Origin of the sequence: Emticicia sp. C21, from assembly GCF_003418935.1 — a bacterium.
Taxonomy (GTDB): Bacteria; Bacteroidota; Bacteroidia; order Cytophagales; family Spirosomataceae; genus Emticicia.
In genome coordinates, this window is sequence record NZ_QVMT01000003.1 from 115343 (window position 1) to 230685 (window position 115343).

At 39.2% G+C, this 115343-nt stretch carries 89 protein-coding genes (2 of these 89 running past the window's edge); 47 read left to right on the forward strand and 42 right to left on the reverse strand.

Annotation, left to right across the window (positions count from 1 at the left end; all coding sequences use genetic code 11):
- Nucleotides 1–166, reverse strand: the 5' end (the start) of a protein-coding gene (locus D0T08_RS08180) for a parallel beta-helix domain-containing protein (protein ID WP_116982134.1). 1016 nt of this gene lie to the left of the window's left edge; the window shows 166 of its 1182 coding nt (coding positions 1–166); it begins with the start codon at nucleotides 164–166; its stop codon lies beyond the left edge, outside the window.
- 141 nt (nucleotides 167–307) lie between these two features.
- A complete protein-coding gene (locus D0T08_RS08185; RefSeq protein ID WP_116982135.1) occupies nucleotides 308–886 on the reverse strand; it encodes a Crp/Fnr family transcriptional regulator in 579 nt (192 codons plus the stop codon).
- A gap of 110 nt (nucleotides 887–996) precedes the next feature.
- Here D0T08_RS08185 and D0T08_RS08190 point away from each other — a divergent pair, with 110 nt between their 5' ends.
- The 3 genes from D0T08_RS08190 to D0T08_RS27555 all read left to right on the forward strand — a co-directional run bounded on the left by D0T08_RS08190 (nucleotide 997) and on the right by D0T08_RS27555 (nucleotide 2943).
- A complete protein-coding gene (locus D0T08_RS08190) occupies nucleotides 997–1914 on the forward strand; it encodes an alpha/beta hydrolase (RefSeq protein ID WP_116982136.1) in 918 nt (305 codons plus the stop codon).
- Nucleotides 1915–2011: 97 nt separating this feature from the next.
- Nucleotides 2012–2698 (forward strand): hypothetical protein, encoded by a 687-nt coding sequence (locus D0T08_RS08195; protein WP_116982137.1) that lies wholly within the window; start codon nucleotides 2012–2014, stop codon nucleotides 2696–2698.
- Between the two features lie 74 nt (nucleotides 2699–2772).
- Complete coding sequence (locus D0T08_RS27555; protein ID WP_158561218.1) at nucleotides 2773–2943, forward strand: hypothetical protein; 171 nt, start codon at nucleotides 2773–2775, stop codon at nucleotides 2941–2943.
- 1 nt (nucleotide 2944) lies between these two features.
- On the opposite strand, the gene D0T08_RS08200 is transcribed toward D0T08_RS27555, so the two are convergent.
- The 6 genes from D0T08_RS08200 to D0T08_RS08220 all read right to left on the reverse strand — a co-directional run bounded on the left by D0T08_RS08200 (nucleotide 2945) and on the right by D0T08_RS08220 (nucleotide 7826).
- Nucleotides 2945–3511, reverse strand: coding sequence for a hypothetical protein (locus D0T08_RS08200; protein ID WP_116982138.1), 567 nt, complete (start codon nucleotides 3509–3511; stop codon nucleotides 2945–2947).
- 79 nt (nucleotides 3512–3590) lie between these two features.
- Entirely contained in the window at nucleotides 3591–3761 is a 171-nt protein-coding gene (locus D0T08_RS27765) for a hypothetical protein (protein ID WP_199538137.1), read from the reverse strand.
- A 309-nt stretch (nucleotides 3762–4070) separates the two neighbouring features.
- Nucleotides 4071–4328, reverse strand: a complete 258-nt coding sequence (locus D0T08_RS27770) for a hypothetical protein (protein ID WP_199538138.1) — start codon at nucleotides 4326–4328, stop codon at nucleotides 4071–4073.
- Between the two features lie 5 nt (nucleotides 4329–4333).
- Nucleotides 4334–5479, reverse strand: coding sequence for a MalY/PatB family protein (locus tag D0T08_RS08210; RefSeq protein WP_116982139.1), 1146 nt, complete (start codon nucleotides 5477–5479; stop codon nucleotides 4334–4336).
- A 14-nt stretch (nucleotides 5480–5493) separates the two neighbouring features.
- Nucleotides 5494–6507: a 5'-methylthioadenosine/adenosylhomocysteine nucleosidase gene (locus tag D0T08_RS08215; RefSeq protein WP_116982140.1), complete on the reverse strand. Its 1014-nt coding sequence runs from the start codon at nucleotides 6505–6507 to the stop codon at nucleotides 5494–5496.
- 11 nt (nucleotides 6508–6518) lie between these two features.
- Nucleotides 6519–7826, reverse strand: a complete 1308-nt coding sequence (locus D0T08_RS08220) for an NCS2 family permease (protein ID WP_116982141.1) — start codon at nucleotides 7824–7826, stop codon at nucleotides 6519–6521.
- A 679-nt stretch (nucleotides 7827–8505) separates the two neighbouring features.
- Here D0T08_RS08220 and D0T08_RS08225 point away from each other — a divergent pair.
- The 3 genes from D0T08_RS08225 (at nucleotide 8506) to D0T08_RS08235 (ending at nucleotide 12074) form a co-directional block, all read left to right on the forward strand.
- Nucleotides 8506–9795, forward strand: coding sequence for a Gfo/Idh/MocA family protein (locus D0T08_RS08225; protein ID WP_116982142.1), 1290 nt, complete (start codon nucleotides 8506–8508; stop codon nucleotides 9793–9795).
- Nucleotides 9796–10077: 282 nt separating this feature from the next.
- Entirely contained in the window at nucleotides 10078–11484 is a 1407-nt protein-coding gene (locus tag D0T08_RS08230) for an AAA family ATPase (protein WP_116982143.1), read from the forward strand.
- 107 nt (nucleotides 11485–11591) lie between these two features.
- Complete coding sequence (locus D0T08_RS08235; protein ID WP_116982144.1) at nucleotides 11592–12074, forward strand: hypothetical protein; 483 nt, start codon at nucleotides 11592–11594, stop codon at nucleotides 12072–12074.
- A 2175-nt stretch (nucleotides 12075–14249) separates the two neighbouring features.
- Here the strand turns inward: D0T08_RS08235 and D0T08_RS08245 are convergent.
- Entirely contained in the window at nucleotides 14250–14957 is a 708-nt protein-coding gene (locus tag D0T08_RS08245; protein ID WP_116982145.1) for an NrtR DNA-binding winged helix domain-containing protein, read from the reverse strand.
- Nucleotides 14958–15088: 131 nt separating this feature from the next.
- Between D0T08_RS08245 and D0T08_RS08250 the strand changes: the two genes are divergently transcribed.
- The 5 genes from D0T08_RS08250 (at nucleotide 15089) to D0T08_RS08270 (ending at nucleotide 20560) form a co-directional block, all read left to right on the forward strand.
- On the forward strand, nucleotides 15089–16048 hold the full coding sequence (locus tag D0T08_RS08250) for an ABC transporter ATP-binding protein (protein ID WP_116982146.1): 960 nt from the start codon (nucleotides 15089–15091) through the stop codon (nucleotides 16046–16048).
- A 639-nt stretch (nucleotides 16049–16687) separates the two neighbouring features.
- Nucleotides 16688–17041: a hypothetical protein gene (locus D0T08_RS08255; protein WP_116982147.1), complete on the forward strand. Its 354-nt coding sequence runs from the start codon at nucleotides 16688–16690 to the stop codon at nucleotides 17039–17041.
- Nucleotides 17042–17247: 206 nt separating this feature from the next.
- Nucleotides 17248–18363, forward strand: a complete 1116-nt coding sequence (hisB, locus tag D0T08_RS08260; protein WP_116982148.1) for a bifunctional histidinol-phosphatase/imidazoleglycerol-phosphate dehydratase HisB — start codon at nucleotides 17248–17250, stop codon at nucleotides 18361–18363.
- A gap of 307 nt (nucleotides 18364–18670) precedes the next feature.
- Nucleotides 18671–19693, forward strand: coding sequence for an inositol 2-dehydrogenase (gene iolG, locus D0T08_RS08265; RefSeq protein ID WP_229238924.1), 1023 nt, complete (start codon nucleotides 18671–18673; stop codon nucleotides 19691–19693).
- 45 nt (nucleotides 19694–19738) lie between these two features.
- Nucleotides 19739–20560 (forward strand): polysaccharide deacetylase family protein, encoded by an 822-nt coding sequence (locus D0T08_RS08270; protein WP_116982149.1) that lies wholly within the window; start codon nucleotides 19739–19741, stop codon nucleotides 20558–20560.
- A gap of 11 nt (nucleotides 20561–20571) precedes the next feature.
- Here the strand turns inward: D0T08_RS08270 and D0T08_RS08275 are convergent, their stop codons facing one another.
- The 3 genes from D0T08_RS08275 to ruvC all read right to left on the reverse strand — a co-directional run bounded on the left by D0T08_RS08275 (nucleotide 20572) and on the right by ruvC (nucleotide 22862).
- Nucleotides 20572–21297 carry an FAD-binding oxidoreductase gene (locus D0T08_RS08275; protein WP_116982150.1) on the reverse strand — a complete coding sequence of 242 codons (726 nt, stop codon included), beginning with the start codon at nucleotides 21295–21297 and terminating at the stop codon, nucleotides 20572–20574.
- 74 nt (nucleotides 21298–21371) lie between these two features.
- Nucleotides 21372–22229: a helix-turn-helix transcriptional regulator gene (locus tag D0T08_RS08280; protein WP_116982151.1), complete on the reverse strand. Its 858-nt coding sequence runs from the start codon at nucleotides 22227–22229 to the stop codon at nucleotides 21372–21374.
- Nucleotides 22230–22301: 72 nt separating this feature from the next.
- Entirely contained in the window at nucleotides 22302–22862 is a 561-nt protein-coding gene (ruvC, locus tag D0T08_RS08285; protein WP_116982152.1) for a crossover junction endodeoxyribonuclease RuvC, read from the reverse strand.
- A gap of 2 nt (nucleotides 22863–22864) precedes the next feature.
- Between ruvC and D0T08_RS08290 the strand changes: the two genes are divergently transcribed.
- The 8 genes from D0T08_RS08290 (at nucleotide 22865) to D0T08_RS08325 (ending at nucleotide 41820) form a co-directional block, all read left to right on the forward strand.
- Nucleotides 22865–23851, forward strand: coding sequence for a lysylphosphatidylglycerol synthase domain-containing protein (locus D0T08_RS08290; RefSeq protein ID WP_116982153.1), 987 nt, complete (start codon nucleotides 22865–22867; stop codon nucleotides 23849–23851).
- A 24-nt stretch (nucleotides 23852–23875) separates the two neighbouring features.
- Entirely contained in the window at nucleotides 23876–25024 is a 1149-nt protein-coding gene (locus D0T08_RS08295) for a glycosyltransferase (protein ID WP_229238925.1), read from the forward strand.
- 47 nt (nucleotides 25025–25071) lie between these two features.
- Nucleotides 25072–26298 (forward strand): dipeptidase, encoded by a 1227-nt coding sequence (locus D0T08_RS08300; protein ID WP_116982155.1) that lies wholly within the window; start codon nucleotides 25072–25074, stop codon nucleotides 26296–26298.
- Between the two features lie 797 nt (nucleotides 26299–27095).
- A complete protein-coding gene (locus tag D0T08_RS08305; RefSeq protein WP_116982156.1) occupies nucleotides 27096–30353 on the forward strand; it encodes a TonB-dependent receptor in 3258 nt (1085 codons plus the stop codon).
- Nucleotides 30354–30377: 24 nt separating this feature from the next.
- Nucleotides 30378–32099 carry a RagB/SusD family nutrient uptake outer membrane protein gene (locus tag D0T08_RS08310; protein WP_116982157.1) on the forward strand — a complete coding sequence of 574 codons (1722 nt, stop codon included), beginning with the start codon at nucleotides 30378–30380 and terminating at the stop codon, nucleotides 32097–32099.
- A gap of 1002 nt (nucleotides 32100–33101) precedes the next feature.
- Entirely contained in the window at nucleotides 33102–36278 is a 3177-nt protein-coding gene (locus D0T08_RS08315) for a TonB-dependent receptor (protein ID WP_116982158.1), read from the forward strand.
- Nucleotides 36279–36323: 45 nt separating this feature from the next.
- Nucleotides 36324–38120, forward strand: coding sequence for a RagB/SusD family nutrient uptake outer membrane protein (locus D0T08_RS08320; protein WP_116982159.1), 1797 nt, complete (start codon nucleotides 36324–36326; stop codon nucleotides 38118–38120).
- A 94-nt stretch (nucleotides 38121–38214) separates the two neighbouring features.
- On the forward strand, nucleotides 38215–41820 hold the full coding sequence (locus tag D0T08_RS08325) for a VCBS repeat-containing protein (RefSeq protein WP_116982160.1): 3606 nt from the start codon (nucleotides 38215–38217) through the stop codon (nucleotides 41818–41820).
- A gap of 177 nt (nucleotides 41821–41997) precedes the next feature.
- Here D0T08_RS08325 and D0T08_RS08330 read toward each other — a convergent pair whose 3' ends face one another.
- Entirely contained in the window at nucleotides 41998–42741 is a 744-nt protein-coding gene (locus tag D0T08_RS08330) for an NrtR DNA-binding winged helix domain-containing protein (protein ID WP_116982161.1), read from the reverse strand.
- A gap of 482 nt (nucleotides 42742–43223) precedes the next feature.
- Here D0T08_RS08330 and D0T08_RS08335 point away from each other — a divergent pair, with 482 nt between their 5' ends.
- The 8 genes from D0T08_RS08335 (at nucleotide 43224) to D0T08_RS08370 (ending at nucleotide 53870) form a co-directional block, all read left to right on the forward strand.
- Nucleotides 43224–44885 carry a carboxylesterase/lipase family protein gene (locus D0T08_RS08335; protein WP_116982162.1) on the forward strand — a complete coding sequence of 554 codons (1662 nt, stop codon included), beginning with the start codon at nucleotides 43224–43226 and terminating at the stop codon, nucleotides 44883–44885.
- A gap of 223 nt (nucleotides 44886–45108) precedes the next feature.
- Nucleotides 45109–45987, forward strand: coding sequence for an alpha/beta hydrolase (locus D0T08_RS08340; RefSeq protein WP_116982163.1), 879 nt, complete (start codon nucleotides 45109–45111; stop codon nucleotides 45985–45987).
- A gap of 265 nt (nucleotides 45988–46252) precedes the next feature.
- Nucleotides 46253–47128, forward strand: coding sequence for an esterase family protein (locus D0T08_RS08345; protein ID WP_116982164.1), 876 nt, complete (start codon nucleotides 46253–46255; stop codon nucleotides 47126–47128).
- A 16-nt stretch (nucleotides 47129–47144) separates the two neighbouring features.
- Entirely contained in the window at nucleotides 47145–48023 is an 879-nt protein-coding gene (locus D0T08_RS08350) for an esterase family protein (RefSeq protein ID WP_116982598.1), read from the forward strand.
- A gap of 235 nt (nucleotides 48024–48258) precedes the next feature.
- Entirely contained in the window at nucleotides 48259–48789 is a 531-nt protein-coding gene (locus D0T08_RS08355; RefSeq protein WP_116982165.1) for a gluconate 2-dehydrogenase subunit 3 family protein, read from the forward strand.
- Nucleotides 48790–48829: 40 nt separating this feature from the next.
- Entirely contained in the window at nucleotides 48830–50548 is a 1719-nt protein-coding gene (locus D0T08_RS08360) for a GMC oxidoreductase (protein ID WP_116982166.1), read from the forward strand.
- 238 nt (nucleotides 50549–50786) lie between these two features.
- A complete protein-coding gene (locus tag D0T08_RS08365) occupies nucleotides 50787–52319 on the forward strand; it encodes a VCBS repeat-containing protein (protein WP_116982167.1) in 1533 nt (510 codons plus the stop codon).
- Nucleotides 52320–52331: 12 nt separating this feature from the next.
- The gene (locus tag D0T08_RS08370) at nucleotides 52332–53870 is read left to right on the forward strand and encodes a carboxylesterase/lipase family protein (RefSeq protein WP_116982168.1); all 1539 of its coding nucleotides are present in this window, start codon (nucleotides 52332–52334) and stop codon (nucleotides 53868–53870) included.
- Nucleotides 53871–54001: 131 nt separating this feature from the next.
- Here D0T08_RS08370 and D0T08_RS08375 read toward each other — a convergent pair whose 3' ends face one another.
- The 5 genes from D0T08_RS08375 to D0T08_RS08395 all read right to left on the reverse strand — a co-directional run bounded on the left by D0T08_RS08375 (nucleotide 54002) and on the right by D0T08_RS08395 (nucleotide 59823).
- Complete coding sequence (locus tag D0T08_RS08375) at nucleotides 54002–54706, reverse strand: hypothetical protein (protein ID WP_116982169.1); 705 nt, start codon at nucleotides 54704–54706, stop codon at nucleotides 54002–54004.
- A gap of 153 nt (nucleotides 54707–54859) precedes the next feature.
- Nucleotides 54860–56578, reverse strand: a complete 1719-nt coding sequence (locus tag D0T08_RS08380; protein WP_116982170.1) for a GMC oxidoreductase — start codon at nucleotides 56576–56578, stop codon at nucleotides 54860–54862.
- A gap of 284 nt (nucleotides 56579–56862) precedes the next feature.
- Complete coding sequence (locus D0T08_RS08385; RefSeq protein ID WP_116982171.1) at nucleotides 56863–57984, reverse strand: P1 family peptidase; 1122 nt, start codon at nucleotides 57982–57984, stop codon at nucleotides 56863–56865.
- A 66-nt stretch (nucleotides 57985–58050) separates the two neighbouring features.
- Entirely contained in the window at nucleotides 58051–58470 is a 420-nt protein-coding gene (locus tag D0T08_RS08390; RefSeq protein ID WP_116982172.1) for a hypothetical protein, read from the reverse strand.
- 45 nt (nucleotides 58471–58515) lie between these two features.
- The gene (locus tag D0T08_RS08395) at nucleotides 58516–59823 is read right to left on the reverse strand and encodes a hypothetical protein (protein WP_116982173.1); all 1308 of its coding nucleotides are present in this window, start codon (nucleotides 59821–59823) and stop codon (nucleotides 58516–58518) included.
- 144 nt (nucleotides 59824–59967) lie between these two features.
- Between D0T08_RS08395 and D0T08_RS08400 the strand changes: the two genes are divergently transcribed.
- The 3 genes from D0T08_RS08400 to D0T08_RS08410 all read left to right on the forward strand — a co-directional run bounded on the left by D0T08_RS08400 (nucleotide 59968) and on the right by D0T08_RS08410 (nucleotide 67995).
- The gene (locus tag D0T08_RS08400) at nucleotides 59968–60495 is read left to right on the forward strand and encodes a DUF2911 domain-containing protein (protein WP_229238926.1); all 528 of its coding nucleotides are present in this window, start codon (nucleotides 59968–59970) and stop codon (nucleotides 60493–60495) included.
- 569 nt (nucleotides 60496–61064) lie between these two features.
- Nucleotides 61065–66545, forward strand: a complete 5481-nt coding sequence (locus D0T08_RS08405) for an ELWxxDGT repeat protein (RefSeq protein ID WP_158561220.1) — start codon at nucleotides 61065–61067, stop codon at nucleotides 66543–66545.
- A gap of 250 nt (nucleotides 66546–66795) precedes the next feature.
- Nucleotides 66796–67995: a thioredoxin family protein gene (locus D0T08_RS08410; protein ID WP_116982175.1), complete on the forward strand. Its 1200-nt coding sequence runs from the start codon at nucleotides 66796–66798 to the stop codon at nucleotides 67993–67995.
- Between the two features lie 99 nt (nucleotides 67996–68094).
- Here the strand turns inward: D0T08_RS08410 and mtgA are convergent, their stop codons facing one another.
- Entirely contained in the window at nucleotides 68095–68877 is a 783-nt protein-coding gene (gene mtgA / locus D0T08_RS08415; RefSeq protein ID WP_116982176.1) for a monofunctional biosynthetic peptidoglycan transglycosylase, read from the reverse strand.
- A gap of 60 nt (nucleotides 68878–68937) precedes the next feature.
- Complete coding sequence (locus D0T08_RS08420; protein ID WP_116982177.1) at nucleotides 68938–69822, reverse strand: PhzF family phenazine biosynthesis protein; 885 nt, start codon at nucleotides 69820–69822, stop codon at nucleotides 68938–68940.
- Nucleotides 69823–70043: 221 nt separating this feature from the next.
- Here D0T08_RS08420 and D0T08_RS08425 point away from each other — a divergent pair, with 221 nt between their 5' ends.
- The 3 genes from D0T08_RS08425 to D0T08_RS08435 all read left to right on the forward strand — a co-directional run bounded on the left by D0T08_RS08425 (nucleotide 70044) and on the right by D0T08_RS08435 (nucleotide 74231).
- Nucleotides 70044–71159, forward strand: coding sequence for a DUF2911 domain-containing protein (locus D0T08_RS08425; protein ID WP_116982178.1), 1116 nt, complete (start codon nucleotides 70044–70046; stop codon nucleotides 71157–71159).
- A 310-nt stretch (nucleotides 71160–71469) separates the two neighbouring features.
- On the forward strand, nucleotides 71470–73350 hold the full coding sequence (locus tag D0T08_RS08430) for a peptidase M61 (RefSeq protein ID WP_116982179.1): 1881 nt from the start codon (nucleotides 71470–71472) through the stop codon (nucleotides 73348–73350).
- A 188-nt stretch (nucleotides 73351–73538) separates the two neighbouring features.
- Complete coding sequence (locus D0T08_RS08435; protein ID WP_116982180.1) at nucleotides 73539–74231, forward strand: hypothetical protein; 693 nt, start codon at nucleotides 73539–73541, stop codon at nucleotides 74229–74231.
- A 188-nt stretch (nucleotides 74232–74419) separates the two neighbouring features.
- On the opposite strand, the gene hisC is transcribed toward D0T08_RS08435, so the two are convergent.
- Together hisC and D0T08_RS08445 are read right to left on the reverse strand one after the other, a co-directional pair.
- Nucleotides 74420–75466 carry a histidinol-phosphate transaminase gene (gene hisC, locus D0T08_RS08440; protein ID WP_116982181.1) on the reverse strand — a complete coding sequence of 349 codons (1047 nt, stop codon included), beginning with the start codon at nucleotides 75464–75466 and terminating at the stop codon, nucleotides 74420–74422.
- Between the two features lie 139 nt (nucleotides 75467–75605).
- The gene (locus tag D0T08_RS08445) at nucleotides 75606–76373 is read right to left on the reverse strand and encodes a 3-hydroxyacyl-CoA dehydrogenase (RefSeq protein ID WP_116982182.1); all 768 of its coding nucleotides are present in this window, start codon (nucleotides 76371–76373) and stop codon (nucleotides 75606–75608) included.
- A gap of 149 nt (nucleotides 76374–76522) precedes the next feature.
- Between D0T08_RS08445 and hemF the strand changes: the two genes are divergently transcribed.
- Nucleotides 76523–77419, forward strand: coding sequence for an oxygen-dependent coproporphyrinogen oxidase (gene hemF, locus D0T08_RS08450; RefSeq protein WP_116982183.1), 897 nt, complete (start codon nucleotides 76523–76525; stop codon nucleotides 77417–77419).
- Between the two features lie 161 nt (nucleotides 77420–77580).
- On the opposite strand, the gene D0T08_RS08455 is transcribed toward hemF, so the two are convergent.
- Nucleotides 77581–79323, reverse strand: a complete 1743-nt coding sequence (locus D0T08_RS08455; RefSeq protein ID WP_116982184.1) for a DUF885 family protein — start codon at nucleotides 79321–79323, stop codon at nucleotides 77581–77583.
- A 78-nt stretch (nucleotides 79324–79401) separates the two neighbouring features.
- Nucleotides 79402–80238 (reverse strand): AraC family transcriptional regulator, encoded by an 837-nt coding sequence (locus D0T08_RS08460; RefSeq protein WP_116982185.1) that lies wholly within the window; start codon nucleotides 80236–80238, stop codon nucleotides 79402–79404.
- A gap of 117 nt (nucleotides 80239–80355) precedes the next feature.
- On the opposite strand from D0T08_RS08460, the gene D0T08_RS08465 reads away from it, so the two are divergent.
- On the forward strand, nucleotides 80356–81228 hold the full coding sequence (locus tag D0T08_RS08465) for a DUF1080 domain-containing protein (RefSeq protein ID WP_116982186.1): 873 nt from the start codon (nucleotides 80356–80358) through the stop codon (nucleotides 81226–81228).
- Nucleotides 81229–81260: 32 nt separating this feature from the next.
- Complete coding sequence (locus D0T08_RS08470) at nucleotides 81261–81671, forward strand: Dabb family protein (RefSeq protein ID WP_116982187.1); 411 nt, start codon at nucleotides 81261–81263, stop codon at nucleotides 81669–81671.
- 73 nt (nucleotides 81672–81744) lie between these two features.
- On the opposite strand, the gene D0T08_RS08475 is transcribed toward D0T08_RS08470, so the two are convergent.
- Complete coding sequence (locus D0T08_RS08475; protein ID WP_116982188.1) at nucleotides 81745–83307, reverse strand: FMN-binding glutamate synthase family protein; 1563 nt, start codon at nucleotides 83305–83307, stop codon at nucleotides 81745–81747.
- A 260-nt stretch (nucleotides 83308–83567) separates the two neighbouring features.
- Here D0T08_RS08475 and D0T08_RS08480 point away from each other — a divergent pair, with 260 nt between their 5' ends.
- Together D0T08_RS08480 and D0T08_RS08485 are read left to right on the forward strand one after the other, a co-directional pair.
- Nucleotides 83568–84596: an exo-alpha-sialidase gene (locus D0T08_RS08480; RefSeq protein ID WP_116982189.1), complete on the forward strand. Its 1029-nt coding sequence runs from the start codon at nucleotides 83568–83570 to the stop codon at nucleotides 84594–84596.
- A gap of 1311 nt (nucleotides 84597–85907) precedes the next feature.
- On the forward strand, nucleotides 85908–86129 hold the full coding sequence (locus tag D0T08_RS08485) for a hypothetical protein (protein ID WP_116982190.1): 222 nt from the start codon (nucleotides 85908–85910) through the stop codon (nucleotides 86127–86129).
- 75 nt (nucleotides 86130–86204) lie between these two features.
- On the opposite strand, the gene D0T08_RS08490 is transcribed toward D0T08_RS08485, so the two are convergent.
- Nucleotides 86205–87110, reverse strand: a complete 906-nt coding sequence (locus tag D0T08_RS08490; protein ID WP_116982191.1) for a DUF4835 family protein — start codon at nucleotides 87108–87110, stop codon at nucleotides 86205–86207.
- Between the two features lie 29 nt (nucleotides 87111–87139).
- Nucleotides 87140–88339, reverse strand: a complete 1200-nt coding sequence (gene coaBC, locus D0T08_RS08495) for a bifunctional phosphopantothenoylcysteine decarboxylase/phosphopantothenate--cysteine ligase CoaBC (protein ID WP_116982192.1) — start codon at nucleotides 88337–88339, stop codon at nucleotides 87140–87142.
- Between the two features lie 134 nt (nucleotides 88340–88473).
- On the opposite strand from coaBC, the gene D0T08_RS08500 reads away from it, so the two are divergent.
- Together D0T08_RS08500 and D0T08_RS08505 are read left to right on the forward strand one after the other, a co-directional pair.
- On the forward strand, nucleotides 88474–93432 hold the full coding sequence (locus D0T08_RS08500; RefSeq protein ID WP_116982193.1) for a translocation/assembly module TamB: 4959 nt from the start codon (nucleotides 88474–88476) through the stop codon (nucleotides 93430–93432).
- Nucleotides 93429–95798 carry a BamA/TamA family outer membrane protein gene (locus D0T08_RS08505; protein WP_116982194.1) on the forward strand — a complete coding sequence of 790 codons (2370 nt, stop codon included), beginning with the start codon at nucleotides 93429–93431 and terminating at the stop codon, nucleotides 95796–95798. Before D0T08_RS08500 ends, D0T08_RS08505 begins: the two co-directional genes overlap by 4 nt.
- Before the next feature lie 91 nt (nucleotides 95799–95889).
- Here the strand turns inward: D0T08_RS08505 and D0T08_RS08510 are convergent, their stop codons facing one another.
- The 4 genes from D0T08_RS08510 to D0T08_RS08525 form a co-directional block, all read right to left on the reverse strand.
- Nucleotides 95890–96195, reverse strand: coding sequence for a DNA-directed RNA polymerase subunit omega (locus D0T08_RS08510; protein ID WP_116982195.1), 306 nt, complete (start codon nucleotides 96193–96195; stop codon nucleotides 95890–95892).
- Between the two features lie 90 nt (nucleotides 96196–96285).
- Nucleotides 96286–97185 (reverse strand): outer membrane protein assembly factor BamD, encoded by a 900-nt coding sequence (locus D0T08_RS08515; RefSeq protein ID WP_116982196.1) that lies wholly within the window; start codon nucleotides 97183–97185, stop codon nucleotides 96286–96288.
- Nucleotides 97186–97258: 73 nt separating this feature from the next.
- Entirely contained in the window at nucleotides 97259–98551 is a 1293-nt protein-coding gene (hemL, locus tag D0T08_RS08520) for a glutamate-1-semialdehyde 2,1-aminomutase (protein WP_116982197.1), read from the reverse strand.
- 265 nt (nucleotides 98552–98816) lie between these two features.
- A complete protein-coding gene (locus D0T08_RS08525; RefSeq protein WP_116982198.1) occupies nucleotides 98817–99272 on the reverse strand; it encodes an Lrp/AsnC family transcriptional regulator in 456 nt (151 codons plus the stop codon).
- A 295-nt stretch (nucleotides 99273–99567) separates the two neighbouring features.
- On the opposite strand from D0T08_RS08525, the gene ald reads away from it, so the two are divergent.
- Together ald and D0T08_RS08535 are read left to right on the forward strand one after the other, a co-directional pair.
- Nucleotides 99568–100680 carry an alanine dehydrogenase gene (ald, locus tag D0T08_RS08530; RefSeq protein ID WP_116982199.1) on the forward strand — a complete coding sequence of 371 codons (1113 nt, stop codon included), beginning with the start codon at nucleotides 99568–99570 and terminating at the stop codon, nucleotides 100678–100680.
- A gap of 121 nt (nucleotides 100681–100801) precedes the next feature.
- Nucleotides 100802–101434: a viroplasmin family protein gene (locus D0T08_RS08535; protein WP_116982200.1), complete on the forward strand. Its 633-nt coding sequence runs from the start codon at nucleotides 100802–100804 to the stop codon at nucleotides 101432–101434.
- Between the two features lie 75 nt (nucleotides 101435–101509).
- Here D0T08_RS08535 and D0T08_RS08540 read toward each other — a convergent pair whose 3' ends face one another.
- The 5 genes from D0T08_RS08540 to D0T08_RS08560 all read right to left on the reverse strand — a co-directional run bounded on the left by D0T08_RS08540 (nucleotide 101510) and on the right by D0T08_RS08560 (nucleotide 106250).
- Nucleotides 101510–102253, reverse strand: a complete 744-nt coding sequence (locus D0T08_RS08540) for an SDR family oxidoreductase (protein ID WP_116982201.1) — start codon at nucleotides 102251–102253, stop codon at nucleotides 101510–101512.
- A 61-nt stretch (nucleotides 102254–102314) separates the two neighbouring features.
- Nucleotides 102315–102890, reverse strand: a complete 576-nt coding sequence (locus tag D0T08_RS08545; RefSeq protein ID WP_116982202.1) for a Crp/Fnr family transcriptional regulator — start codon at nucleotides 102888–102890, stop codon at nucleotides 102315–102317.
- Nucleotides 102891–102966: 76 nt separating this feature from the next.
- The gene (locus tag D0T08_RS08550; RefSeq protein WP_116982203.1) at nucleotides 102967–103713 is read right to left on the reverse strand and encodes an SDR family oxidoreductase; all 747 of its coding nucleotides are present in this window, start codon (nucleotides 103711–103713) and stop codon (nucleotides 102967–102969) included.
- 181 nt (nucleotides 103714–103894) lie between these two features.
- Nucleotides 103895–104812 carry a PfkB family carbohydrate kinase gene (locus D0T08_RS08555; protein ID WP_116982204.1) on the reverse strand — a complete coding sequence of 306 codons (918 nt, stop codon included), beginning with the start codon at nucleotides 104810–104812 and terminating at the stop codon, nucleotides 103895–103897.
- A 253-nt stretch (nucleotides 104813–105065) separates the two neighbouring features.
- Complete coding sequence (locus D0T08_RS08560) at nucleotides 105066–106250, reverse strand: hypothetical protein (protein WP_116982205.1); 1185 nt, start codon at nucleotides 106248–106250, stop codon at nucleotides 105066–105068.
- A 262-nt stretch (nucleotides 106251–106512) separates the two neighbouring features.
- Here D0T08_RS08560 and D0T08_RS08565 point away from each other — a divergent pair, with 262 nt between their 5' ends.
- From D0T08_RS08565 to D0T08_RS08580, 4 genes are all read left to right on the forward strand, one after another.
- Nucleotides 106513–107103 (forward strand): hypothetical protein, encoded by a 591-nt coding sequence (locus D0T08_RS08565; RefSeq protein WP_116982206.1) that lies wholly within the window; start codon nucleotides 106513–106515, stop codon nucleotides 107101–107103.
- Between the two features lie 98 nt (nucleotides 107104–107201).
- Nucleotides 107202–107471, forward strand: coding sequence for a hypothetical protein (locus D0T08_RS08570; RefSeq protein ID WP_199538139.1), 270 nt, complete (start codon nucleotides 107202–107204; stop codon nucleotides 107469–107471).
- Nucleotides 107472–107562: 91 nt separating this feature from the next.
- A complete protein-coding gene (locus D0T08_RS08575; protein ID WP_116982207.1) occupies nucleotides 107563–108309 on the forward strand; it encodes an NIPSNAP family protein in 747 nt (248 codons plus the stop codon).
- Between the two features lie 216 nt (nucleotides 108310–108525).
- Entirely contained in the window at nucleotides 108526–109104 is a 579-nt protein-coding gene (locus D0T08_RS08580; protein ID WP_116982208.1) for a hypothetical protein, read from the forward strand.
- A gap of 121 nt (nucleotides 109105–109225) precedes the next feature.
- On the opposite strand, the gene D0T08_RS08585 is transcribed toward D0T08_RS08580, so the two are convergent.
- The 3 genes from D0T08_RS08585 to D0T08_RS08595 form a co-directional block, all read right to left on the reverse strand.
- Complete coding sequence (locus tag D0T08_RS08585) at nucleotides 109226–110848, reverse strand: amidohydrolase (protein WP_116982209.1); 1623 nt, start codon at nucleotides 110846–110848, stop codon at nucleotides 109226–109228.
- 22 nt (nucleotides 110849–110870) lie between these two features.
- Complete coding sequence (locus D0T08_RS08590) at nucleotides 110871–112013, reverse strand: amidohydrolase family protein (RefSeq protein WP_116982210.1); 1143 nt, start codon at nucleotides 112011–112013, stop codon at nucleotides 110871–110873.
- Between the two features lie 185 nt (nucleotides 112014–112198).
- The gene (locus D0T08_RS08595) at nucleotides 112199–112501 is read right to left on the reverse strand and encodes a hypothetical protein (RefSeq protein ID WP_116982211.1); all 303 of its coding nucleotides are present in this window, start codon (nucleotides 112499–112501) and stop codon (nucleotides 112199–112201) included.
- A gap of 294 nt (nucleotides 112502–112795) precedes the next feature.
- Here D0T08_RS08595 and D0T08_RS08600 point away from each other — a divergent pair, with 294 nt between their 5' ends.
- The gene (locus tag D0T08_RS08600) at nucleotides 112796–113434 is read left to right on the forward strand and encodes a vancomycin high temperature exclusion protein (RefSeq protein WP_116982212.1); all 639 of its coding nucleotides are present in this window, start codon (nucleotides 112796–112798) and stop codon (nucleotides 113432–113434) included.
- 193 nt (nucleotides 113435–113627) lie between these two features.
- Here D0T08_RS08600 and ispF read toward each other — a convergent pair whose 3' ends face one another.
- The 3 genes from ispF to D0T08_RS08615 all read right to left on the reverse strand — a co-directional run.
- On the reverse strand, nucleotides 113628–114107 hold the full coding sequence (gene ispF / locus D0T08_RS08605) for a 2-C-methyl-D-erythritol 2,4-cyclodiphosphate synthase (protein ID WP_116982213.1): 480 nt from the start codon (nucleotides 114105–114107) through the stop codon (nucleotides 113628–113630).
- Nucleotides 114108–114350: 243 nt separating this feature from the next.
- Complete coding sequence (locus D0T08_RS08610; RefSeq protein WP_116982214.1) at nucleotides 114351–114980, reverse strand: hypothetical protein; 630 nt, start codon at nucleotides 114978–114980, stop codon at nucleotides 114351–114353.
- Between the two features lie 15 nt (nucleotides 114981–114995).
- On the reverse strand, nucleotides 114996–115343 hold the 3' portion of the coding sequence (locus D0T08_RS08615) for an RNA polymerase sigma factor (RefSeq protein WP_116982215.1). 258 nt of this gene lie beyond the right edge of the window; 348 of the gene's 606 nt are visible here — the last part of the coding sequence; the start codon falls outside the window, past its right edge; it ends in the stop codon at nucleotides 114996–114998.

Below are 115343 nucleotides of genomic sequence, written 5' to 3' on the forward strand. Positions count from 1 at the left end.
CCATTGAGAGGCTGGCCGAGAAAGTGAACGAGCCTTCATCTAACTGAATCGTAGAACCGTTTTCAGCCATGATAAACTGTGTCTGATAGCGTTTCTGCACGTCTTTTTGTGCAAAGCCCACGGCACTAATCAAAAGTGAACTTAGTAGAAAAGCGATTTTTTTCATGAGTATAATAGGATTGAATGAACAGACTTCAAAGTAGGCAGAATTTATTGAGATAAGTATTTGATAAATGTCAAATAAAATGGCAGATATTGCCTCTATTAACCGCCTGAATAAATGAATAGTAAAGATAAAACTTATATTCTACTTCTGCCCCCGTACTCTACTCAATGTTTCAAGTTTAATACCTAAAAAGGAAGCCAGGTATTTCAAAGGGATACGTTTAATAAATTCGGGTTTGTGTTGCAACAGGTATTCGTACCGCTGTTTGGCTGAAAGCGTCTGCAGGATGATTTTTATCTCTTCCATCTGTATCAGATATTGCTCGGCCAATAAGCGTCCTAATCGTTCGATTTCATGAAATTGATTAAAGAGCTTTTGCAGGTCTCCGTGCTTAATCACAATCGTTTCTGTATCTTCTAATGCCTGAATATTGGTTAAACTGGGTTTTTGCGAGAAGAAACTGTGTGTAGACACCGCTACGGCATTCTCAAAGCCAAACCATGTATTAATTTCGTCGGTATTAGCATCTTCAAAATATTCACGTACGCAGCCTGATAGAATGAAATGTAATTCGTCGGATATGTTTCCCTGACGCACCAGAAATTCTTTTTTATAAAAATTCCTTTGTGCCAGAAAAGGCAAAATGGCTTCGATACTTTCGGGCGAAAGTGGATGAATTTGCTGAATAAACTGGAGATAATTTTCTAGTGCAGGAAGCATACTAAAAAGAAATAGCTACACAATATTAGTAGAAAAGTGTCAGAAACAATATTTTTTTTCAACTTTGTAAAATAACCATCATATATACACCCTCTCAAAAAAAATACTCAATGAAAAAATTGTTTTTAATGCTATTCGCCATGGCGCTTATGTCAAATCTTTATGCTCAAAACGAAACTATTCTGCTTTATACTGGCACTGCACCAGGGTCAACAGGAAAGCAGGTACCGGAGGATTCTAAAACCACTGATGGTATTACACGGGTAAAAGATGTTACCCAACCTGCTTTAATTGTTTATCCAGCTAAGAAAAAAACTACTGATGCTACCGTGATTATCTGTCCGGGTGGTGGTTACGGTATTCTGGCTATAGACCACGAGGGGTACGATATTGCTAAATGGTTTAATGAGAGAGGCATGACCGCCTTTGTATTGAAATATCGTTTACCGCAGGAGGATTTATTTGATAACGACGAGATAAGACCCTTACAAGATGCGCAACAGGCTATCAGAATTGTGCGTAAAAATGCCGCTAAGTATGGCGTTTCTCCCGATAAAGTAGGTATCATGGGTTTCTCGGCAGGAGGCCACCTCGCCTCTACAGCCTCTACGCATTTTGCTACGCAGGTAGGAGATATAACCGACCCATCAGTCAGTGTGCGACCAGATTTCTCTTTATTGATTTATCCGGTTATTACTTTTAATGATCGTTTTACACATTTTGGTTCAAGAGATAATCTGATTGGTAAGAATCCTCCGGTTGAAAAGATTGAATGGTATTCGAATGATAAACAGGTTACTAAAGACACGCCACCTACGTTTTTGGTAAGCACAACTGATGATGGCGTACAACCTGAAAACAGCATTGCGTACTTTCTGGCTTGCAAGAAAAATAAAGTACCTGTAGAAATGCATATCTACGAAAAAGGTGGGCATGGGTATGGATTGAAGAAAAAAGGCAGAGGCCCTGTAGAAACCTGGGCAGCACGCATGGAAGATTGGCTGAAGGATAGGAAGTTGATGAAATGAGAGCGTCTCGAAAAAAAATATTGAAAAATGCTTGACAAGGCTAATTTTCTTAATCACCATTAAGAAAATTATTTTTTAACTGTAAACATTTTATAATATGCCTTGTACACATAAATTTTTCGGACACAATTTGCATCAGAATGGAGCTTTTGGTTTGATACCTAACTGGGATTTTAAAACTTTAATTATTGGAACTTTCAATCCTGAAAATATTTGGGCGGATGAAAATATGGCAGGATATTTTTACGGAAGAAGACGTAATTATTTTTGGTCTGCTATTGGCCAATTTGGAATATTGCAGGATATTGAAAGAAATAATACAATTCATCAATTTCAATTTCTGCAAGAAAAGAAAATAGGATTAACGGATTTACTTATTAGAATTGAAGATGCAGATATTACGAATCTAAACCATGTCGCTAAGATAAAAACCTACGGAGATAAGGAAATTGAAAGTTTTCATGATTTTTTCTGGAATACGGAGCAAATTATAAATACAATATTAAATAAAAAAGTAGAAGCTGTTTATTTTACATGGCTTGGGAAGTCCAATAGGATTCGTAATCCTTTTAACTCATTTGAGAACCAAATGAGAATTGTTGAAGACTTCTGTGATAATAATGGAATTTTAAATTGTCGATTATATACTCCTTCAGGACAAGGATTAAGGAGTGGTACTCCTAGGATTAATAAATTGATCAATCAATGGTATAACCATAATGGAGGGCAAGAATTCCCATTTAGATCTCCTAATTTTGATATAAATAATTATCCGTTTCAATAATATTCTTTCAATAAAATCCTTTGAAATATACGTATATTTCAAAGGATTTTATTGAAGTCTAATTTTAAATTTATATGAAGAAAAAGCAAAAAAATAGTTTAGATCAAAAACAACCTCAACCCAAAGATTTCTGGGATTCTCTTTCACCGAGAGTAAAAGAGCGAATAGAACAAGGCTTAGCAGATGTCGATGCTGGAAGATATTCTCCAATAAAACCTGTAATTGAAAGATTAATGTCGGAGTAAATTAATTCAATCGCCTCATAATCAGCCCCTTCACCACCTCATAAAACATATGCGGTTTCATGGTTCGCCAGTTGTCTATCATTTGTAGGGTGCCACCAGAATTGATATAAGAATCAACATGATAGCGTTTGAATTCTTCCAGAATAAAATTGGGGAAGTTTACGGCAGCTATCCAGCCATCTTCTACGTCTTCATACCATTCTTCGTAATAATCTTCTTCGCCTCCATGAAACTGGAAAAGGTTTTCTCCTATCAGTATGTATTGATTAATGCCTTCTCTGGTTAAATGGTCTATTACGTTTCGTTTCAGCCACATGACATCATTATGCAGGGTATCATTCCATTCACCAAATAGCTCAATAACGGCGTATCGCAGGTCATAATCAGCTATCAGGAGTTTGCAATACAAGGTTTCGGACTCTATATTATCCCAGTTTGGGTCGATGTAATAACCATAAATGTTATCCTCATATTCTATCCCATAAGTGCGACCATAGAACGGAGACCGTTCGTCTTCTTCGGCCAGATAATATCTTTGCCAATTATAAAAGGGTTCAATTTCGTGCATGTGGATTTATGTTTAAGAAAATTCAGCAAATAAGGTTTACTTTCTAAGGCATAGGCTTAGTTCTAAAGCAGATAAAGTGCTATTTGTTTTCGTAGTTTTTCAATAATTCTTTGGCAGGTACTTCTTTCACGTTGCCGTCTTTATCTGCAATAACAAGCGTATCATTAGTTAATGCACTCTTTTCAATAAGCCTCTTTATGGCAAGATTCAATCCAGCCATAATTTTTTCGCTAAATTCAGTTGATTTCATCTTTTTGTTTATTTAGTAATGTCCACAAATCAGGATTAATTACCTCAATTTCTTCATTACTCATTTTTTGACCAATAAATTGAGGTGCATTATCAGAATTATCAACGATTACTCCATTGTCAACTATTGGTAAATATAGCTTAAAAAGATTTTGAATCCCTCTAAAATATCTTCTTTTTATTGTTTCAGATGGAATATTATGCCCACCTGCTTTAACTCTTTTTAAAACTCTCTTTTGCGCAGCATCAGGAGATGAAAGCCAGAAAAAAGCTAATTTTACTTCATGACCTTGGAATTTCGCTTATTTTATTAACGAAACGTACCTCCTGTAGCCAGTGTAGTTTCAAAGGCGAGAGTAAGGTTTTCTGCCATTAAAGTATGAATACGTTGTAGTATAATTCTCCCCGCTTCAATCGCTACGCTTTCAGGATTAAAAGGGGAAAGTCCGGCTGCAATATTATCGGCATTCACAAACTCTCTACAGTTAAGCATTTCAGGCAAAGTCGTATAAGAGGCAGTTGTTTTTCCTGCCCCGTTGCAACCTGCTATGATATAGAGTTGTGGCATAATTCCTACTTCAATTCCAGTACTGTTTTCATTCTCCTGACCGCTTCCACCAGATTACTCATAGGGGTACCGAAATTGAGACGGATAAAGCCTTTGCCATCAAAGAACATTTCTCCTTCTGATATACCCACGCCTGCTTCTTCCAGTTTGTGCGCTAAATTTTCAATACCTGCTTCACGTATATCTATCCAGGCCAGATAAGTAGCTTCTAATGGTAACATTTTGAAACCTTTAAATGCATTCATTTCTTTGAGAATATACTCATGATTTTTGCGTAAATAAGCCAACAGTTGCTGATGCCATTCTTCACTATCTCTATAAGCCGCCAATGCCGCATAATACCCATAGGCAGAAACCATTGGCTCTAAAATATAGCGCATACTCGCATATTTTGCTCTCAATTCGTCATCAGGAATAACCGCAAACGAGCAGCCTAAACCTGCAATATTAAAGGTTTTACTTGGTGCTAATAGCGTTACTGTATGCTTTTCAGCCTCCGGACTTAATGTTGCAATTGAAACATGTTTCTTGGTTTCGTCCAGAATTAAATCACAATGGATTTCATCGGCACAAATCACAATATTATTGGCTACACAAATATCAACCAAAGTCTGCAACTCTTCTCTTGTAAAAACTGTGCCAGCCGGATTGTAAGGATTGCACAGCATAAATATTCTGGTACGTGGCGTAATAGCCGCTTTGATTGCCTCAAAGTCCAGTGTCCAACGATTGTTTACTTCTTTCATTGGTACTTTTACCAATTTCTTTTTGGCAGCAATCGGGGCTTTCATGAAAGGTCCATAAATCGGCACGGTGGTTATTACCTCATCGTCGTCATTGCCAACACACATGCAAGTCAGGGTAAGGCCGGGAACCATGCCAGGTAGCCAAACCAACCATTCTTTCGGTACTTTCCAGTTGTGTTTTTCCTCTAATCGTTTAAGCGTTACTTCAATCAGTTCATCAGGCGTTTGCCAGTATCCTATTATTCCTTCTTTCGTTACTTTATCTAATGCTTCAAGTATGGCAGGAGAAGCTTTGAAATCCATATCAGCCACCCACAAAGGAATAATATCTTTACCTGCATATTTCTTCCATTTCACACTATCCGTCTTTGTACGGTCAATCACTTCATCAAAATCGTAAATCATGTAACAATAATAATCTATAGTTTTTTAAGTATTTCTTTTACTAAAGTGGCCGAATTATCGGAAGCAATTTTCTTAAATGTCTGAAAATCAACCGATGCTTTTTCGTTGGCCTTATCGCTGATGCTTCTGATAATCAGAAACGGAATATTTTGCTGAAAACATACCTGAGCTACTGCTGCTCCTTCCATTTCGGTGGCACTAGCCTGTAAGGTTTTTTCAAAATTACCGACGGCTGTACTTGAAGTAACAAAGGTATCTCCAGTAACAATAGTTCCGACACTTATGTTCGGTTGAGAAGCGGCTGCCGGCATTTTTTGCAGCGTTACTTCTTTGGCTGCGCTCAAAGCCTGCAAGACTAATAGGGAATCGGAAGAAAAATAGAGTGGGTTCAATTGCTTGGTGATGGGATTTCTGGTAGCATTGGTGCTTAAACCCTCGTTGGTTAATCTGCCATAATCATGGTAAGTTAATTTATTGCCAATCACTATGTCTCCCTGTTTTAATGCTTCGCTGATACCACCGGCAATGCCTGTAAAAATGACTGATTTCGGGTGAAATTCTTTAATAATCAGCGTAGTTACCACCGCAGCATTTACTTTACCGATACCTGTTTCAGTCAATACTATTTTTTTGCCATTCAGTTTGCCTGTCTTGAACTGAAATCCCAGGATGCTTTTGGCCTTTATATGGCTCATTTCTGATTCCAGCAATTGAATTTCTTCGGGCATAGCGCCTAAAATAGCAATTCTTTGTGCGAATGTTTGGGTTGAGCTGAAAAATAAAATGAATAAAAGGAATATGCGTATTTGGTAAAATAGATTTAAAAGATTCAATATACCATCCCTACGGGACTTAGGTATTAAGTCAGTTATTTTGTCTACCGATATAACATCCCTACGGGATATTTTTAAGTCCCAGAGGGACGATATATCGGTAGACAAAATGGTCTTTTTTGAACCTGATATCCCGTAGGGATAATATATTTTAGTGTTACACAAAGAGTAAAAGGATAGATACTTTTGTTTCATTGATGAAGATTTTAATGTCCTAAATATAAAGCCCAGAGTGCAAAAATATCGATCACGATAAGCATCCAGGAAACTTCTTTTGATTGATTGGTGGCCAATTTGATAATTGTCCAGGCCAGAAAGCCCCAGATGATTCCTTGAGTGATAGAATAGGTAAATAGAATCAGAACCATTGCCAGAAAGGCCGGAACGGCATCATCTAGCTTATCCCAATTGATTTTGGTGATGGGTTTTATCATCAGTACACCTACTACTATCAGGGCAGGAGCAGTGGCGATGGCAGGAATAATACTCAACAGGGGAGACAAAAACATGAAAGGCAGAAACAATATACCTGCTGTGATGGCAGTAATGCCCGTTCTACCTCCCTGGCTGATTCCCACGGCTGATTCTATATAAGCTGTTCCGGGGCTTGTGCCTAATAAACCTGCCATGGTTGTAGCTACTGCATCGGTTAACAATGATTCTTTTATATTGTGCGGTTCTCCATCTTTATCATAGAGATTGGCCGCTTCGGCAACACCTACGAAAGTTGAAAGGCTATCAAATAAGTCGGTAAAGACAAAGGCAAAAATGACGGGAATCAGGCTTATTTTTAAGGAGTTGATAATATCTAGCTGGAATAGCAAACTGAAATCAGGGGCTGAAAATACGCCTTGCCAGGTTACCAGAGTTTTCTGACCGAAATTGATGGCTGAAGCATCACCCCAATATCTGCCGATAGGGATTGCCAGAAGCGTAGTCAATAGGATACCTATGATAATGCCGCCTTGTACACGTTTTACCAGTAAAATCATGGTTATAGCCAAACCCACCAGAAAGGTTATCACGATAGGGTCGTGCAGACTGGTAACACCAATAATCGTTGCCGGATTGCCTACGATAAATTTGGCATTGGCAAAGCCTATAAGCGTAATAAACAACCCGATTCCTGCTGATATAGCATAGCGCAGAGGTTTTGGAATAGCTTTAACAATTTGTGAACGGATATTGAAGATTGAAAGCAATAAAAACAAAATACCCGCCCAGAAAACCGCTCCCAAGGCTACCTGCCACGAAATACCCATGCCTTTTACGGCCGTAAATGTAAAGAAAGCATTCATACCCATGCCCGGAGCGACTACAATCGGGTTTTTGGCGTAAATGCCCATCATGAGGCTACAAAAAAATGAAAGCAGCACAGTGGCAGTAAGCACGCCATTGAACGACATACCCGATTGGCTCAGGATAGCGGGGTTCACTACAATGATATACATCGTAGCCAGAAAAGTAGAGACACCCGCCAGGATTTCGGTTTTTAGTAGAGGTTTAGGAGGCATACAGGAATCTTTTACAAATTGTTTTGCAAGATAAATGGATAAAACTTAATTTTCTGAAAATCTGAGGAAATGTTGGAGAAAGAGATTTTACCAATTAAAGTTGTCTGAAAATTTGAACGACAGCAGATGATTTTTTATTATGCAGTTAAATTGTAGTGCCAACAGACCATTCTTGCTTCAAGTGTTGAGATGAATAATAGGGTATGCCTTAATTAGTTTGTCTTCATAGTCTTGGGTTGTTACTTTTTTTACCTGAAAAAAAGTAACCCTGGCCGGGCGCCCAAAAAGCAGGCATCATTTAAACTCGTACAATTAAAAATCTGATAGACCTTTCCTCTATTCATTATTTTAACCCGGATTTTTAATCGTAATCAAACAGGAAATGATGTTTTAAGGTTACAATTTTTAATTGTATCATATATACGTTATTCTGACTCAGTATAAATTTTTGTCATGTAAGTTTTGACAAGGGTCAGTAATTGATAGAAAAATATAGTACTTGCTGACTTTTATATTTGTTAGCTAATAGTTTAATCCCATAGTAAGAATTCGGCTTTTGAAGGAGTAACGAGCTGATGTCATTAATGCAAACCTCACTCCTACATCCAAAACGTCTTTATTCCCATGCAAAGAAACAAAATTGTTCCACTGTATTATAATTATTCAACCTTAATAAATCATGAATCGTAAAGATTTTATTCGTACTTCTGCCTTAGCCACAGGGGCTTTAGTTTCTCGTCCGTTTATCACCTATGCTACACAAGCTAAATACAAAACTGCCTTGATTGGTGCAGGTTGGTGGGGTACAAATATTGTGAGAGAGGCCATCAAATCAGGTGAATGTCAGATTGTAGCTGTCTGTGATGTTGACGACAGACAAATCAAGCAATGTCTGGGAGAAATAGGCAAACTGACTAACGACCAACCGAAAATCTATAAAAACTATCAGGAATTACTGCAAAAAGAAAAACCTGAAATTGTCATCAATGCTACACCTGACCACTGGCATGCTTTGATTGCCATTGATGCGATGAAAAGCGGAGCACATGTGTATCTGGAGAAACCCATCGGACATACCATTAATGAGGGAAAAGCCATTGTAAAAACTGCCCGTGATACCCAAAAAATCTGTATTACAGGTTTCCATCGCCGTTATTCGCCACATAACGTGAGCGGACAGGAGTTTTTGAAATCGGGTAAAGTGGGTAAAATCAAAGAGGTACGCGCCTTTGTAACTTATAATTTCGGGCAAGGTAAAGTGGTGCCTGATGAGCCTACTCCGGCAGAAATAGATTGGAATATGTGGTGTGGCCCGGGCCCTTTAGTGCCTTATAACCGAGCTATTCACCCGAGAAACTGGCGTAATCAGATAGATTTTGCCAATGGTATGGTTGGCGACTGGGGCCCACACTGGTTTGACCAGATTTTGTGGTGGACAGACGAAATTGCCCCTAAAAAAGTATATTCAATGGCAAGTACAAAGTTTAATACCAATAACAATAATGCCCCTGAGAGTCAGGTAGTAGCTTATGAGTTTGAAGATTTTACGTGTACGTGGGAACATAGTACGTTAAATGGCAGACCTACTTCAAAAACAGAAGAAGTAGGGGTATATTTCCATGGCACAGAGGGTACTTTCCATATGGGTTGGACTAAAGGCTGGACATTTTTCCCGAGAGATACCAAGAAAGAAATCATCCATCAGGATCCTGTTTTGAATTTGCCGGATTTGCAGAATATTGACCTGGTTTTTGCTGACTTATTAAAGTCTATCAAATCAAAACAATTGCCATTTGCAGATATTCTGAAAGGCCATAGAGCTACCAATATGAGTTTATTAGGTATGGCAGCGTTGAAAGCAGGTAAAAGCCTGGAGTGGGATAGAGAAAAAGAAGTTTTCCTTGACCCAACTGCTAACAAGTACCTGAGCAGACAGTATAGAAAGGGTTGGGTGTATCCGAAGGCTTGATGCTATTTAACCCCACACCCCAACGGCAGCGGCCGACCGTCCCTCTCCCCATTGTTGGGGAGAGGGGCACTTTGTTCTCTTCCCCATTGTTGGGGCGGACGCCGCGGAAGGGTTAGGGATGGGGTTCTTTCCGAAAACTTTTAAGATACTTCTCTATTACGCTATAACCACTCTCATCAAATAAATCCCTACCATATTCCCACCTTTCCAACACCTCATCACATATCGGTTTGCATTGTAGCAAAATATCGACTTAATTTATTCAAAAATTAGCTAATCGAAATGCCAACTTACGGACAAATTAAAAGACAGATAGATTTAAACCCTTTCGCCCTATTGATGCTTCGGAATGAGCTAAAGGCTTTACCAAGCATTATTCAGGAAGATGAATACATTGATGCCTCAGTGCATGGCTACTGGAACAACCGACATGTATTGCTTTTGGCTACTACTAAACGCATCTTGTTGGTAGATAGTGACCAATATGGCGATGTAGAGGTGATTGAATTTCCCTACGATAAAACTGTAACGGTGCGCTGTCCGACACCGGATTCTGTGGTTTTTGGTACGGCTGAGCGAAAGGTAAAAGTTGACAATACCATAGAAGAATATATAGATGCTTTTTATAAAGTAGTAAATGCCCGACTGGAAGGAAAAGAACCACAGATTTATCGGGAGCGCGATATCTATTCCAAAAATGCTGAGCAGGGACAGGAGGCATATTCAGAACAAAATCAGCCGGAATATACCAGTAATCCGTTTCATGTATTACTGAAAGGCCTGGATGGAATTACGAAGATGATTAATCCTGATGTAAAGGTCAATCAGACAGAAAATGCGAAGCCTCACAAACCAACCGAGCAGATACCAGCCGTACCGGAGCAAACTTTAGATGAGCTTTTAGCTGAACTGAATGCTTTAGTAGGCTTGCAGAATGTGAAAGATGAGGTGAGTAGTCTGGTGAATGTATTGAAAATTGAAAAAATAAGAAAAGAGCAGGGTATCAAAGTGCCGGAGCGCTCGCTACACATGGTTTTTCATGGAAACCCGGGTACTGGTAAGACAACTATTGCCCGATTATTAGCCAAGATTTTCAAGGCTTTGGGTGTTTTAAGCAAAGGACATTTGTATGAAACCGACCGCAGTGGTTTAGTGGCTGGATACACCGGACAAACCTCTTTAAAAACCCGGGAGGTTTGTGAGAAATCGGAAGGTGGAATTTTATTTATTGATGAAGCCTATGCTCTTAATACAGACGATACTTATGGCCCTGAGGCGGTGAATACGATTGTAAAATATATGGAAGACCACCGCGACGATTTTGTGGTGATTGTGGCAGGCTATGAAGAGAAAATGACCGAGTTTATCAATTCCAATCCGGGGCTACATTCGAGGTTTAATAAGTATATTGGTTTTAAAGATTATACACCGGAAGAGATTCTGGAAATATATCTGATACAGGCTAATAAAGTGCAGTTGAAAGTAGAAGAAGGGGCTAAGAAAAAGGTGTATAAGCTATTCAAGAAGCTCTACGAAGACCGCGATTCATCGTTTGGGAATGGTCGTCTGGCACGTAATATTTTTGAAAAAACCTATGAGAAGCAAGCCAATCGTTTAGTAAAAGAGGGTATCGAAAAAGCAGACATCAGTCTGATAAAAGAGGCCGATATTCCGGTGATGGAAGATTAGCCTTTATCCTCGAAAATAGCCTGTTATCCTATCATAAATCCATCTCTATAATTAATGTACTATGGTATTATGGAAATCTTATATTTGTAATAGTAAATGAAAATAAGATGAGAAACACATTTAACTATTTAAAAAAAGCACTCGATAATAAAGTTGATATTTTAGACAGAGATGCAGAGGTGGGTTATGTACAGTTCGAAACTTTTAAAACTGATGTAGCAGGAGTATTTAAGCACAAAAAGTACGTTTTTAAAAAGAAGAACTTCTGGAGTGCTAATTACGATATTTATAGAGAAGACAATCAGCAATTGATTGGTGAAGTGATATTCTCTGTCTGGAAAGGGAAGGCCGATATTACGCTGATAAACGGAGAAAAGTTTACGATGAAGGCTAAAAATTTCTGGAATACCCAATGGAGTCTGGATGATACGAATAGAGAGGTAGTAGACTTTGAACAAACCAAAAACTTCTGGACTGACGAGGGGACGGTTACAGTGACAAGCAATGATAGTGAGAAAATGGGCCTACTGGTGCTGTTAAGCGTTTTTGTGAATTTTGTTTATCGCAGAAGGGCGGCAGAGGCAGCTTAAGCGAATGAACATTGAGTGATTTAGTGATTAGGAAATTAATTATTTGAATACCGTAGAGAGGTTGATAGATCATATCAACCTCTTTTTTTGTTGCCAACCGCCCAGTAAATTTTCAGATAGGCTTTCGTATAATCCTTTGGTTTTGTGTGCTTCATTACAAATTTTTGCAGGCAGAAATCCAAACATATATTTTATGAGAACCTACACTTTACTTGTTTTATGTACCTTATCAGGGCTTTATTCTTTTGCCCAATCTTCGGCTGCTACTATTTTGCCTAATACGGCCACTTTTAAAACCAATATCAGCAATGGATATGCAGGGTATTTTGAAACCAATCACGCCTCTAATCCTTCGCCTGTGCTAGGTGCTTTTAACAAGTCTATCGGTCCGGGCGGATGGTTTTCAATTGATAATGTCAACAATTTTTCACCTACTATCTATGCTACGACGGTTGGTTCGGGGACTGTTATTCAGGGTAGAAATACGGGTACAGGCATCGGGGCAGGGTTTTCAATTGAGAATCCTTCAAACACTAATACAGCATTATATGCTATTACCGATGGCAAAGGTGGAGCGGCAAATTTTCAACTGAATAATACTACATCGACTGTCCATGCACTGAATGTAACAAACATGGGTACGGGTTTTGCCATCAATGGAGTTACCATAGGTACAGGCGGTGCAGGAAGATTTGAAATCAGTGCAGCCGGTAACACTGCCCGCACAATATATGCCACCAATAAAGGCAAAGGAAGAGTGGGTTATTTTCAAACCGCTAATACTCTCAGCGACTCAGTTACTTTGGCGGCTGTTACCAACGGTCAGGCAAATGCCTTTGAGGCTTATACCACCGGTGGTGGTATGGCAGGGTATTTTCAGATAAACAGCCCATTCAGCACCAATAAGGCATTGTATGCCCTTTCTAATGGTACCGGGCCTACGTTTTCATCTCAGGCTATTGGAAATGGTCGGGCAGGTGAATTTTTTGTGAATTCGGCAGGTAGTGCAGCACAGGCTGTTTTTGCTTATGGTAGCGGTACCGGAAGCACCATTGAATCGCGGGCTGTTGGGAGTGGTACTGCTATCAATGCCATCAGTACAGGTTCAGGGCCGGCGGGTGTTTTTGTCAATCAAAGTGCCAATTCAACTACCTCTTTATGGTCTTCAACCTATGGGTTTGGTAATGCCGGGAATTTCCAGACCGGAAATGCCTCAAATCCGGCTGCAACGATATTTGCCAGTGGTTTTGGTAGTGGTAATACAATTGAGACTGTTAGTAATGGTACTGGTCGGGCGGCTTATTTTTTTGTAGATAATATGAATAGTGTAGCCACTGCGGTTCTGGCTAAAACATCGGGTAGCGGTATTGTTTTTGAAAGCCAGACTACAGGCACCGGCAAGGCAGGGCATTTTCAGATTACTAATACCGGTAATACTAATTCTGGTATATATGTTACAACTAATGGTACAGGCAAAGCAGGAGAGTTTTATGCAACTAATAATAACAATGCAAATGCGGCAGTTTTTGCCAAAACAGTTGGTACAGGAGAAGCAGGTCGTTTTGAAGTGGAGAATGAGTTTACGACCAATCCGGCATTATATGCGGTGAGTAACTCGAGCGAAGGGCCAGCTTTAATGGCTCGCACCACCAATGGCCTGGGCGATATAGCTATTTTTAAAGACCAGGGTAATTTTAATGTAGCTCGCATCAATTATCAGGGTACAGGGTATTTTAATGGCGGTACGCAAATCATGGGTGCCGATTTAGCCGAAGCATTCGAAGTAGAAGGAGAGAAGTCTGAGTACGAACCGGGTGATGTATTAGTGATTTCTGAAAGCACGGATAGAACCGTAGAAAAATCAAGCCAGGCTTATTCATCCTTAGTGGCAGGTGTATATGCGACCAAACCGGGTGTATTATTGAGAGAAGATAATGTAAATAATGATTTGGATAAGCAAGTACCTATGGGGGTAGTAGGAGTAATACCCACCAAAGTTTGCAACGAAGGCGGGAAAATCAAAAGAGGTGATTTACTGGTAACTTCCTCAAAAACAGGCTATGCCATGAAAGGTGACCCTGCTAAATTGGGCTTCGGGCATATTCTCGGTAAAGCGTTACAGGATTTTGACGGAACAGAAGGCAAAATCAAAGTACTGGTAAATGTCAGATAAACTTACAACATACCATCCGGATTAGGTACAAAATTCAGGAATGAATCTGAATGCGTCTGGTATTTCTCGGTATCTAATTTATAGAGGAATGCGCCTTTCTTCGAAAATCCTTTTTGCTTCTCTTTTAATTTGATTAAAAGTCCGGTAGAAAGGATTTTTCTGCTGAAATTCCGTTTATCGAAATTACTGCCATAAATGGCTTCGTAGAGATTCTGTATCTGTGGAATTGTAAAGGTTTCAGGCATTAATTCAAATCCAATCGGGTGAAAGGCTGCTTTATAACGCAGGCGTTCAATCGCCATTTTTATCATTTCTGCATGATCAAAGAGCAATTCAGGTAAATCGTGCATCGAAAACCAATGGGCATGGTAAGTATCCGAAATTTTTGTTTCGTAGTCTTTTACATTCACTAAAGCATAATAAGCTACAGCCACCGTTCTTTCAACCGGATCACGGTTAGGGTCGCCAAAAGCGCCTAATTGCTCCAGAAATACACCTGTCAGGTTGGTTAGTTCAAATAAAATCCGGTCAGCTGCCTGGTCGAGGCTTTCAGAGGGCTTCAACCAGCCACCCATCAACGACCAGGTATCGCGGTCGGTCTGAACGCCTCTTTTAACCAGTAATAATTTTAATTCTTCTCCATCGAACCCGAAAATAATCGAGTCGAGTGCTACCAGGCACTTGGTTTGTTGTTTATATTGTTCTAACATTTCCTGTTGAGCTTGCAGGTATTTTCTCTTTTAGGTTAATTAATATTTAACAATATTATGAAAGTGAATGCCCACCCACAACAAAAAAGCAGAATTTCTATAAAAAAGCCCTAATTTTGTAATAAAAACGAATGCCATTGCTCAAAATACAGCATCTGTCCAAATCATTCGAGGATAAAAAAGCGGTTAATCATATTTCATTTACCTTAGAGAAAGGAGAGATTCTGGCGATTCTGGGCGAAAGTGGTTCAGGAAAAACCACCTTGTTACACCTCGTTGGTGCCTTTAAAGAACCTGACGAGGGAATATTGCTACTGGATGATAAGCGCATTACTCCCCCCTCTGAAAAACTCATTGCAGGCCACCCCGATATTAAGCTTGTCAGACAGGATTACGGACTTTTCCCGAATATCTCCATCCGTGAAAATATCGCTTATGAACTTCGGTATTATGAGGAAACTTATCGGAATAAACGCGTTGATAAACTCTTAAAATTAAGTGGTTTAGACAAAGTGCAGGTACATTTGCCTCGCGAAGTATCAGGTGGAGAGCAACAGAGAGCCGTAATTGTAAAGGCCATTGCCGAGCAACCGAAACTCTTGTTGTTAGACGAACCTTTCAGCCATCTGGATGCCGTTAATAAACGAAAGCTGAAAGCAGAAATACTAAAACTGATTAAAGCCGAAGAGGTAAGCTGCATCTTCGTAACACACGATGTGAGTGATGCCTATGGCATGGCTGACCATCTGGCTATTATGCGTAAAGGCAAAATACTGCAATTGGATACTCCGCAAAAGGTCTATCAGAACCCGATGAACCAATATGTAGCTGAGATTACAGGCGAAGTAAATGTGGTAAGTAAAGAGTGGTTAGAGAGCGTTGGGGTATCGGATTTACTTAATGTATTTATTCGCCCTGAGCAGATTTCTATTGCTGCTTCATCAAATTTGAAAGCTAAAGTTTTATCCCTGAAATTTCTGGGTAGTTATTATGAAGTATTGATTAAAATCGGGGCACAAGAATTGAAGATGTTTAGTTTCGAGCCTTTGATAGTGGGGCAGGAGATAGGGGTGGGTATTCGTCGTTTGTAGTTCTTCCATTGATTTGGCTCTCTCTGAATAACAATTAAAGTCCTAAACCAATCAAACTATACAATTCCCCATTTATAAAGAGTGCTCTGTCAAAATTTGCTAAAGCATCTAACAAAGCACTGATAAAGCATATATCAAAGCAATGCAAAAGCACTTACTAAAGCATTGATAGTGCAGATAAATCAGAAATAAAATAACCTATTAAACCAAAAAAAGTATAATCTGTCAAAATTGATTAGCATTCAGGAATAAGCGTTCTTAAATGTAAAATAAAAATACATTTAAAGGGGCGCAACGTAGAGACAGGGCAATGCTCTGTCTCTACAATTTAGGCAATCCAAAAAACGGGTATTTTAAAAAACTACATCAGTTCCGACTTTATCTTTAGGTGAAATTTCTGAAAGCTGACAACCCAGACTGGCCGCCCACAACTGCCGTCCACCCAATAAATTTGCCCAAATATATGTCGTATAAAACAACATAAGACTTATAACCACCTCTTCAAGAGTATGATTATTCCAAAAACCTCATCAAACACTTTGAAAACATAATACTAAGTGGGAAATTTAGGAGGATGCCCAGTTGAGAAGCCCAGTAAGGAGCACCCTGCCTTGGGTAACCATTTGCATAACTATTGACATGAACGAAGAGAAAAAAAGAGCTGTAAGCATAATTAAAGTGACATCAGAAAAGGTGACCAATAAAGTGGGAACCTTTTTGAACAGGGACAGCATCGGAAGCCTGTTTGGAAGGATGATAGGCTATACTTATGAGCAGGTAGTTTCGAAATGTGGCAATGTTCAGATCACTCAAACTGCATCAGAAAAGGTTACCAATATGGTAGGAACCTTTTTGAAAAAAGACTGCGGTGGTTTCCAGATTATCAGTGTACCTACAATTCAAGCGGCATCAAAAAAGGTTACCAATATGGTGGGAACCTTTTTGAAAAAAGAATGTGATGGTTTCCAGATTATCAATGTTCAAACCACTTAAACGGCATCAGAAAAGGTTACCGATATGATGGGAACCTTTTTGAAAGAGAGCAGCCGTAATAAATGAGATTACCAGAATACTCGATGTGATTTTATAGGTGTTAAATTTTAAAAATTAGACAAATTCCATTAGTAAATTCTGGAAAATCAAGTCTTTTCAAAATTTACTCCCTAAATTTGTTGTAAAAAAACACTATTCAAAAAGCAATGCAGAAAATTCTTTTTATCGACCGCGACGGTACTATTATTGATGAGCCAAAGACAGATTTTCAGATAGATTCTCTCGAAAAGTTATTTTTTCTTCCTAAAACCCTTTCAAATCTTCGTAAAATAGCTGAAGAAACTGATTATAAACTGGTAATGGTCACCAACCAGGATGGTTTGGGTACAGATGCTTTTCCGGAGGATACTTTCTGGCCTGCACATAATAAAATGATGCAAGGGTTAGAGAACGAAAATATTCACTTTGCTGCCGTTCATATAGACCGTAGCTTTCCGCATGAGAATCTGCCCACCCGTAAGCCGGGCACAGGATTGCTTACTGAATACCTGAATGGAAACTATGATTTAGCTAATTCATATGTGATTGGCGATAGAGTAACTGATGTGCAGTTAGCGGTAAACCTGGGGGCTAAAGCCATTTTTATAGGTGAAAATCCGGAATTGAATTCAGAGCAGGAACACGTGACCAAATTAGTAACAACTGAGTGGGATAGCATTTATGAGTTTCTGAAATTGCCTCCACGTATTGCTACGATAGAACGTAATACCAAAGAAACCCAGATTAAGATTGAACTAAACCTTGATGGCAAAGGGAAATCTGATATTCATACAGGACTAGGTTTCTATGACCATATGCTCGACCAGGTTGCCAAACACTCAGGCGCAGATTTGACTATTCATGTGAATGGCGATTTACATATTGACGAACACCATACAATAGAAGATACAGCCTTAGCTTTAGGAGAAGCTTATCTGAAAGCTTTGGGAGATAAAAAAGGTATTTCGCGCTATGGATATTTATTACCAATGGATGATGCTTTAGCACAAGTTGCTATTGATTTCTCCGGCCGCCCATGGATAGTGTGGGACGCAGAGTTTAAGCGCGAAAAAGTGGGAGAGATGCCAACCGAGATGTTCTACCACTTCTTTAAATCATTCTCTGATACTTCAAAATGTAATCTGAATATCAAATGTGAGGGGCAGAACGAACACCATAAAATTGAGGCTATTTTCAAGGCATTTGCTAAATCTATCAAAATGGCAGTAAAACGCGATTTGAAAGAGATGGATAGTTTGCCTAGTACTAAAGGGGTATTATAATACGATTTGAAGAACCGTGTATTATAGAATTAAATACACTCGTTGGGTGGAATAGATTTGAAGGCTTTAATATATCGTCCCTACGGGACTTTGGCTCTAAAAAGGAGTATTTTTACTACCAATATAACATCCCTACGGGGATGCCCAGCCGGGATATTTTTTAAGTCCCGGAGGGACGATATATTGGTAGTAAAAATAATCTTTCCGAATACCAGTATCCCGTAGGGATAATATATTAATTTCACCCAACGGGTTAAAAACGTATAAAAACGCCGATTTAGCCTTCTCCCATAACCACTTATTAGCAATGAATAAAAGTCGCAATCAAATTAATATAGCGGTTATTGGACTAGGCCGCATGGGTAAGATACATCTTAGGAATCTCTTACAAGCTATCCCTCAGGCAAATGTAGTTCTGGTAGCTGACCCGGTGTATCCAGAGGATGACTTTAAAAAAGAATATCCGGGCATACGATTTATAAAAAATACCGAAGAAGCCATAGCATTGCCAGAGGTAGATGCAGTAGTCATTACCACACCTACCAGCACTCATGCAGCACTGGTTGACCAGTGCATTAGCAATAGCAAACATGTATTCTGCGAAAAACCTTTGGATTTGTCTCTGGAAATAACAAAGACCTTGCTTGAAAAAGCAAAAGAATCGGGCATCTCATTAATGATTGGCTTTAACCGTCGCTTTGATCCTGATTTTATGCAGGCCAGAAAATCAATAAGCGAGGGTAAAATTGGCAATCCACAAATAGTAAAGATTACCAACCGCGATCCGGCGCTGCCAAACATTGAATTTGTAAAAACATCAGGGGGTATGTTCATGGATTTTACGATTCATGATTTTGACATGGCTAGATACCTGATGGGCAAGGAGGTGGTAGAGGTCTATGCTAAAGGATTAGTGTTTTTTGATGAGGCTATTGCGGAAGTTGGAGATATTGACACAGCTCTGACAACCTTGACTTTTGAAGATGGAACGTATGCTGTGCTAGATAATAGTCGCAAGGCTGTATTCGGTTACGACCAACGTCTGGAAGTATTTGGTGATAAGGGCATGATACAGGTAGATAATAATCTTTATAATAGGAATATTCTTTATAACGAACACGGTATTCATCAGGCGCTTCCGTTGAATACCTTTACCGAAAGATATATCCATTCGTATGGCAAAGAGATGGAATCATTCATTGATGCCTTATTAAACAATAAGCCAGTGCCTGTCAAAAATGAGGATATTATTATGGCAACTTTATTGGCCTATGCGGCAAAGAAATCTTTGGATGAGGTGCGTCCTGTGAAAATATCTGAGATATTGTAATTATCTATAATGTATCCAACTGACAACTATAACTGAATTGCACAAATGAAATCGACCTTTGCTTTATACCTGAAAATTTCTCTGCTTTTATTCGCGAGCTTAACCAGCTTGGCACAAACTCAGCCATTCAAATGGCCAAAAGGCGCTCGCACGGCTATTAGTCTTACTTTTGATGATGCCCGCGGTAGCAATGCTACAAAAGGTGCGCCTTTGCTGGATGAATATGAGGTAAAAGGGACTTTCTATGTGGTTCCGTCGGCTGTGAAAGGTCAACTGGAGGGATGGAAAAAAGTAGTTGCTAAAGGGCATGAAATAGGCAATCACTCCTTAAATCATTCGTGTAGTGGCAATTTTGTGTGGTCGAGAAATAGCGCATTGGAGAATTATACGATAGAGAAAATGCGTGCAGAATTACTGGAAGCCAATAAACAGATTGAAGCGTTGCTGGGTGTAAAAGCTGAATCATATGCCTATCCATGCGGACAAACTTTTGTCGGGCGAGGTAAAAATACCCAAAGCTTTGTACCTGTCATTGCAGACCTCTTTGCCTCAGGCAGAACCTGGCTCGATGAAGCACCTGTAGACCCGGGCTATTGTGATATGGCACAACTCACAGGTATAGAAATGGATGGAAAAGATTTTGAGCAGATTCTCCCGATTATAGAAGAAGCCAGAAAAAACGGACAATGGTTGGTACTAGCGGGCCATGAAACTAATGACTCAGGCTACCAGACAACCAGATTAGCTACGCTTCGTAAACTCTGCGCCTATGCTAAAGACCCTGCCAATGGGATATGGATTGCACCTGTTAGTGAAGTGGCGAAGTATGTAAAGGCTGAACGGAAAAGGTTGGGTTTGGTGGAGTAGGCATTATCCCTCTACAACCCAATTTTCCCCTCTACCCAATAGGGCTGTGTAATGATATTTCTGCCGCTTACGCCTTTTTCTTTCAGGGCTTTTCTGAAATTCTGTATTGATTTGCCGTTTCCTATCAGATAAAATACTCCGGTGCGCCATAGCTCCCATACTTGCTCCGGCAGGTTTTTTAAAAGTACAATGGCATTTTGGGCTTTATCGGTGGATGCCGCAACAATATCAAGTACGAAGTTGGTTTTGATTTCATAGTTCATCGTATTCGTGTCTAATTCAAGAATACCGATATAATTCTGGCTATTCTCTTCAATAGTAGTTTTGAGGCTCTCAAAAAAACCTATAGTGGTCTCATCACCAAAAAAGAAATGGTATTCATGTTCTTTCTTGTAAAAATCGTACCCACGTGGAAGACCAACGCTCACCACATCATTTAGTTTCAAGCTATTGATATAATGACTGCCCGGCCCATTTCCATGCAAATGAAAAATCACTTCAAAAACCCCTGCTTCACTATTCCAATAGGAAGGAGTATAATTGCGGAAATTGGTATCATCTACTCTGATAAAAATAGCCCAACCGACTTTAAATCTGACATTACTTATGTCGCCTTTGAAAGTGATTTTTTTGATAAAGGGGTTCAGATACACAATATCAGTTACTAATACTTTCCTGCTTTTTCCGCTAAAGACACTCTCCATAGCATCTGCAACCCACTTTGGAACTGTTGGCATAAGAAATTTTTTTTCTTGCAAAATACCGTAATAAAAGTGAAGAGATGGTTTTATGAAAAAAGGGAATGATTGGACTATTCGCGGAATTTGTTCCGGAATGAAAGAGGAGTTTCGTTGGTGAGTTTTTTAAATAAACGCGAAAAATAGGTGTGGTCTTCAAATCCTAAATCAAAAGAGATTTTCTTGACATCTGTATTGGTATAATACAGGCTTCTCTTAGCTTCCAGCAGCATAGCCTGCTGAAGAAACTGGGTGACTGACAGGCCGATAGTAGCTTTCACACAATCATTCAGATGGGAGGTAGTGATATGCAATTTGTCGGCATAGAAAGAAGCGATATGCAGAAAAGAATGCTCAGAAACCAGTTCTTTAAACTGCTGTGTAATACTGAAAGCCTGATTCCTTTTGCGGCCTTGCTTTTGTTGAGAAGCTAAAAACAGCGCAGCAATATGAATAATTAAAGCATTTAACAAATGGTTGGTTATCTGAGCTTTAAAAGGATTACCAGCATTAAATGCCTGATGCAAGACCTCCGCCATTTGAAGAATACTCTTCATCTCCATGTTTGAAAGTCTCATACTTTGCTCTGACACCGCAGTATTCTCAAAGATATTCCGACAAAACTCGGGAACAAGGAAAGGGGCAATGCTGATAAAATAAGCCTCAGCATCTTTACTGATGATTTCTATTGAATGCACCTGATAGGGTTTTATCAGCATAATACTTTTTGGCCGAACTGAGATAGACTCCATATCACAGGTGATAGCCCCGGTTCCTTTGATACCAATAGCCAGACTATAATATTCGTCTCTATGTTCATTTAGCTTGTTGATGGTCTGTTCATCTTTCTGATAAATCATATGCAATACATCAACCCCACCAATAGCCGTTATCTGTTGTTGATGAATCGGTATTTTGGTGAGAGATGGCATGCTACAATTAGAAGAAGTTTTTAAAACTATCGAACTATTTCAAAAATTGACATAAACTGTTGATAAACCACCCTACTTCAACCTATCAGGATTCTCACTCACAAATGCCGACCAACCTTTTTTCTTGGAGGCATTGCCTGTTAGGGCCTTGGTTTTGCCGTGCATATAATGGCATACTGCTACACCCACAGCATCAGTAGCATCATAAAACTGGGTATCCAGTTTCATTTTCAAGGTATGTTCAAGCATATAGGCTACCTGCTCTTTGCTGGCATTCCCGTTTCCTGTTACCGATTGCTTGACTGTTTTGGGCATATATTCTACAATAGGTACGTCACGGTTGAGAGCCGCGGCAATGGCTACCCCCTGTGCACGACCCAGTTTCAGCATTGATTGTGCATTTACGCCATAAAACGGGGCTTCAATCGCCATTTCATCGGGAAGATACTCTTCAATAATCTGAGTCATTCTTTCATAAATCTTCTTTAGTTTCAGCTCATGTGTACTATATTTGTCGAGTCTTAAAACACCATATTGAATCAGGGAAAGGGTATTGCCATCAACAGAAATAATCCCATAACCCATGATTCTCGTACCGGGGTCGACACCCAAAATTATTTTCTCTTTATTCATACATGCAAATTAACTCAAAAATCTTAGAGCAAGGTCTGTGGATATTAAAAAATATCCTCTTTGCCGGAGTATTATATGCTGTGTATATTTTGCTGAAAGAAAAAGGAGAAAGTATAGAAGAAGTGTTTATGTATTTCAGACAAATACCCTTTACTATTACTATATGGATAGTATTAATTCTGATTCCAATCAACTGGGCTTTTGAAGCCTGGAAATGGCAACGACTGGCAGCAAAGATCGAAAAAATCAGTTTCTGGGAGGCTTATCAGGGAGTGCTGGCAGGATTGGCTCTAGCCAATTTTACCCCCTTGATGATTGGCGATTATGCCGGAAAAATACTGATGCTTAGGACCCGGAAGCGTTCCGCAAGTATTGGGGCTATTTTGTTAGGTAATGGCATGCAACTCTACGTATCTCTATTGTTTGGCGCTATCAGTTATGGTTATTTTCTTTATATAGCCAAACCAGAGCCTTTTATATTACATATTAGTATAGTAGAATTCCTCATCGTGCTTTTGCTGATTGGCCTCTGGGTGGCCTTTAATCTTCAAAAACTCAACTTTACCAGAGATGCCCGATTTTTTCAATATATCAGGCAATACCTGATTGTATTAAAGGAGTATACATTGTCTGAAATCAGCCATATATTTCTGATAGCTACCGGAAGATATATCGTTTTCAGTATCCAGTTTTTACTCATATTACAATTGTTTCAGGTCAACCTACCTATTACGGTATTGCTTGCAGGTATCGGCATTGTTTTCTTAACTAAATCACTGGGGGCTGCTTTTAACTTTCTGGGTGATTTAAGTATGCGCGCCATTACTGCCATCTACTACTTTGGGTATTTTGGTGTGAAACTTTCTTTGATTACCACAGCCACTTTTACAATCTGGCTCATGAATGTTTTAGTGCCTGTTATTATCGGTAGTCTATTTCTTTTAACTTTGAGGTTTTCAACCAGGAATCTAAAGACTTCTACTGAATAGGTCTTTATTAACGCTAGAATCATATTGCTTGTAACTATCCTCATATCTATTGCTTTAGTCTATTTCTTCATGAACGCAGGCTTGGTGATTGTCTGGCTCAGTAATAGACCCTATCAGAAACAAACTAAGCAAAACTCTCTACTTTACATATCGGTAATTATCCCCGTTCGGAATGAAGCAGGTAATATCATCAATCTATTAAAGGACTTAGAAAACCAGAGCTATCCGAAAGACCGGTTTGAGGTAATTGTGGCCAATGATGATTCAACAGATAATACTTTGATACTTCTGGAGAGTTTTCAGAAAACAACTTCCTTACGATTGATTATTAATTCACTGTCCACTGAAGGAAATAATGCTTCACCTAAGAAACGGGCTATTAATTCTTCTATTCAACTAGCACACGGAGATTTGATTGTGACTACCGACGGTGATTGCAAAGTAGGGGAGCGTTGGCTCGAAACCATTGCTCATTTTCAGGCTGAGAAAAAGGCTTATCTTATAAGTGCACCCGTTACTTTTATAAATGCTGACGGCTTTCTGAAAAGCCTTTGGCAGAAAATTCAAACCATAGAATTTAGCAGTCTGATAGGTTCCGGAGCATGTGCTATGCTTATCAGAAAACCTAATATGTGCAACGGAGCCAATCTGGCCTATCTGAAATCTGTATTTCATGAAGTAGGTGGGTTTGCAGGCAATGACAATCTGGCATCTGGCGATGATGAATTTCTGATGCACAAGATTGCCGACCGTTTCCCTGAGCATATTCACTTTTTGAAAAGTCAGGATGTGATTGTAGAAACACAATCGCATGAATCGCTGAAATCATTTTATTACCAACGCAAAAGATGGGCGAGTAAATGGAAACATTATAATAATCCCATTACTACGGCTTTAGCAGTCTTTATTTTCCTTGCTAATTTTTCGTTAATTGTGGTGGCAACCCTCTACTTATTTCAGCAAATAGATGTAGTAAATCTGTTGATAATATTTTCACTGAAATTTTCAGCAGAGCTTCTTTTTTTAATCCTTGTTCTTAGCTTTTTGCGTAAAAAAAGTTTAATTTGGCTCATTCCTTTTGTACAACTCATTTACCCTTTCTATGTAAGCTTTTTCGGTTTAGTAGCACAAGGAAAAAACGAATACATCTGGAAAGGACGAAAACTCCGGTAAAAGCATTTAAGCGAGATTGATCAACTGACGTCACCAAACTAAACTGAATGAAACTATTACTCCTGCTCCTCTTTTTACCTGCCCTGATTTTTGCGCAAAGCAAAGAAGAACAACGTCTTCTGAAAAAAGCGGATAAAATCCATGCACGTGCCTACACGGTAGATACCCATGCCGATGTGCCTATCAATATGATGGAAATCCCAGGCTTTGATATTGGTGCCAAACATAATTATGCCGAAGACGGCACGCAGATAGATTTCCCACGGATGAAAGAGGGGGGCATGGATGCCATGTTTTTTGCAGTGTACCTGGCACAAGGCAAACGAACTCCTGAAGGAGAAGCAGAGGCGAAAGCGAATGCATTGAAAATTTTTCAGTCTATACATGATGCCGTGAAGAAATACCCTGATATGGCCGAACTGGTTACTACGCCAAAAGAGGGATTTGCCACCCATAAAAAAGGAAAATTAGGGGTATTTATAGGCATGGAAAATGGGTGGCCTGTCGGGCACGATTTAGCAAATTTGAAATTATACTATGATTTAGGTCTACGCTATATTACGCTCTCTCATTCCTTTAATAATGATTTAAGCGATTCCTCCGGCGACCCTGAGGGAGGTGAGCATGGCGGGATCAGCAAATTAGGTGAGGCATGTATAGCAGAGATGAACAAATTAGGCATTATTGTTGACGTATCGCATATATCAGATTCGGCTTTTTATGACGTGATGCGTTTGAGCAAAGCTCCTGTGCTTGCTTCACATTCCTCTTGTAGAGCGTTGAGCGATGTAAAAAGAAATATGACTGACGACATGATTAAACTCATGGCTTCAAAAGGAGGAGTTATTCAAATCAATTTCGTGTCTGATTTCCTGAGGAAGCCCTCAGAAGAAGTAATGATATCTATCAGGACCTTGCGTATGCAGGCCATGAAAGCTGATGCTACGCCAGAAGACAAACAGCGAATCAATGCCGAATTACGTCAGTTAAAATACAAATACCCTGGTGAAGCCCCGAGTGTGAAAACAGTGGTAGACCATATAGACCACGTAGTGCAGATAGCAGGGATAGACCATGTAGGTATTGGCATGGATATGGATGGAGGCAGTGATGTAGTAGGCTGCGAAGATGTAAGCAAAATCAAGAATGTAACCATTGAATTATTACGCCGGGGTTATTCAGAAAAAGACATACGTAAAATCTGGGGAGAAAATACAATGCGCGTATTGGCGGCTGCCGAAAAAGTGGCTGCAGATTTGAAAAAATCCCATTGATAAAAAAAATATGTTTTTTCTTAGAATTGCAAAAGCGGTTTAGTATAGTACAATTTTAACTTTGAGCAATACAATCTTATATTCTTAAATTAAAATGAAACCAATAGTTGACTTTTATTCAATAAAACCTTTATATTTGTCAAATTATAACATTTTCAATAATGCTTATAATAAAATGAACTTCCAATAAGTTAATATATAAAAATACTAAGAAAAATTTGGAAGCATTATTCAAAGTGTTTAATATTGTATCTAATTGATACAATATTAGCTATTGACTAACTGAATGATTATTATCCTTACGTGATTATAATGGCAAAACCTCAAGTACTGACCTGATTTTCGGCTTTCATAGCTCAACGTACTTCATCAAACAATTAATTCACAATTTAGAAAATTCCCACAGCAGAAATATAAACGTAGAAATTTTTTGCCCTTACCGGGATAGCATATTTTAAAGAAAAAATTGCAGGATAGAGATGATTCACAACCTAATTTTTTTAAAAAACATCTTGATTCCGAACTTTCTATATTCCACAGCTTCATAATTAATAGTAGGTTTTTCACGAAATAAGTTTTTTTTGATTTTGCAGAATTTTATTTGGCATAAATAAGATGTAAGTTTATTGTGCATATTTAAATTTATAAAAAAAACGTGAAAAATTTGGAAAATTTGGAGTGTGTTTCTATAATTGTACCGAATACACTTATTAAGATAAATCAAAAAAATCTTGATATAGTATAAAATCTTTAATTACAATTTATTTTTTACTTTTTTTTTTAACTAAAACAAAACTATGAAACAAAACTACTTTGTGCCCATACGGGGTGCTCTGATTTGTGGACTACTTTGGATGATGTCTATTGTAGCGTTTGCACAAAAATCTGTTAGTGGTAAAGTAAGTGATTCAAAAGGAGAGGGCGTTCCGGGTGCCAGTGTTTCCGTAAAAGGAACTACTACAGGTACAATTTCAGATGCAGAAGGTAACTTCAAAATTAACGCTCCGAATGCAGGCGGTACATTAGTAATCAGCTCAATTGGTTACAAAACAGTAGAAATTGCCATAGGTAATCAAAGTACTATTAATGTGACACTAGAAGACGATGCTGCAAGCCTTGATGAGGTTGTTGTAACTGGTTATTCAGTTGATAAAAGACGTGAGTCAACCGGTGCTATCTCAACTGTGAAAACGAAAGACCTTACAACAGTTCCTTCAGCTAGTGTTGAGCAACAATTACAAGGTAGAGTAGCAGGTTTGACAGTTGTAACAACGAGCCAGCCAGGTTCTGGTAGCCAGATTCGTGTACGTGGTTTTGGTGCATTCGGTGGTAACGAACCCTTAACAATCGTTGATGGGTTGCCTAGTGATGCAGGTTTCTTAAACCCGGAAGATATTGAGTCTACTACAGTATTGAAAGATGCTTCTGCTGCTTCAATCTATGGAGCAAGAGCTGCCAATGGTGTAATTATCTATACTACGAAGAAAGGCAAGAAAAATGCTAAAAAATTGAACGTTACTTATGATGGTGTGTTTGGTTTTACAGATCCGGGTAAAGGTCAGCAAATGATGAATCCACAAGATCAGGCAGATTGGACATGGACTGCACTTAAAAACTCTGGTGCTCCATTATCTCACCCACAATATGGTACGGGCGCAACTCCTATCATTCCTGACTATCTTAAAGTAGGAAATAGAAGTGGAGTTGTTGGTACTATTGATCTGGAAGCAGAGAGATTAAAATATAACATTACTGGCCCAACAATCGGCGATTACTATCAGGTAATTAAAGCTAATAAAGAAGGTACTGACTGGTATAAAGCATTGACTCAAACCGGTACAATTCAAAGACATTCATTAGGTTTTGAAGGTGGTGGTGATGCTTCGCGTTTCTATGTAGGATTATCATTGCAAGACCAACAAGGTATTTTGCCTAGCCAGAGAGCAAAGCGTATTGCTATGCGTGTAAATTCTGAGTTTGATCTTTTCAAAAACGTAAGAATTGGTGAAAATATCCAGTTGACTTACCTTCAGATCTTAGGTCGTCAGGGTGGTAATAATGGTCTTCAGTCATCACAAGATGAAAACGACATTCTTGGTGCATTCAGATCTCCAACTATTCTTCCTGTATATGACGAATTTGGCGGATATGCCGGTACAACTGCGCTTGGTTTTGGTCAGGGTTCAAACCCTGTTGCTAACCAGATGGCAGGAAAACTAAACAGAAACTTTAATGCTATAGCCTCAGGTAACTTCTATATTGAAGTTGATCCGATCAAAGATCTGACATTACGTTCTTCAATTGGTGGACTTTATAACAACTTTTATGGCTGGGGATATGGTCGCCCAATTTATGAAACTCTTGAAAATAAAGGTGTAGTATGGTCTTATAACGAAAATGGTGGTTTCAGATTAGGCTGGACTTTTACGAATACAATCAATTATAAGAAGAAATTTGGTATTCATAATATAGATTTATTAGCTGGCCAAGAGGCTCTTAATACCGGACATGGTAAAAACCTTTCGGCTGACGGTCGTGCACCATTCTCTGGTGACCCTAACTATATTACTATATCTACGTTGGATATTAGAAACCCTGCAAATAGTACTAAAGAAAACGGTGTTAATTTCAACTCATATTTTGGTAGAGCTATCTATAGCTTCAAAGATAAATATATCATAACAGGGGTTATCAGACGCGACGGTTCATCTCGATTTGGTTCAAACAACAGATACGGTGTATTCCCTGCGGTTTCTGCTGCATGGAGACTTTCAGATGAATCATTTATGAAAGGTCTTGCCTGGGTAACTGATTTAAAAATCAGAGGGGGTTATGGTACAATGGGTAACTCAAATAACGTTTCACCTGCCAACCAGTTTAACCTTTATGAGCAAAACGTTGGTACTTCAGGTTATGATATCAATGGTACAAACGCCGGAATCGTAGGTGGATTCAGACAATCAAGAATTGGTAACCCAAATGCGAAATGGGAAACCAGTATTACCAAAAACATTGGTTTTGACGGATCATTCCTGAAAGGTAAATTAGATGTTATCTTAGATTTGTGGCAAAAAGATACCAAAGACTTATTGTATCAATTACCAATTACACAGACAGTGGGTGGGGCTACTGCTCCGTCAGTGAACGTAGGTACAATGGTAAACAAAGGTATTGACATTCAGGTAATTACAAGAGGTAAATTCGGTAGCGAAGTAGGATACGAATTTGATGTGACAGGTAGTTTCCTTCATAACGAAATCACTGAAATCGGTGGTGGTCTTACATACTTACAAGATGTGAATCCTGGTTTCAGAGGTGTAAACCCTATTCGTAACCAATTGGGTCGTTCATTGTCTTCTTTCTTTGGATACCAGGTAGTTGGTTTATTCCAGACACAAGAGGAAGTTGACCAGGCTTTGAAAACTACATCTACGCCTGGTGCTGCCATTCCAACGCAAACTGGTGCAGGTCTTGGTCGTTTCCGCTATGCTGACTTAAATGGTGATGGTAATATTACTGCAGATGACCGTACTTATTTAGGTAGCCCGGTTCCTAAATTTACAGGTGGTTTGAACTTCAGACTTACTTACAAGAATTTTGAACTACTATCTTATTTCTATACTTCAATTGGTAACAAAATCTTTAATATCTCTAAAAGATTTACAGATTTTTATCCATTATTTGCAGGTGCTGCTATCTCTGAGCGTGTTAAAAATTCTTGGTCTCCATCAAACAGAGATACTGATATTCCACGTTTCGAACAAAATGATGGTTTCAGTACTGGTTCGCAATCAAGCAGCTTCTATGTTGAAGATGGATCATACCTAAGATTCCAAAACTTGTCACTTGCTTACAATTTGCCAACAACACTTGCCAACAAAATGAAGTTAAGCAGAGTTCGTGTTAACGCCGCTGTTAATAACCTATTCACAGTGACTAAATATGGTGGCTTGGACCCTCAGGTAGCAGGTGCTGCTGATACCAACTTTGGTGTAGACTTGGGTAACTTCCCAATGACTCGTCAGGTAACTTTTGGTTTAAGTGTTGGATTCTAATCTGAGTTAAATTAAAATAAGACAATGAAAAAAATAAAAATATTTATTTCCAGCGTTATCCTGTTTTCGGGGATGTATGCTTGTAGTGATAGCTTTCTAGACGTGCCCCCAACGGGTACGCTTTCTAAAGACCAGTTAACCAGTACTGCCGGCTTAGAAGGATCTTTAATTGCAGCTTACGCTCAGTTAAGTGCCTTGAGTCAAACGCACTCTGGTCCATCAAACTGGTTGATCGGTAGTATCAGAGGTGGGGATGCTAATAAAGGAACTGACCCTGGTGATGGTACTGAAATGATTCCTGTTCAAAGATATGAGTATGTATCTACTGATGCCGTTGCAGCAAACGTTTACCAAAGTTATTTTGATGGCGTTGCCAGAGCCAATTCAGTATTAGCTCTTTTAAAAGAAGCTCAGGCAAGTGTTAAAGATGATGTTAAAGCCAGAATTACCGCTGAAGCTCGTTTTATCAGAGGCCACTTTTATTTCCAATTGAAGAGAAACTTCAATATGGTTCCTTACGTAGATGAAAATATCGGTGTAGGTAACGGAATTGAGAAAGTAAAAAATGATCAGGATTTATGGCCAAAAATCGAGGCTGATTTCAAAGCAGCTTATGATGCTTTACCAGAAACATCTTCTTCGGTAGGCCGTGCCAATAAATGGGCTGCAGGTGTATACTTGGCAAAAACATATTTGTATCAAAAGAAATATGCAGAAGCAAAAGCACTTTTCGACCTGATTATTGCTAATGGTAAAACAACTGGTGGTAAAAAATACGCACTACTACCTAAATATTCTGACCTATACCGTGTTGCTAACGATAATAACGCAGAATCAGTTTTTGCTGTTCAGGCAACGGTAAAATCAGGTAACGGAAACAACGCCAATGGTGATTTACAATTGAACTTTATCCAAGGTGTTGACCCAGGTACTTGTTGTGGATTCTTCCAACCATCATTTGAGTTTGTAAACTCATACCGTACTGATGCTAATGGTTTACCATTATTGGATAATTCTTACAATAGCCCTGCCAATGCTGTTAAGACAGATATGGGTATTAAATCTGATCAGCCTTTTACGCCAGACGCTGGTCCTTTAGACCCAAGAATAGACCATTCAATAGGTCGTAGAGGTATTCCTTTCTTGGATTGGGGTCCGCACACAGGTTTCAGTATGATTCGTAACCAACCGAATGGTGGTCCTTATTCTCCTAAGAAATATATATTTACTAAGGCAGAAAAAGCTGCAGGTTTGACAGAAACAGGTGGTTGGGGACACCAGACATACAATGCTTACAACGTAACAATTATCAGGTTTGCAGATGTTTTATTGATGGCTGCAGAATGTGAAATTGAGGTTGGTTCATTAGCAAAAGCACTTGAATATACAAACATGGTAAGAGGTAGAGCTAGCAATGCAGCTGACTTTGTAATGCTAGATGGTGCGCCTGCTGCTAATTACAAAATTGGATTGTATAGTTCTTTCCCTACAAAAGAATATGCCAGATCAGCTGTTAGATTTGAGAGAAGAATAGAGCTTGGAATGGAAGGATACCGTTTCTATGATTTAGTTCGTTGGGGTGAAGATGTTGAAGCACTTAACCGTTACCTGAAATATGACCAAGCGTTATTGCCAGGTTCTTTAGGAGGTGCTACTTATACAGCAAATAAAGCTTTGTTCCCAATACCACAAGCTCAGATTGACCTTGTAGGTGCTAGTATATTGAAACAAAATCCTGGATATTAATATTCATTCGGATTAGTTTATTTTATCAGAAGAGATGGCATCTTGCCATCTCTTTTTGATTTATAAACTAGTGTGTTAAAGTTCTTGATGGAAAAGGTATTCTATTGCATGGTAATGGATGTAATAATAGATAGGTAAATCTATAACAGGATACGAAAATTTAGTGTTGTAAAAAAGGAGAAGTGTCTGAAATATACTTCTCCTTTTTTACGTATAGTGTATAAGTTAATAATTTTTTTAAGTATTTTTAAAAAAAATCATAAATCACTTATTAATAGATTAAAAAAATTAAATGGAGATTAAAATTTAGAAAATAAATAGAATAATTTGGAAAAATTAAAGAATAACTCTAATTTGTGTCGATTATAGTTACAAAGACAAAATATAATCTGTTTTTTAGCTATAAAAGTACTAACCTATGAAATATATCTACGTTTTGCTTTGAAAGCATAATATTTGAAACCTGATATAGTTCAGAGAATAAATTAACCTAATTGTAAAACTAATACTAAGAAAAGCCTATGGGATAAATTTCCTTGTATTATTCTACTGCGTTTTAATAAATCTCTACACATCTTACCTCAGAATGCCTATTTATTCTGAATACTATAAAACCTAATTCTGACTGAATACTATAAAAAGCGTATGAAAGAAATTTTCCTATTATCATTATTGGCGAGCCCTTCGCTCTGATGTGTTTCAGAACGACTGAATGCTTATATTTCTATTTTGCTGATAACCAATTTAAAAAGCGTATGAAAGATTAATCTCTTTCTTCTATCTATAATATACTTTACCTGTGCTCTTAAGTACAGGTTGATTTTGTGTAATTAAGAATTTATTTTTTATCAATATTTTCTTTGCTGTTACCTGTTTTTTAAAAAGCGTATGAAAGATTAATTTCTTTCCCTATCAGTCATGTACTTTACTTGTGCTTATTAAGTACAGGCTGATTTTGTATAATTTATAATTTATTTTTTTAACCAAATTAAAACAAAGCGTATGAAAGAAAACTACTTTGTACCTATAAGGGGTACTCTGATTTGTGGTATGCTATGGCTTATGTCCATTGTAGCGTTTGCACAAAAATCTGTTAGTGGTAAAGTAAGTGATGCAAAAGGGGAGGCTATTCCAGGTGCCAGTATTACCTTAAAAGGTACTACAACAGGAACAATCACAGATGCTGAGGGAAATTACAAAATCAATGTTCCTAATTCCGGGGGTATCTTGGTAGTAAGTTCAATTGGTTATAGAACCCAGGAAGTAGCCGTTGGTAACCAATCTACATTAAGCTTAGTTTTAGAATCAGACGAAGCCGCGCTAGATGAAGTGGTTGTAACAGGATATGGTACTCAGTCAAAAAGAGATATTACCGGAGCTGTAACAACCGTAAATGCAAAAGATTTACAATCAGTACCCGCTACTACCTTTGCTCAACAATTGCAAGGACGAGCCTCGGGTCTTAGTATCGTAAACGATGCAACACCGGGTGGTAACGCAACTGTTCGTATCCGTGGTTTTGGTACAATCGGTAATAACGATCCTCTATTTATTATTGATGGTATTCCTACAGAAAACCAGGGAAACCTTAACCCGAATGATATTGAAACCATACAAATTCTGAAAGACGCTTCTGCTTCATCAATTTATGGGTCTCGCGCGGCTAATGGTGTGGTAATTATCACGACAAGAAAAGGGAAAATAGGCCCTGCTAAAATTAATTTTTCTGCGTACTATGGCACACAAAAAGTGTCAGAAAACGTAGAGTCTTTAAATGCAGCTGAATTAGGTAAATACCTTTATTTGGCAGATAAATATGCCGGAAAAACTCCATCGCATGGTCAATACACTTTTGGCCCTAACGGTGAGGTGTCAATTCCTGCGTACGTATTCCCAAGTGCAGGTAAAGAGGGAGCAGCCAATACAAACCCGGCTTTATACTCATTGACTCCAGACAATATTTATCCTATCACTAAATCAGCAGATACTTACTGGTGGGGTGAAGTTACACAAACAGCACCTATCCAGAATTATCAATTGACAGCCAGTGGTGGTTCAGAAAACAGCCGTTATGCGCTATCAGTAGGGTATTTCTCTCAAGATGGGGTTGTTAAATTTATCAGCTACGACCGCTATACTTTGCGTTCGAACACCGAGTTTTCGGCAATTAACAAGAAACTAAGAGTAGGCGAAAACTTCACAGTATCATTTGATAACCGTAAAGGTGGTTTCGGTAATAACGAAGAGCAGAATGCTGTTTCTGGTTCTTACAAACACCATCCTTTGCTACCTGTATATGATATTAATGGGTTCTTTGCAGGCTCACGTGGAGCTAATCTGGGTAATAACTCAAACCCTTATGCAACTATGGCACGCGCTGCTGATAATAGAAGATACCGTTTAAGAGGTTTTGGTAATATCTACGGTGAATACGATATTCTTCCATTCCTGACTTTCAAAACAAGCTTAGGTCTTGACATCACTACTGAAAATGGTAAATACATTGGTCGTGCAAACCCTGAGTATATTGAGGGTAGCTTCAACAACGGTTCAGAATCAAACACCAGTTACGACTACCAATGGGTATTCCAGAATACTTTATCGTTCAGCAAAATATTCAACACAGTACATAAAGTTGATGCTTACGTGGGTACTGAGGCTATCAAGCAATTTGGTGAGTATTTCGGTGCAACACGTAACGGTTACGCTTTTGAAACTCTACCAATCATCAGCTACTTAGACTTGGGAGATCCTACCAGAGTAGGTAACTATGGTAGAGTTGGTAATGACTATACTTTGTTCTCACAATTCGGTAAATTCAACTATGCTTACAACGATAAGTATTTATTCCAGGCTATTATCAGAAATGACGCTTCTTCTCGTTTCTTATCAGCTTCCCGTAATGCGCTCTTTCCTGCGTTTAGTTTAGGTTGGCGTTTATCGGAAGAGAAATTCATTTCTACAAACCTTCCGTTTGTCAGCGATTTGAAAGTCCGTTTTGGCTGGGGTAAAACAGGTAACCAGAAAATTGGTAACTACAATGCTTACACTACGTATCGTTCTGATATTTGGCATGCAGGTTATCCGATTGATGGTAATCAGACTACTCCTACAATCGGTTATGATACACAGGCATTCGGTAACCCTAATGCGAAGTGGGAGGCAACTACTTCAACAAACTTTGGTATAGATGCTTCTTTGTTCAAAGGGAAATTAGGCTTTGAAATAGATTTCTGGAAACGTGTGACAACCGATATGTTGTTTACTACACCTTTGACCTTCACTGTCGGTGATGCTGCTGCGCCATCTTTCAACGTAGGACAAATGACCAATAAAGGTCTTGATTTGGGGGTCAACTATAAGAGTAATATCAATAATTTTCGTTATAGTATTGCTGCCAACTTGTCAACTTACAAAAACACAGTTGATAAACTAGATGCCAGCCCTAATACCCGCTACTTCGGATACGGCTCTCGTGTACCTGCTGTTACTTTAACACAAGCCGGCTTACCGATTTCATCATTCTATGGTTACCAGGTAGTAGGTCTCTTCCAGTCACAATCAGAAGCTGATGCATGGCCTAAGTATGGAGATTACAACAAACCTGGTAAATTTAAAATGGCCGATGTTAACGGTGATGGTGTAATCACAGATGCTGACCGTACAATCATCGGTAATCCTCACCCTGATTTCGTATATGGGTTGAACCTGAGTCTTGGTTGGAAAGCATTTGATTTGACTATCTTCTGCAACGGAACACAAGGTAATGATGTATTTAATTACACGCGTTATTTCTCTGATTTCAATACATTCCAGGGTAACCGCTCAAAACGCGCTTTGTATGATGCATGGCAGCCAACCAATACTTCCGGCACTGTACCTATTATGGATGCTAACGACCAGGTATCAAGCCGTCCGTCAAGCTATTTCATCGAAGATGGTTCATATTTCCGTATCAAAAACGTGCAGTTGACTTACTCCCTTCCAGCCAGAATTGCCGGTAAAACTGCTCTGGACAACGCGCAAATTTATCTGCAAATGCAAAACTTAGCTACGTTTACGAAGTATACTGGTCTTAACCCTGAGATTCAGACAGGAACTGATAATACTTTAGGTTTTGATGGTGGATATATGCCAGTATCAAGAACATTTATTGTAGGTGTTAACTTTGGTTTCTGATATTTAAACCAACGAACAATTAAATTAAACAAATACGATTCAAATATGAAAAGTAATAATATTGTTAAAATATTTCTGGCTGCAGGTCTCACAGTTGGTTTTGCTATTGGTTGCAGTGATGATTTCCTGACCCGCGAGCCACAAGCCCAGTATAGCCCTACTTCATTAAAAACTGCCAAAGGTGTAGAAGGTGTATTATTGGGAGCCTACGCTATGATTGACGGAACAGGTCTTGACGGCCAGGACCCATGGATGAATGATATTCATAACTGGGTTTTTGGAGGAGTACCTTCTGACGATGCTTATAAAGGAACCGATGCTGGTGACCAACCGGAAGAATCATTTATTGAAAGATGGGACTTCCAGCCTACCAACAACCATATCCGTAACAAATGGAGAGGTTTATTCAAAGGCGTAGCTCGTACAAACGACGTTATCAATACACTAAAAGATGTAAAAGATATAAGCGAAGCCAGAAGAGCGCAGATTTTAGCAGAAGCTAAATTCCTGAGAGCCTTATTCCATTTTGAAGCAAAGAAAATGTGGAAGAATATTCCTTACATTGATGATGCTATTTTTAATCTGGATAACCTTGAAAGCACCAAAGTTCCTGTTGATCCTCAGGCCTGGGCTAAAATCGAAAAAGATCTGGCCGACGCGGCAGCTGTATTACCTGTAACTCAGGCGCAGGTGGGTCGCCCTACAAAATGGGCTGCGAAAGGTCTTCAGGCTAAAGCTTTGATGTACCAGGGATTTGATGTAAATACAGGTGCAGCTAATGCGGCTAAATTAACAGCAGCAAAAGCTATTTTGGAAGAAATTATGAATAGTGGCAAATACAGACTGGTTGATCTTTACAGAGATAACTTTGACGCCAGCACCCGTAACAATGCCGAATCAATCTTTGAAGTACAATTCGCTTCTTCAAGTGCAACTGGTGATGCTGCTAACCAGGGTGTAGGTCTGGCTCACCCTTATGCTTCTCCCTGGGGATGTTGCGGTTTCTACCAACCATCACAAAACCTGGTAAATGCGTTCAAAACGGGGGCTGATGGTTTGCCATTGATTGATACTTTTAATGATTCCGACGTGAAAAACGACCAGGGCTTAAAACTGGAAGACCCTTACACACCGTATGAGGGTATGTTAGATCCTCGCTTAGACCATACTGTTGGTCGTCGTGGTATTTTGTTCATCGACTACAAAATTCATAATGTAGACTTCATCCGTGACCAGACTTATGCAGGACCGTATTCTCCAAGAAAACATATCCCTTCTAAAGCATTTACAGGTGTAAACGGTTGGGGGAATCTAACTAGCAACAACTACCGCTTATTACGTTATGATATGATTTTGCTTTGGTTGGCTGAATGCGAAGTTGAAATCGGAAGCCTTGAAAGAGCCAGAGAACTGGTAAATATGATCAGAACCCGTGCAGCAAACCCTGCAGGTTTTGTTCAGAAAGCTACCCAAGGTGCTACCCGTGATGCTTATACGCTTGTATTTGATGCACAGGGAAATCCGGTTCCTGCTGCCAATTACAATATCAAAAACTATACTACTCCCTGGACAGACAAAGCTTTAGCGCGTAAGGCCGTGCGTTTTGAAACCCGCTTAGAGTTTGGTATGGAAGGCCACCGCTTCTTCGACCTGTCAAGATGGGGAATAGCAGCCGATGTATTGAACAAATACAACGCAGTAGAATCAAACAAACGTGTGTATAAGAAAGGGGCGGTATTTACCAAAGGTAAAAACGAATTCTATCCGATACCACAGGAGGCTATAGATCGCTCTGAAAAAGATGGTAAAGCAACTTTAGAGCAAGATCCGGCTTATAAATAATATTTTGAGTTATTGTTTTAGAAAAAAAAGTTAATTTTACAGAGATGGTAGCTTTACCATCTCTGTTTTTTTAGATCACTACCTAATTTTACAAATGAGACCTGTTTTTTTTAATTACCCATTCAGAAAGTTATTGCTTCTATTGTTAATCCCTGTGCTTTTTTCATGTAGAAAAAAAACGGATACTGTTTTTACCAAACTCCCATCTGACCAGACAGGCATTCAGTTTTCTAACCGGATTACAGAAAACGACACGATGAACATTATAGCCTTTGAGTACGTCTACAATGGGGGTGGCGTTGCTATGGGTGATTTTAATAATGATGACAAAGTAGACGTATATTTTACGGGCAATCAGGTAGCAAACAAGCTTTATCTGAATAAGGGTACGGATAAGAACAATGAATTGAAATTTACGGATGTCACTACACAGGCTAATGTAAGTGGCGAGGGTAAATGGTGTAACGGTGTAGCTGTAGTTGATATTAACAATGATAATCTCTTGGATATCTATATATCGGCGTCTGTTAAAAAAGTGGCTAACCAACGGGCAAATATATTATATGTGAATCAGGGCGTAGGAAAGAATGGTATTCCGACTTTCAAAGAAATGGCAGCCGACTATGGCATTGCCGATACCACCCATACCACCAACTCAGTCTTTTTTGATTATGACAACGATGGAGATTTAGACCTCTATGTCTTGGTTAATCAAATGGAAGATATTAATATACCTAATATGTACCGTCAGAAACTCGTGGATGGTACCTCTAAACGCACGCACAGACTTTACCGCAATGATTGGGATGAAACTAAAAAACACCCTTATTTCACAAACGTATCGAAAGAGGAGGGAATATTGATGGAGGGATTCGGACTAGGGGTAAATATTACAGACATTAATCAGGATGGCTGGAAAGATATTTATGTAACCAACGATTTCCTGACCAATGATTTACTCTATATTAATGTGCACCAGGACGGAAAACATATTGGTTTTGTAGAGCAGGCCAAAGACTATTTCAGACATACCTCATACTCAGCTATGGGAAATGATGTGGCAGATATTAACAACGATGGTCTGGCAGATATAATAGCTGTTGATATGATGCCATTTACCAACAAGCGGAAAAAAATGATGACAATGGCAAATAATTATCAGACTTTCCAGAACAACGATAAATATAATTATACCTACCAATATCCGCGCAATACCCTGCAAATCAATCAGGGCAAAAATCCACTAACCGGCAAGCCGTTATTCAGTGAAATCGGCCTGGCAGCAGGTGTCGCTCAAACTGACTGGAGCTGGGCACCAATGGTAGTTGATTTTGACAATGATGGATTGCGTGATATTCTCATTACCAATGGTTTCCCGAAAGATATTACTGATCTTGATTTCATGGCCTATCGGGCAGAGGTAGCTAATCTGGCAACCTCTAGTTATTTGTCAGATTATATTCCATCGGTTAAAATCAAAAACTTTGCTTTTCAGAATAAAGGCAATTTTCAGTTTGAAGATGTAAGTGAAAAGTGGGGTATGGCAGAGCCATCTTTCTCTAACGGTGCTGCCTATGCGGACCTTGATAATGATGGCGACCTGGATTATATCGTTAATAATATCAATGATTCAGCTTCGGTTTACCGGAACAATTCAATGCAAATCAAACCACAGGAAAGTAATTACCTAAGGGTGAAATTCAAAGGTAGTCTGCCCAATATTATGGGTTTAGGGGCAATGGTAGAAATCCAGTATAATAACGGTCAGAAGCAGGTCTATGAACATACGCCTTATCGTGGATATATATCATCTGTTGAACCTGTGGCACATTTTGGACTGGGCAAGATTCAGAAAATCGACCAGTTGAAAGTAGTCTGGCAAAGTGGTAAAACTCAGGTATTGAAAAATATCAAATCTAATCAGGTATTAAGTATTAAGGAATCTGATGCCGCAGCAGAGCCCGCTGTAGAACCAAAAGTAATTCCTACACTATTTACTGATATAAGCGACCAACTGAAAGTGCCTTATGTGCATGAGGAAGATGATTATATTGATTTCAATGTGCAAAAATTGTTACCTCATAAACTATCTCAATATGGCCCTGCCATAGCGGTAGGAGATGTAAATGGTGATGGACTGGAAGATATGTTTGTGGGTGGAGCCAAATATCGCAAAGGTAAATTCTTGATTCAGAACAAAGAAGGCAAATTCAACATACAGGATTTGCTATCTGGTGAGGCTGGATTCAAGAAAATATCAGAAGATATGGGTGTTTTGCTTTTTGATGCTGATAATGACAAAGATTTAGACCTTTATATTGTAAGCGGTAGTTATGAGTTTAATGTGGGCACTCCATCTTTGCAGGATAAGTTTTATAGCAACGATGGCAAAGGACATTTTACCTTGAACGAACAGGCCATTCCGGCTTTTCTGAAAAGTGGTTCTTGTGTGAAAGCTGCTGATTATGACCACGATGGAGATCTGGATTTGTTTGTAGGAGGACGTGTAGAACCGAGTGCTTATCCTAAGCCTGTATCAAGTTACATTCTCAGAAATGACACTTCAAACGGGCAAGTGAAATTTACAGATGCTACTGCTCAGGTAGCGGCTAATCTACAAAATATTGGCTTGGTATGTGATGCCATCTGGAGCGATTACGACAATGATGGCTGGCAGGATTTAGTCATGATAGGAGAGTGGATGCCTGTTACCATCTTAAAAAACAACAAAGGTAAATTGGAGCCGATGGCACAAAGTGGCGCATTAGCATCTAAAATAGGCTGGTGGACAAGTATTACTTCAGGCGATTTTGACAATGATGGCGACATCGATTATATAGCAGGTAATTTAGGTTTGAATTCCCTGATGCAAGCCAGCGATACCCAACCCGTAGGTATGTATGCCAAAGATTTCAACAATGATGGTTTCTTTGATGCCATCCCTACAGTGTTTTTCCTCGATGAGGACGGTGTGCGGAAAGAATTCCCTTTTAATACCCGCGATGATTTAGCTAAACAGTTTATCCAGACACGTCAGCGTTTTCAGAATTATGCCAAGTTTTCAGAAGCTACTATTGACAAAATCCTGAAACCGGAAGAATTGCAGGGAGCATTGGTTTTAAAAGCTAACTGGATGAAAAGCAGCTATATAGAAAACAAAGGAAATGGACTGTTTGAGATAAAAGAGCTTCCTATCCAGGCGCAGTTTGCTCCGATTTATGGAATGGTAACCGAAGATTATGACCAGGATGGAAACCTGGATGTATTGATAACAGGTAATGATTTCGGTACAGAATTATTAGTCGGCCGGCATGATGCACTGAACGGATTACTGTTGAAAGGAGATGGTAAAGGTAATTTTGCTCCTGTACTACCGGAAGCAAGTGGCTATTGTGTAACAGGTGATGCCAAGAGTTTGGTGCGTGTGAAAAATGCCAAGGGCCAGGCACTAATAGTAACCTCTCAAAACAAAGGCGATTTACGCTTCTTTGATTATAAAAAACCTGTAAAAAGTGTCGACGTACTACCCAATGAAACAACGGCCATATTGAAACTGAAAGGTGGCAAAAGCAGAAAGGAAGAATTGACTTATGGCTCATCATTCTTATCTCAATCCTCTCGTAGCTTAGTCGTACCTGCTGATATAGTGAGTGTTGAGTTGGTGGATAATTCAGGTAAGAAGAGGGTTGTAAAGCCTTAAGCGTCAAAATTTTAACCACGGAGTGGCACGAAGCGACCGACGCTCAGTTTAATAAATAGAGTTTCACAGAGTTTGAGAAAGCACGCCTCCGTGTAATTCAGTGCAAAACCGGGCGTCGGTCGCTCGGTGCCACTCCGTGGTAAAACAATCAATTAAACACTAAGACAGCCATTAAATTCAGGATTTACTAGCTGTCTTGCTATCAAAACTATACAAATAAGGTGCTTTATGCGCACCACCTGTTATTTTTTTATCTAATCTCTTCAGCATATGTAAGCCCAATACTTTTCTCTGAAAATTGGAGCGGGCAATTTTTTCTCCCAGAATCGTTTCATATAAACTCTGAAACTCATTCATCGTAAAAGTTTCCGGTAGTAGATTGAGACCGATTAATTTTTCGTCTAAGTTCGCTCTGAGTGTATGTAAAGCTTTTTGCAGGATAAAATCGTGGTCAAAAATCAGAGTAGGAATTGTGTCTAAATCATACCATTCGCATGAGGCTGAAAAAGCATCGGGTTTAGGTCTGGCTTTCGAAAAATCAATAAGCGCATAATAGCCAATAGATATAAATCTGTTTAGCAGGAAATGCCCTGGCCTCAGCATAATTCCACTGCCATTCATTAATTCATGATGAGTGGCATCGAAGCGTCTGTTTTTATCCCCAAATACATAATATTGTTCCAGATATATATGCTGGAGTCCAGTCCGTTCTTCTAAAACTCTTGCGGCTGCGTCTTCTAAATTTTCGTCTTGGTTGATAAATCCTCCCGGCAAAGCAAAAAAATCTGTGTTTTTATACCTGAGTAGTAGTATTTTCAATTGATTAGCGTGAAATCCGAAAATAACACAATCAATTGAAACACTGGGAAGTGGCAAAGGCCTTGCTTCCCAATACTCTTTCAAGTCGGGATTGTCTGTCATTGAAAAGGTTAAATGTATAAAATTAGGTTTGTACAAAAATAAAGAAAAATTTGTAATATCCCAAGAATGTTTGTATTATTGTCACAAGATGATACAATGACTTTGTTTGATTTAATTAAATATTAGAAAAGTTATAAAAAAGTAATATCGTCATCCTATAATTTAAAAAATCGCCACAAAAAAGCGTTAGATAGGCTAATTCAACTAATAAGTCGACTCTTAAAAAAGTAAATCCCATTGCCGTTGTAGATTAGAGACGATTTTTTTGAATAGGCCTGTAAAAGTTGCCCACGCTCGTGCTTTCGACTTCGCATGAGCGGGGCCGCCTAGTCACTGGTTAATAAGGAAATTAATATAATAACGATATTCGTTGTAATAATAAATAGATTAGTCGTGGCATCATGCTCTTTTAATCACTAAATCGCTCACTCATTCAATCACTAAATTTCCCAAGTCTTTCAACCTTTTTAAATGTATAACTTATGAAATCTAATAGACGTAACTTTATTCAGACACTGGGTCTTGGTGCAGCTGGGGCAGGTCTGGGCAGTGCTATGCCTTTAACCTCCAATGCCCACGATTTTGGTTATAAAGAGAAGGAAGATGAGCAGATACTATTTGTAGGAGATAATATTGCTGTAGCTAATACAAGCTACGGAAAAGTGCGCGGGTATATCCTGAGAGGTATTAATACTTTTTTAGGTATCCCATATGGTGCAGATACAGGAGGAGCTAATCGTTTTATGCCTCCTCAAAAACCTCAACCATGGACAGAGGTAAAACCAACCGTTTGGTGGGGTAACAGCGCACCACAAATCATGGAAAAACGCTATGCTGACCAATACTCTTCGTTTGTTGACCATTGGAATTATGACGATGTGAGCGAAGATTGTTTAAGAATCAACGTCTGGACTCCGGCATTAGATAGTAAAAAAAGACCGGTTATTGTATGGTTGCACGGTGGCGGATTTGTGAATGGTAATGGCATTGAACAGGATGGATACAGTGGCGAGAATATCAGTCGTTTAGGTGATGTGGTGTATTGCTCATTGAACCACCGCTTAGGTACTTTAGGTTTTACCAATCTTGCAGGTGTTGGTGGCGATAAATTTGCTGCATCGGGCAATGTGGGTATGTTGGACATTGTAGCTGCTTTGGAATGGGTGAAAGAAAATATTGCCAATTTCGGTGGTGATGCTAATAATGTGACTATCATCGGTCAGTCGGGTGGAGGAGCGAAAGTAACTACTTTAATGGCTATGCCATCTGCCAAAGGGCTATTCCATAAAGCAGTGGCGCTAAGTGGTACTTCATTAACAGGTGTTCCTAAAGAATATTCTGAGAAATTAGGTGCTGCTGTGTTGAAGGAAGCAGGTTTAGGCCCCAATGATATTGATAAATTACAGCAGATTCCGTGGAGACAATATATTGATATTGCCAACAAAGCGGTTGCGGCAATGGCAGAAGAAGCCAAAAGAATGAATCTGCAAAGAGGGGGCTATGCTCCGGTTGCTGATGGGAAATTCCTGAGCGACAAACCTTTCTTCTCTGATGCCAATCATTTTTCTGCCGATATACCATTGATTGTGAGCACCACCTTTAATGAAATGTCACCAAGTCGCACCAATGCTGCACTTGAAAAAGTATCCTTGGATGAGGTGAAGGAAAAAATAAAAGCAAGATTCGGCGATAAATCAGGCGAAATTACTGATGCTTATGCGAAGGTTTTCCCTAACAAGAAACCCGTCGAAATCTGGTCGATGATTATGAGTAACCGCAAAAATGCCATTGCCGCTGCAGATGCTAAAGCGAAACAAAAAGCCCCTGTATATGTAGCATGGTTCGGCTGGCAGCCTCCGCTATTTGATGGTAGAATGAGGGCTTTCCACTGCGATGATATTTGTTTCTGGTTTTATAATACTGATTTAATGCTGACACATACAGGTGGTGGCGCAAGACCTCGCCGATTGTCAGAAAAAATGGCCAAATCATTCCTCAATTTCGTTCGAACAGGCAACCCGAATGGCGGTGGACTACCCAACTGGGCGCCATATACCACTGCCAACGGCGAAACCATGATTCTGGATGATGTATGTGCAATGAAGAATGACCCTGATCGTGAGGCACGCAAGGCGATTGTTTAATCTCACCTGCCAACGTTTCACCCAATGAAGTGGCCGGACCGCCGAAGCGGTGGCTAAGATAACAAAGGAATAATTATCTATGTAAGCCGGACTTAAGTCCGGCGATGTATTCAAACATTCCTTTGTTATTTAGCCGGCGACCGCGACGGCGGACCGTTTTATTCGCTGTTCAGTGGTTGAAGCGAAGTGCAGAAAGTATAGAATATAACAACCTATTATTATTATGAAAAAAACGATATTATCTGGTTGCTTGATGCTGGCTACTCTGGGAATGGCGTGTGCACAAAACGTGATTCCCTTATACGCCGGCAAAGCGCCTGGTTCAGAAAGCTGGACATGGGATGAGGCAGAGAATAACAAGAACATGTTCAACACAAGGGTAGTGTATAATGTAACAAAACCTACCCTTACAACTTATCTGCCCGACCCGGCTTTAGCCAATGGAACGGCGGTGGTTATTGCACCTGGTGGTGGTTTTCATACACTTTCGATTGATAGTGAGGGAATAGATGTGGCTAAATGGCTTAATTCTAAGGGTGTTACCTGTTTTGTATTAAAATATCGCCTAGTACATTCATTAACCGAAGACCCGGTAAAGGAACTAATGGCAAAAATGGGTAAACCCGATATGGATAAACAAAATGCGGAGGTTATTCCATTAGCCGTAAAAGATGGTCTGGAAGCCATGAAATATGTGCGCACGCATGCGGCAGAGTACAAAATCAAACCTGATAAAATAGGTTTTATGGGCTTCTCGGCAGGGGGAACAGTAACGATGGGAGTAACCTATGAGTATACGCCGGAAACCCGCCCTGATTTTATTGCGCCTATTTATGCTTACACTGCTGCATTCCCGAAAACACCTGCACCTAAGGATGCACCACCAGCCTTTATTGTAGTAGCCAGTGACGACCAATTGGGCTTAGCACCACATAGCATTCAATTATATAACGATTGGCTGGCAGCTAAAAAACCGGTTGAACTCCATGCCTATGTAAAAGGTGGTCATGGATTTGGTATGAGAAAAACAAATATCCCTACCGAAAAATGGATAGAACGTATGGGAGAATGGATGGAAGTACAAGGATTATTAAAAAAATAGAGATACTTTAAGATATTACCCCGAACCTTGAAATAGCCCGCGTGTCACCCCTCTACTCGTCCGAGGAAGGGGGTGGCACGCATAAGTGCTTAATGAACTATCAATTAAGAAATAAATGAAATTCTTATCCTTATGTACATAGGGGCAATGTTATTTCAGCAAAATAATATTCTAGAATATCATCACATACCCTCTTTAAATTTGGATTTAAAGACTGTTTGATTGTATATTTACTACTTATTCACCTTTAACCTTTACATCTACAATGAAACGCATTTTATATGTGCTGTTTTTATTGGTAACGTCTGCTACGTTCGCTCAACAAGGCATTGTAAAAGAAAGTCTTACTATCAAAAGTGCGCTGATGGGTAAAGACATCAGATACAATATTTATCTTCCGGCCGACTATACTACTTCTAATCGTTCGTATCCTATTTTATACTTATTACATGGCTTTGGCGATGATGAAACAGGCTGGGTTCAATTCGGTGAAGCTAATGTCATTACTGATAAATTAGCTAATAGTGGCGAAATTGCTCCCATGATTATTGCCATGCCAGATGGTGGTGTGAGTGGATATGTGAATAGCTTCGATGGCAAAGTACCTTACGAAGATTTCTTCATCAAAGAGTTTATCCCTTATATAGAGAAAAACTACCGTGTTCGTGCCCAAAAACGTTACAGAGCTATCGCCGGACTTTCAATGGGTGGTTATGGAACCTTAGTGATGTCGACTAAACATCCTGAATTATTTGCAGCTTCAGCACCCCTAAGTGCAGGTGTTCGTACAGACGAAGAAGTAATTGCCATGCCTGATGCACAATGGGCTAATTCTTATGCTCAACGCTATGGAAAAGATTTAGTCGGCAATGCCCGCCTGAATGAGCATTATAACAAAAACTCTATCCTGAAAATTATTGAAACGGCTAATCCGGAAGATATTAAAAAAGTAAGATACTATATTGATTGCGGCGATGATGATTTTCTGATTAAAGGCAATATGGCTTTGCATGCCCTGATGATAGATAAGAAAATTCCGCATGAATTCCGCGTTCGTCAGGGAGGGCATACCTGGACATATTGGCGTACAGCCTTGCCTGAAGTGCTGAAATTTGTAAGTGAAAGTTTCCATCAAAAATAAATCCTCTAACACCCTGATGAAAAAGATACCTGTATTATTTCTGCTATTGGTTTCAACGTTCAGCTTTGCACAACAAGGCATTGTGAAGGAAAGCCTGAAATTGAAAAGTAGTACTTTAGGCAAGGAAGTAAAGTATAATATTTATTTACCGGCCGACTATGAGAAAAACAATCGGCTGTATCCTGTTTTATACTTATTACATGGCTATACTGACGACGAAACAGGTTGGACACAATTCGGACAAACACCGGAGATTGCCGACAAAGTAATTAATAGTGGCGAAGCACCTCCGATGATTATTGTAATGCCAGACGCGGGAGTAACGTGGTATATGAATACGTTTGACGGAAAGACAAAATTTGAAGATTTTTTCATAAAAGAGTTCATTCCATATATCGAAACCACCTACCGCGTTCGTTCTAAGAAGGAATTCAGAGCTGTGGCAGGCCTATCAATGGGAGGACTCGGTACTCTACTCTACGCAACAAAACATCCGGATATGTTTACAGCAGCAGCACCTCTAAGTGCAGCCGTGTGGACTGATGATGAAATCGTAAACGGAAATCAGGATCAACAACGCTGGAACTACGTATTCGGAGATTTATATGGAAAAGACTTAAAAGGCAAAGACCGCTTATCAGAGCATTATTATAAAAATGCTCCGATTAAGATTGTAGAGACTGGCAATGCCGATGATTTGAAAAAAGTGAAATTCTATATCGATTGTGGCGATGATGATTTTCTGATTAAAGGCAATATGGCTCTGCATGCTATGATGATTGACAAGAAAATTCCACATGAATTCAGAGTAAGAGATGGCGGCCACACGTGGTCATACTGGCGTACGGCTCTACCGGAAGTATTGAAGTTTGTGGGAGATAGTTTTCATAGATGAACCATTGAGTGATTGTGTGAATGAGTGATTTAGTGATTATTTTTAATCGTCTTGAACTGTGATTTACTGGATTAACCTGATTGTTGTGATTTACATTTGAGTTAGACATCAGCGAAATACTTAAATCATTTCAATCAGAGTTTAAGATAATAATCATTCATTCACTAAATCACTAATTCACTCAATCACTAAATATTTTTTAACAACATTATCCATTTTATTAACCTTATCAAGAATGAATCGTAGAGAAGCTGTTCAGAGACTGTCCCTGTTAGTTGGAGGGGTGTTGTCTCCACCGGTGCTTGCTGGTGTAATGGGACAAGTATTGAATACAGGCGAAAGCGTAATGACTACCGCCGGACAAGAGGCATTGTTAGCCGAAGTAGCCGATGTCATCATTCCAACAACTGATACCCCGGGTGCTAAAGCCGCGGGAGCAGAGAAATTTATCGTGAGAGTCATGCGTGATTGTTTCGTGAAAGACGACCAGGATAAATTCTATGCAGGTCTGGCAAAATTAGATGCCGATAGCAAAACCAGATTTGGCAAAGACTTTACCAGTTTGAGCGCAGCCGACAAAATCGAAATGGTGAAACAAACCATGTCGACTGATAAGGCTTTCTTCCTGAGAATGAAGGAACTCACAACTGTAGGTTATTTTACTTCTGAAATAGGTGCTACACAGGCATTGGAGTATTTACCAATTCCGGGTAGATTCGATGGTTCTGCCCCATACAAACCAGGTCAGAAAGCCTGGGCTATCTAATTTCTTTAACCTATTCACAGATTAAAATTTACAGACAAAAATGAACTTAAATATAGATGCTATTAAAGCTCAGACCTACGATGCCATTATCATTGGCTCGGGTGTAACCGGAGGTTGGGCAGCTAAAGAATTAACCGAAAAAGGTATGCGTGTAATTATGCTTGAAAAAGGCAGGCAATTAGAGCACGTAACAGGATACGAAAATGCCATGAAAGACCCCTGGCAAATGCAGTATAACGGACGCTTGACAATTGAACAAAAAGAAACGCATCCGAAACTATCTCGTGATTATCCTTACAATGAAATGACAGAGAAATACTGGATGAATGATTCAGATTCGATGTATAAAGAAGATAAAAGATTTGACTGGTTCCGTCCGGGTATTGTGGGTGGTAAATCAATCATGTGGGGACGTCAATCGTATCGTTTGAGTGATATCGATTTTGAAGCAAACTTAAAAGATGGAATCGCTATCGACTGGCCTATCCGTTATAAAGATATAGCTCCCTGGTATTCTTACGTAGAGAAATTCGTAGGTATTTCAGGAGAGAAACTGAACTTGCCTCAGTTACCTGACAGCGAATTTTTACCGCCGATGGAAATGTATGCCGTTGAGAAAGAGGTTCGTAAACGCATCGAGAAAAACTTCCCTGGCCGCAATATGACTATTGGTCGTGTTGCTAACCTTTCTGAGGCAGCTAAAGCACAGTTGGGTGTAGGTCGTGCGTCTTGTCAGTATCGTAATAAATGTTCGTTGGGTTGTCCATTCGGTGCTTATTTCAGTACGCAATCCTGTACGCTCCCGCCGGCAGCTAAAACCGGTCGTTTGACTTTACGCCCTGATTCGGTAGTAACTGAAATCACCTACGACGAAAACAAAAAACGTGCAACAGGTGTAAAAGTGACCGATGCCGTAACACTTAAACAAACAGAATATTTTGCGAAGGTTATCTTCGTTTGTGGTAGTGCCCTGGGCTCAACAGCTTTATTATTGAACTCAAAATCTAACCGTTTCCCTAATGGATTTGGTAATGATTCGGGTGAATTAGGACATAACCTGATGGATCACCACTTCAAGATAGGTGCATCTGGTGTATGGGATGGCGACCTGGATAAATATACTTATGGCCGTCGTGCGAATGGTATTTATATACCTCGCTACCGTAATATCGGTAACGATAAACGTGATTATATCCGTGGCTTCGGCTATCAGGGTGGTGCAGGTGCAGGCCGTCAGGGATGGCAACGCAACGTGGCTGAATTAAGCTTCGGTGCTGATTACAAAAACGAAGCAACCAAACCCGGCTTATGGACAATGGGCTTAAGTGGCTTTGGTGAAACTTTACCATACCACGAAAACAGAATGTATTTACATGCGACAGAAAAAGACAAATGGGGTATGCCATTGGTAGTTTTCGATGCTGAGTTTAAAGAAAATGAGAAGAAAATGCGTATCGATATGCAGAACGATGCCAAAGAAATGTTGGAAAGCGCAGGGGTGAAAAACGTTCGTGCCTATGACAATGGTTCTTATTTAGGTATGGCGATTCACGAAATGGGTACTGCCCGTATGGGACGCGACCCTAAAACTTCGGTACTAAACAGTAACAATCAGGTTTGGGGTGTGCCAAACGTATTTGTAACTGATGGTGCATCAATGGTTTCGGCCTCTTGCGTAAATCCGTCATTAACTTATATGGCATTGACCGCTCGTGCAGCTGATTTTGCTGTGAACGAAATGAAGAAGAAGAATATATAGTTGCTTGATTCCTTGGCGCGGCCTTCGACTCCGCTCAGGCACCGGGCTAGGCTGCATTAATTTTTTTATTTATTGTTAAACAATGAATAAGTGTAAAGATAGCAACTCCTTTTCGGTGCCTGAGCGCAGTCGAAGGCACTTGCCAAAGAACTATCCTTTCAAGCAATAACACCAATTCTGTAACCTCTCTGGCACTCCGCCGGAGAGGTTAATTTTATCAACAAACCCAAACTTTACAATGAAATTATTTAGAATAATAAGCTTCTTTGCCTTTCTGAGTTTATTATTCATGATTAGCTGCAAATACACGCAAGAAGCTACCCGTCAAACCGGCGAAGAACTAGCCAAAGTACATTGTGCCTCCTGCCACCTATTTCCTGAACCCGAATTATTAGATAAATCTTCATGGACGAATAATGTATTGCCTGATATGGCTTTGCAATTGGGTTTTCAGATGAATGGGGATATGATATATCCTGACATTCAACAGGAAAGGCGAGGGGATTCAACCTATTGGGTTAGTAAGTCAGCCATGAGTATTGAAGACTGGAATAAAATTGTGGCTTATTATACTGAACACGCACCGGAGAAAATTACCCCGCAGAACCGTCCACCCATAAAAGAAATTACTTCTTTATTTGATATTTCAGCCAGCCCTGTGCAAAAAAATGGTTTTCCCGCTGTCTCTTATCTGAAGATTGATGAAGGAAATCAACAGATTTATGAAGCCAGCCATTTTGATAGTTCGCTCAATGTATTTGATAAAAACCTGAAACCTGTATCATCAAGAAAGCTGAAAGCGAATATTGTAGATATTGATTTTGCGGAAGATTTGAAAAAGGCGGGATTAAGGAGTGGTTTTATGACAAGCATAGGTATTATGCACCCGAATGATTTAAGGAAAGGTAAGCTATTAGATTTTAATGCCACTGTTAAAAGCAAAGCACTGATAGATAGCCTGCAAAGACCCGTGCAAAGCTTTGCTATTGATTTAGACAATGATGGCTATAAAGACCAGTTAATTTGCAGTTTCGGGAATAAAAATGGGGTATTGGCTTGGTATAAAAATCTGCAGAATAAGGGTTATGCAAAAAAAGTAATCAGAGAATTACCGGGGGCAATTAAAGCCTATATCAGTGATGAAAACAAGGATGGCTTGCCTGATATCTGGGTACTTTTTGCACAGGCTCAGGAAGGAGTCTTTCTGTTTATGAATAAAGGCAACGGAGAGTTTGATACGAAAGAGATTTTGCGTTTCCCATCGGTTTATGGCTCATGCTATTTTGAAATGATAGACTTGAATCAGGATGGATACAAAGATATTTTATATGTAAATGGAGATAATGCAGATTTGACAAGGCATGTGCTGAAAAATTATCATGGCGTTTATGCATATCTGAATAATGGAAAAAATCAATTCAAACAAGCGTTTTTCTTTCCGATTAATGGTTGTTACAAAGCCATTGCCAGAGATTTTGATAAAGACGGTGATATAGATATTGCTACCATTTCGTATTTCCCGGATAAGAAAAATCAACCACAAGAGGGATTTGTATATCTGGAAGGTCAGGGGAAATTAAACTTCAAACCTTATACTATTAAAGAGGTCAAAGCTGGCAAGTGGCTATTGATGGACTCAGGCGATATTGATGGTGATGGCGATGAAGACCTGATTATCGGTAGTCTTGATTTTACTAATCAGTATAACCCGGAGGCATCCCGGAAAGACACCGCCTTTTTATTATTGAAGAATCGTACAATCAACCCTTAATATGAATGAAAAATGAAGAAAATTCTATTCCTGTGTCTGATAACTCTACTAGCTAAGGCGCAATCAAAAGCACCTTTTGAAACTGTGCGTACGCAAAATGGTGCGGTATCGGGTATCTATAGCAATGGGGTGAATGTTTTTAAGGGTATACCGTTTGCTGCGCCACCTATAGGTGAATTACGTTGGAAAGCACCGCAACCAGCAGCTAACTGGCAGGGAATACGCAAATGCGATACTTTCTCCGCCAGTGCCATGCAGCCAAAACCTGCGCCATTTATGATGTATACAACAGAATTTTTAGCTCCACCAGAACCATTGAGTGAAGATTGTTTATATCTGAACGTATGGACTGCTGCCAAATCAGCCAATGAAAAGAGACCTGTGATTGTCTGGATTCATGGTGGAGGATTTTCAAGTGGTTCGGGTTCTGTGCCTTTATATGATGGAGAAGATTTAGCCAAAAAAGGAGTAGTATTTGTAACAATAAACTATCGTGTAGGTGTTTTTGGCTTTCTGGCTCATCCTGATTTGACTAAAGAAACTAATGGGAAGGGCGTAGGGAACTTTGCATTCCTCGACCAGATTGCTGCTTTTGAATGGGTAAAGAAAAATATTGCTGCCTTCGGCGGAGACCCGAATAATGTAACCTTATCGGGACAATCAGCAGGAGCATTTAGTGTGAATGTTTTGATGGCTTCACCTTTGGCAAAAGGTTTGTTTCATAGAGCGATTGCCGAGAGCGGTGGAATGTTCGGTCACTCATTACGAATGAAATCTGTAGCTGATGCTGAACAGACAGGTGTGGCTTTTGCCAAGAAGTTACAGGCTAATTCAATAGCAGATTTAAGAGCTAAATCTGCGGAGGAAATACTAAAAGCGGGAGGTAGTATTACAAGCCCGGTATTAGATAATCATGTGATTGTAGGAGATATGTACACCCTGTTTAGCAAAAACAAACAAAATGATGTACCCTTATTGACTGGCTGGAATGCAGGTGATAGATTCCCTTCACCTAAAACCCTGACAGCCGCAGAATTTAAAGCAGATGCAGAAAAGAAATATGGCACTTTGGCTAATGATTTTCTGAAGGCATACCCTGCCAATACTGATGCTGAAGCCAAACAATCTCAATTGGAAGTAGGTGGACATACACTTTTTGCCTGGCAGAATTATACCTGGGCTAAATTGCAGGCTTCTCACGGCAGGAATAAATCATATTTATATTTCTTCAGACATGTACCGCCTCATCACCCTGATAAACCTGATTTTGGTGCATTTCATTCTGCTGAATTTGGCTATACGTTACACACTTTAAGAAACTGGGATAGACCATTCACCGAAGTAGACAGGAAACTGGAAGACCAGATGTCGTCCTATTGGGTGAATTTCGCTAAAACAGGTAATCCAAATGGTAAAGGATTACCGGAATGGAAAGCATTTGATGCAAACAGTCAGCAAACCATGATATTTGGCGATACTCCGAAAACTGAAACGCTTCCGTTTAAACCTCAGTTTGAATTCTGGGATAAATATCGGGAGACATTGAAGTAAGGAGAAAGGAACATGGAGGATGGAAAAAGAAGTAAGAGAACCGAACAATGCAGAACGTCGCCCGGAAAAATCTGAAATGTAAAACCGAAAAAGGAGAAGGGTTTTTAAATCTTCTCCTTTCTCTAATCAATTTAATTACACTCAGTAGTATAAGCCCACAAGTGCTCATCGAATTTTACCCAACGATGGTCGTCTTTGATTTTTTTCAGAAGATCCGGACAATCTTTATATAAGCCCAGATAGGCTTTATCATAATCAGCCTTTTTGATTTTTACTGCAGCAGCTTCACCTACTTTTACATAGTATGATTTATCATCACCCCCGGCCATAGTAATACCAGCCACACCAAAGCGCATGCTTTCTTGCGCACGTGGGTCATGATATACTTTAATTTTCTGGCTGAATGAAGGATTAACCATCTGCATCAATAACGTTTCAATGTCTTTCTTGATTCCAACAGTTGATTTCTCAAAGTACGCATAGCCTTTGTTGATGATTTCCATGTTTACGTTGTTGTCTTTCCATTTCTGTGCATTAAAAGCTTGTTCGGAAGAGTTTACCAATTTGTTATAGCCACTGGCTGGTAGATACATGGTTTTGATGTCTTCGGCCTTTATTGTACGTTTTTTCTTTTCGCCTGTCGGCTTAATAACTATTTCTTCAATCAAGCCTTTTTTGCGGTCGATGTCATCAATAGTACCTTCGACTTTAGTACCATCTTCTAAATTGATATAAGCGATTTCTTTGCCTGAAAAACGATCAAAAGCAGGAATAAACGACTGAGCAACAGCAGTAGAACTGCCCAACAAGCAGTAAAACAGAACAATTTTTTTCATAAGAAGCATTTAGGTTTTAAATTAATATTAAATAAAAGGTAGTTTTCTTGCTTAGTAAAAGAAGAATGGAAAACGGATGAATAACAGAAAAATGTAAAACCGAAAAAGGACTTTAAAGCTTTCTCCCTTTTACATAATACATTTTTCGGTTCCCTAAAGATTCCCCCTTTTCAATTCTGTCACGGCATAGTCAGCGGCACGGGCTGAAAGCGCCATATAGGTTAGTGATGGATTCTGGCATGGCGATGAGGTCATGCAGGCGCCATCTGTACAGAAAACGTTTTTCACTAGATGGTGTTGGTTATACTTATTGAAAACTGAGTTTTTGGCATCTTTACCCATACGGGCAGTGCCCATTTCGTGGATACTTAAACCAGGATGTGCTTGTCGGTCATAGGCTTCAATATTAGTGAATCCTGCCTTTTCCATCATGATAACAGCCTGTTCTTTGGCATCTTTGCGCATTAAGGCTTCATTTTCTCTATAATGCACATCCATTTTCAATACGGGCTGTCCCCATTTGTCTTTTTTCTCATTGGTCAATGTTACTTTATTGTCGTAATAAGGCATACACTCACCAAAGGCATCCAATATCATTTTCCAGTCGCCGTAGGTGGCTATTTTTTCTTTAAATTCTGCTCCCATGCCATCCATGCCCATCGAGTGTTGCCAGCCATCACGCCAGGTATACACTTCAAATCCATAACCTCTATTGAATGGTTGTTTGTCCTTACCCGGTAAATTACGGAATCTGGGTACATATAATCCCGCAGGGTGACGGCCATAATAAATCTTATCCAAATCCTGCTGATAATCGGCCGTGGCACCTACATGAAAATGATGATCCATCAGGTTATGTCCTAATTGTCCGCTATCGTCCATTCCATTCGGGAAACGATTAGAGGTAGAATTCATCAGAATAAAAGTTGAACCTAAAGCAGAGGCATTCAGAAAAATGATTTTTGCCGAAAACTCCAGCCATTCGTTGGTCTGTTCATCAATTACTCTTACACCCGAGGCTTTGCCCGATTTCTCATCATAAATAATCGAATTGACAATTGAATGAGGTCTAAGGGTCAGATTCCCTGTGCGACGTGCTGCAGGCAAAGTAGCCGATTGGGTACTGAAATAAGCCCCAAACGGACAGCCACGCATACATCGGTTACGATACTGACAACTGGCACGTCCTAAGGCTAATTGCTCCTCGGTAGGTGCAGTCAAATGCGCTGCACGGGCAGAGATAACCTTTCTGTCTTTGAAATTGCTATTGACAACGCTTCTGAAATGTGATTCTATACAATTATCAGGCATGGCAGGTTGAAATTGTCCATCGGGTAGCTGAGGAAGACCATCACGGTCTCCGGCTATGCCTGCAAATTTCTCTACATAATCGTACCAGGGAGCTATATCTTTATAACGGATAGGCCAGTCGGTGGCAATACCCTCTTTGGCATTGGCTTCAAAATCGAGATCTGAAAAACGGAACGAATAACGCCCCCACATTAGCGAACGCCCGCCTACATGATAGCCGCGTATCCAGTCGAAAGGTTTTTCTTCTACGTATGGGTTCTCTAAATCATTCACAAAATGGTGATGCGTAGATTCCATGATAGCAAAGCCTGTGCGGTTTTGCACCTGATAGTTTTTCAGCAAATCATTAGGCATTTGTAAATCATGGTGCGGAAAATCCCAGGGATCCTTATTGGCAGTAATATAATCGGTTACGTGCTCAATCATTCGGCCACGCTCTAATAGCAGTACTTTTAATCCTTTCTCGCAGAGTTCTTTTGCTGACCAACCGCCCGAAATACCCGAGCCTACCACAATCGCATCATATTGGATATTTTCTTTTGTTTTCCCTTGAAAATTCATCGTATAGGTTAAAATAGAATAGAGCTTAAAGGTAGAGAAAATAAAGAAATATGCCAATTAAAGTTGAATTTGCATGTCACGTAGCGTGGCACGCCTATACTCTGACTAAAATGGGCCGGACGCCGCCGCGGGTGTCACGCTTAAGCGCTAAGTGGCCTTTCTATTACCTATTTTAAGTAGTTTTGTAGTTTTTTTATAGTTTGGAAAGTAAACTGAGTATGCGTAGCACCCACGCGGTGTCCGACCCTTTTATAGACGAGTATACGCGTGCCAAACTTGATAGTTTATTTCAGCTTATTATACTTTTTGCTCAATTCCAATACCTTATCTACGGGTAATGCCTGAATGACGCCGTTTGCACCCTTAGTAGTTTGAGCGGCAAACATAGAGTTGAGAATGGCCTCTTCGGTGGCTTCAATAACTGCCAGAAATAAAGGAGATATATCATCGTTACGAAGCTCGGTTACTTCATAAAACTTGGTTGGGTTACTATGTGGTACTCGCAATTGTTTGGCAGTCGAAAAAGCGATTACATAATCTCCACTACCATTTGAAGCTATTCCACCGGTTTTGGCCAAGCCGAAAATGGCTCTTTTGGCTAATCTTTCTAAATTGCGAGAGGTCAATGGGGCATCAGTAGCTACTACTATCATGCAGGAACCATCGGCCGGGTCATTCAATTGGTCATTCAGAAAATATTGTTTGAGTTCTTCCCCTACAGGTACACCGTTTACCTGTAATACTCCCCCGAAGTTAGTTTGTACAATTACACCTACTGTATAGCCGCCAGATTTAGACGGAAGTACTCTGGATGCTGTACCGATGCCGCCTTTCCAGGCAAAACAAATGGTACCCGTTCCTGCCCCTACATTTCCTTCTTCTACTTTGCCGGGTACAGCTATTTCTATCGCTCTTAATACATCCTCTTTCTTTACATGTCGGCCGGTAATATCATTCAGAAAACTATCGTTGGTTTCTCCCACTACAGGATTTACCGAGCGAACTTTTTCATTGCCCTTTTGGGCTAAGGTATAATCAATTACTGCATCGGCGGCTGTGGGTACTGAAAGCGTATTGGTTAAGATAATCGGTGTTTCAATATTGCCTAATTCCTGCACCTGACTGATACCTGCCAATTTCCCAAAACCGTTAGCAATGAATATAGCAGCAGGTACTTTCTCCTGAAACAGATTCCCTTCGTGTGGAATAATAGCTGTTACTCCTGTACGGATTTTCTCTCCTTCAATCAGACTCATTTGTCCGACTTTTAACCCTGCCACGTCTGTAATGGCATTGTTCTGTCCGGTTTTCATCACACCAATTTTGATACCTAATTCACGCGGACGTTTATTTTGCGCTTGTGTTAGAATGCTGAGAAGTGTAAGAGAAAAAAGGAGAAATTTCATGTGAATTTTTTGTTGGTGATAGTGATTTTTAATAAGAATTGGGGGTTACATAATGTTAAGATTCTTTTAGATGAATACATTAAGTTCTTCTTCAAAATAGCGTCTTGATTTATCTTTATTATTTACAGTAAGAAAATAATAATATTTTTGTTCTTTCAAGTGCCAACCTATTTCACGTATAACTCCAATGATAGGTCTTCGAATTTCTATAACTTTTTCGCCAAATTTAAACATAGGGGGAAATGGTAATAATAGAAGAATGCTTGTAGGCTTTATCTTTAAAACTACATTTTTTTTATGCCGAATTAATAGATGATTATCTTCTACATCAATACAATTAACAAGACCTAATTTTTCATTGGGCAAAATTATGGATTTATCAGAAGGGTTTTTATAGTCCCAGTTTTTATATCCACTCAAATCATCTTTCCAATAAATTGTATCATGGTAAAACCACTTTCCAATAAAATCATTTAAGGCAGTCATTTATATATTATTGAAGAAGTTGTTGACCTTCATTTTCGTTGAAAATTATCTGCTAAACCCATCCTCAAACACTACTTTCCCATCGCCTTTAGATAGTTTTACCTCATCAACTAATCCGGAACCCTGAAAACGGTAGGTGATACCCATAATTTTGCTGACAGCACCTTTGTGCGAAAATTCATAAGCCAGTTTATTATCGACAAATATTTTCACTTTGCCGTTAATAGACTCACAACGCACTTTAACGAAATCTTTAAAATCATTGCCAAAAGCCGACAAGTCATGCTCTTTGCCTGAGATGTCCTGGTCTACAAAATAGATGCCATTGTCAGAAATACAACCTTTGGCTGAAAGGCGAATAATAATAGCAGTACCTTCACAGCGCAAACCTATTGTGGTAAACTGGCAAACGGAAGCTCCTTCACGAAAGGTATTTTTAACAGAGGTTTCAAATATAAAATTATCGGTTTTTATATCACCAAAATCTTTCAGATTGGCGTATTCCACAAAAGGTGCAGCTGGTTTCAAAGGAACATTCTGTGCCTGAATGGTCTCTACTGATAAACCCAGTTTACCATCGTTAATAGCATCTTCCTGTTTGAAATATAATGGGACAGGGTCTTGTTCAATCAAAGGCAGCCAACCATCCGTCTGAATGAACAGATTATGCTCTTTTACGACCTGTTTGCCTATCACCAATTTTGCCAGAAATGAACCCGGACGATAGTAAACAGAAGTATGCTGATGCTGATTTTTTGACACTTTTATCCGTCTGGAAGGATCCCAGTCCTGCTGGATATACACAGAGTCATCTGGTGCTTTGGAAGCATCATAATCAAAAATGACAGAATTTGGCACTCCTACAGAAATCACCTTTTTACTGGTAAATGTGAAATCGGCAGGGTTTATCTGCGCAGGGGCATCCTGCGCCTTTGATAGAAAATACCAGCTTACGGCGCCTGACACTAACAGAATTGGTAGAATAAGCGAAAATAAATAAGGTAGCTTGGCAGTTTTGGCTATTTCACCATTCGTATGGATAACAGGTCTTTCAACTTCAATAGGCTCACTTTTAGGAAAGTGATTCTGACGGAAAGCCCGCCAATGCTCAAAGCCTATGAATTGAGCCAGTGTATTAAGCGTGGTGACAGTAGGGGCAGAGTCATATTTTACTTTCCCCCAGATTCTTTTCAGTGTAGTAGGACTAAGGGTAACGGCTGTTACTGCAAAAATACGTTGCGAAAGGTCTTCAAAATCCTGATTAGTCCATTTCTCACTATTTCCCCAACCGATTTTTTCTTCAATCAGTTTTTTGCAATGTGCTAATAATATGTCTTCCGATTCGATAATCACCTGGTAATTAATGATTTGTAATGATGAATGAACTTGAATGAATTTGGAAAGATCATGACTAAACTTGACAAGATCATCTTGCCTAATTTTGCTTCATCAATTCGATAAAAGGAATTTATTAATCTTAAAACATCTAACAAAGCTATGCAAAAGAACACAAAAAAAATGGGTCTATTGGCGATTTTTTTCGCTTTATCGTTCATCTCATTCACCCTTTTAGCACAGGATGATAAAGCAAAACGTCCATCGCCTCCGGCTACTGCTAGTGGAGATATTAATGGCAAGAAAGTAACCGTTAATTACGGACAACCATCTGTAAAAGGCCGTGAAGTATGGGGGAAATTAGTGCCTTATGGTGAAGTATGGCGTGCAGGTGCTAATGAAGCAACCACCATTGAGTTTTCGAAAGATGTAAGTATTGAAGGCAAAACACTTCCGGCTGGCAAGTATGGTTTCTTTACGATTCCGAATACCAACGAATGGACTATCATCTTCAACAAAGTACCAAACCAATGGGGAGCATTTAAATATGATGCAGCACAAGATGCACTACGTGTAACTGTGAAACCTAAGAAATCGAAAACTTTTAACGAAAAACTATGGTATGCCATTAACAAAAATTCGGTAATCCTTGCCTGGGAAAATGCAGAAGTAGCATTTGCTGTAAAGTAATGCTTCGTGAAAAAGTTATTAACACTCACATTTCTCCTGAGTTATGCTATTGGTATGGCTCAGGAGAATGTTCCATTTGATTCTCTGAGATGGACAACCAAAGCCCAAGTCATGTAAAGTTTCAGAATAATTTAAATTCATCATAGGTCAGATAAATACCTGCGGTTTTGCGAGTATTTATTTTAGTCCCTAACCGTATGACGGACCGGCCCAAAAGAGGGATTTTTATCTAGGTTTAATCTTCTTCTTCTCAATTGAAAGACTCCCTCGCCGCTGCGGTCGAAGGCCGCAGCCAGGAAAAAAATCACCGATGCCCTTGCCCTCTGCCCCAAGCCCCCTGCTACAACCCGAAAACACCCTTTTTTACATGGACAAAATATGGACAATTGCGTTTTGATGAACGTATAGTATTGACGTTACCTGATTGTGAAGTATAATTTTACCGACACAAGTAAATGTATCCCTCAAAAATTAGACAAGTAAGCCTTCCTATGAAACAGTTTTTTACTCGCAAATACGGCCTTTTTTTAGTTTTATTTTTGTGTCTGGCGAAACTCAGCTCTGCACAAATGCCCTACATAGTTAAGGATATTAATAAAGGAGGTATTGCCTCTGTTAATAATCTTATTAGTGCAAATGGCGTCTTGTTTTTTACTGCTTATGATACAGGTTATGCGCATGGTGAAGAACTTTGGAGAAGTGATGGTACTGCCGCAGGAACCTATCTGGTAAAAGATATTAATCCGGGAGGGGGAAGTTCTGAAATAACTGGCATGACCAATGTAAACGGAACGCTGTACTTCAGAGCTACTGATGCCAGTGGTATCCGTAGATTATGGAAAAGTGATGGTACTGAACAAGGAACAATTGCTGTAAGCACAGAGGTTTCGGCAAATGGGTATATAACAAACGTTGGTAGCACTATCTATTTTATGGGTAATACCTCAACGTATGGTACTGAATTATGGAAAACAGATGGCACGGCAGGTGGTACTATGATGGTGAAAGATATTAATCCGGGAAGTGGAAGTCCTTTTGTAAGCGAGTTAGCCAATATCAATGGCACTTTGTATTTAAGAGCTGCTTTTAACAATACCGTACAATTATGGAAGAGTGACGGTACTGATCAAGGAACTGTATTAGTGACACAAATTAATTCTCCATGGGCTGATATACGCCAGTTTACTAACTTCAACGGTACTTTGTTTTTGATAATAGATGATACTATACACGGCAGGGAACTCTGGAAAAGCGATGGTACTGAACAAGGAACTGTTATGGTGAAAGACATTAATCCGGGTTTGGACGATGCTTATATTAGCGGGATGCTTATCATGAAGGATACTTTATATTTTTCAGCCATTACTAATGCTACTGGCCGTGAACTGTGGAAAAGTGATGGTACAGAAGCAGGAACAAAGATGATAATAGATTTAAATCCGGGTGATGGTTCATCCTATCTGGATTTCATTATTAATGTGAATGATACACTGTATTTTGTAGAAGATGATGGGGTGCATGGTAGAGAATTGTGGAAAACAGATGGTACTGCCGCAGGCACAGAACTGGTAAAAGATATTTATCCGGGTAGTTGGGGCTCATCTATATTGAATATCTTGAACGTAAACGGAACCATTTATTTTGCGGCCAATACGGGGTCTGGTGGACCTGAATTATGGAAAAGTGACGGCACAGAAGCAGGAACGGTACTGGTAAGAAATATAGCTCCGAGTGATGATTATCAGTACATAGATTTCATGACTAATGTAAACGGGAGGTTATATTTTATGTGTAGCACTGCGGTGGATGGCACAGCGTATAAGTCAACATTATGGAGCGTAGGTACTTGTACACCTGCTAATACTGGTATCAATACAATCGAAAAAACAACACCTTATAATAGTCAGGTACAAAGTTCATCTAATACTACCTGCTATTGTAATGTTTTTAACGAACTGATTGCGACAGTAGAATCATCAGGTGAAGCTCCTGTGAACGGAAATATTTCTGTAAAAGAATGGTTATATCCACCGCTTGACGGAAATTATGTGCGTCGTCAGTATGAATTGTATCCAGAAACTGACACAGATAATGCTACAGCTAAAGTAACGCTCTATTATACTCAGAGCGATTTTAATGAGTACAATAGCTATGATTACACTGCAAATTCACTTAAACTACCTGTAGACAGTAGCGATATAAAGGGCATTAGAAGCATACGCATCGAAAAACATGGGGGCACCAGTTCTAATGATACAGGTTGGCCGATTACTTATCCGGGTGCTATGACTGAGATTAATCCTGATGATGCCGATATAGTCTGGAATAGCACCGCCAAACGCTGGGAAGTGAATTTTGAAACAACAGGCATGGGCGGATATATTATCAGAACCTTGGAATTAACTGACCCTACGGCTGTATCGGTAAGTGACACGGCCATTTGTAGTGGTCCAGATATTACATTATCAGCCACCTGTGCCCAGGGAACTTTAAACTGGTATGCAAGTGCTTCGGGTGGTAGTAGTATCGGCACAAGCTCACCTTTGATTCTTTCTCCTACTGTCACTACAACTTATTATGCCGCTTGTGAATATGGTCTGAACAGCACGAACAGAATAGCTACCAGCGAAGTAGTGGTTACTACGATGCCCACTTCACCTGAAAATATATCTATAGATAAAACGGATATCTGTAGCGGAACAAATGTGGAATTAACGGCTACCTGCCCGATAGGAAGCGTAAAATGGTATACGCTGGCCAGTGGTGGTAGCGCCTTTAGCACAGCATCAAGTTTACAAGTGTCCCCTCCCTATAACACTTCTTATTATGTGGCCTGTGAAAATGGTGATTGTAAAACCGACAGGGTTTGGGTAGGAGATGTAGTAGTAACTGATCAGCCAGACAATCCGACGAGTGTTTCGATTGACCAGACCAATGTATGTTCTAACAATTATGTCGGATTCTCTGCCAGTTGCGACTATGGTACTGCCACTTGGTATAAAGGTGAATATGACCTGACAAGTATAGCTACTGGTAATTGGGGGGAAGTACCTGGTATAACGACGTCTTATTATGTAGCTTGTGAAAACGGCGATTGCAAGAGCGAAAGAATATCTGCAGGTACAGTAACTGTAACAGAACAACCAATTGACCCCACAGATGTTTCAGTAAGTCTGACATCTATTTGTAGTGGTACAGATATTACTTTATCTGCTTATTGTTCGATAGGAGAGGTTGCCTGGTATAAAATAGGACAGGATGAAGATATATTTCTTGAGACGGGGTCTATTATTACCCAAACTCCGCTGGTCACCACTAAATATTATGCCATGTGTATAAATGGTATTTGCGAGAGTAGCAGGGTAATTACTGAACAAGTAGTAGTAACAACCATGCCTTCTAAACCAACGGGTGTTTCAGTTGATAAAACAGCTGTTTGTAGTGGGACGAGCATTATACTATCTGCTACTTGTGATATTGGTACAATTACCTGGTATAACGATTCAATAGGTGATACCAGCATCGGTACAGGAAATAATCTGCAATTGACCCCAACTGATACTTATACCTATTATGCTACCTGTTTTAATGGCGATTGTGAAACGAATATGGTAGCTACAGATATGGTGACTGTGACTACTCAACCGACCAATCCGGTTAATGTAGCCTCTTATAAGTCTGCTGTTTGTAGTGGTGAACCTGCCAGCCTGTCTGCCAGTTGTGCAGTTAGCGAGCCAGTATGGTATAATTCTGCTACAGCCGCTACTGCTTCAGGTACAGGCGATTATTTTGACCCCACTCCCGCATCCACTACAAGGTATTATGTAGCCTGCGAGAATGGCAGCTGCAAAAGCGAAAGAGTAGCCACAGAAGAAGTAACCGTAAGACCAACACCGACCAAGCCAACCAATCTTTCCCAGTGGGATACAAAGACTTGTGGTGAAATGTCTATAGATTTAAGCGGTTCCTGTGCTACCGGAACACTCAAATGGTATGATTCTGCTACAGCTATTACACCTGCTTATGAGGGCTCAGTTGTTTATGCTTATGTAACCAAAACTACTACTTATTATGCCGCCTGCGAAACCACTTATTGCAGCAGTGAAAGAGTAGCTATGGAAGAAATCGTGTTTTATGCCAGACCTCAGGATCCTACCGGAATAACAGTTAGTAAAACAGCTATCTGTAATGGTGATAGTGTTAGTTTATCGGCTACTTGTTCTATTGGAGAGGTAAAATGGATAAGAGCCTATACAGCCGCAGGAGTGGAACAATATGACCTTGTGCCTACACACACACCTACAGAAAACAGTATATATTATGCCTATTGTATGAATGGACCTTGTATAAGCAGCTATTTACCTACCGAGGCAGTAGTTGTAACCGAGCAACCAACTATTCCGACCGACTTGTTTCAGGGTGGAACACAAGTTTGTATAGGGACCGGCATTTATATGACGGCCTCTTGTGCTATAGGTACGCAAACATGGTATGACTCATCTACCGGAGGAGCAGTGTTAGCAACTGGAGATTATTTCGCTCCTCAACCTACCACAACTACTACCTATTATGTGGCGTGTGAGAATGGCAATTGTAAGAGTGCAAGAGTTGCTATGAATCAGATAGTAGTTTATCAACAACCTGTCAACCCAACAGGAGTAGCAGTGAGTAAAACAGCCATTTGTAATGGCGAAACCATTACTTTATCAGGCTCATGTCTGATTGGTACTTTGCGATGGTACAAAACCAGTATGGATCCCGATACTGCCTTTACCTATAAACCTAAAGTGAACACTACATATCATGCCTTTTGTTCAAATGTAGAATGTTCAAGTGGGATTGTAGCTACTGCCGAGGTGGTAGTAACACAGCAACCAGTTAATCCGACTAATGTTGGCGTGAGTAGTACGGATATTTGTAAAGGCGATAGTATTACATTAACTGCAAATTGCACTGTCGGCACCGTTACATGGTATACCTCAACAACCGGCACAGTCGTTGTTGGTACAGGTGATAACCTCAGCCAGAGTCCAAGCGTAGCTACTAAATATTATGCAGCCTGTGTAAATGGGATATGTAATAGTGGCAGAGTAGCTACTAGTGAGGTAACAGTAAAAGCAAAACCGGTAACACCTGTTATTTCAGGTAGAAACGCTATTTGTGCCGGCGAAAGTGTAACCTTAATGGCTTCCGCCCCTGCTAATCATCCTGATGCCACTTTCCATTGGTCTGGTGGCTCTGTAGGAATTTCGCTGACTACTTCTCCGGCAACAATAACTAATTATAGAACAGTCGCCTCTTATAATGGTTGTAATAGTGATTCATCAGCTGTATTTACCGTAAGTGTAGGCAGAGTGCCTGATCAACCTGCTATTACTGCTGATAATGCCACTATCTGTAAGGGTAGTGCAGTTATTCTCACCGGACAATGTTTAAGCACAACAGACAGCTTTTATTGGAGTGGTTCTGCAATTACCAATACAAATAGTCTTCAAGGTACTTTTTATAAAAACACAAGACAAATAACAGAGCCGGGTACTTATAAAGGCTGGTGCGAATCGAATACCGGTTGTAAAGGAGCTGAAAGAAGCATTACTATCAATCCCGGAAACAACTGCAATGGCAAAAACTTTATTACTATCACTCCTGCGAAACCTGTTGTTTGTCCCGGTGCATCCGTTACCTTAACAGCCGCAGGTTGTACCGGAACAGTTAGCTGGTTAGGTGGTGTAAGCACACAGACGGGAACATCAATTAGTGTAAAGCCTACAGCGAATACTACTTACTTTATACAATGTAGCGCAGGTGGCTCTGCCACAGTTGATGTAACGGTAGTAACTTCCGCGGTGGTGATGAGTGCAAATATCACTACAGGCAATGAACTGATTAAAGCAGTCAACAGCATTGAATCAAATAAAAAAATCGGCGACCCTGATTTTTCACCTGCTCCCATAGTCACATTTGAAGCAGGTAAATCAATTTTGCTAAAACCAGGCTTTGTAGCCGATGCCAAAACTGTATTTACTGCGCAGATAAAGGGGTGTAATTAAAATAAAATTGTGGTGCGAACCTCCAGTTCGCGGTTTAGGCGACTAAATCAAGATTTAGATTGAAACTGGAGTGAGAGATTTAGGAAGAATAAAATAATTCAGTTTTTGAAATTATAGATATGTTACCTAAAAAACCGCGAGCTGGAAGTTCGCGCCACAAATTTCTCCATAAAAAATACTTAAGGAAATGTTAATGTTTTTGCGTCAATCAGTTTTCTTCTTTACTTTGTTGCTTCATTAAAGTCTTAATATGAAGAGAATATATTTATTGCTTGTTTGTGCACTATTGGCACAATTTACTTTCGCTCAGGGTATTGTTTGGGAAACTGATATTGAGACTGCATTCAAAAAAGCCAAGGCAGCTAATAAATTGGTTTATGTAGAATGTTATTTACCCACCTGTCCTATCTGTATGAGTTTTGAGCCTATACTTAAATCGGCAAAAGTAGGGGAGTTTTATAACAAAAACTTTATCAATTATAAACTCAATGGCGAAAAACCCGAACAGGTAAAATTTCTGAATAGTAAGAATATTCATTTGCCTAATTTTCCATTGTTTTTGTATTTCGACCCTGATAAAAATCTGGTACATCAGGCAGAAGCAGGCGAGCCTAAGGAAGACGGGGTTATTAATATAGGAAAGATAGCTCTTGACCCTGATAAAAGAGCATCAAGCTATAAAAAGCGTTATGAAGCCGGGGAGAGAGACCTGAATTTCTTAATTAACTATGCTTACTATAGCCGTGTGGTAAAAGATACAGCTACCAATCTGGTTGTTGCCAAAGCAGTATATGATGTATTCCCAAAAGATGATCTAAACGGCCCGATTAGCTGGGCTATTACAAAAAAAGTAGTAGAAGATATTGATAATGGTTTTGCCCAATACTGGCTGGAACACGTAGATGCTGCTAAACAATATGAAGCTGCCGGAGGACACCCAGGCGGCGAACAGAATATCTATGGCGTGATTATCCAGAGCTCTTTATATAGTTTGAGAGGCCAGTCTTATTCTTCTGCTAAAATCAATAAGATTAAGGAATACATGAATAAAGTAGGCTTCGGACAATATGCCGAGGGTGCTACCTGGCAATTTGAAGCTAAAGCTTTAGTACGGGAGGGGCAAACCGCATCAGCAATAGGAGTCATAGATAATTTTGCTAAGAAACTGGCCACCAATGGCGCTGCACTCACCTTTATAGGGTCTTTTGTATTAGACATCACTACTGATAATACTTATGTACCGCAAGCTGAAAAGTATATCATGCAAGGGAGACCTCTCTTGAAAGACAATACGCAACTTACAGAATCTTATTACCAGGCTGCCAGAGCGAAACAACGAAAAGGAGATATAGTTGCCGCCAAAAAGGATCTGGTTGAGGCCAGAAAATATGCTACGCTAGGGAAAATTGATTTGAAGAAGATTAATGATTTGGAGGCAGGGTTGAAATAATACTAAAAGGACTTTAATGTGCAAACAAGGAGACAAGGCATTGCCTTGTCTCTACTCCGCAAATGTTATAATTCAGAGAGATTATTTATATTTTAAATATCAAAATTTCCTCAACCCACTTAAATACGAAGGGCCACCCAACGCACGCATCTGGCGGGAGATTTGTCCGGTACGGCGCACCACATAAGGGCCTGGTTTAGATATAGACCATTTGATAGGGCTTGGTAATACGGCTGCTATCCGAGCGGCTTGTTCACGGGTCAGGTCATTGGCTGATTTTCTGAAATAACGTTTGGAGGCTTCTTCTACACCAAAAGTCATATCTCCCATTTCGGCTACATTAAGGTATACTTCCAGAATGCGTTGTTTACCCCATATCAATTCTATCAGTGCCGTAAAATATACTTCAATGGCTTTTCTGATATAACTTCGGGTTTGCCACAAAAATACATTTTTTGCTACCTGCTGCGAGATAGTACTAGCACCTCTGATCTTCTTACCTTTCATATTACGCTGAAAAGCATTGCCCATCGATTTAAAATCGAATCCATAATGTTCCGGAAAAAGCTGGTCTTCAGCTGCTACTACTGCCAGTGGTGCTTCTCTTGATATTTTATCGTACGATGTCCAGTCGTAATAAATTTCACTTTTTTTCCCGTCAGCTATCGCTTCTATTTTTCTTGAAAGCATAGTAACTGTAAATGGCACAGGCACGAATTTGAACAGGATAACTGCCCCAATAGTAGAGGTAAAGAAAAATATAATGAATTTGATAAGTGTGCTCTTAAGCCTAACCCATACCGAAGCCAATCGGGATTTGGGTGGTGCAGTTTTAACTTTAGCGGGTGGAGGTGTTTTGCTTCGGAATGTATTTTTAGCCATAGGGCGTAAGTTAAATGGTTAAGGGTGTTTAGGTAATACAAAAATCGCAAAATTTTGCGTTTACACAAACCATTTACCTTGTGCTACTAATTTTACTTTGCCGCCTACCTGTAATTTATAACTTCCCTCTTGGTTTAATTCTCCTTTGATATTGATTAATGACGGGCGTTTCATTTCGTATCCCTGCTCTACCAGTTTATGTATCATCGGTAATTCATGTTTAAGCAGGTAAGCCAATAAACAAGAGTTAGCACTTCCGGTGGCGGCATCTTCTACAATTTTGTCATTTTCTAAGCAAAACATACGGGCGTGCAAATGATTGGCGTGGGCATGGGTTTCAGCTGTAAAGGCGAAGAAAGCAACCGTCAGACCATCGGGCGAGTTGGTTTTGTAGAGCTTATTTCGTGTCAACCAATCTTTAATAGCTACTTCTTCCAATCGCATTTCCTGAATGGCTTTTAACGTTTTTACAGGAATAATCAGATAAGGTAATCCAGTAGACACCAGCTGTATAGGCATGATTTCGTCTATATCTTCCGGTTTTATACTTAGTAAGGGTGCTACATCGGTAGTAAAAGTTTCTCCAAAGGTCGGATTAGTGATTTCGAGCCAGAGTATTTCGTTTGCTACATTCACAGGAACTCTTCCAACTTTGAGATTCAGCGTTACTTCAGTTTCTGATTCCTTCATTAAAATATAAGCTGTGCCGAGTGTCGGGTGTCCGGCAAAGGGCACTTCGTATTCAGGAGTAAAGATTTTTACGTCATAAGCCCCTTCTACTGCTTTATCTGAAAGAATAAAAGTTGATTCCTGAAAACCGATTTCGCGGGCAATCCGAAGCATCTGTTCGTCAGTCAAGCCATTGGCATTATGAAAAACAGCTAATTGATTACCTTGATATTTTTGCTCGGCAAATACATCGACAATTGAAAAATCTAATATCATAGCCTTATTGTTTAAGATTCGCAAAAATAGAATTTTTCCAGAGGAATTAAGGCAAAATAGCGTGTTTGAGTGTTGAAAAAGATGCTTTCTGATAGCAGAATCTGATTAACAACGAAATATCCCCACAAATGGGTGATGGAGAACGCATTTTTTTTTAGTTATTTGCCGTGCTTCTGATAAGCCTCATTATTACTATTATTTAATCAACAATCATTAAAATCATGAAAAAGACAATTCTACTTGCTATGGGTTTGCTATTAGCAGGCTTTATGACATTTGCCCAGGGTGACCTCACTGCTGCTCCTGACGGAGGAAACAAAAAAGCATCAGTATCAGAACAGATCGGGATAACCAACATAACCATTAATTATGGTCGCCCTGCTGTAAAAGGACGTGAGGGTAAAATCTGGGGTACCCCAGTCGCACACTATGGTCTGGTTGACTTAGGTTTTGGAACCAGCAAAGCTGCTCCCTGGCGTGCAGGTGCCAATGAAAATACCACTATCAGCTTCTCTAATGATGTAAAAATAGAAGGGAAAGATTTAGCCGCAGGCACGTATGGCTTTCATATTATTCTGGGCGAAACTGACAATACACTAATCTTCTCTAAGGCTAATAATTCCTGGGGTAGTTTTTACTATGACCCTGCACAGGATGCGTTGCGTGTAAATGTAAAAAGCCAGCCTTTAGATAAAAGCGTAGAATGGCTGAAATATGAGTTTATGAACGAAACAGATAATTCGGCTACTATTGCGCTGTTATGGGAAAAACGCATGATTCCTTTTAAAGTAGAAGTAGATGTAAATAAGGTTCAATTAGCGTCTTTCAGAAACGAATTACATACCAAACCCGGTTTTAAATGGCAATCTTTTGTGCAGGCGGCTAATTATTGCATGCAAAACAATGTAGCATTAGAACAGGCACTTGCCTGGGCTGATGAGGCTATTACAGCACGTTTTGTAGGCCAAAAGAATTTTCAGACTTTAAGTACCAAAGCTGGTGTATTAGCCAGACTAAACAGACTGGGAGAAGCCAAAGCCTTAATGGATGAAGCGGTTCCGATGGGCAGTATGGTTGAATTACATCAGTATGGTCGGGTTTTAATAGGAATGAAACAATCGCAGGAGGCACTGAAAGTTTTTAAAACTAATTATGACAAAAATCCAAATCAATTTACTACCAATGTTGGTTTAGGTAGAGGATACTCAGCTGCAGGAGATTATAAAAAGGCATTGGAACACATGAAGGTAGCCCTGACCCAAGCACCGGATGATTTGAATAAGAACAGTGTAGAGGGAATGATAAAGAAGCTGGAAGAGGGAAAGGATGTTAATTGATTAATAACAGGCTACTAAAATTTATTGTGTTTCGTAGAGATGTAACGGTTCGCCGCGCGATGCATTACGTCTCCATTAGCCTGTGCGCATAAAAATGATTGTTTATGCTTTTGATTCAGTCATATAAACATATTTGTATGATTAGACAGTCCCTAGGAGACGTATCGCAATACGTCTCTACGAATGCATTCTTATATATTCAATAATCCTTTGCTTTTTCAGTCTATTTTATAGTCTCATACGATTTGGTAACTTTACACGTTTTTATGAACTAAGTGAGTTTTATTTATTACAAATTATATAATTATCTATGAAAAAAATAGCATATATGCTTCTGACTATGGCCGTAATGACGGCTTGTACCAGAAAAGCATCTGTAAGTTCTTCAACCTCCACACAAAAAGATAACCTCTATCAATTCTCTGTTGATTTGACCAAAGTTGAAAACGATAAATTAGAGGTGACTTTAGTTGCGCCGAAAATTAATACAGACCAGATAACTTATTTCCTGCCTAAGATTGTACCGGGTACTTATGCCAATTATGATTTTGGCCGTTATGTATCAGATTTTAAGGCATTTAATGCGAAAGGAGAAGCATTGCCTGTTGATAAAGCCGATGTTAATAGCTGGACTATCAGAAATGCTCAAAGTCTTAGCAAAATTACCTATAAAGTAGATGATACCTGGGATTCTCCGGAAATTAAAGGTGAGAAAATTTTTGAGCCAGCCGGAAGTGATATTGATGCCAATAAGAAATTTGCGATCAACACTTTCTGTTTCTTCGGCTATTTTGATGGTATGAAAAAATTACCTTATCAGATTTCCTTCACCAAGCCTACAGGATTCTACGGAGCTACTTCAATGAACTTTGCTTCTACTACGGCAACCAGAGATGTATTCGAAGCAGCTAATTACATGGATTTATCTGATGCGCCAATCCTTTATACGCAACCAGATACAACTGTGTTGAAAATCGGTGGTGCTGATATATTAGTCTCGGTATTTTCTCCTAACAAAGAGGCTAATTCTAAAGAAATCGCTGCCAATATCAATTCCCTGCTTAATGCACAGAAAGAATACCTGGGTGGTAAATTGCCTATTCAAAAATATGCTTTCCTGATTGTATTATCTGATAATCCGAATCTGATGAGTTATGGCGCCTTAGAGCATTCATATTCATCATTCTACTATTTACCTGAGGGCACTTCTAAAGAGCTTTCGCAAACTGTGAAAGACGTGGCATCGCATGAATTTTTCCATATTGTTACGCCTTTAAGTATCCACTCAGAAGAAATAGGTGATTTTGATTACAATACACCTAAAATGTCGAAACACTTATGGTTATATGAGGGACTAACAGAATATGCTGCCGGACATATGCAGATTAAATATGGTTTGATAGAGATGCCTCAGTATCTGGATATGTTGCGCCAGAAAATGACAACCATGAAGATGATGAACGATAAGCTACCATTTACTGAAATGAGCTTAGGGGTATTAGATAAATATAAAAACCAATACATGAACGTGTATAACAAAGGTGCTTTGATAGGTTTGTGCTTAGACATTAAACTACGTCAACTATCAGATGGTAAAGCCGGTACGCAAACATTAATGCGTGAACTGGCAAAAACCTATGGTAAAACGCAGTCATTCAAAGACAATGAATTGTTTGCTAAGATTACTTCTTTGACTTATCCTGAAATTGGTAATTTCTTTGATAAATATGTAGATGGCCCTGAGCCATTGCCATTGACTGAAACTTTGCAATTAGTGGGTATTGAATATTTACCGGAGGCTACTATTAAAAAAATCAGCTTAGGAGGTATCAGCTTAGGATTCAATGCGCAAACCAAACGTATTAAAATTGGTAATGTAAGCAAAATCAATGAGTTTGGTAAGAAAATGGGTTACCAGTTGAATGATGAAATCGTATCATTAAACGGACAGGCATTTGATGTTCAGAAAGCACAGCATATTCTGGATGAGTATAATAACAATACCAAGGAGGGAGACGTGGTAACTATGGAAGTTGCCCGCAAAAACAGTGAAGGTAAAGAAGAAATTATTAAATTGTCTTCACCAGCAATGGTAGTTGATGTAACCGAGAAAAACGTATTGAAACTGGTTGATAATCCGACTCCGGCACAATTAAAAGTAAGAAAAGACTGGTTAAGTACAGAAAAGTAATTCGTCCATTCCAACCTTTTTAATCAATTGTCAGTCAAGGGTGTAAAAGCGATTTTACACCCTTGTTTATTTATAGCATAATCTGGTCGAACTATTGGATTATATGAAGAATATCAGAGGGGTATAAAATTAAAATCGTCAGACACCGTTAATCATTTTTTGAATTTTGCCTTTACACCCCAAAGATTGTGAGTAAATTTTTTAAGAAAAGCCTCCTTTATTCCCTTATCGGAATAGCTGCTGTAGCCTGTACCAATGTAGTTCCTACGCCTGTTTATTTTGAATCTCCAAATAAGCAGTTAGCTGCCAGAGGAGGGGGTAAACCCTCTATAAAGCCTCTAGTTAAAAATGGTGATGACTTAGTAGTTCAGCCTGACACGCTGACAACAGAGGTAATAAAAAATGCACAAGGTGAAGCAGGCGTGCATATCTTTGATTTTCGTGAGGTTACGCCACCGGATATTAATTTCGATTTCCCATCACATAGTGTTGTGATGATGCCCGTTACTTATGTAGGTGTTGATAAGGGCGTAGCCAATAGTTTTTGTGAGTATTGGCTCTATACCAAATCGGGCGAATTGGTTTGCTATTGCAAAAACACTATAAGTGGTTTGCATCCGGTTTATGGGAATAGTTTTAATGCCAACAATCACCTGCCTGCATTTACGAAAAAGATTGGTTATGGAGAGTATAGACTAGTATATAAGAATATCTCTTCAGCACCCGTAAAACAGGATTTGATTTTTGGCCTGATTGCCAATAACGGCAAAGACCAAATTAATACAAAAGTATTAAGTGGAGAAACCAAAGAGTATTGGATTACTATTTATCCTTCAACTAGTGAGTTTAAGATGAATAATAATAATAAGGAACCGATGTGAGATAGGGACAAATTATAATGACGAATATGTATCCCGTAGGGATGTTATATCGGTAGTAGAGCTATCCAAATAGATAATACGAGTCCCGTAGGGACGATATATTAATATACCGTCCCTACGGGACTCAACTCTTAAACTTTTCTTATTTTCTACCGATATAGCATCCCTACGGGATACATCTCTATCTACTAGTATGCTTTCAACGCCTCAACCAAAACTTCATTCTCGGCATCGGTTCCAATGGATATACGGATACAACCTTCGCATAACTGCACATTCGAACGGTCTCGGGTAATGATTTTTCTATCAATCAGGTATTTGAAAACACCTTTGGCATCATCAAATTTTACTAATAGCTGATTAGAGTCTGTCGGATAAATATATTTCACTACAGATAAATTGCCTAAAAGATTAACCAGATTAGTACGGGCTTTTAGAATCTCCTGCACATAGTTATTTTTCTTCTTTTCATTATCCAATGCCTCCAGAATCAAGGCTTGTGTAACGGCATTGAGGTTATAAGGATATTTGATTTTATTCAGAATCTTAATCAAATCTTCCGAAGCAAAGGCCATTCCGAAACGGAGTGCTGCCAATCCCCATGCTTTTGAGAAAGTTTGTAATACTACTAGGTTCGGATAAGTGTCTAATAGCTTCGTAAATGATTCTTCTTCTGTAAAATCAATATAGGCTTCATCAACAATGACTAAACCTGTTTTGAAATTATCCAGAATGGCAATAACAGATTCCCGTTTGGCTAAATTGCCTGATGGGTTATTAGGCGAACAAACCCAAATGAGTTTAGTATGTTCATTAACAGCCGCTAATAATTCATCAACCCGAATCTGAAAATCAGAGGTAAGCGATACCTGTATTACAGGGGTATTCTGAATATCAGCACATACTTTATACATGCCATAAGTGGGTGGCATCGTAATGATATTATCTTCTTTCGGCTCACAAGTAGCACGGATTAACAAGTCGATAGCCTCATCAGAACCATTTCCCAAAAAAATCTGTCCTGGGCGAACACTCTTAATAACGGCCAGTTTTTCTTTGATTTCAGCCTGATAGGGGTCTGGATAACGATTATAATTACCAGCGATAACAGCCCCGAATGGGTTTTCGTTGGCATCTAAAAAAATGCCTTCTTTTCCGGTATACTCATCACGAGCCGAAGCATAAGGTGTTAAGGTCAGGATATGAGGACGAATGATATTGTCTAGTGAGAACATGAGAATAATTGAGTGATTGAGTGATTGAGTGAATTAGTGATTTTATTCAATTGACTCTAAATGGGTGTTAGCTAAACTATTAATCACCGTATGCGGCGACTAATCACTCATTCACTCAATCACTAATTCACTCATTAAATTATTTCGGTGCCATCCTGATAGCTCCATCTAAACGAATTACTTCGCCGTTGAGCATGGTATTTTCTACGATGCTTTGGACTAATTGAGCATATTCATCCGGACGACCTAAACGTGGTGGAAATGGTACTTGTTGACCTAATGATTGTTGTGCTTCTTCCGGTAGGGAGGCCATTAGAGGTGTTTTGAAAATACCAGGTGCTATAGTCATTACTCTTATGCCGTTTCTTGATAAATCACGGGCTATGGGTAGCGTCATGGCTACAATACCACCTTTAGAGGCAGCATAGGCCGCTTGTCCGATTTGCCCGTCATAGGCTGCTACCGAGGCTGTATTGATAATAATGCCTCTTTCACCGTCTTCGTTCGGCGTATTGTTCGACATCTCAAAAGCTGCCAGACGAATCATATTAAATGAACCTACCAGATTGATATTGATAATCTTCTGAAAATGAGCCAGTGAATGAGGCCCCTCTTTGCCAACTGTGCGGGCAGGTGGTGCAATTCCGGCACAGTTAACCAGAATATGAATGGCCTGAAATCTGGCTAGTGCCTGATTCATGACATTTTGTGCATCCTGTTCAGAAGAGACGTCGCATTTCACGAATTCAGCTACCGTGCCTAATTCATCTGCTAATGCTTTGCCTTTTTCCTCGTTTACATCCACAATAATGGCATTAGCACCTGCTTTTACGAATCTTCTTACTACGGCTTCTCCTAATCCTGATGCCCCTCCTGTAACTATGGCTGTTAATCCTTTTAGTTGCATATAATCATTGAATGATTGAGTGAATGTGTGATTTAGTGATTACTAAACATCAGTCAATATTTTACCTATCTCTACTAGATAAAAAAGAAATTTTCTATTAGTAGCTGTTTATTGTCGCTAAATTTGTCACAAAATTTGAAAAGAATCTTATGTTATCCAAAGAAAATATTGCCGAATACTTCAAGACCCTTCAAAATAATATTTGTGAAGCCATAGAAAATACAGATGGCAAAGGAAAGTTTCGTGAAGATCTCTGGCAGCACCATAGTGGCGGTGGAGGAAGAACCCGCGTCATAACAGACGGAAATATCATTGCCAAAGGTGGAGTAAATTTCTCGGCTGTTTCGGGTGAGGTATCCGATGCACTGCAAAAACAATTGAATCTGACAGAAAAGTCAAACTATTTTGCCACTGGAGTTTCGATTGTGCAACATCCTGTGAGTCCAATGGTGCCTATTATTCATATGAATGTGCGTTATTTTGAGTTAGAAAACGGTATTTGTTGGTTTGGTGGGGGTATTGATCTGACTCCCCATTATGTGGTTGAGGAAGATGCCCGTTGGTTTCATCAACAATTAAAAACGGCTTGCGATAAACACTCTGTCGAGTACTATCTAAAATATAAAGAATGGGCAGATAATTACTTCTTTATTCCACATAGAAATGAAACCCGTGGGGTGGGGGGGATATTCTTTGATTATCTGAAACCAAAAGACGAAACACCAAAAGAAGATATATTTGCCTTTGTGCAATCGGTAGGAGAGAGTTTTGCTCCCACTTATACGCACTTGATGGCAAAGAATAGCCTTTTGCCTTACAGAGAACGTGAAACTAACTGGCAGATGCTTCGTCGTGGTCGCTATGTAGAATTTAATCTGGTATGGGATAGAGGTACCAAGTTTGGCTTAGAGACCAATGGACGTACAGAATCTATCTTAATGAGTTTACCTCCGGTTGCTAATTGGGTATATGATTACCAGCCCGAAGCAGGGAGTGAGGAAGAAAAGACTCTGGGCTTATTGAAAAAGGGGATTGATTGGGTATGATAGCCTACCGTGTCACGCTTCTACTCGGACTCAAAAGAGCGTGGCACGGTTAGCCTGGGAATATAGTGCCATTATTAGCAATCTATCCTTAACAGGTATAAATTCTTAAATTATTGAAAAAGTAGAAAGTCCTCTGAGTGCCGAAGCGTGCCACACTTGATTTACTCCTTCGTTTTCTTATTCAATTCTTCATCAATATACTTATCTACCATTTTCTCTAAGATAGACATCGTAACTGTTCCCTGAGAAAGTACTAAGTCATGAAAGGCTCTTACATCAAATTTATCTTTTAATAGCATTTCTGCTTTTTTGCGTTGAGTTTTAATCGTTATTTCTCCGATTTTGTAGGCTAGTGCCTGTCCCGGCCATGAGATGTATCTGTTAATTTCTGTATTCACTTCATGAAGTGATAGGGCGGTGTTATCTGCAAGGAAACTAACGGCCTGGTCTCTTGTCCAGTCTTTATCGTGAATACCTACATCTATTACTAATCTACAGGCGCGCCACATTTCATAAGTTAGCCGACCGAAGAGGCTGTAAGGGTCTTTATATAAGCCTAATTCATAGCCCAGAAACTCTCCATATAATCCCCAACCTTCGCCATAGGCATTTACGTAAAGGTTTCTCCTGAACTCCGGAAGGTTTTCTAATTCCTGTGTTAAAGCTATTTGTAAATGATGGCCAGGTACAGCTTCGTGTAAAGTCAATGCTTCAAGTGTATAGAGCGTACGGCTTGGTAGATTATACAAATTTACCCAGTAGTTACCTGAGCTTTTTGATTTGATATTTGCTCCGCTGTATCTTCCTGCTGTATAAGTAGGGGCAAGGTAATCAGGCACTTGCACAACGCCATAAGGCTGACGAGGTAATTTACCAAACAGGAGAGGAAGCTTGCCATCAATTTTTTTTGCGATAAAAGAAGCTTCTTTTAATAATTGCTCACCTGAGGTTGGGTAAAATTTAGGATCATTTCTTAAATAGTTGATGAAGTCTTTGATTGAGCCTTTGAATTTTACATCATCCAGCACCTGTTGCATTTCTTTTTTGATGCGCTCTACTTCTTTCAAACCAATATTATAGACTTCATCCGGAGTCATATTGGTAGTGGTATAATGCTTTACTTTTTCGGCATAATACTTTTTGCCATTCGGGAAATGCGAAGCCCCTAAGGTAGTTCGCGTTTTGGGGTGATATTCTTTCTCAAAGAAATCGCTTATTTTTTGAAAGCTCGGAATCACACTTTGTTCAATCTGCTTTTTGCCCTCGGCTTGCAATTGTGCCCAGTCGGTATCTGAAATAGCAGTGGGCTTTACCTTAAATGGTTGCCAGAAACCTGATTTTTCATAACTATCTACAATCTGACTATTATAGGTGGCTTCATAACCTTTTAGCGATACACTGGGTTGCGAAATACCTAAAGCCAAGCCCTTTCTCATTAAGTCCAGATTTTCGTCTACAAACAGGCGGATACCTTTTAAGGAATTAATATAACGGTCAAATTCCTTTTTGGTGGAATAAGTACGAGAGCCCATACCGGGTAAACCTGTATGAAAACCTGCATCGGCCAGAATAGGGTTAAGATATTCTTTGTATTCATAAGAAATCAACTCATCGTTAACAGTGTATTTCAGTAGGGCAATATTTATCTGATCGTCAAAACTGAGGTCTTTTTCGTTAATGCTATTCAGTTTATCCCATTCCTTTTTATAGAACTGGTATCTGCGCAGAAAATCTTCTTCACGATTTTTACCAAAAGGATAGGGTGAGGTATCTTCATCACCAGTAGATTCCTGCTTGTTAAATGTCTTTATGTCTTCCAGCACAGTTTTAATAACTGCATTCGTTTGAGAGAAAGCCGATGAAGTATAAATACATATCCATATCAGGAGTAAACATTTTTTCATGGAGTAGTTTGTTAAGGGAGTTTTTAGAATCCGAAGATAAGGAAAAAAATGATGGATTGAAGAGAAAGAGAATGTTTATCAATCCCTTTTCCTAAAAGCCGTTGGCGTTTCACCTGTAAATTTTTTAAACTGCTTGCAGAAATGGCTTTCATCAGTATACCCAAATTCATCAGCAATTTCTGTAATGGTCAGCTGACTAAATAGCAAACGTGCTTCAATGAGTTTCATTTTATGTTTGGTAATGTATTGTTTGAGGGATTCGCCCGTATGTTTTTTAAAGAATATACTAATGTAGTCAGGAGCATAATTAAAAACATCGGCTAAATGTTCGATACTTAATTCTGCCGGATTATGTATATGTTGCTTAATGTACATAAAAATAGCTTCTACCGAATCTTTCAGTATCGGACTGTTAGGTATTTGTCCAAATAGATTTCTTGCCAGAATAATCATCATACTTCGCATGATACTGTTCCGAATCAGTTCAAAATATTGAGATTGCTGATTTTCATATTCTTCTTCCAGCACCCACAGTAGATTATGTAGCTTTTTTCGTTCATGCTTATCATATACTATTGTACCTCTGCTTTGTGATGATGTATATAACAGCGTTTTCATAATCTGCTGCCAGGTATGCTCTTTATGCTCAGTTGGCACATTATAAATCGACTCATTGAAGCGAATAAAGCAAAACTCAGTTATTTCGGCAATTTCAAAATGGTGGTAATCTTCAGGACCTAATAAAAACACATCTCCGTCTGAATACGCATAGGTATTCCCATTGATATTATGGATTCCATTTCCTCTCAAAACGAAAATAATCTCAAAATAGGTATGCTTATGCACAGAGTGTACCCAGGTACTCGCCTCAAAATGATAAATGCTAAAGGGGGTATGTAAAACATATCTTCTCATAATCTTACAACTACATAGAAAAGCACCAAGATATATTGGATTTTTACAATAAGCAAGCGTCTATTTCAAACTAGTTTTGCATTGTTAACCTGATTGAATAATTAAATAAACACGCACATGAAATACCTGTATCTGCCTTTATTGGTAGTTTTTTCGATTGTCCTGTTTCCTTCTATGAATAAACCTGATGAATGGACACTCTTGTTAGATAAGGATTTAAGCCAATGGGAGAACTATTTAAGTTATGCGCATAAGGACAATTATAATGGAAAAATACCGACTGATGCATCAGGTAATCCTATTCAGCCTATTGGGTATAATAAAGATAAATCAGGTGTGTTTTCAGTGTTAAATGAGAAAGAAGGCCCTGTATTGCGTGTAAGCGGCGAGATATATGGTTGCTTATTTACCCGCAAAACGTATGAAAACTATCATCTGAAATTGCAGGTAAAATGGGGAAAACAAAAGTATGAACCAAGACTCAATAAGTTACGGGATTCGGGTATACTCTACCATTCTATAGGTGAAGCGGGTGCGGAGTACTTTCGCTCATGGATGCTCTCGCAGGAATTTCAGATTATGGAGGGGCATATGGGCGATTTCTGGTGTCAGGCCAATTCAGCGATTGATATACGCTCTTTCCAGTCAGAAGGGGTTATGAATAGAGTCGCTGACCATAAACAGCCATTCGGCACATTTAAAAGCAAAAGCGATTATTATTGTATGCGTTCAGGCAACTATGAAAGCCCTGCCGGAGAATGGACTACGCTCGAACTCATTTGTTACAATGGTAAAAGCCTGCACATTGTGAATGGGCATGTAGTTATGGTGCTGCAAAACTCACGCTACATACAACCTGATGGAAAAGAGATTCCTATGACCAGTGGTAAAATACAATTGCAAAGCGAGGCCGCAGAGGTATTCTATCGTGATATAAAAATAAAACCTCTCACAGCAATGCCTAAAACCTATGAGAACCTGTTTCTCTGAATGAATAACAAAAGACTTAAATCAAATAATCAATGAAAATTACAACACGTAGAAAATTCCTGAAAACAACTGCCCTTGCCTCAGTTGTTGCTGCTCCGGTTTTTGCTTCTGATGAGAACAAAGCCAAAGAACTATTTGTGCATCATGTGTACTTCTATTTGAAGAATCCGGGTAATGAAGCTGATAAAGCTAAATTGATAGAAGGATTAAACATTTTATCAAAAGTACCTGAAATCAAAATGGTACATATCGGTATACCTGCAAGCACTAACCGTAGTGTAATTGAGCGTGGCTATGCCGTTTCGTGGTTATTGTTTTTTGATAATCTGGAAGAAGAAGAAATCTATCAGAAACACCCGATTCACTTGAAATTCATTGAAGATTACTCACACCTCTGGGAGAAAGTGATTGTGTATGATTCAATAGGACCAAAAAGGTCATAAATCTAATAAGCTTAATAGTCTCCTGTTCTGAGAAATTGGAATAGGAGACTATCAAACACTTATTGACAGCTGCTTAACCATGCGACCCCTTTCCGCCCAGATAGGGATTATCCAATAACTTCTGAAAGCCTTCAAATTTTACCGGAGTTTTCTGGTATAGATAGGTGCTACGCAGCGATTGCGTACGGTTATTGTCGCCCATAGCAACGTCCACATCGTCCATCATAAACTGGCTGGGGTGTTCGTAGCCACAGGCGTGGCATATCTCCAAAATCTCTTTGGTCAGAGTTTTTAGGTAATTATAGAGCCTTTCACTTTTTAAGGTCGGGTCTATTCCTGATTGAAGCCATTTGTTTTGGGTTGCTACCCCTGTAGGACAGGTATTATTATGACAAACCTGTGCCTGAATACAACCAATAGATAACATGGCTTCACGGGCAACATTAATTACATCTACACCCATAGCAAAGGCCATCACGGCGGTATCAGGTAAGCCCAACTTCCCGGCACCCATAAAGGTAATTTTTTCTGTTAAATCTCTTTTCTGAAAAATCCGGTAAACCGATGAAAACGCATAAACAAATGGCAATGAAACATGATCGGCAAAACTTGGGGGAGCTGCTCCCGTACCTCCCTCGCCACCATCAATATTAATAAAATCAGGCCCTTTTCCGGTTTTCTTCATCAGATCTGCTAATTCTTCCCACATTTCCAGTTTACCAACGGCCGATTTAATGCCTACGGGTAAGCCGGTGGCCGCTGCCATTTTTTCAATGAAATCGACCATTTCGGGAATATTGGAAAAAGCACTATGGCTGGCAGGAGAAATCACATCTTTGCCCATAGGCACGTGACGGATTTCGGCTAATTCAAGCGTTACTTTAGAAGCAGGTAATACACCTCCTTTGCCTGGTTTAGCTCCTTGCGAGAGTTTCAGTTCAATCATTTTGACTGAAGGGTTATTCTGGCAAAGCTTCACCAGTTTTTCCATCACAAAATTGCCGTTGTCGTCCCGCACACCGAAATAAGCCGTTCCGATATTAACCACTACATCGGCCCCTTTTTTATGATAGGCTGATACGCCTCCCTCACCTGTATTATGATAGCACCCAAACTTGTTAGCACCTACATTCAGTGCCTCAATAGCTGGTGCTGATAAAGAGCCAAAACTCATACCAGATATATTGATAACTGACTTCGGTAGATAGGGGTGCTTGCGTTTATGATATTCGCCGATAACCTTGGCCGATGGACATAGATAAGGGTTCGCTATATTCGGATGCCCTGCGGGTAATTTAAACGGCAACATAGCAGGTTTAATAAAGTTGTAGCCTGCGCTATGCATATCCTGGTCGGTTCCAAAGCCCTGAAAATTGTTTTCTTTTTTAGAAGAAGCATACACCCACGAGCGTTGGCGACGGTTGAAGGGGAGCTCTTCTCTATTGTTGGCAACAATATACTGGCGGAATTCAGGGCCAACACTTTCAATAAAATAGCGCAAATGTCCGACTATCGGAAAGTTATGAACAATGGTATGTTTCTTCTGTAGAATATCTCTTAATGCTAATAAAATAAGTATCAATAGCAGATATGCCCACCAGGGAATACTCCCTAAAAATTCTAGCACGGCCTCCATAAGTCAAGATTTATAGTAATGAGTTTAACCTGTTTTTAGTCTGAATCAATAGTGAATGTATAAGTTTTTATCAGATGGATAGTAATATATTGTATTAAATTCGTATTAATCTATGATATTTGAGAAATATTCATCTTTTATTTATTGAGCGTAACCAGCCAAACACGTAAAGCATATTTGATCCTTTATACGAATCCGATAACTATACGTTTCCGGCTAGACGTTCCCAAATACTATTCATTTAAAAACTATTGATTCCTATGAAACTTCAACACCTATTTATTCTGATTTGTTTATTGTGCGTTAAAAATAGTTTTTCCCAGAGCCCTATCCTGAAAAAGGAAAATATTTTTGAGAATCCTCCCACCCCTGAGTGCCATGCCTCTACCATTGTAGAATTATCGAAAGGTAAAATGCTGGCTGCCTGGTTTGCCGGTACCCGTGAGTCTAACCCTGATGTATGTATCTGGACTGCGAGATATGAAGATGGCAAGTGGTCGGCACCTGAAAAGGTTGCGGATGGTGTGATTGACGATAAGTTAAGATACCCAACCTGGAATCCGGTATTGTTTAAAACTAACGAAGGTAAATTGTTTCTTTACTATAAAGTAGGAAAGAACCCGAGAGAATGGTGGGGAGAAATGAAAACATCGGCTGATAATGGTGTAACATGGTCGAAAGCGGAAAAACTACCAGAGGGCATGCTAGGGCCAATTAAAAACAAACCAATTCAATTGGCAAACGGAGATATTCTGTATCCGACAAGTACCGAGAGTGTGAAAGGAAATATCTGGCATATCCATTTAGAAAAGTCAGATAAGAATGCCAAAAACTGGACGAAGATTCCGATTGAAAACGATACCTTTAGTGTAATTCAGCCAAGTATCCTGCAATATGCTGATGGCAGTATGCAATTGCTTTGTCGCAGTAAACAAAACTATGTGGTAGAGACCTGGTCAAAAGACGGTGGTAAAACATGGGGTCCATTGAAAACTACAAGCTTATTGAATCCAAACTCTGGTACTGATGCGGTAACCTTGAAAAATGGCAAGCAGGTAATTGTGTATAATCCCTTAACCAGAGGTAAACAATGGTCGAATGGCCGTCAGAAACTGAATGTAGCGGTTTCAACCGATGGGGTGAACTGGAAAGACATATGCGTACTTGAAGACGAGCCTAAAGGTGAATTCAGCTACCCTGCTATCATTCAATCAAGCGATGGATTGGTACACATCACCTATACCAACGATCGCAAGAAAGTGCGATATGTAGTGTTGGATGTGAAGTAAAATTTCGCATATAATATCTCTTAAAAAAAAGCAGATATAGCTACTATATCTGCTTTTTATTTACACCTGTATTCCTGCCAAATATCGGATAATTCTGCCACTTATCCAAAATAAACTACCAGTTAACTTTATATTGCTGCCAATTACCGGAAAAATACTTCCAAAAAGGTTTCATTTTATGCAGTTCATCGAAAAAGGGGCATTCAATCTTTAAAACAAGTATAAATTTGTATTAACAAAACGGAACAACGCAAAAGACCGCTAGTTAAATGTTTTAGCTATTAGAGTGCAAAAGTTTAGAGTACAATTGCTATTGAGTGGCCGCCACGCGGTGAGAAAAAATTACCAGAAAGTACCATTGCTATTAATTGAGATTGAAACAATTGCTATAAAGTAAAGAATCCCAAAAAGTACCCGCTGTTGAGTTTAGGTCCAAAAAGTTGATAATACAATTGCTATTGAAAAAATTAAGTCGTCCAAACTGCTGTTTCTAAAAGTTTAATGATGAGGTTGAATAGAAAGACAATTGCTATTGAGAGAATTTAACACTAAAAACAAACTGCTGTAATTTTATTTGAGAATTGAGTAAGAAGGATTTTAAAAGCACGTTGAGTACACCCAAAGAGTAGAAAGTAATTAAAAAAGAAAAGTGGAGTTGAAAATCGACTCCACTTTTACTGACAATTGCTATTGAGTGAATATTCTTAATACATATTGATTATATATAAATCGATCTGTAAATCTTGTTGAGAAAAGAGAAATTGTATTTTTCTAATAACATCAGAAAAGATATATTCCCGGAACCGAAAAGATTTGATACGTAAGATATACCGATTACGAACCGTCCCCCTAGAGTTTTAATCACTTCCAACACCTCCCTACAATGAGCATCTTTACACATTAATAGGAGAGCAAAAATGCTCATTCACGGGAGGGTTGGAGTGACCATTACGATGTCCCACAAATATCTAAGAAATAATCATACCAAAACCTTGTAAATAAGGCAAATTGTATTTATTTTTGTTTATAGGTACTTCAGAATTAGCTAAAAAGTGTTGTGTTTTTTGCTGATTTTATGCCGCTTAATAACAAAGACAAACTTTTGCTACCTTTTGATAATTTTATGAGAAAAGAAAAAAAATCTGTTTTCAGATTATCAAAATTTTAAAAACAAATTAAAAACTTATCGAACGGTAGCAGGAGGAAAATTCAAAAAAAATGGTATGAAATTTGTTAGCGTGCGAAACCATTTTTCCCGGATTTAATTTGTACTTTTTTACGTGACATAAATTCCATAAACCCAACATACAGATGAAAACATCTACAAAGAATACTTTGAATACTATTGAGGAAGTCTTAACTGAAATTAACAATTTAATTGCTCAAAAAGAGAAAGAAGACTACGCCAGAATTTTTATTAAGCGCAATAATCTGTCATGCACCTATCAGTCAAATGAATATTTGACTATCATGGATACAAGCTCGACACTTTTTCATAAAAGTATCACATGGCAAGCTGACTTCAGCTTATAATAGAAAGCATGTTAAATTACTGATTCTTATTCAAAGACTATACCAAAATAGGACAAAACGCAGTTTTATTTTTGTCTATTTCACTAATTTACGGTAAAGTTCCGTTTTTGATGGGTCAATAGAAGAAAGCACCTGAAATGCTTTTTGTTTTTCGTCCTTTGTTGCTTCTGAAAAAATATTTACCAGCTCTTGCCCTTTTGCATCTAAAAAACTATTCATTAATACCGAGTTAGTTCTCGACTGCTGTAAAGTTTTAATTGAGTTCATGAACTCAAGTACTTGTCTGCGCCCATTACCCGGGTCGTTGGTAAAATTATCTAATACCAATCTATGATAGGTATAGAAGCCCTCACGGAAAGGTAATAACTGCTGATTCTGTAAATTCTCCACTAACCAATAGCGATTTCTCACATCACCTGTTTGCTCCCAACCAGATACTCCTGAACTAAAAGCCATATTAGCTACATTATAGGCACGGGTAAGAAATTGAGCACCTCCTGTTTTTGAAAAACTATCATAATCAAGCGTCAGTGCAATCAACGAATAAAAACCTAGTATAGAAGTCAGGTTATTGGTAAAAGATTGTTCGTTGAAATTCATCTGACGGTCTTCCGGCGAAAATGTGATATTGAAGTTCCTGTCAACATATTGAAGCAACAAAGTTTCATAGGTTGTATTATATACAGGCCTGATTACCTGAAATTGCGCATTCCCCTGAAACACATTCTGTTGTGGCGACTTTGTAAACGTAATAATAAGATTACATTTTATACGCTCTTCCTGAGAGTAGATGTCGTTTGTCCATCTCTTATTATTCATAAAGTCACTAATAGCCATTTTCATATCCACAAACACCTGCTTTTCAGCAGCCTGCTGTGCATTAATCTGATCAGATATAATGGTTACATTACAATTGAGTTCCTGTGCATAGCTTGCTACAGAACAACAAACAACCGATAATAAACTTAGTATTTTCTTCATATCTATTTTAATCACAGGTTATAACCTGATTAATGCATTTTTTCAACAACCATATTCAATATATCCTCCGCCACTTCCTGTTTCGATTTCAAATCAAAATCATAGAGATTGCCTGCCCGGTCTATAATTTTGATTTTGTTGGTATCATAACGAAAACCAGCCCCTTTATCTTGTAATGAGTTGAGTACTATCAAATCAAAATTTTTCCGTTCGAGTTTTCCTTTGGCATTTTCCAGTTCGTTGTCAGTTTCCAAAGCAAAACCTACAATAAACTGACTAGCTTTTTTCTGCTTGCCTAAAGTCGCTGCAATGTCGATGGTTTTGGTCAGTTCTATATTAAAAACGTCTTCTTTTTTCTTGATTTTTTTATCGGCTACGTGCATGGGTGTATAGTCTGCCACGGCTGCAGCCAGAATCACAATATCACTTTCGGCGAATTGTTTCTCTACTGCTTCATACATTTGCTGGGCCGAGAAAACTTTTTCAACTTTTATGCCAATCGGTGTTGGAATCGAAACCGGGCCACTAACAATACTTACTTCGGCACCAGCCATTCTAAAGGCTTCGGCTATGGCAAATCCCATTTTACCTGACGAATGATTGCTGATGAATCGAACAGGGTCAATAGGTTCTTGCGTTGGTCCTGCAGTAATCAATACTTTTTTCCCTTTCAGCGCAGGATTCTTTAAGAAATGACGTTGCAGTTCATGAACAATATGCTCAGGCTCTGCCAAACGGCCTTCGCCTACCAGACCACTGGCTAATTCTCCATATTCGGCATTAACAATCTGGTTGCCATAAGATACCAGTTTTTCTAAATTGCCCAGGGTACTTGGATGCTTATACATATCTAAATCCATAGCCGGAGCGAAAAAGACAGGGCACCTGGCTGAAAGATAGGTAGCTACCAATAGATTGTCTGCAATACCGTTGGTGCATTTGGCAATTGTATGTGCAGAGGCAGGGGCAATAAGCATCACATCAGGCCAGAGGCCCAACTCCACATGATTGTTCCATTCGCCTGTTTCATTTTTGGTGAATGATGACAAGACGGGATTTTTGGATAAAGTAGCCAGTGTAAGTGGTGTAATAAATTCTTTGGCCGATTCGGTGATTATCACGCGTACCTGTGCTCCGTCTTTTACTAGTAAACGTATAAGCATAGCGGCTTTATAAGCAGCAATGCTACCGGTGATCCCTAGCAATATTTTTTTATCTTTTAAACTCAATGCCTTAGACTTTGGTATGATTTTTTACTAATGTAGAATATTACACAACAAAAATAGAAAACATCAGATTAAGTCTTTGATATTTTCGTTAAAAGTATATAGTTTTAAAAATCGAGACGTCCAAATAGATATTGATGAAACGACTTGCACGCATCTTTTTATGGTTGATTGTTGGAATCTTTGCGCTGGTTGGGCTGGTAGTTCTATTTGTGCAATCTCCTGCCGGACAAGACTTCCTGACCAAACAAGCCGTATCATATCTTCGCAAAAAATTAGGTACAAATATCGTTGTAGACAAAGTTCGTTTCAGTGTTCCTGACTGGATAACGCTGGAAGGTGTTTACGTACCGGACCTCAAAAAAGATACATTATTAGCAGGTAAACGTTTGTTTGTAGATTTAGACATGCTTGGTTTGCTAAGTAACAATGTAAAACTCAACCAGATTGAGCTAGAGGGTATACGGGTAAAGGTTAATCGTACGTTGCCGGATACAGTTTTCAATTTCAACTACATTCTGGATGCTTTTATGTCAAAGGAGCCCGTGGATACCACTTCGTCTTCTGATCCATTTGACATCAGCTTGAAAAAGGTAAAATTGAACAACGTAAAAATTACGTATAATGATGCTATTATAGGTACTGATGCTGACTTCTATGTGAAAGACTTAACCACTGAGTTTAAGGAGTTTAACATCGCCAAGTCACAATATCACTTTGCCAATGTGAATGCCAACACCGGGTCGGCAAAGTTAAGATTGTATAAGTCTGTGAAGCCTAGTCTGGTTGCCCCACCAGATACATTAGACCCCGAAGTTGCTGCCGCTGATACACTCGATTTGAACGTAGGAACAGTTACATTGGCTAATTTCAACTGGTTATTAGAGAGCGAAGATGGATTAAGAAACGGCGTTAAATTAGGAAAACTGGAACTGGAAGGTGATAAAATTTATGTGAACGGGCAAAAGGTAATCTTCAAAAAAGTAGCCTTAGAAAATACTGAAGCCTTTGTTGAAATGGCTAATAAACCTGAACCTCAAACTGCTAAAAGCCCTGCCAAAAAGCCGGAGGAAAATAATACAGATACTGGCCCGGGCTGGGCGGCTATTATAGGCAATATTGAGGTAAATAAAATAAGGGTCAGATATGACGACAAGTATGCACCACGCCAATTAAAAGGATTGGATTATGGCCATCTTGACATTAATAATATGGCATTGGTATTAAGAAATTTTGTCTATAGCTCATCTAATATCTCAGGACAATTAGCGAAAAGCACTTTTACTGAGCAAAGCGGATTGAACCTGCAAAGCTTGACTACCAACTTCACGTATACCAATAAAGAAATCGGACTGAGGAATTTATTTCTCAAAACTCCCCAAACTGTGATTCGTGATGAGGTTGTGATGCAATATGATACCATTGCTGATTTAAGCAATAATTTAGGAAGTGTGCGAGTAAAAGCCAGTATCAAACAAAGCCAGGTGGCCATGAGGGATATACTGATATTGGTTCCTGATCTGGCTAAAAATCCGACATTCAGAGATAATCAGAATGATATTATCAAAGCTGATGGAATTATTGCCGGAAGGGTAAACAATCTGGCTATTCCAAAGCTTTCTATTACTGGGTTTGGAGCTACCAAAGTCATTGCCAAAGGTAATATCACAGGTTTGCCTGATGCCAATAAACTTGGCTTCAATTTAGATATTGATGAGGTATCAACCACCAAGCAGGATATTATTAAACTGGCAGGAAAAGATGCTATACCTGAGTCGATTGAGCTACCAGAAAAGATAACTGTCAGAGGTAAATTAAGAGGAAAGGCCAATGACCTGAACGCTGATGCCTCGCTTAACTCTGATTTTGGGGTAGCTGTGTTTACAGGAAATCTAAAGAACTTCGTAACGGGTAAAAATCAAGCCTACGATGGCAAACTAACTCTGGAAGATTTTGATGCAGGAAAACTGATTAAACAACCTGAGAATGTTGGGAAACTGACTCTTGAAGTGAATGCCAAAGGCACGGGTATTGACCCTAAAACTATGAATGCTACTATTGATGGTACAGCCAAAAAAGCAGTGATAAAAGGCTATGAATACAATAATCTGATATTGCGAGGAGATATTCATAATCAGATTGCCAATATAAATGCGAATTTAGATGACCCTAACGCCGACTTTAAATTAGTTGCCAAAGCTGATTTCTCGCAACCTTATCCTGCAGTTGAGGGTAATGTCTCAATTAATAGTCTTGATTTGAAAAAACTGAATTTGTATGCTGAAGATTTGAAGATAAAGGGAGATATAAAAGTAGACTTAGCGTCAACTGACCCTAAAAATCCAACGGGAACGGTATCAATTAATCAGGCAGTTATTGAAACAGGTGGCAAAGTTATTCCAATAGATACAACCAATCTGATTATTCAGAATGCGGCTGATGGACATCATATAGTACTGAAATCGCCGGTGGCAAATGCTGAGGTAGAAGGTAATTTTGATTATACCCGCCTGTTGGATATGGTATTGACAGAAGTGAATAAATACTTTAAGATCTCTGATGTACCTTATACACCGGTCACAGAAACCTACGATATACATATTGATGCCAAGGTGAACCAACACCCGATTATTCAGAGCTTTGTGCCTGAATTAACCAGATTGGGAACAGTAACGCTGAAAGCAGAAATGGATAATAAAAAAGATACAACCTTGCAGGCAACTGTGATTGTACCTTTAGTAGAGTATGATTCTTCTATAGTACGAAATGCAAATCTGAAGCTCTATGCAGTAGGTAATAAAGCTACTTATAATGGTGCAATCAGTGAGATTAATGTATCAGATTTCAGTATTAAACGCACAACACTTAATGGTGAAATAGCCGATAATACACTTACTGCCAATATAGCATTGAAAGATTCGGTGAATAAAGAGCGCTTTGCCTTTAATACGAGAGTACAGTCTATTGAAGATAAGTATCGTATTAATCTTAGCAACAGAGGTACTTTGATTGATTATAAAGAATGGCGTTCTGACTCGACCGGGTATATTGAATATGGGAAACAGGGATTATTGGTAAAGCAATTTTTACTAGAGCAAAGCGGACAAAAACTATTAGTAAACAGCACTACCAATGAACCAAACTCACCAATTACGGTTGAAGTAGATAGCCTGGATATTAAGCCATTTGTTACCATTGCGACAATGGACTCAACATTGGCAGGAGGAAAGCTGAATGGTAATTTCAAGCTATCAAACTATATGGCTGCTAGCCCTGCCTTTACCGGTGATCTGGTAATTAATAATTTTACGCTTACCCAGATTCCTGTCGGCACTGTGACAGTAAACGCCAATAACGAAACAGCAGATAGAATTGCTACAAAGGCATCAATCACCAGTGATAAAAATGATATTCAGCTGACAGGGAATTATATTCTGAAGCCTAAAGGCACACTTGATTTCGATGTTGACATCAAGAAGCTTGGCGCTGAAACCGTGCAGGCATTCAGCTTTGGGCAATTGAAAAATGCTAAAGGAAACCTGAGCGGAGACCTGACATTGAAAGGTGAACCTACCAAACCTTTGATAAGCGGCTCTCTTAAATTTGATGATGTATCGTTGAGTTTGACACAATTAGGCTCAAAATATATTTTCAATAACCAGACGCTTACTTTTGTTAATAGTGATATCAAGTTCAACAACTTTGTAATAGCTGACACCTTAGGTCAAAAATTAACAGTAAATGGTAATCTGAACATTCAGAACATTCCGAATTTCAGCTATAAATTAGATGTCGATGCCCGAAACTTTATGGTGCTGAATGGCAGCAGAAAAGACAATGATTTCTTCTATGGCAAAGGCTTTATAGATGCAGATCTGAATGTAACGGGAGTAGGAGCAACCCCTTCTATAGATGGTAACGTGAAGTTGAAAGAGGGAAGTGATATTACAGTAATTCTGCCTGATGCCTCTGTGGGCGAAACCGAAACAGACGGTATAGTTGAGTTTATCAATATGAAGAATCCGGCTGCGGCTGATTCTTTAGCAAAGGATAGCACTGTTGTAACCAACTTTAGTGATGTAGCCTCAGAAATGGCATTGAACATAGAAGTAGACGATAAATCTCAATTAAGTATTGTTATAGACGAAGTGAATGGAGATGCGCTGAAAATTAAAGGGAATGCGCAATTAAACACAGGTATTACACCAAGTGGGGAGTTCTATATTTTTGGTTTATATGAGCTTACTTCGGGTCAGTATGATTTGACTTTTGAGGTACTGAAAAGACAGTTCGTGATAGAAAAAGGTAGTAATCTCTTATGGACAGGCGACCCTATGAAGGCGCAGATAGATATTACAGCCGCTTACCCAATTAGTGTTGATCTTACTTCTTTAAATGAGTCAGCCAGATTATATGGTAAGGTTCCGGTAAAAGTATTATTGAAAATGCAGGGAAATCTATCTAGCCCTGATATTACTTTTGATATTGTATTGGATGAAAGACTGGCGTCGAGCGATGTGAAGAATTTTGTTGAAACCAACTCGGTATTTACCAGTTTCAGACAAGACCCTGTTGCTATGAATAAAGAGGTATTCTCCTTGTTGATATTAAATCGTTTTTCAGGCCAGCAGTCTTCCGATTTCTTTTCTGGTACCAATGCAGAGGCTATTGCCCGTCAGAGTGTAAGCAAGTTATTAACCGATCAGTTAAATGTATTGGCCGGAGACTTGATTAAAGGTGTGAAACTTGATTTCAATCTGAATTCAAACTTTCAACCGGCTCAGTCAGGCACAGGTGTAAGAACCGACCTGAATGTAGGTTTAAGTAAGGCCTTTTTAAATGATCGTTTAACCGTATCAGTTGGCCGCAATTTCCAGATTGAAAATACTACGGGTATACAAAAAAGCTCAACTGAAATTTTCGATAACATTGCCTTGAACTATAACCTGACCAAAGACGGACGCTATCTATTTAGAGCGTATCGTAAGAACGAATTCTTTATTCTAGACGGATATGTGCAGGAAACAGGGGTTAGTTTTGCCCTTACTTTAAATTACGAAACATTTAAGGAATTATTCAGTAAACAAAAGAAATGAGAGCAGCCAGATACATATTATTATTGAGTATGATTGGCTTATGGAGCTGTTCGGTAACAAAACATATACCAGCCGGAGAGAGTTTGTATACAGGAGCAGACATAAAAATCCAGACAGATTCTACAGTAAAAGTCAGCAAAGTTGAAGCTAAAGCACTTGAGGAACAGATTGAGGAAATCATTCGTCCGAAGCCAAATGCTACTATTTTCGGCTGGCCTTATAAAGTGTCTTTCTATTATTTGTTCGGAGAGCCAAAAAAGGAAAAAGGGTTCAGAAGTTTTTTTAGAAAACGATTCGGAGAAGCACCAGTATTAGCTAATAAAAGGGCTGTTACTACCAGTTCGGCTATTATTGCCAATACCCTACAGAATGAAGGCTATTTCCGTTCTACTGCCAGTGGTGAGTTGATAGTAAAAGGGAAAAAAGCAAGAGGCGTTTATACCGCATATCTTAAGCCACGATATACAATTAATGAGACGCAGTTTATTATAAAAGACAGCACTATATTCCAGAAGAGCTTCAGACTTTCTGAACGAAGGACCTTATTACGAAAAGATGACCCCTATCGATTTGAGGTTATAAAAATGGAACGTGAGCGTATTGACCAGTTTCTGAAACGAAGAGGCTTCTATTTTTTCCGCCCTGATTATCTGATTGTGAAGGTAGATACCAACCTGAGTACCTATAAGGTAAATTTATATGTGGATTTAAAGCCCAATGTCAATCAGACTTCAATTAAACAATATCGTATCAATGATATATATGTCAATACGGATGCTACTGATACGACCAATAGAAATTATGTGCAACAAGAGTTTATGAAGATCTCAGACCTGAGCCGCTCATATAAACCACGCGTTTTTAACGATGCCGTCGGCTTCCGTTCAGGCATGATTTACAGTAGTACCGTGCATGATGCTTCCTTATCAAGACTTATCAACCTTCGCAATTTTAAATTTGTCAGGAATCGTTTTGAATTAGTGCCACGCTCAGACTCTGCACTGATAGATGTGCATTATGACATGACCCCTCTGAAAAAGAAAGCGCTTCGCGCAGATATAACAGGTGCTTCTAAATCTAATGGTTTATTAGGTTTTCAATTAGGGCTTAATTGGTCGAACAGAAATATGTTCAGAGGGGCAGAGATGCTACAAATAGGGGCAAATATCGGAACTGATATTCAGGTAAGTGGCAGAAAAAACTATAACCTGAATAATTATCGTAGATATGGCCTTACGCTTGATCTCTCTTTTCCAAGATTTGTTTTCCCTTTTTACAGAATCAATCCAGCACGGAATCAGGCTTTACCTAAAACAAACCTGAACCTAAGCTATAGTTGGTTGCAACAGAGAGGAGTAGCTTATAATGATGATAGTACTACTTATGCTTATACGCAGTATGTGCTCACTTCAATTCAGGGGTCATGGGGCTATGAGTGGAGACCTAATCCGAGAGTAATACATACACTCACGCCATTTTATGCGAATGTGGTAAAGCCAAAGAATATCAGTGAAGAATTTGTTGAGAAGATTTTTAACAGCCCTAATACATCTGATATTGTACGTTATTTAGATGTATTAAGAAACAGACTTATATTAGGCGGGCAATACAATATTACTTATACACCGCAGCAACGAAACAACAAACGCCATTTTCTTTATCTGTCAGGTGGGGTTGATGTAGCTGGTAATCTGGCTAGTTTATTTGGCAAAAAAGGCTCTGACGAGACTGCTCCTAAAACCCTTTTTGGTATATCTTATGACCAATTTGTTCGTTTTGATGGAGAAGTAAGATATTATTACGACTTATCGCCAAGTTTACGTATTGCAAACAGATTGATAATAGGGTATGGTATTCCATATGGAAACTCCAATGAGCTGCCACAAATCAAACAATATTTTGTAGGGGGTAGTAATAGCATGAGAGGATTCAGAGCTCGCTCGGTGGGGCCGGGTACTTATTATGCCGATTCATTGACCGTATCTATTTTTGGTTTCCGCTCATTTGGTGATATAAAACTGGAAGGTAATACAGAAATACGTTATAAAGCAACCGACATTTTTAATCTGGCGCTCTTTGTGGATGCAGGTAACGTATGGTTGAAAAAATATGACCCTAATACCTCTTTTTATACAGAGGGCTCTCAATTTGGCAAAGACTTTTATAAACAATTGGCCATAAGTGGTGGAATAGGACTTCGTCTCGATTTCAGTTATATCAAACTACGTTTTGATTTAGCCACCCCATTCAGAAAACCGTGGCTGGAAGAGGGGAGCAGATGGGTGTTAAAGGATGTTTCACTTTCAAGAAAAGCCTGGCGACAGGAAAACCTGATTCTGAATATTGCTGTGGATTATCCGTTTTGATGTTTTTTTGCTCATAGATGCACTATATAAAACCAAAAAAAGCGTTGCACTTATCAAACTGCAACGCTTTTTTATATGGGGTATAGACCAATTATTCTTCGTCTTTCCAACGATATTCCACTTTTTCTTCTGTGAATTCGTCTAATGCAATAGACGTTGGTTTCGGTTGGCGCTCATAGAAACGTGAGATTTCGATTTGCTCACGGTTTTCAAAAATTTCTTCTAAATTGTCGATATTCGAAGCAAATTCTGCTAGTTTTTGCGTTAATTCTTCTTTGGTCTTAACAGCCACCTGTTTCGCACGTTGCGAAACAATAAATACAGACTCATAAACATTGCCTGTTTTTGCGGCAAGTTTATCTACGTCTCTTGTTACTATTGAAGGATTTACTGCCATAATAGAAAGACCCCGGCCTCTGAAGGGGATTGAGTTTATATGTAATGATTGCAGATAAGCAAGTCTTATTAGAGGCTTCAGACTATGTGCTTACCCTTTGGTTGCAGTATCTGCTTTTTGAGCTTCAGCTGCCTGTTTTGTTTTTAATTCTTTTAATTCCTGTTCGCGCTTAGCCAGTTGTTCCAGACCTTTATTGGCACCGTCGTAGGCTCTTTGCGCTTGTTTAATATACTTGCTCTTCGGATAAGCATCTATAAATACTTCATAGAATTTCAATACTTCTAAGAAACGCTCTTTCTGTTTGTGCTCAAAACTCACCATCGCGTAATCGTACTGCGACTGCACTTTCAGATAAGCTAATTCTTCGTTATATTGTGAATCCGGAAAATCTTTCTGAAAATTATCAATGCTTACTACCGCTGCCTTAAAATTGGCAATGGTTACACCACTGGTTTTGAAATACAACTTTGCCTTTTCGTAAGCTTTCTCTTCCAATCTATGTCTTAAATCAATCAGATGCTCATTACAGTTCTGCGCATACTTACTATCCGGGAAACTATTGATAAATGTCTGTAAGGCATCAATAGCTGTAATCGTATTTGTCTGGTCGAGGTTATAGTTCGGAGAATCTTTATACATCGAATAAGCATACATATAAAATGCTTCCTCAGCCAATGGGCTATTCGCATAAGTAGCATAGAAACTCTTGAACAAATAAGAACTCATGCTATATTGCTTTTGCTGAAATTGCGAATAAGCATTATAAAACTGCGCATTCTCCGCCAATGAATCTCCCTTCAATAACGGTATAATCTCCTCAAAAAGTAGACCAGCTTTGTAATAATCTCCCTTTTTGTAGTATTCGTTGGCCGCTTTGTATTTTTCTTCAGTTGTACCTTTTTTCTGCAATCTGGCAAATTTTGCCGAGCAAGCCGAAGATAATACAATTACTACAAATAAAAGGGCGGTATATGGTCTTTTCAAAAACATGGGTGCAAAGATAATAAAAAATATATGCTTTCAGAACGAAAAATTTTGCATAATTATTCTTTATTAACAATTATTAAGACATAACTTCTTTCAAACTTTCTTCATTCGCCTGTAGGATGGCCTGAATATGCTCATCGGTAAGTGCAGTGGACAAGAAAAGCGCTTCATACTGCGATGGTGCCAGATAGATTCCGCGCTCAAGCATAGCATGAAAATATCTGCCAAATCTCGGAATATCAGAGGTCTTGGCTGTTTCAAAATCAACCACAGGGGTAGCAGTGAAGAATAAACTATACATCGAACCTATATGGTTAATCTGATAGTTTAAGTTCAGTTTTTTCAGTATTTCTTTGATACCTCCTACAATCTTATTTCCGGTATTTTCTAGTTGCGTATATACCTCAGGGTGTTCGTTCAGATAAGTCAGCATAGTATAACCTGCCGCCATCGCAATCGGATTGCCCGACAAAGTACCTGCCTGATAAACAGGGCCTTGCGGAGACACGCAATCCATGATTTCTTTTCGTCCGCCATAAGCACCTACAGGCATACCACCACCTATGATTTTGCCAAGAGTTGTTATATCAGCCTTGATGTTGAAACGTTCTTGTGCACCACCTTTAGCCAGACGGAAGCCTGTCATTACCTCATCAAAAATCAAAACGATTCCCTCTTTGGTACACAATTCACGCAGACTTTCCAGAAAGCCCTCTTGTGGTAATACAGTACCCATATTACCCACCACAGGTTCTAATATTAAAGCGGCAATCTGGTTTTTGTTGGCATCAACCAATTGTTGTACTGCCGCAAGATTATTGAATGGCGCAGTAAGGGTATCATTCGCCACTCCTTTCGTTACACCCGGACTATCTGGAACACCCATCGTCACAGCTCCACTCCCTGCTGCAATCAGGAACGAATCACCATGTCCATGATAGCATCCTTCGAACTTAATAATTTTATCACGACCTGTAAACCCACGTGCCACTCTGATAGCCGACATTGTGGCTTCCGTACCTGAATTAACCATTCTTACTTTTTCGATTGAAGGCACCATATCGATAATCAATTCGGCCATCTCTACCTCTCTGCGGGTTGGTGCACCGAAAGAGAAGGAGTTCTGGATAGCTGCTCTAACGGCTTCTTCTACAGGCTCGTAGGCATGACCTAAAATCATAGGCCCCCACGAATTAATCAGCTCTATATATTGGTTATCGTCTTCGTCGAAAATATAAGCGCCTTTTGCTTTTTTAATAAAGATAGGGTGGCCACCTACCGATTTAAACGCTCTTACCGGAGAGTTTACCCCACCTGGAATAAAGTTTTTGGCCTTAGCAAAAAGAGCTTCACTGTTTGTATGTATCATTGATTGAGGAATTTTTATTCTGGCTGCAAAGTTCGTGAAGAAATGGGTAGGATGCAATGGGAATGTAGAGGAATGAATTCGTAAAGACGTAACGGTTCGCCGCGCGATGCATTACGTCTTCATAGGTATATCGAATCCAGAAAATGGTATTAGAGAGATAAAACAATTAAAACACTATCATTTAACCTCCTAGAGAGTTTGTCTGATATTCATAGGCCAATGAGAAGTAATGCATTACATCTCTATGAAAAAACAGATTTATCTCCTAAATCGGCAAAACCGTAGTACTCTTCACTTCAGACATTACAAAAAAGCTATGAATCAATGAGACACTGGGAAGAACTGAGAGTTTTTGCTGGTGGAATTGGTGGTAACTCTCCATATCAGGTACCACAATTTTAAGCAGATAATCGAAACTGCCGGAGACGAAGTCGCAGCTGATGATTTCGGGCAGGTCTAAAATTGACTGATTAAAATCTTCGGAGGTGTCGTGGGTTTGTTTGATGAGCGTTACTTGGCAATAGACCGTCAGGTTTTTACCTAATTTCTTTTTATTCAGAATTGAAACATACTTTTCTATAATGCCCTCCTGCTCCATGCGCTTGACACGGTCGTGGACGGGTGTCAGTGAAAGATTAATATGTTGAGCAATTTCTTTGAAGGTCAAATGAGCATTGCTCTGCAATAAGCGCAGAATTTTTCTGTCAGTTTCGTCTATCATTTTTATACAGTTTAAGGCATAAAGCCGCGAGTCTTTATAAATGTGAGAAGTGTAGGCAGAAAAATTTTCTTTCGGGCATAGGAAATGCTATGGGAGAAAGAAATAATTTTTGCAAATATAGGGTTTCAAGTAAACAATTTCTTATTTTTTCAGAGATTGAAAAAATATTTTCTTTATGTCTAATTTTGTCGTGCAATTATACTTCATCAATAAACTATAAACTGATTCAATCATTACAGCCTATCGGGCTGCTCCAGTAGATTGAACCACTTCATCAACAAACCTTACAGAGAGAATGATTATCGGCGTACCTAAGGAAATCAAAAACAACGAAAATAGAGTAGCCCTTACACCTGCAGGGGTAGCTGAATTCAAGAAACACGGACATACAGTATATGTACAGTCGACGGCCGGCGAAGGCAGTGGTTTTAAAGACGAAGAATATGCCAAAGCAGGCGCTACTATGTTGGCAACGATAGAAGAGGTATATGGCATCGCCGAAATGATTGTAAAAGTAAAAGAGCCTATCGCTTCTGAGTACGATCTCATCAAAAAAGACCAGTTATTATTCACTTACTTCCACTTTGCTTCGTCAGAAGAACTCACGCATGCCATGATTAAAAAGGGGGCAGTGTGTCTGGCTTATGAAACAGTAGAAAAGGCTGACCGTAGCCTGCCTCTATTAGTACCTATGTCGGAAGTTGCCGGACGTATGGCGATTCAGGAAGGTGCGAAGTATTTAGAGAAACCATTGAAAGGAAAAGGTATTCTTTTAGGTGGTATACCGGGTGTGCCTCCTGCAAAAGTATTGGTATTAGGTGGTGGAATTGTAGGTACCCAAGCTGCCAAAATGGCGGCCGGTTTAGGTGCAAGAGTAGTGATTATGGATGTAAGCTTACCACGTTTAAGATATTTGTCGGACACTATGCCGCAAAACGTGGTAACAATTATGTCGAATGAATATAATATCCGTGAGGCTATCACCGAAGCAGATTTGATTGTAGGTGCGGTCTTGATTCCGGGAGCAAAAGCGCCTCACCTCATTACAAGAGATATGTTGAAAACGATGCGTCCGGGGACGGTAGTAGTTGACGTAGCCGTTGACCAAGGAGGTTGTATTGAAACCTGTACACCAACTACGCACGAAAACCCAACGTTTATTATTGACGATGTAGTTCATTATTGCGTGGCCAATATGCCGGGCGCAGTACCTTATACGTCTACCTTGGGTTTAACAAATGCTACTTTGCCTTATGCGATTCAGTTAGCCAATAAAGGCTGGAAAAAAGCATGTGCCGAGAATGAAGAATTGAAAAAAGGATTGAACGTAGTGAACGGGAAAGTAGTTTACAAAGGCGTAGCAGATGCCTGGAACTTAACTTTTGAAAGTGTAGAAACAGTTTTGTAACAAACGCCGGATTGCTTTTATATATGACCTCTTCCTGCAAAGGGAGAGGTTTTTTAATGCTCAATCCTCACTAAATCATGTATAGGTTTTCCTTTTTTATATAAAATTTGCAATTTGCAGCATGGAAAAGAAACCGAAATTTTATACTGTATGGGAGGGTCGTAAAGCAGGTGTTTACGACTCATGGGATGATTGTAAAAAACAGGTAGAAGGTGTAGCAGGAGCGAAGTATAAGTCTTTCGACAGTAAAAAGGAAGCAGAAGCGGCATTGAAAGAAAATTACTGGAAATATACCCAGACCCAAAGCGCTGCAAAACAAACCAAAATCCCGGCTTCGGCTTTTCCTCCACCCATTCAAGAATCAATTGTAGTTGATGCTGCCTGGAACTCGGTGAAAAAAGATATGGAGTATCAGGGATTTTATCTGAAAACCAAAGAATTGATTTTTCATAAAGGTCCTTTCCCAAAGGCTACTAATAATATTGGTGAATTTCTGGCTATTGTTCATGCTTTAGCTTATCTGAAAAATCGTAACTCTAATCTCCCTATCTATTCAGATTCCCGCACGGCCATTAGTTGGGTACGCAACAAAAAAGCGAATACCAAACTCGATGAAGCCGATGGTAATCCTGAGGTTTTTGAATTACTGGACAGAGCCGAAAAATGGTTGAAAGCTAATCCCTATCCTAATAAGGTATTGAAATGGGAAACAGATTATTGGGGTGAAAATCCTGCGGATTTTGGACGGAAATAAAATGTATATATGCTATTAATATCTTGTAGGGGTTTAAAATTTTGAACCCCTACGTTTAAAGAAAAGAATTGATTGCTAATCCCCCAACGAATTAATCTTCCTGATAGCAAACCCCGGTGCAATTCGCGATAACCAATAAAGGATATTTACCCCTCCGATTCTGATTTCAAGGCTATTCCCTTTCTCTAATTTTCGTAAAACTTCCTCAACTACTTTTTCAACCGAAATAGCTATTTTGGGTGGATTCCCTTTATGCCAGGGAGTATCTACTACAGGTAATAATATCTCAATGACTTTAATCGGTTCGTTTCTTAGCTGTAATCTTAGTGTTTGTGTAAATGAATGTAGTGCTGCTTTGGTCGCATTATAAAAAGGGTATACTGAACGGGGTGCGTAGACTAATCCAGTAGAGATATTGATGAGTTGAGCCTTTGGATTCTTTAATAATAAGGGCAGGAACAATTTACTCAACCGGATGGGGGCTAAGATATTGGTCTGAAATTCTTCATGCGCTTTTTCTATGGCTTTGCCGTCATTCAGAAAGTTGGTCTTGTGTACAATAGCAGCATTATTAATGAGGATATTGCAGCCAGGATGATTGGTTTTTACCCATTCATAAAGTAAGGCACATTCTTTTTCGGAGGAAATATCACAGGGAAAGATTTGTACGTGTGGTAGGAGTTGTTTAGCCTCTTCCAGTTTTTCTTTTGAGCGACCGCAGATTAAAACGGTATTACCTTTTTCTAGCAGCCTTTTGGCTAATTCCAACCCGACTCCGGAGCTTCCGCCTGTAATGAGTATCGTATTGTTTGTGAGCATCTTTTGGTTTGTTTAATAGCACAAAACAAAAGGATTCCTGATCGGAAAACATTAACATAGGTTAATGCGCCAGTTTATTTCTGATTCTGCTTAACGAAATAGGAGAGATACCCAGATAAGAGGCTATCAGATGTTGCTTAATCCGGTTTTCAAGTGTCGGAAATTCTTTTTTGAAAATATCATACCGCTCCTGTGCTTCCAATAATAATAAATCCCGTTCACGGATTTCCTTAGTGGAGAAAGCTTTTTCTAATATTACTACCAGAAACTGATTCCAGCATTGATGCCCCTTTTTCAGTTCAAGCCAATCATTGTAACTAATGTCGTAGACATAGCTATCTTCCAAAGCTTCGATAAACATCCGAGAGGGCTGCTGACTAATCATTGCTGAATAGGCCGAAATGAAATTGTTTTCCAGAATGAAGTTCTTAGTAAATTCTGTGCCCTTATTATTAATATACAAGTACCTGAAAAGTCCCTTTTCAATAAAAGCAAACTTTTTAGGTACTTGCCCTTCTCTGATGTAATACTCACCCTTAACGATTTTTATGGGCTTGAGCAATTCCAAAACCTTTGCTTCCTCTGATTCGGGTAAGTAAACGATTCGTTTTACGAATGAGATGAATGGGTGAACCATTGAAATATCTTATTTTGCCACAATGTAAACGAAAACACAGAGACGCCCAGTTAATGTTACACGATTTTGAAGACATTTATCTCCCGCCGGATACATCTAAGGTGGCACCTGTTATATAAGAAGCATCATCAGATAATAGCCATAAGATGGCTTTGGCTACTTCTTCCGGTAATCCACCCCGTTTCATTGGTATAAATTCTTTGACTCTCTCTACACGACCGGGTTCTCCGGCTTTCCCATGAATATCAGTCTGAATAGTACCCGGCCGAACCACATTCACTCTTATCTGGTCTTCTGCTACTTCTTTTGATAACCCGACAGTCATTGAGTCAATGGCACCTTTGGTAGCTGCATAATCTATATATTCGAAAGGAGCACCTAAACGAGACGCCATTGACGAAATATTAACAATACTACCGCCATTACCCTGATTTTTTACTGACATGCGTTTGATGGCTTCTCTGGCACATAAAAAACTCCCGATTACGTTTACAGCAAAGATTTTATGCAATCGTTCTGCCGACATATCAACCAGTTTTTGTTGTGATTCAATAATCCCGGCATTATTCACTAAGGCATTAATTCGGCCTACTTGATTATCAATAGCTGCGAACATGTCTACCACCTCCGATTCTACCGATACATCTGCCTGAAAGGCATAGGCTAGCCCGCCTTCGTCGTTGATTTTTTCTATAATCTGGTTGGCTGCAATATGGTTTTGTCTGTAGTTGATACAAACGGTATATCCTTGTTTGGCCGCTAATTCAGCAGTTGATGCACCGATTCCGTCGCTGCCGCCTGTAATTAATAGTATTTTGCTCATGTGGCTTGTTGATGATTTTTACTAGTGGCAAAATAATAAAAATGGGTGAAGGTTAATAAAATTGATGGAAGAAATATTAGAGACCAAACCAGTAGGCGTTCAAAATTTTGAACTCCTGCACAAATAAAAAGGTCAGGCTTTCATGAAGACCTGACCTTTTCTATTATTATATAATTTCTCCTTAATTCAATTCAAAACTTGCCAGTTTTTTGAATTCATTGATGCGGCTCGTAATCTCTTCCTGAGTAAGATTCTGGATTCTGTCAGAACCAAATTTCTCTACGCAATAAGAGGCCATTGCTGAACCATATATAATGGCGCGTTTCATGTTCTCAAAACTTAAATCATCGGTTTTGGCAAGGTATGAAATAAACCCACCAGCAAAAGTATCTCCTGCTCCGGTCGGGTCAAATACCTCTTCTAATGGAAGGGCAGGACAGAAGAAGATATTATCATCCTGAAACAATAAAGCCCCATGTTCACCTTTTTTAATGATTAGGGTCTTAGGTCCCATTGCCATAATGGTTTTAGCCGCTCTGCGAAGCGAGTAATCACCCGAAAGCATACGTGCTTCTTCGTCATTAATAGTCAAGCAATCTACTTCTTTCAATAAAGCTTTCAAATCGCTGTTGGCAATTTCAATCCAAAGATTCATCGTATCAACCATCACAAACTTAGGTCTGTTGTGCAAACGGGTTAATACACGCATCTGAATTTCAGGGGAAGTATTACCTAGCATCAGATATTTACAATCCTGATATGATTCCGGGATTTTCGGGTCAAAATCACCCATTACATTTAGTTGGGTTTCCAGGCTATCGCGCGAGTTCATATCGTTATGATAGCGTCCTGACCAGAAAAATGTTTTTCCACCTTCTACAATTTCCAGACCATCTGTATTTACACCGTGAGACTGAAGTACATCAATCATGCTTTGTGGGAAATCTTCGCCAACTACGGCTACAAGGTTATTTTCTTTAACAAAATAAGAAGCAGTAAGGGTAATAAAAGTAGCTGCGCCGCCAATGATTTTATCTGTTTTTCCGAAAGGTGTTTCAATTTTATCGAATGCCACCGAACCAACTGTAAGTAAAGACATAAATGCTGAATCCCATTATAGAAGATGGGTAAGTTTATTTTTTAGAATGAAAAATATGAAATCTAACTATTGTTTTGTAGCAAAAACGGTGCAAAATTAATAAAAATGTTGAGATATGTTATTGAGTGATTAGTGAATTAGTGATTGAGTGAATGAGAACAAACTTTCTGCTCATATAAAGGCTAGACTACAAAATAAAGAATTTTAAATATGGAGGAAAGGAAAATTTAATTAATCACTCAATCACTCAATTTTAAATTACTGGGTGCCGTTTAAACTCCTTCGTATGGTCAAACAGATAACGATAGGTAATGTAGGTTTTGAATTTTTTAGCTCCAAGTAACTGAGTTACTTTAAGCATTTTCGGGTTAAAATCACCTATCCAGTTTAATTCTATGATTTTGTATTGATAATCAGGTTTCCAGCAGGCTCTTGAAAAAGCTAAAGTAATAGCTGATTCTATTCCTCGCCCCTGATATTCTGGAATTACCCCGAAAATGACTCCACGGGCTTTATGGTTTGTCTTTCTTAATGTATGATACAACCATTTAAGTTTACCAATCCAGTTCAGTTTTCCGTTCAGATGCTTAATTATTTGATTCAACTCCGGAATCATGATGGAAAAAGCAATAGGCTCATTGTTATGATATCCAAACCACATCAGTTCTTCTTCCAGAATAGGTTTCATCATCTGCATAATGGCTTCGGCGCGCTCGGCAGTCATTTCGCCTGCTGCCATATTTTTTGCCCATGCTTTATTATAAATGATTCGGAAATCCTGAGCGAATTTGGATAATTGTTTTTTATCGACATGCCTGAAATCATATCCCGGTGTATTATAAATCCGGTTGGCGATTTCAAAAAGAGCAGGGCGTACTACCTTACGGGCTTCTTTTTCTTCAAGCGGTAGCAGAAATGTATATTGCTGAAAATAATCCTGAAACCCGTAATCTTCAAAGAATTTGCGGTAATAATCATAATGATACAACATCGACCACGTAGGTTCGGCATCGTAGGGGTCAGCTAATAGTCCCCACCAATTATCTCGCTCGCCAAAATTAATGGGGCCATCCATAGCTTCCATCCCTCTGGCTTTCAGCCATGATTTACACTGGTCAAACATCGCAAAAGCTACTTTTTCATCGTTTATACACTCAAAAAATCCCATACCCCCGGTAGGTTGGTCGTTGCTATGAATAACCGTAAGCGGATTAATAAAGGCAGCTACCCGGGCTATTGTTTGGCCGAGTTCATCTATTGCCAGCCATCTGATGCAGTTATCGCCTTGTAGGAGAGGATTTTTTTCAGGGTCGAATACTTTTTCAATATCAACATCTAAAGGGCGAATCCAGTAAGGATTCCCTCGATAGAGTCTCGCCGGAAAAGCTAAAAATTCTTTCTGAAGTTTCCGGTTATTTCCAACTTCAATAATCTGCATAGAAAGTTTCTCATCTTTTACTCATACAAAGGTAATGCAATATTAAGAAGCAATTGAAATTGAAAGAAATTTTACGACGAGGCATTATTTGCCCGCCGTTCAATAAATTTTTCGCATATTTTCATCTTATGAATACAACTTATGGTAGAAAAAATCAGTCATTTAGTCAGTATTAAGGAATTATTAAGCAGATGTTACGTGTCCTTTTTCGGAAATTTACGTCTTATTAATAGTAATGTTTTATTCAGTAAAAAAGTAAAAAATGAAAAAACACCAATTTTTAAAGTTAGTTGCCTTGTTTTTGCTTGTCGTGACACATGAATCATTCGCACAAAAAGTAAATTTAGAAAGTTTGTTAGCACGTGCTGTTAGTCTTTCAGAAAGCGGGAAGACTGCAGAATTAGTAGAGACGCTGAAATCGGGAAGTTTTGCATTGGAAAGTGAGGCCAATACCAGAGGCAATGAGATGAAAGACAAATTGCTTGGTCAGACAGAGGCTTTAAAAAGTCTTATTCCGTTAGCTACGGCAGGGACTTTGAAAACAGATGAGTTAAGTAAAGTTGTGAATACCATCAGATTATTGGTGGGTGCCAATCGGATAAATAACTTATTAGGCGAGGGTAAAGAGGCTCTATTGGGTAATGCAGAAGAGCTTACAACAAGCATAAGCATGTTACAATCAGGTAAAGCCATTTTAGATAGTAAACAGCAAGATAAGTTAGGTAGTTTATTAGATGCTGCTTCTGAACCAGTTAAGAAATTAGACGACGAAGACAATGGAGCCAAAGTGGCCGCTTCGGCTGTCAAGAAAACTTTAGGGAAAATAGTTGATTTAGTAAAAGAAGCTGTTTAGTCTCCCTTCACTAAGACGTCACGACGAGAGCCACCTTTTGCGAAGAAGGTGGCTCTTTTTATGAAAAAACTGGTATATTGCATAAAAAATTGTAATCAATGAAAGTTCGCTGTCCTAAATGCTCATGGGAACCTGATGGAGGAGAATACTGGCAGTGCCACTGTGGGCATATCTGGAATACCTTCGAAACCATCGGACGTTGTCCTTCCTGCCATCACCAGCATGAATATACTCAATGTGTACCTCATGCCGGGGGGTGCGATAAACATTCTCCACATCTTGACTGGTACGAGGGTCTAGATAAAATTATAGAAGAACTACTGGAAGAGGTATTTGCAGAAGAAGAGGTGTATTATCCTAAAAAGTAATTTTTACTATAGATTGCTATAAAAATATCACATGGTTATTCGTTGAATTATCCATGAATGAAATACCTTTGTAATCTAATCAACCTCATCTATGAAAACATTATTCACCCTATTTATTGCCATTTCCCTTACTATGGCAGCTTTCGCCCAAAAACAAGATACGCGCTATTATGAAATGCGCATCTACTATTGCCACCCTGATAAATTACCCGATTTATTGACTCGTTTCCGTAACCACACTACCAAGATTTTCGAACGTCATGGCATGACAAACGTAGGTTACTGGGTACCCACTGATAATAAAGAGAATGCGCTTTACTATGTATTATCATACCCAAGCAAAGAAGCAAGAGCCGATTCGTGGAAAGCTTTTGGTGCTGACCCTGAATGGAAAACCGTAGCTGCCGAATCGGAGAAAAATGGTAAAATTGTAGCCAAAGTAACATCCATATTCATGAATCTGGCAGATTTCTCTCCGGCAGTAAAAGCGCAAAAGAAAGACCCTGAACGCGTTTTTGAACTAAGAACCTATACTGCCAGTCCTGGCAAACTGGGTGATTTACAGACTCGTTTCCGTGACCATACCCTGAAACTTTTTAAGAAACATGGCATGGAAAACGTTGCTTACTGGACAACCATTGAGAAGGATACGACTCAGCCTAAATTAGTATATATTTTAGCTCATAAAAGCGAAGAGGCGGGTAAAGCTTCATTTGATGCATTCAGAAAAGATTTGAAATGGGTAAAAGCCCGTGATGAATCGGAGAAAAATGGTAAACTAACCGTAGAGGTAAAATCTATGTACATGAAACCAACCGATTTCTCTGAGATCAAATAAGATTTTTAACAATTGACTTATAGGGTTAAGCGAAAAGGTGTGCTATAGCTTTAAGCTATAACACACCTTTTTGTTTAAAACAAAGCTCGCAAAGGGCCTGCCTACTCAACGGTTTTTGATAAAAGGTCTATTTCCTATTTTAATAGCGTGCTAAAAACCGTATTTCAAGCGTTTTGTGCAGTGATAATACCTACGTACTAAACCAGAAATTATGCAATGAAAAACACCTCTACTTTCGTAACGCTCTTGTTAGTATTAAGCTTTTTATACTTAAAAGGCTATTCTCAGAATAATACTCTGACGTTTAATCCTAACAAGGAAATCAGTGCTCAGAATTCAAAAAATCCGTTTAGAAAGTTTATCGGAGAATGGACTTTAAAAAACGATAGCTGGTCTCAGAACTGGGGAGGGAAAGATGAGCATATAAAAATACCGAATCATCATACTATCTGCTCTGCAATTAATACGGATAATAGTTTGCTTGCTATTATTGATGGTGCACCACCACACGGGCATATCTTCTGGTCATATAATCCCGCAAAGAAAGAAGTAGATCATTTATCAAGCTTTGGCAATTCAAGGGCAGGAGTTGGTAAAGGAACTGTCAATGAAAATGGGGATGTCTACTTAAAAATATCGTTTGCCGACGAACCAGCAGGCACTTATAGAAGATACTCTTATAAATGGATTACAGATGATACTTACGAATTAAAGTCTGTTCAATACGACGCAAACGATAAGCCAACAGGATTTTTTTATGGTGGGGTGTTTATGAGAGTTAAGAATAAGAAATAGTCATAGCACATTTGGCTTTTACATATTAAATGGATTGTGTAACATTGAGTACATAGTGTACATTGTGGCAAAATAAAAAGAGCCACAATGTACACTATGTACTCAATGTTACACAATTTTACTACTTCTTCGCTGATTCTTCTTTTACAGTTGGATACTTAATCCCTAATTGCTCTAAATACGTTTTATATTTAGTTGGGTCATAATAATACTTACTCATTTCAGGACGGAATTTCTCCATAATTTCTTTATTCAGCTGAATGGCAGGTTTATCATCTTTTGAAATCAATGGAGTATATTTAATTTCTTTAGTTTGATCTTTATTATAATAATCCCACGCTTTCTGAATGATTTCTGGCTTGAAAAGCATATCCAATACCGTCAATGCCTCTACTTTTGCTCCGGCTGTGCAGCCTTTATGCGCAATTGGTGTAGCCATCGTAATGGCATTGGCCCAGTGATGCCCCGGCATGCCCGGCATATTGGATGGATAACGAAGCACAACTGTAGGCAAAGACCATGAAATATCAGCAATATCATCAGAACCTCCCTGACGGATAATGTTAGGTGAGTAAACAGGCTCGGCTATTGTATCTAATTTGACCGCCAAACCCTCTGCTTTGGGTGCCTGTAGTTCTTTCTGACTGGCTTTAGCCAATAACTGGTCTTCTTCTGACCATTTCGGCAAACCAATCCGTTTAATATTTGTATATACAGTTTCAGCAATAGGTTTGTTGAAATGCCCCGGCCAGGCACTGCCTAATATTTCGTAAGTGAATTTGGTATCAGTCATAATCGACGCACCTTGTGCCATTTTAATTCCATTTTCAAATAGATTTTTGATTTTCGGATAGGTGCGTTCACGGAAATAATACCATACAGTAGCTTTTGAAGGCACGACATTGGGTTGATCACCTCCATCTGAAATCACATAGTGCGAGCGTTGCGTAGTTTCTAAGTGCTCCCGTTTATAGTTCCAGGCAATGTTCATTAACTCTACAGCATCCAGTGCGCTTCTGCCTCGCCAGGGTGCACCTGCCGCATGAGCTGCGGCACCTTCGAAATGGAATTTTACAGATACTAATCCTGTATTTCCGGCATCACCCCATGATACACCCAGATTATCACCAACGTGGGTGAAGATGCAGGCATCGACATCTTTAAAGTAACCATCACGTACATAAATGGCTTTTGCCCCAACCTGTTCTTCTGCAATACCCGGCCATAGCATTAAGGTGCCTGATATTTTTTCACGCTCCATAATTTCCTTTAAGGCAAGCATAGCTGTGATATTCAGGGCTTGTCCAGAATTATGGCCTTCTCCATGCCCGGGAGCGCCTTCTACAATCGGGTCTTTGTAGGCTACACCGGGTTTCTGAGAAGCTTTCGGAATACAGTCTACGTCAGAACCAATGGCAATCACTGGTTTGCCTGAGCCCCATTTGGCTATCCAGGCTGTGGGCATTCCGGCAACGCCGCGTTCAATTGTAAAACCATTTTTCTCTAATAGATTAGTCAGATACTTAGTGGTTTCAAATTCCTGAAAACCTAATTCACCAAAGCTGAAAATCTGGTCGTTGACTTCTTGTGTGAATTTCTGGCGTTCATCAATTTTCCTGATGACTTCCTGTTTCAGTAATTCCAATTTGTCGGGTGCAGGATTAGATTCTTTTTTCTTTTTTTGAGAAAAAGCGATGCCACTGCTCAAAATTAATGTAAGAGCGAAGATGAAGTGTTTCTTCATGAGACTATATTTAGTTTAGGTATTACTTAGGAAACTGGCTCTTGTCCAAACCAGGTACAATTTTGAGGGCGTTTTTATAATACACTTTCTTCAATACTTCATCTGATAGCCCCAAACCATACATTCTCCAGTAAGCATGGTATTTTTTGTGGTAAGGGAAGTATTCATCTTCTGATTCCAGGACACGGAAGTAAGTCTGATATTCGTCAGGAACCCATGAGTCTTTACCAAATAAGATACGATCCTGACGTTTTTCGAAGAATTTCTTGGCTGTGCGAGGCTGACGACCCAACTCTGCAATTACGGCTCCGATTTCGGCATACATATTCGGAAAAGCATCCATCAGGCTATCCAGTTTTGCCAGATTGTTAGGGTACCAACCCATATGGGCATTAATGAAGATAGTCTTAGGATTTTTTCTGAAAACATTGTGTTGTTGCTCAATCAATTGCTCCCAGGTAAATTCTTTACCACCTGAGGCATCGCGTTTACGACCCGGGTGCGTTTTTAACTCTAACCAACGTTCGTTTTGGGCATTCAACGGATCCCAGAAAGAAGAAGGGTCGGCTGTATGAATCAATACCGGAATGCCTAATTCACCTGCTTTTTTCCAGATAGGGTCAATGCGAGGATCATCCACAGGTACTACTTTACCATTGTCTTTTACACTAAATCCTAAGCTTTTATAGATTTTCAAGCCTTTGGCACCGCGTAGTTTTACATCGTCTTCCAATGTTTTTACCGCTTTGGCTGTCCAACCCGGCTCGTTGATATTATTGAAATCGATATTAGTGAAGATAGCGAAGCGGGTCGGATAATAGTTTTTTACGCTTTCAATCTGTTTTACCAGACCTGCTGTACTTCTGGCTTCATCCTGATTAAATCCACGTCCACTTAAATTGACCATAAGACCCATGTTCATTTTATCCATTTCTGCAACAAGCTTATTCAGATCTTCCTTACCATTCATTTCCCATTGATGGTTATGAATATCGATAAAAGGGAATTTAGCGCGGGTAATTGCTTTGCCGGGAACGACGAGTGTAGATTTTGGTTCGTATTCCTCAAAGGTAATGACTCCGGCGTTGTCTCCGATTTTCACTTGTTGAGCATATAATTGACTAACAGTCAGTAAGGCAGTAGCGGCCAATGCAAACTTTTTCATTAATTATCTTAGGGAGTTTTATAAATGATTTATGCAATATAATCAAAAAGACAAAATTCCGATAGAAGAATGGCATCTTTCAAGACCATAGCACTTAAATTGATGATAAAGTTCAATAAAAACTTTTTAATCTACTAATTTTATAGACTATTTAATTAAATGATGAACTTGTTTAACTTTTTAATTTAACTACAATAAAAGGTTACTACCATATTGGTAACCTTTTCTGGACTGGTAACCTTTTTCTGCTTCTTTTTCATAGTTTCTACTTTTACAGACTCCTCGTTCAAAAAGGTTCCCACCATATTGGTAACCTTTTCAGGTGCTGTTTTAGTGGTTATTACTTTGATGAAGTCCACTTTAAAAAAGGTATTCACCATATTGACTGCCTTTTCTAATGCCGATTGAGTGACTGGTATGTAGTCAGTTATGCTTCTGCCAACTGCATTTATCATATTCTTTCTTCGGAGACGCCCAGTCTCAGCCATAAATTTATTATTATGTGGATTCTAATTTGATAAATTTCCGTCTTTACATCAGATTTTCAAAGGGTTTCGAGAGTTTTGCATAGAATCATACTGTTAAGGAGAAGAATCTAGTGGCCGCTGCGGTAACAGAAGCAATAAGTTTAAATCAGTCTGGTAATAAACCTTATACTATTAGCTACTCATTTTTTGTTATCTGTTTTATAAAATATACATTAATTGACGCACAGAATATATTTTGTATTAACATTAATCTTATTTTTATAGACTTATTTAATAGTGCTTCATGTTGAAATTATGAAAAAGAAAAAACTTATTATCTGGTCTTTGCTAGTATTACTCATTTTATCAATAACATCTATTTTTATCTGCGATGGCATCATTAAAGACAATGCTCAAGGAAAACTCTATTCAAATGTCAATGATATTCCGTTTAGAAAGGTAGGGTTGTTATTGGGTACGAGCAGAAATAGTAAACTGGGAGGTTTTAATCCTTATTATTTCAATAGAATCAACGCAGCGGCTGATTTGTTAAAAGCAGGTAAAATAAAATATCTGGTTATCAGTGGTGATAATAGCAAGAAAGACTATAATGAGCCCGAAATGATGCGAGAGGACTTATTAAGGACAGGAGTCGATTCCACCCGCCTTTATCTGGATTATGCCGGATTCAGAACCTTTGATTCGATGGTCCGTCTCAAAGAAATTTTCGGCCAGGATTCTGTCACTGTCGTCTCGCAATTATTCCATAATGAACGGGCACTCTATCTTGCCTCGAAAGAAAATATTGCGGCTATAGGCTTTAATGCCAAAGACAGACCAGGCGGTGAGGGTTTCTATCTGAGAGAAAAGCTCGCCAGAGTTAAAGTATTTGTTGATTATCTGATTGCTACCGAACCTAAATTTTTAGGGGATAAGGTGGTGATACCGGATTGAATCCCGTAGGGATGATATATTGGCGGCCGCCGTTGCGGTAGATAAATTTAATTCGATTAAAATTTAAGTCCCGTAGGGACGATATATTGAATCGATATATCGTCCCTACGGGACTTTTCTTGAGATTGCGATAGGCATTTCTACCAATATATCATCCCTACGGGATTTAATTATCATTTACTCCTTTAACCAGTTAGCTTTTATAAATCAAAGCAATCGCATGCGCCTCCAGCCCTTCTTTTCTGCCTACAAAACCCATTTCTTCGGTAGTGGTAGCTTTGATAGATATGCAGTTTTCGGGTAATTTGGTTACTTCGGCTATGGCCTTAATCATTTCTGGGATGTATTTGCCGATTTTAGGTTCCTGCAAACAAACAGTTGAATCAATATTGCCAATTTTATAGCCTTCTTTTTCGAGCATTTCTGATACGATTTTTAACAAGATTTTGCTGTCAATCCCTTTCCATTGAGGGTCTGTGTTTTTGAAATGTTTACCAATATCTCCCATAGCGGCAGCGCCCAGTAGAGCATCGCACATGGCATGTAATAGTACGTCGGCATCTGAATGGCCTACTGAGCCTACTGTATGAGGAATCTTTACACCGCCTAGCCATAAATCATAACCCTCACCTAACTGGTGTACATCATACCCTTGTCCGACTCTGATATTCATACGTATAGTCTTATTATTTTACCTGTTTTAAAATCGGGGTAAAACTAAGTAAATTTCATGAGATTCCTAGTTTGCGGAGAACTCTAAAAACAATTCAGTTGCGAGGATAAAAGCACGGGCTAGGCTTTTACGTATATAGGTATCGTAAGCGAAATTTTGTAAGAAGCAGTTTGTAGATATTGCTTGTGTGGATATTCAACTCAGAATGCACTGCGAAAAAGGTTTCGTCCTTAGAAACACAAATCAGAGTGCTTTTCCCCAGAAAATCTGCCAATGAATTTTAGTAATTTCCCAGGTAGAAAAAGGTCTGCCGGTATCTTCCCATTTTACTTTATCAAAAACTTTTTCGGCATTTTTAGCTTGTCCGTCTTGTAGATAAGCTACAACCAACATCCATTTAGCTTCGTTCTGATAGTTTTTACTAACATTTTCGTCAGCTTTCAGGCGTTCTAAAATCTTAATAGCTTCAGCAGGATTTTCTCCTGACTCCACCAGACGAGTGGCTTTTTCATAATCGTTGGCACGTGTTTGCGTCTCGGCACTTAAAGAAACGCCATCTCCACGATAATTAAATTCCTTAGGAGAGAACGTGATAGATGTTGAAAGGAGGAAAAGTACAATAGCCGCAGCTGCACCGAATGAGCCTAATACGTAGGTTAAACCTTTTTTAGGTTTATGTATATATTCACGAGCGTTAGCAACATTGGCACGAACTTTGGCACGTAACATGGCTTCACGCAAGCGGGTAAGATCTTCTATTTGTTGTTGTAGATTCAGATCATTTTTAATTTGTTTTTCAAATTCCAGCTTAGTTTTTTCAGGCATTATTCCCGTCACATAGTCTTCAATCTGATTTTGCAGAATATCGTCCATAGTGTTAAAAAATATTTATTGATGATTAGAGGTGATCATTTCCATTATTCGTTTCAGGCACTTGCTCTTCGCATTTCTCACGGTCTGGTCATTTTCAAAAGTACCATTTGCTATCAGTTTCTGTGAGATTTCCTGCATTGATAAGCCATCCACGAGGCGCATATCTAAAATTTGCCGGCAATTCTTGCCCAATTTACTAACAAGATTTATATAATGCTCCCAATTTTCTTTTTCTATCAGCATATCGCTAACATCATCTTCCAGCTTATCCCACTCAGCCATATACCGATTCTGACGCTCCTCTCTGGAAGCCTCTTGCGAAATATATCTAAACCATAAATTTTTACAAATACTTTTCAGGTA

What these genes read in the sequence shown, in the direction of transcription:
- D0T08_RS08185 (WP_116982135.1), bottom strand. Translation starts at nt 886, where the DNA reads ATGCTTCCTGCACTAGAAAATTATCTCCAGTTTATTCAGCAAATTCAT.
- D0T08_RS08190 (WP_116982136.1), top strand. Translation starts at nt 997, where the DNA reads ATGAAAAAATTGTTTTTAATGCTATTCGCCATGGCGCTTATGTCAAAT.
- D0T08_RS08195 (WP_116982137.1), top strand. Translation starts at nt 2,012, where the DNA reads ATGCCTTGTACACATAAATTTTTCGGACACAATTTGCATCAGAATGGA.
- D0T08_RS27555 (WP_158561218.1), top strand. Translation starts at nt 2,773, where the DNA reads ATGAAGAAAAAGCAAAAAAATAGTTTAGATCAAAAACAACCTCAACCC.
- D0T08_RS08200 (WP_116982138.1), bottom strand. Translation starts at nt 3,511, where the DNA reads ATGCACGAAATTGAACCCTTTTATAATTGGCAAAGATATTATCTGGCC.
- D0T08_RS27765 (WP_199538137.1), bottom strand. Translation starts at nt 3,761, where the DNA reads ATGAAATCAACTGAATTTAGCGAAAAAATTATGGCTGGATTGAATCTT.
- D0T08_RS27770 (WP_199538138.1), bottom strand. Translation starts at nt 4,328, where the DNA reads ATGCCACAACTCTATATCATAGCAGGTTGCAACGGGGCAGGAAAAACA.
- D0T08_RS08210 (WP_116982139.1), bottom strand. Translation starts at nt 5,479, where the DNA reads ATGATTTACGATTTTGATGAAGTGATTGACCGTACAAAGACGGATAGT.
- D0T08_RS08215 (WP_116982140.1), bottom strand. Translation starts at nt 6,507, where the DNA reads ATGAAACAAAAGTATCTATCCTTTTACTCTTTGTGTAACACTAAAATA.
- D0T08_RS08220 (WP_116982141.1), bottom strand. Translation starts at nt 7,826, where the DNA reads ATGCCTCCTAAACCTCTACTAAAAACCGAAATCCTGGCGGGTGTCTCT.
- D0T08_RS08225 (WP_116982142.1), top strand. Translation starts at nt 8,506, where the DNA reads ATGAATCGTAAAGATTTTATTCGTACTTCTGCCTTAGCCACAGGGGCT.
- D0T08_RS08230 (WP_116982143.1), top strand. Translation starts at nt 10,078, where the DNA reads ATGCCAACTTACGGACAAATTAAAAGACAGATAGATTTAAACCCTTTC.
- D0T08_RS08235 (WP_116982144.1), top strand. Translation starts at nt 11,592, where the DNA reads ATGAGAAACACATTTAACTATTTAAAAAAAGCACTCGATAATAAAGTT.
- D0T08_RS08245 (WP_116982145.1), bottom strand. Translation starts at nt 14,957, where the DNA reads ATGTTAGAACAATATAAACAACAAACCAAGTGCCTGGTAGCACTCGAC.
- D0T08_RS08250 (WP_116982146.1), top strand. Translation starts at nt 15,089, where the DNA reads ATGCCATTGCTCAAAATACAGCATCTGTCCAAATCATTCGAGGATAAA.
- D0T08_RS08255 (WP_116982147.1), top strand. Translation starts at nt 16,688, where the DNA reads ATGAACGAAGAGAAAAAAAGAGCTGTAAGCATAATTAAAGTGACATCA.
- hisB (WP_116982148.1), top strand. Translation starts at nt 17,248, where the DNA reads ATGCAGAAAATTCTTTTTATCGACCGCGACGGTACTATTATTGATGAG.
- iolG (WP_229238924.1), top strand. Translation starts at nt 18,671, where the DNA reads ATGAATAAAAGTCGCAATCAAATTAATATAGCGGTTATTGGACTAGGC.
- D0T08_RS08270 (WP_116982149.1), top strand. Translation starts at nt 19,739, where the DNA reads ATGAAATCGACCTTTGCTTTATACCTGAAAATTTCTCTGCTTTTATTC.
- D0T08_RS08275 (WP_116982150.1), bottom strand. Translation starts at nt 21,297, where the DNA reads ATGCCAACAGTTCCAAAGTGGGTTGCAGATGCTATGGAGAGTGTCTTT.
- D0T08_RS08280 (WP_116982151.1), bottom strand. Translation starts at nt 22,229, where the DNA reads ATGCCATCTCTCACCAAAATACCGATTCATCAACAACAGATAACGGCT.
- ruvC (WP_116982152.1), bottom strand. Translation starts at nt 22,862, where the DNA reads ATGAATAAAGAGAAAATAATTTTGGGTGTCGACCCCGGTACGAGAATC.
- D0T08_RS08290 (WP_116982153.1), top strand. Translation starts at nt 22,865, where the DNA reads ATGCAAATTAACTCAAAAATCTTAGAGCAAGGTCTGTGGATATTAAAA.
- D0T08_RS08300 (WP_116982155.1), top strand. Translation starts at nt 25,072, where the DNA reads ATGAAACTATTACTCCTGCTCCTCTTTTTACCTGCCCTGATTTTTGCG.
- D0T08_RS08305 (WP_116982156.1), top strand. Translation starts at nt 27,096, where the DNA reads ATGAAACAAAACTACTTTGTGCCCATACGGGGTGCTCTGATTTGTGGA.
- D0T08_RS08310 (WP_116982157.1), top strand. Translation starts at nt 30,378, where the DNA reads ATGAAAAAAATAAAAATATTTATTTCCAGCGTTATCCTGTTTTCGGGG.
- D0T08_RS08315 (WP_116982158.1), top strand. Translation starts at nt 33,102, where the DNA reads ATGAAAGAAAACTACTTTGTACCTATAAGGGGTACTCTGATTTGTGGT.
- D0T08_RS08320 (WP_116982159.1), top strand. Translation starts at nt 36,324, where the DNA reads ATGAAAAGTAATAATATTGTTAAAATATTTCTGGCTGCAGGTCTCACA.
- D0T08_RS08325 (WP_116982160.1), top strand. Translation starts at nt 38,215, where the DNA reads ATGAGACCTGTTTTTTTTAATTACCCATTCAGAAAGTTATTGCTTCTA.
- D0T08_RS08330 (WP_116982161.1), bottom strand. Translation starts at nt 42,741, where the DNA reads ATGACAGACAATCCCGACTTGAAAGAGTATTGGGAAGCAAGGCCTTTG.
- D0T08_RS08335 (WP_116982162.1), top strand. Translation starts at nt 43,224, where the DNA reads ATGAAATCTAATAGACGTAACTTTATTCAGACACTGGGTCTTGGTGCA.
- D0T08_RS08340 (WP_116982163.1), top strand. Translation starts at nt 45,109, where the DNA reads ATGAAAAAAACGATATTATCTGGTTGCTTGATGCTGGCTACTCTGGGA.
- D0T08_RS08345 (WP_116982164.1), top strand. Translation starts at nt 46,253, where the DNA reads ATGAAACGCATTTTATATGTGCTGTTTTTATTGGTAACGTCTGCTACG.
- D0T08_RS08350 (WP_116982598.1), top strand. Translation starts at nt 47,145, where the DNA reads ATGAAAAAGATACCTGTATTATTTCTGCTATTGGTTTCAACGTTCAGC.
- D0T08_RS08355 (WP_116982165.1), top strand. Translation starts at nt 48,259, where the DNA reads ATGAATCGTAGAGAAGCTGTTCAGAGACTGTCCCTGTTAGTTGGAGGG.
- D0T08_RS08360 (WP_116982166.1), top strand. Translation starts at nt 48,830, where the DNA reads ATGAACTTAAATATAGATGCTATTAAAGCTCAGACCTACGATGCCATT.
- D0T08_RS08365 (WP_116982167.1), top strand. Translation starts at nt 50,787, where the DNA reads ATGAAATTATTTAGAATAATAAGCTTCTTTGCCTTTCTGAGTTTATTA.
- D0T08_RS08370 (WP_116982168.1), top strand. Translation starts at nt 52,332, where the DNA reads ATGAAGAAAATTCTATTCCTGTGTCTGATAACTCTACTAGCTAAGGCG.
- D0T08_RS08375 (WP_116982169.1), bottom strand. Translation starts at nt 54,706, where the DNA reads ATGAAAAAAATTGTTCTGTTTTACTGCTTGTTGGGCAGTTCTACTGCT.
- D0T08_RS08380 (WP_116982170.1), bottom strand. Translation starts at nt 56,578, where the DNA reads ATGAATTTTCAAGGGAAAACAAAAGAAAATATCCAATATGATGCGATT.
- D0T08_RS08385 (WP_116982171.1), bottom strand. Translation starts at nt 57,984, where the DNA reads ATGAAATTTCTCCTTTTTTCTCTTACACTTCTCAGCATTCTAACACAA.
- D0T08_RS08390 (WP_116982172.1), bottom strand. Translation starts at nt 58,470, where the DNA reads ATGACTGCCTTAAATGATTTTATTGGAAAGTGGTTTTACCATGATACA.
- D0T08_RS08400 (WP_229238926.1), top strand. Translation starts at nt 59,968, where the DNA reads ATGCAAAAGAACACAAAAAAAATGGGTCTATTGGCGATTTTTTTCGCT.
- D0T08_RS08405 (WP_158561220.1), top strand. Translation starts at nt 61,065, where the DNA reads ATGCCCTACATAGTTAAGGATATTAATAAAGGAGGTATTGCCTCTGTT.
- D0T08_RS08410 (WP_116982175.1), top strand. Translation starts at nt 66,796, where the DNA reads ATGAAGAGAATATATTTATTGCTTGTTTGTGCACTATTGGCACAATTT.
- mtgA (WP_116982176.1), bottom strand. Translation starts at nt 68,877, where the DNA reads ATGGCTAAAAATACATTCCGAAGCAAAACACCTCCACCCGCTAAAGTT.
- D0T08_RS08420 (WP_116982177.1), bottom strand. Translation starts at nt 69,822, where the DNA reads ATGATATTAGATTTTTCAATTGTCGATGTATTTGCCGAGCAAAAATAT.
- D0T08_RS08425 (WP_116982178.1), top strand. Translation starts at nt 70,044, where the DNA reads ATGAAAAAGACAATTCTACTTGCTATGGGTTTGCTATTAGCAGGCTTT.
- D0T08_RS08430 (WP_116982179.1), top strand. Translation starts at nt 71,470, where the DNA reads ATGAAAAAAATAGCATATATGCTTCTGACTATGGCCGTAATGACGGCT.
- hisC (WP_116982181.1), bottom strand. Translation starts at nt 75,466, where the DNA reads ATGTTCTCACTAGACAATATCATTCGTCCTCATATCCTGACCTTAACA.
- D0T08_RS08445 (WP_116982182.1), bottom strand. Translation starts at nt 76,373, where the DNA reads ATGCAACTAAAAGGATTAACAGCCATAGTTACAGGAGGGGCATCAGGA.
- hemF (WP_116982183.1), top strand. Translation starts at nt 76,523, where the DNA reads ATGTTATCCAAAGAAAATATTGCCGAATACTTCAAGACCCTTCAAAAT.
- D0T08_RS08455 (WP_116982184.1), bottom strand. Translation starts at nt 79,323, where the DNA reads ATGAAAAAATGTTTACTCCTGATATGGATATGTATTTATACTTCATCG.
- D0T08_RS08460 (WP_116982185.1), bottom strand. Translation starts at nt 80,238, where the DNA reads ATGAGAAGATATGTTTTACATACCCCCTTTAGCATTTATCATTTTGAG.
- D0T08_RS08465 (WP_116982186.1), top strand. Translation starts at nt 80,356, where the DNA reads ATGAAATACCTGTATCTGCCTTTATTGGTAGTTTTTTCGATTGTCCTG.
- D0T08_RS08470 (WP_116982187.1), top strand. Translation starts at nt 81,261, where the DNA reads ATGAAAATTACAACACGTAGAAAATTCCTGAAAACAACTGCCCTTGCC.
- D0T08_RS08475 (WP_116982188.1), bottom strand. Translation starts at nt 83,307, where the DNA reads ATGGAGGCCGTGCTAGAATTTTTAGGGAGTATTCCCTGGTGGGCATAT.
- D0T08_RS08480 (WP_116982189.1), top strand. Translation starts at nt 83,568, where the DNA reads ATGAAACTTCAACACCTATTTATTCTGATTTGTTTATTGTGCGTTAAA.
- D0T08_RS08485 (WP_116982190.1), top strand. Translation starts at nt 85,908, where the DNA reads ATGAAAACATCTACAAAGAATACTTTGAATACTATTGAGGAAGTCTTA.
- D0T08_RS08490 (WP_116982191.1), bottom strand. Translation starts at nt 87,110, where the DNA reads ATGAAGAAAATACTAAGTTTATTATCGGTTGTTTGTTGTTCTGTAGCA.
- D0T08_RS08500 (WP_116982193.1), top strand. Translation starts at nt 88,474, where the DNA reads ATGAAACGACTTGCACGCATCTTTTTATGGTTGATTGTTGGAATCTTT.
- D0T08_RS08505 (WP_116982194.1), top strand. Translation starts at nt 93,429, where the DNA reads ATGAGAGCAGCCAGATACATATTATTATTGAGTATGATTGGCTTATGG.
- D0T08_RS08510 (WP_116982195.1), bottom strand. Translation starts at nt 96,195, where the DNA reads ATGGCAGTAAATCCTTCAATAGTAACAAGAGACGTAGATAAACTTGCC.
- D0T08_RS08515 (WP_116982196.1), bottom strand. Translation starts at nt 97,185, where the DNA reads ATGTTTTTGAAAAGACCATATACCGCCCTTTTATTTGTAGTAATTGTA.
- hemL (WP_116982197.1), bottom strand. Translation starts at nt 98,551, where the DNA reads ATGATACATACAAACAGTGAAGCTCTTTTTGCTAAGGCCAAAAACTTT.
- D0T08_RS08525 (WP_116982198.1), bottom strand. Translation starts at nt 99,272, where the DNA reads ATGATAGACGAAACTGACAGAAAAATTCTGCGCTTATTGCAGAGCAAT.
- ald (WP_116982199.1), top strand. Translation starts at nt 99,568, where the DNA reads ATGATTATCGGCGTACCTAAGGAAATCAAAAACAACGAAAATAGAGTA.
- D0T08_RS08535 (WP_116982200.1), top strand. Translation starts at nt 100,802, where the DNA reads ATGGAAAAGAAACCGAAATTTTATACTGTATGGGAGGGTCGTAAAGCA.
- D0T08_RS08540 (WP_116982201.1), bottom strand. Translation starts at nt 102,253, where the DNA reads ATGCTCACAAACAATACGATACTCATTACAGGCGGAAGCTCCGGAGTC.
- D0T08_RS08545 (WP_116982202.1), bottom strand. Translation starts at nt 102,890, where the DNA reads ATGGTTCACCCATTCATCTCATTCGTAAAACGAATCGTTTACTTACCC.
- D0T08_RS08550 (WP_116982203.1), bottom strand. Translation starts at nt 103,713, where the DNA reads ATGAGCAAAATACTATTAATTACAGGCGGCAGCGACGGAATCGGTGCA.
- D0T08_RS08555 (WP_116982204.1), bottom strand. Translation starts at nt 104,812, where the DNA reads ATGTCTTTACTTACAGTTGGTTCGGTGGCATTCGATAAAATTGAAACA.
- D0T08_RS08560 (WP_116982205.1), bottom strand. Translation starts at nt 106,250, where the DNA reads ATGCAGATTATTGAAGTTGGAAATAACCGGAAACTTCAGAAAGAATTT.
- D0T08_RS08565 (WP_116982206.1), top strand. Translation starts at nt 106,513, where the DNA reads ATGAAAAAACACCAATTTTTAAAGTTAGTTGCCTTGTTTTTGCTTGTC.
- D0T08_RS08570 (WP_199538139.1), top strand. Translation starts at nt 107,202, where the DNA reads ATGAAAGTTCGCTGTCCTAAATGCTCATGGGAACCTGATGGAGGAGAA.
- D0T08_RS08575 (WP_116982207.1), top strand. Translation starts at nt 107,563, where the DNA reads ATGAAAACATTATTCACCCTATTTATTGCCATTTCCCTTACTATGGCA.
- D0T08_RS08580 (WP_116982208.1), top strand. Translation starts at nt 108,526, where the DNA reads ATGAAAAACACCTCTACTTTCGTAACGCTCTTGTTAGTATTAAGCTTT.
- D0T08_RS08585 (WP_116982209.1), bottom strand. Translation starts at nt 110,848, where the DNA reads ATGAAGAAACACTTCATCTTCGCTCTTACATTAATTTTGAGCAGTGGC.
- D0T08_RS08590 (WP_116982210.1), bottom strand. Translation starts at nt 112,013, where the DNA reads ATGAAAAAGTTTGCATTGGCCGCTACTGCCTTACTGACTGTTAGTCAA.
- D0T08_RS08595 (WP_116982211.1), bottom strand. Translation starts at nt 112,501, where the DNA reads ATGGCTGAGACTGGGCGTCTCCGAAGAAAGAATATGATAAATGCAGTT.
- D0T08_RS08600 (WP_116982212.1), top strand. Translation starts at nt 112,796, where the DNA reads ATGAAAAAGAAAAAACTTATTATCTGGTCTTTGCTAGTATTACTCATT.
- ispF (WP_116982213.1), bottom strand. Translation starts at nt 114,107, where the DNA reads ATGAATATCAGAGTCGGACAAGGGTATGATGTACACCAGTTAGGTGAG.
- D0T08_RS08610 (WP_116982214.1), bottom strand. Translation starts at nt 114,980, where the DNA reads ATGGACGATATTCTGCAAAATCAGATTGAAGACTATGTGACGGGAATA.